Source organism: Duganella levis, assembly GCF_009857605.1.
Taxonomy (GTDB): Bacteria; Pseudomonadota; Gammaproteobacteria; order Burkholderiales; family Burkholderiaceae_D; genus Rugamonas; species Rugamonas levis.
Genome location: NZ_WWCT01000003.1, coordinates 1 through 110159, shown reverse-complemented (window position 1 = coordinate 110159; position 110159 = coordinate 1). Strand labels below are relative to the sequence as shown.

At 62.7% G+C, this 110159-nt stretch carries 114 protein-coding genes (1 of these 114 running past the window's edge); 60 read left to right on the top strand and 54 right to left on the bottom strand.

The features are described from left to right. Positions 1–940 carry the 3' portion of a glycoside hydrolase family 95 protein gene (locus GTP69_RS05735; protein ID WP_161053985.1) on the top strand. The gene continues 1370 nt to the left of window position 1, outside the view, so only the last 940 of its 2310 coding nucleotides appear in the window; its start codon lies beyond the left edge, outside the window; the stop codon is at positions 938–940. A gap of 1 nt (position 941) precedes the next feature. Further along, positions 942–3716 (top strand): glycoside hydrolase family 2 TIM barrel-domain containing protein, encoded by a 2775-nt coding sequence (locus GTP69_RS05730; protein ID WP_161053984.1) that lies wholly within the window; start codon positions 942–944, stop codon positions 3714–3716. On the opposite strand, the gene GTP69_RS05725 is transcribed toward GTP69_RS05730, so the two are convergent. Further along, positions 3705–4949, bottom strand: a complete 1245-nt coding sequence (locus GTP69_RS05725) for an NADH:flavin oxidoreductase/NADH oxidase family protein (RefSeq protein WP_371867813.1) — start codon at positions 4947–4949, stop codon at positions 3705–3707. The genes GTP69_RS05730 and GTP69_RS05725 overlap by 12 nt on opposite strands. 70 nt (positions 4950–5019) lie before the next feature. On the opposite strand from GTP69_RS05725, the gene GTP69_RS05720 reads away from it, so the two are divergent. Beyond that, positions 5020–5391 (top strand): MerR family transcriptional regulator, encoded by a 372-nt coding sequence (locus tag GTP69_RS05720; RefSeq protein WP_161053983.1) that lies wholly within the window; start codon positions 5020–5022, stop codon positions 5389–5391. 4 nt (positions 5392–5395) lie between these two features. Here GTP69_RS05720 and GTP69_RS05715 read toward each other — a convergent pair whose 3' ends face one another. Continuing rightward, positions 5396–6238 (bottom strand): alpha/beta hydrolase family protein, encoded by an 843-nt coding sequence (locus GTP69_RS05715; protein ID WP_161053982.1) that lies wholly within the window; start codon positions 6236–6238, stop codon positions 5396–5398. After that, positions 6235–7014, bottom strand: coding sequence for an alpha/beta fold hydrolase (locus GTP69_RS05710; protein ID WP_161053981.1), 780 nt, complete (start codon positions 7012–7014; stop codon positions 6235–6237). The genes GTP69_RS05715 and GTP69_RS05710 overlap by 4 nt, the downstream gene beginning before the upstream one ends. A gap of 162 nt (positions 7015–7176) precedes the next feature. On the opposite strand from GTP69_RS05710, the gene GTP69_RS05705 reads away from it, so the two are divergent. Next, entirely contained in the window at positions 7177–8010 is an 834-nt protein-coding gene (locus tag GTP69_RS05705) for an alpha/beta hydrolase (RefSeq protein ID WP_161053980.1), read from the top strand. On the opposite strand, the gene GTP69_RS05700 is transcribed toward GTP69_RS05705, so the two are convergent. From GTP69_RS05700 to GTP69_RS05685, 4 genes are read right to left on the bottom strand one after another with little or no spacing between them, the layout of a single operon-like run. Next, complete coding sequence (locus tag GTP69_RS05700; RefSeq protein ID WP_161053979.1) at positions 8000–9343, bottom strand: DUF3422 family protein; 1344 nt, start codon at positions 9341–9343, stop codon at positions 8000–8002. The two genes, GTP69_RS05705 and GTP69_RS05700, sit on opposite strands and share 11 nt — an antisense overlap. A 16-nt stretch (positions 9344–9359) precedes the next feature. Next, a complete protein-coding gene (locus tag GTP69_RS05695; protein ID WP_161053978.1) occupies positions 9360–9905 on the bottom strand; it encodes a DinB family protein in 546 nt (181 codons plus the stop codon). Next, positions 9902–11437 carry a hypothetical protein gene (locus tag GTP69_RS05690; protein WP_161053977.1) on the bottom strand — a complete coding sequence of 512 codons (1536 nt, stop codon included), beginning with the start codon at positions 11435–11437 and terminating at the stop codon, positions 9902–9904. The genes GTP69_RS05695 and GTP69_RS05690 overlap by 4 nt, the downstream gene beginning before the upstream one ends. 53 nt (positions 11438–11490) lie before the next feature. Continuing rightward, the gene (locus tag GTP69_RS05685) at positions 11491–12201 is read right to left on the bottom strand and encodes an HAD family hydrolase (protein ID WP_161053976.1); all 711 of its coding nucleotides are present in this window, start codon (positions 12199–12201) and stop codon (positions 11491–11493) included. Positions 12202–12298: 97 nt separating this feature from the next. On the opposite strand from GTP69_RS05685, the gene GTP69_RS05680 reads away from it, so the two are divergent. The 3 genes from GTP69_RS05680 (at position 12299) to GTP69_RS05670 (ending at position 14382) form a co-directional block, all read left to right on the top strand. Then, positions 12299–13255 (top strand): LysR family transcriptional regulator, encoded by a 957-nt coding sequence (locus GTP69_RS05680; protein ID WP_161053975.1) that lies wholly within the window; start codon positions 12299–12301, stop codon positions 13253–13255. A gap of 101 nt (positions 13256–13356) precedes the next feature. Then, positions 13357–13953: a LysE family translocator gene (locus GTP69_RS05675; RefSeq protein ID WP_161048854.1), complete on the top strand. Its 597-nt coding sequence runs from the start codon at positions 13357–13359 to the stop codon at positions 13951–13953. Between the two features lie 36 nt (positions 13954–13989). Further along, positions 13990–14382 (top strand): hypothetical protein, encoded by a 393-nt coding sequence (locus tag GTP69_RS05670; protein ID WP_161053974.1) that lies wholly within the window; start codon positions 13990–13992, stop codon positions 14380–14382. A 1-nt stretch (position 14383) separates the two neighbouring features. Here the strand turns inward: GTP69_RS05670 and GTP69_RS05665 are convergent, their stop codons facing one another. Together GTP69_RS05665 and gluQRS are read right to left on the bottom strand one after the other, a co-directional pair. Then, the gene (locus GTP69_RS05665; protein WP_161053973.1) at positions 14384–15877 is read right to left on the bottom strand and encodes a CYTH and CHAD domain-containing protein; all 1494 of its coding nucleotides are present in this window, start codon (positions 15875–15877) and stop codon (positions 14384–14386) included. Between the two features lie 42 nt (positions 15878–15919). Continuing rightward, the gene (gene gluQRS / locus GTP69_RS05660; RefSeq protein ID WP_161053972.1) at positions 15920–16831 is read right to left on the bottom strand and encodes a tRNA glutamyl-Q(34) synthetase GluQRS; all 912 of its coding nucleotides are present in this window, start codon (positions 16829–16831) and stop codon (positions 15920–15922) included. 96 nt (positions 16832–16927) lie between these two features. Between gluQRS and GTP69_RS05655 the strand changes: the two genes are divergently transcribed. Then, positions 16928–18547 carry a M28 family peptidase gene (locus GTP69_RS05655; RefSeq protein WP_161053971.1) on the top strand — a complete coding sequence of 540 codons (1620 nt, stop codon included), beginning with the start codon at positions 16928–16930 and terminating at the stop codon, positions 18545–18547. Positions 18548–18640: 93 nt separating this feature from the next. Here GTP69_RS05655 and GTP69_RS05650 read toward each other — a convergent pair whose 3' ends face one another. The 6 genes from GTP69_RS05650 to GTP69_RS05625 are packed head-to-tail and all read right to left on the bottom strand — an operon-like array spanning position 18641 to position 24250. Continuing rightward, positions 18641–19318 carry a cyclic di-GMP-binding domain-containing protein, MshE-related gene (locus tag GTP69_RS05650; protein WP_161053970.1) on the bottom strand — a complete coding sequence of 226 codons (678 nt, stop codon included), beginning with the start codon at positions 19316–19318 and terminating at the stop codon, positions 18641–18643. Next, positions 19290–20270, bottom strand: coding sequence for an AraC family transcriptional regulator (locus tag GTP69_RS05645; RefSeq protein WP_161053969.1), 981 nt, complete (start codon positions 20268–20270; stop codon positions 19290–19292). The genes GTP69_RS05650 and GTP69_RS05645 overlap by 29 nt, the downstream gene beginning before the upstream one ends. Next, entirely contained in the window at positions 20267–20809 is a 543-nt protein-coding gene (locus GTP69_RS05640) for a DUF2059 domain-containing protein (RefSeq protein ID WP_161053968.1), read from the bottom strand. The genes GTP69_RS05645 and GTP69_RS05640 overlap by 4 nt, the downstream gene beginning before the upstream one ends. A gap of 16 nt (positions 20810–20825) precedes the next feature. After that, positions 20826–22424: an OmpP1/FadL family transporter gene (locus GTP69_RS05635; RefSeq protein WP_161053967.1), complete on the bottom strand. Its 1599-nt coding sequence runs from the start codon at positions 22422–22424 to the stop codon at positions 20826–20828. After that, the gene (locus GTP69_RS05630) at positions 22424–23443 is read right to left on the bottom strand and encodes a transporter (protein WP_161053966.1); all 1020 of its coding nucleotides are present in this window, start codon (positions 23441–23443) and stop codon (positions 22424–22426) included. Before GTP69_RS05630 ends, GTP69_RS05635 begins: the two co-directional genes overlap by 1 nt. Before the next feature lie 39 nt (positions 23444–23482). Then, entirely contained in the window at positions 23483–24250 is a 768-nt protein-coding gene (locus tag GTP69_RS05625; RefSeq protein WP_161053965.1) for a C39 family peptidase, read from the bottom strand. 436 nt (positions 24251–24686) lie between these two features. Here GTP69_RS05625 and GTP69_RS05620 point away from each other — a divergent pair, with 436 nt between their 5' ends. From GTP69_RS05620 to GTP69_RS05600, 5 genes are all read left to right on the top strand, one after another. Beyond that, entirely contained in the window at positions 24687–25196 is a 510-nt protein-coding gene (locus GTP69_RS05620; RefSeq protein ID WP_161053964.1) for a DUF6160 family protein, read from the top strand. Between the two features lie 120 nt (positions 25197–25316). Further along, positions 25317–25826 carry a DUF6160 family protein gene (locus tag GTP69_RS05615; protein ID WP_161053963.1) on the top strand — a complete coding sequence of 170 codons (510 nt, stop codon included), beginning with the start codon at positions 25317–25319 and terminating at the stop codon, positions 25824–25826. A 62-nt stretch (positions 25827–25888) separates the two neighbouring features. Continuing rightward, entirely contained in the window at positions 25889–26665 is a 777-nt protein-coding gene (locus tag GTP69_RS05610) for a hypothetical protein (protein WP_229260825.1), read from the top strand. Then, positions 26665–27489 carry a hypothetical protein gene (locus GTP69_RS05605; protein ID WP_161053961.1) on the top strand — a complete coding sequence of 275 codons (825 nt, stop codon included), beginning with the start codon at positions 26665–26667 and terminating at the stop codon, positions 27487–27489. Before GTP69_RS05610 ends, GTP69_RS05605 begins: the two co-directional genes overlap by 1 nt. Further along, positions 27486–27947: a hypothetical protein gene (locus tag GTP69_RS05600; protein ID WP_161053960.1), complete on the top strand. Its 462-nt coding sequence runs from the start codon at positions 27486–27488 to the stop codon at positions 27945–27947. Before GTP69_RS05605 ends, GTP69_RS05600 begins: the two co-directional genes overlap by 4 nt. 63 nt (positions 27948–28010) lie before the next feature. On the opposite strand, the gene GTP69_RS05595 is transcribed toward GTP69_RS05600, so the two are convergent. Both GTP69_RS05595 and GTP69_RS05590 read right to left on the bottom strand, forming a co-directional pair. Continuing rightward, positions 28011–29150, bottom strand: coding sequence for an MFS transporter (locus GTP69_RS05595; RefSeq protein ID WP_161054139.1), 1140 nt, complete (start codon positions 29148–29150; stop codon positions 28011–28013). 111 nt (positions 29151–29261) lie between these two features. Next, entirely contained in the window at positions 29262–30269 is a 1008-nt protein-coding gene (locus GTP69_RS05590) for an LLM class flavin-dependent oxidoreductase (RefSeq protein WP_161053959.1), read from the bottom strand. Positions 30270–30331: 62 nt separating this feature from the next. Here GTP69_RS05590 and GTP69_RS05585 point away from each other — a divergent pair, with 62 nt between their 5' ends. Continuing rightward, positions 30332–31099: a substrate-binding periplasmic protein gene (locus tag GTP69_RS05585; protein ID WP_161053958.1), complete on the top strand. Its 768-nt coding sequence runs from the start codon at positions 30332–30334 to the stop codon at positions 31097–31099. Between the two features lie 114 nt (positions 31100–31213). Continuing rightward, a complete protein-coding gene (locus GTP69_RS05580) occupies positions 31214–32116 on the top strand; it encodes a TraB/GumN family protein (RefSeq protein WP_161053957.1) in 903 nt (300 codons plus the stop codon). Between the two features lie 6 nt (positions 32117–32122). Here GTP69_RS05580 and GTP69_RS05575 read toward each other — a convergent pair whose 3' ends face one another. Further along, complete coding sequence (locus tag GTP69_RS05575) at positions 32123–32518, bottom strand: hypothetical protein (protein WP_161053956.1); 396 nt, start codon at positions 32516–32518, stop codon at positions 32123–32125. A gap of 138 nt (positions 32519–32656) precedes the next feature. Between GTP69_RS05575 and GTP69_RS05570 the strand changes: the two genes are divergently transcribed. Beyond that, on the top strand, positions 32657–32872 hold the full coding sequence (locus GTP69_RS05570; RefSeq protein ID WP_161053955.1) for a hypothetical protein: 216 nt from the start codon (positions 32657–32659) through the stop codon (positions 32870–32872). Here GTP69_RS05570 and GTP69_RS05565 read toward each other — a convergent pair. Both GTP69_RS05565 and GTP69_RS05560 read right to left on the bottom strand, forming a co-directional pair. Beyond that, positions 32826–33218, bottom strand: coding sequence for a VanZ family protein (locus tag GTP69_RS05565; protein ID WP_161053954.1), 393 nt, complete (start codon positions 33216–33218; stop codon positions 32826–32828). The genes GTP69_RS05570 and GTP69_RS05565 overlap by 47 nt on opposite strands. Before the next feature lie 303 nt (positions 33219–33521). Beyond that, entirely contained in the window at positions 33522–34283 is a 762-nt protein-coding gene (locus tag GTP69_RS05560; protein ID WP_161053953.1) for an SDR family NAD(P)-dependent oxidoreductase, read from the bottom strand. 108 nt (positions 34284–34391) lie between these two features. Between GTP69_RS05560 and pyrF the strand changes: the two genes are divergently transcribed. Further along, positions 34392–35210 carry an orotidine-5'-phosphate decarboxylase gene (gene pyrF, locus GTP69_RS05555; protein ID WP_161053952.1) on the top strand — a complete coding sequence of 273 codons (819 nt, stop codon included), beginning with the start codon at positions 34392–34394 and terminating at the stop codon, positions 35208–35210. Between the two features lie 63 nt (positions 35211–35273). On the opposite strand, the gene sbcB is transcribed toward pyrF, so the two are convergent. Further along, the gene (gene sbcB / locus GTP69_RS05550) at positions 35274–36716 is read right to left on the bottom strand and encodes an exodeoxyribonuclease I (RefSeq protein ID WP_161053951.1); all 1443 of its coding nucleotides are present in this window, start codon (positions 36714–36716) and stop codon (positions 35274–35276) included. 63 nt (positions 36717–36779) lie between these two features. Between sbcB and GTP69_RS05545 the strand changes: the two genes are divergently transcribed. Further along, positions 36780–37367: a DUF5610 domain-containing protein gene (locus GTP69_RS05545; protein ID WP_161053950.1), complete on the top strand. Its 588-nt coding sequence runs from the start codon at positions 36780–36782 to the stop codon at positions 37365–37367. A gap of 6 nt (positions 37368–37373) precedes the next feature. Here the strand turns inward: GTP69_RS05545 and GTP69_RS05540 are convergent, their stop codons facing one another. Beyond that, positions 37374–38342: a GGDEF domain-containing protein gene (locus GTP69_RS05540; RefSeq protein WP_161053949.1), complete on the bottom strand. Its 969-nt coding sequence runs from the start codon at positions 38340–38342 to the stop codon at positions 37374–37376. Positions 38343–38449: 107 nt separating this feature from the next. Between GTP69_RS05540 and GTP69_RS05535 the strand changes: the two genes are divergently transcribed. After that, a complete protein-coding gene (locus tag GTP69_RS05535) occupies positions 38450–39229 on the top strand; it encodes a helical backbone metal receptor (RefSeq protein WP_161053948.1) in 780 nt (259 codons plus the stop codon). A gap of 21 nt (positions 39230–39250) precedes the next feature. On the opposite strand, the gene GTP69_RS05530 is transcribed toward GTP69_RS05535, so the two are convergent. The 6 genes from GTP69_RS05530 to GTP69_RS05505 all read right to left on the bottom strand — a co-directional run bounded on the left by GTP69_RS05530 (position 39251) and on the right by GTP69_RS05505 (position 44016). After that, entirely contained in the window at positions 39251–39628 is a 378-nt protein-coding gene (locus GTP69_RS05530; RefSeq protein ID WP_110846963.1) for an HPF/RaiA family ribosome-associated protein, read from the bottom strand. Positions 39629–39718: 90 nt separating this feature from the next. Next, positions 39719–40771 (bottom strand): hypothetical protein, encoded by a 1053-nt coding sequence (locus GTP69_RS05525; protein ID WP_371867831.1) that lies wholly within the window; start codon positions 40769–40771, stop codon positions 39719–39721. A gap of 27 nt (positions 40772–40798) precedes the next feature. Next, entirely contained in the window at positions 40799–41017 is a 219-nt protein-coding gene (locus tag GTP69_RS05520) for a hypothetical protein (protein ID WP_161053946.1), read from the bottom strand. A gap of 7 nt (positions 41018–41024) precedes the next feature. After that, positions 41025–41690, bottom strand: coding sequence for a DUF1345 domain-containing protein (locus GTP69_RS05515; RefSeq protein WP_161053945.1), 666 nt, complete (start codon positions 41688–41690; stop codon positions 41025–41027). Then, the gene (locus GTP69_RS05510) at positions 41687–42925 is read right to left on the bottom strand and encodes an MFS transporter (protein WP_161053944.1); all 1239 of its coding nucleotides are present in this window, start codon (positions 42923–42925) and stop codon (positions 41687–41689) included. Before GTP69_RS05510 ends, GTP69_RS05515 begins: the two co-directional genes overlap by 4 nt. A 65-nt stretch (positions 42926–42990) precedes the next feature. Continuing rightward, positions 42991–44016, bottom strand: a complete 1026-nt coding sequence (locus tag GTP69_RS05505; RefSeq protein WP_161053943.1) for a CDP-6-deoxy-delta-3,4-glucoseen reductase — start codon at positions 44014–44016, stop codon at positions 42991–42993. 135 nt (positions 44017–44151) lie between these two features. Between GTP69_RS05505 and GTP69_RS05500 the strand changes: the two genes are divergently transcribed. The 3 genes from GTP69_RS05500 to GTP69_RS05490 all read left to right on the top strand — a co-directional run bounded on the left by GTP69_RS05500 (position 44152) and on the right by GTP69_RS05490 (position 45930). After that, positions 44152–45039, top strand: a complete 888-nt coding sequence (locus tag GTP69_RS05500; RefSeq protein WP_161053942.1) for an SDR family oxidoreductase — start codon at positions 44152–44154, stop codon at positions 45037–45039. A 138-nt stretch (positions 45040–45177) separates the two neighbouring features. Further along, positions 45178–45429, top strand: coding sequence for a hypothetical protein (locus tag GTP69_RS05495; RefSeq protein ID WP_161053941.1), 252 nt, complete (start codon positions 45178–45180; stop codon positions 45427–45429). A 261-nt stretch (positions 45430–45690) separates the two neighbouring features. Next, positions 45691–45930 carry a hypothetical protein gene (locus GTP69_RS05490; protein ID WP_092278423.1) on the top strand — a complete coding sequence of 80 codons (240 nt, stop codon included), beginning with the start codon at positions 45691–45693 and terminating at the stop codon, positions 45928–45930. Positions 45931–45999: 69 nt separating this feature from the next. Here GTP69_RS05490 and GTP69_RS05485 read toward each other — a convergent pair whose 3' ends face one another. The 4 genes from GTP69_RS05485 to GTP69_RS05470 all read right to left on the bottom strand — a co-directional run bounded on the left by GTP69_RS05485 (position 46000) and on the right by GTP69_RS05470 (position 50720). After that, complete coding sequence (locus tag GTP69_RS05485) at positions 46000–46206, bottom strand: hypothetical protein (RefSeq protein ID WP_161053940.1); 207 nt, start codon at positions 46204–46206, stop codon at positions 46000–46002. A gap of 71 nt (positions 46207–46277) precedes the next feature. Next, the gene (locus GTP69_RS05480; RefSeq protein WP_229260824.1) at positions 46278–46877 is read right to left on the bottom strand and encodes a glycine-rich domain-containing protein; all 600 of its coding nucleotides are present in this window, start codon (positions 46875–46877) and stop codon (positions 46278–46280) included. A 109-nt stretch (positions 46878–46986) separates the two neighbouring features. Continuing rightward, a complete protein-coding gene (locus GTP69_RS05475; RefSeq protein ID WP_371867811.1) occupies positions 46987–48756 on the bottom strand; it encodes a CHASE domain-containing protein in 1770 nt (589 codons plus the stop codon). 197 nt (positions 48757–48953) lie between these two features. Next, positions 48954–50720 (bottom strand): glutamine--tRNA ligase/YqeY domain fusion protein, encoded by a 1767-nt coding sequence (locus GTP69_RS05470; protein WP_161053938.1) that lies wholly within the window; start codon positions 50718–50720, stop codon positions 48954–48956. A 134-nt stretch (positions 50721–50854) separates the two neighbouring features. Here GTP69_RS05470 and GTP69_RS05465 point away from each other — a divergent pair, with 134 nt between their 5' ends. Genes GTP69_RS05465 through GTP69_RS05450 form a run of 4 tightly spaced genes read left to right on the top strand, consistent with a single transcriptional unit; the run spans position 50855 to position 53335 of the window. After that, positions 50855–51148 carry a DnaJ domain-containing protein gene (locus GTP69_RS05465; protein WP_161047462.1) on the top strand — a complete coding sequence of 98 codons (294 nt, stop codon included), beginning with the start codon at positions 50855–50857 and terminating at the stop codon, positions 51146–51148. A 26-nt stretch (positions 51149–51174) separates the two neighbouring features. Further along, a complete protein-coding gene (locus GTP69_RS05460; RefSeq protein WP_161053937.1) occupies positions 51175–51675 on the top strand; it encodes a hypothetical protein in 501 nt (166 codons plus the stop codon). A 2-nt stretch (positions 51676–51677) separates the two neighbouring features. After that, a complete protein-coding gene (locus tag GTP69_RS05455) occupies positions 51678–52448 on the top strand; it encodes a hypothetical protein (RefSeq protein WP_161053936.1) in 771 nt (256 codons plus the stop codon). A gap of 14 nt (positions 52449–52462) precedes the next feature. After that, a complete protein-coding gene (locus tag GTP69_RS05450; RefSeq protein ID WP_161053935.1) occupies positions 52463–53335 on the top strand; it encodes a hypothetical protein in 873 nt (290 codons plus the stop codon). Here GTP69_RS05450 and GTP69_RS05445 read toward each other — a convergent pair. After that, positions 53326–54225, bottom strand: coding sequence for a LysR substrate-binding domain-containing protein (locus GTP69_RS05445; protein ID WP_161053934.1), 900 nt, complete (start codon positions 54223–54225; stop codon positions 53326–53328). The two genes, GTP69_RS05450 and GTP69_RS05445, sit on opposite strands and share 10 nt — an antisense overlap. Before the next feature lie 94 nt (positions 54226–54319). On the opposite strand from GTP69_RS05445, the gene GTP69_RS05440 reads away from it, so the two are divergent. The 3 genes from GTP69_RS05440 to GTP69_RS05430 all read left to right on the top strand — a co-directional run bounded on the left by GTP69_RS05440 (position 54320) and on the right by GTP69_RS05430 (position 57041). Beyond that, positions 54320–55534: an MFS transporter gene (locus GTP69_RS05440; RefSeq protein ID WP_161053933.1), complete on the top strand. Its 1215-nt coding sequence runs from the start codon at positions 54320–54322 to the stop codon at positions 55532–55534. Further along, positions 55534–56358 carry a helix-turn-helix transcriptional regulator gene (locus tag GTP69_RS05435; RefSeq protein ID WP_161053932.1) on the top strand — a complete coding sequence of 275 codons (825 nt, stop codon included), beginning with the start codon at positions 55534–55536 and terminating at the stop codon, positions 56356–56358. Before GTP69_RS05440 ends, GTP69_RS05435 begins: the two co-directional genes overlap by 1 nt. Positions 56359–56450: 92 nt before the next feature. Further along, positions 56451–57041 (top strand): YbhB/YbcL family Raf kinase inhibitor-like protein, encoded by a 591-nt coding sequence (locus tag GTP69_RS05430; RefSeq protein WP_161053931.1) that lies wholly within the window; start codon positions 56451–56453, stop codon positions 57039–57041. Between the two features lie 10 nt (positions 57042–57051). On the opposite strand, the gene GTP69_RS05425 is transcribed toward GTP69_RS05430, so the two are convergent. Then, positions 57052–59511, bottom strand: coding sequence for a sensor domain-containing protein (locus GTP69_RS05425; RefSeq protein WP_161053930.1), 2460 nt, complete (start codon positions 59509–59511; stop codon positions 57052–57054). Between the two features lie 210 nt (positions 59512–59721). On the opposite strand from GTP69_RS05425, the gene GTP69_RS05420 reads away from it, so the two are divergent. From GTP69_RS05420 to GTP69_RS05410, 3 genes are read left to right on the top strand one after another with little or no spacing between them, the layout of a single operon-like run. Next, entirely contained in the window at positions 59722–60051 is a 330-nt protein-coding gene (locus tag GTP69_RS05420) for a hypothetical protein (protein WP_161053929.1), read from the top strand. A gap of 35 nt (positions 60052–60086) precedes the next feature. Then, entirely contained in the window at positions 60087–60347 is a 261-nt protein-coding gene (locus tag GTP69_RS05415; RefSeq protein WP_161053928.1) for a hypothetical protein, read from the top strand. Next, complete coding sequence (locus tag GTP69_RS05410; protein WP_161053927.1) at positions 60331–60510, top strand: hypothetical protein; 180 nt, start codon at positions 60331–60333, stop codon at positions 60508–60510. The genes GTP69_RS05415 and GTP69_RS05410 overlap by 17 nt, the downstream gene beginning before the upstream one ends. A gap of 2 nt (positions 60511–60512) precedes the next feature. Here the strand turns inward: GTP69_RS05410 and GTP69_RS05405 are convergent, their stop codons facing one another. Together GTP69_RS05405 and GTP69_RS05400 are read right to left on the bottom strand one after the other, a co-directional pair. Then, positions 60513–61742, bottom strand: coding sequence for a CaiB/BaiF CoA transferase family protein (locus GTP69_RS05405; protein WP_161053926.1), 1230 nt, complete (start codon positions 61740–61742; stop codon positions 60513–60515). A gap of 50 nt (positions 61743–61792) precedes the next feature. After that, a complete protein-coding gene (locus tag GTP69_RS05400; RefSeq protein ID WP_161053925.1) occupies positions 61793–62521 on the bottom strand; it encodes a M48 family metalloprotease in 729 nt (242 codons plus the stop codon). Between the two features lie 25 nt (positions 62522–62546). Here GTP69_RS05400 and ugpQ point away from each other — a divergent pair, with 25 nt between their 5' ends. The 11 genes from ugpQ (at position 62547) to GTP69_RS05345 (ending at position 75593) form a co-directional block, all read left to right on the top strand. Next, complete coding sequence (ugpQ, locus tag GTP69_RS05395) at positions 62547–63299, top strand: glycerophosphodiester phosphodiesterase (protein ID WP_161053924.1); 753 nt, start codon at positions 62547–62549, stop codon at positions 63297–63299. An 86-nt stretch (positions 63300–63385) separates the two neighbouring features. Further along, the gene (locus GTP69_RS05390; RefSeq protein WP_161053923.1) at positions 63386–64267 is read left to right on the top strand and encodes a hypothetical protein; all 882 of its coding nucleotides are present in this window, start codon (positions 63386–63388) and stop codon (positions 64265–64267) included. A 6-nt stretch (positions 64268–64273) separates the two neighbouring features. Further along, complete coding sequence (locus GTP69_RS05385; protein WP_161053922.1) at positions 64274–65353, top strand: GSCFA domain-containing protein; 1080 nt, start codon at positions 64274–64276, stop codon at positions 65351–65353. Positions 65354–65474: 121 nt separating this feature from the next. Beyond that, on the top strand, positions 65475–67451 hold the full coding sequence (locus GTP69_RS05380; RefSeq protein ID WP_161053921.1) for a TonB-dependent receptor: 1977 nt from the start codon (positions 65475–65477) through the stop codon (positions 67449–67451). A gap of 119 nt (positions 67452–67570) precedes the next feature. Further along, the gene (locus GTP69_RS05375; RefSeq protein ID WP_161053920.1) at positions 67571–68203 is read left to right on the top strand and encodes a helix-turn-helix transcriptional regulator; all 633 of its coding nucleotides are present in this window, start codon (positions 67571–67573) and stop codon (positions 68201–68203) included. An 81-nt stretch (positions 68204–68284) separates the two neighbouring features. Then, a complete protein-coding gene (locus GTP69_RS05370) occupies positions 68285–68707 on the top strand; it encodes a hypothetical protein (protein ID WP_161053919.1) in 423 nt (140 codons plus the stop codon). Positions 68708–68778: 71 nt separating this feature from the next. Then, positions 68779–71388 carry an alanine--tRNA ligase gene (alaS, locus tag GTP69_RS05365; protein WP_161053918.1) on the top strand — a complete coding sequence of 870 codons (2610 nt, stop codon included), beginning with the start codon at positions 68779–68781 and terminating at the stop codon, positions 71386–71388. Between the two features lie 212 nt (positions 71389–71600). Next, on the top strand, positions 71601–71858 hold the full coding sequence (locus GTP69_RS05360; RefSeq protein WP_110846936.1) for a sulfurtransferase TusA family protein: 258 nt from the start codon (positions 71601–71603) through the stop codon (positions 71856–71858). Positions 71859–72031: 173 nt separating this feature from the next. Then, on the top strand, positions 72032–72781 hold the full coding sequence (locus tag GTP69_RS05355) for an electron transfer flavoprotein subunit beta/FixA family protein (protein WP_110846935.1): 750 nt from the start codon (positions 72032–72034) through the stop codon (positions 72779–72781). 12 nt (positions 72782–72793) lie between these two features. Further along, entirely contained in the window at positions 72794–73726 is a 933-nt protein-coding gene (locus GTP69_RS05350; protein WP_161053917.1) for an electron transfer flavoprotein subunit alpha/FixB family protein, read from the top strand. Between the two features lie 76 nt (positions 73727–73802). Then, positions 73803–75593, top strand: a complete 1791-nt coding sequence (locus tag GTP69_RS05345; RefSeq protein ID WP_161053916.1) for an acyl-CoA dehydrogenase C-terminal domain-containing protein — start codon at positions 73803–73805, stop codon at positions 75591–75593. A gap of 77 nt (positions 75594–75670) precedes the next feature. Here GTP69_RS05345 and GTP69_RS05340 read toward each other — a convergent pair whose 3' ends face one another. After that, positions 75671–76258: an outer membrane lipoprotein gene (locus tag GTP69_RS05340; RefSeq protein ID WP_161053915.1), complete on the bottom strand. Its 588-nt coding sequence runs from the start codon at positions 76256–76258 to the stop codon at positions 75671–75673. A gap of 78 nt (positions 76259–76336) precedes the next feature. Between GTP69_RS05340 and GTP69_RS05335 the strand changes: the two genes are divergently transcribed. Beyond that, the gene (locus GTP69_RS05335; RefSeq protein WP_161053914.1) at positions 76337–76555 is read left to right on the top strand and encodes a hypothetical protein; all 219 of its coding nucleotides are present in this window, start codon (positions 76337–76339) and stop codon (positions 76553–76555) included. Here GTP69_RS05335 and panE read toward each other — a convergent pair. Together panE and GTP69_RS05325 are read right to left on the bottom strand one after the other, a co-directional pair. After that, positions 76538–77482 (bottom strand): 2-dehydropantoate 2-reductase, encoded by a 945-nt coding sequence (gene panE, locus GTP69_RS05330; RefSeq protein WP_161053913.1) that lies wholly within the window; start codon positions 77480–77482, stop codon positions 76538–76540. The two genes, GTP69_RS05335 and panE, sit on opposite strands and share 18 nt — an antisense overlap. Positions 77483–77509: 27 nt before the next feature. Further along, positions 77510–77938 carry an NINE protein gene (locus GTP69_RS05325; protein ID WP_161053912.1) on the bottom strand — a complete coding sequence of 143 codons (429 nt, stop codon included), beginning with the start codon at positions 77936–77938 and terminating at the stop codon, positions 77510–77512. 221 nt (positions 77939–78159) lie between these two features. Here GTP69_RS05325 and rpsP point away from each other — a divergent pair, with 221 nt between their 5' ends. The 8 genes from rpsP to GTP69_RS05285 all read left to right on the top strand — a co-directional run bounded on the left by rpsP (position 78160) and on the right by GTP69_RS05285 (position 85370). Further along, positions 78160–78408: a 30S ribosomal protein S16 gene (gene rpsP, locus GTP69_RS05320; protein WP_072787273.1), complete on the top strand. Its 249-nt coding sequence runs from the start codon at positions 78160–78162 to the stop codon at positions 78406–78408. 18 nt (positions 78409–78426) lie between these two features. Beyond that, complete coding sequence (rimM, locus tag GTP69_RS05315) at positions 78427–78990, top strand: ribosome maturation factor RimM (protein WP_161053911.1); 564 nt, start codon at positions 78427–78429, stop codon at positions 78988–78990. A gap of 29 nt (positions 78991–79019) precedes the next feature. Beyond that, positions 79020–79766 carry a tRNA (guanosine(37)-N1)-methyltransferase TrmD gene (gene trmD / locus GTP69_RS05310; RefSeq protein WP_110846927.1) on the top strand — a complete coding sequence of 249 codons (747 nt, stop codon included), beginning with the start codon at positions 79020–79022 and terminating at the stop codon, positions 79764–79766. An 87-nt stretch (positions 79767–79853) separates the two neighbouring features. Beyond that, entirely contained in the window at positions 79854–80237 is a 384-nt protein-coding gene (gene rplS / locus GTP69_RS05305) for a 50S ribosomal protein L19 (RefSeq protein ID WP_161053910.1), read from the top strand. 82 nt (positions 80238–80319) lie between these two features. Then, complete coding sequence (locus GTP69_RS05300) at positions 80320–80991, top strand: CoA pyrophosphatase (protein WP_161053909.1); 672 nt, start codon at positions 80320–80322, stop codon at positions 80989–80991. A gap of 53 nt (positions 80992–81044) precedes the next feature. Then, positions 81045–82010, top strand: coding sequence for a CobD/CbiB family protein (locus GTP69_RS05295; RefSeq protein ID WP_110846924.1), 966 nt, complete (start codon positions 81045–81047; stop codon positions 82008–82010). A 164-nt stretch (positions 82011–82174) separates the two neighbouring features. Beyond that, positions 82175–82504: a DUF3579 domain-containing protein gene (locus tag GTP69_RS05290; RefSeq protein ID WP_161053908.1), complete on the top strand. Its 330-nt coding sequence runs from the start codon at positions 82175–82177 to the stop codon at positions 82502–82504. Positions 82505–82592: 88 nt separating this feature from the next. After that, positions 82593–85370, top strand: a complete 2778-nt coding sequence (locus GTP69_RS05285) for a M16 family metallopeptidase (RefSeq protein ID WP_161053907.1) — start codon at positions 82593–82595, stop codon at positions 85368–85370. 3 nt (positions 85371–85373) lie between these two features. Here GTP69_RS05285 and GTP69_RS05280 read toward each other — a convergent pair whose 3' ends face one another. Further along, positions 85374–86333 carry a glycosyl hydrolase gene (locus GTP69_RS05280; protein WP_161053906.1) on the bottom strand — a complete coding sequence of 320 codons (960 nt, stop codon included), beginning with the start codon at positions 86331–86333 and terminating at the stop codon, positions 85374–85376. Between the two features lie 98 nt (positions 86334–86431). Here GTP69_RS05280 and GTP69_RS05275 point away from each other — a divergent pair, with 98 nt between their 5' ends. Then, positions 86432–86875: an Rrf2 family transcriptional regulator gene (locus GTP69_RS05275; protein ID WP_161053905.1), complete on the top strand. Its 444-nt coding sequence runs from the start codon at positions 86432–86434 to the stop codon at positions 86873–86875. Further along, complete coding sequence (locus GTP69_RS05270) at positions 86862–87770, top strand: NAD(P)/FAD-dependent oxidoreductase (RefSeq protein ID WP_161053904.1); 909 nt, start codon at positions 86862–86864, stop codon at positions 87768–87770. Before GTP69_RS05275 ends, GTP69_RS05270 begins: the two co-directional genes overlap by 14 nt. Before the next feature lie 2 nt (positions 87771–87772). Here GTP69_RS05270 and GTP69_RS05265 read toward each other — a convergent pair whose 3' ends face one another. Beyond that, complete coding sequence (locus GTP69_RS05265; RefSeq protein ID WP_202424307.1) at positions 87773–88711, bottom strand: LysR family transcriptional regulator; 939 nt, start codon at positions 88709–88711, stop codon at positions 87773–87775. 77 nt (positions 88712–88788) lie between these two features. On the opposite strand from GTP69_RS05265, the gene GTP69_RS05260 reads away from it, so the two are divergent. Then, a complete protein-coding gene (locus tag GTP69_RS05260) occupies positions 88789–89643 on the top strand; it encodes an NAD(P)-dependent oxidoreductase (RefSeq protein ID WP_161053903.1) in 855 nt (284 codons plus the stop codon). An 18-nt stretch (positions 89644–89661) separates the two neighbouring features. On the opposite strand, the gene GTP69_RS05255 is transcribed toward GTP69_RS05260, so the two are convergent. Both GTP69_RS05255 and GTP69_RS05250 read right to left on the bottom strand, forming a co-directional pair. Continuing rightward, the gene (locus tag GTP69_RS05255; RefSeq protein WP_161053902.1) at positions 89662–90498 is read right to left on the bottom strand and encodes a cupin-like domain-containing protein; all 837 of its coding nucleotides are present in this window, start codon (positions 90496–90498) and stop codon (positions 89662–89664) included. A gap of 76 nt (positions 90499–90574) precedes the next feature. After that, on the bottom strand, positions 90575–93316 hold the full coding sequence (locus GTP69_RS05250) for a TonB-dependent receptor (RefSeq protein WP_161053901.1): 2742 nt from the start codon (positions 93314–93316) through the stop codon (positions 90575–90577). A 391-nt stretch (positions 93317–93707) separates the two neighbouring features. On the opposite strand from GTP69_RS05250, the gene GTP69_RS05245 reads away from it, so the two are divergent. After that, on the top strand, positions 93708–94463 hold the full coding sequence (locus tag GTP69_RS05245; protein ID WP_110846915.1) for a GntR family transcriptional regulator: 756 nt from the start codon (positions 93708–93710) through the stop codon (positions 94461–94463). Next, positions 94453–95673 carry a glycoside hydrolase family 18 protein gene (locus GTP69_RS05240; protein ID WP_161053900.1) on the top strand — a complete coding sequence of 407 codons (1221 nt, stop codon included), beginning with the start codon at positions 94453–94455 and terminating at the stop codon, positions 95671–95673. The genes GTP69_RS05245 and GTP69_RS05240 overlap by 11 nt, the downstream gene beginning before the upstream one ends. Before the next feature lies 1 nt (position 95674). Here GTP69_RS05240 and GTP69_RS05235 read toward each other — a convergent pair whose 3' ends face one another. The 11 genes from GTP69_RS05235 to GTP69_RS05185 form a co-directional block, all read right to left on the bottom strand. Then, positions 95675–96982 (bottom strand): tetratricopeptide repeat protein, encoded by a 1308-nt coding sequence (locus GTP69_RS05235; protein WP_161053899.1) that lies wholly within the window; start codon positions 96980–96982, stop codon positions 95675–95677. A 46-nt stretch (positions 96983–97028) separates the two neighbouring features. Beyond that, positions 97029–98156: an ABC transporter ATP-binding protein gene (locus tag GTP69_RS05230; RefSeq protein WP_161053898.1), complete on the bottom strand. Its 1128-nt coding sequence runs from the start codon at positions 98154–98156 to the stop codon at positions 97029–97031. A gap of 4 nt (positions 98157–98160) precedes the next feature. Beyond that, positions 98161–99423, bottom strand: coding sequence for an MFS transporter (locus GTP69_RS05225; RefSeq protein WP_161053897.1), 1263 nt, complete (start codon positions 99421–99423; stop codon positions 98161–98163). A gap of 18 nt (positions 99424–99441) precedes the next feature. Beyond that, on the bottom strand, positions 99442–100956 hold the full coding sequence (gene nagZ / locus GTP69_RS05220) for a beta-N-acetylhexosaminidase (RefSeq protein WP_161053896.1): 1515 nt from the start codon (positions 100954–100956) through the stop codon (positions 99442–99444). Next, entirely contained in the window at positions 100953–101756 is an 804-nt protein-coding gene (locus tag GTP69_RS05215; protein ID WP_161053895.1) for a carbohydrate ABC transporter permease, read from the bottom strand. Before GTP69_RS05215 ends, nagZ begins: the two co-directional genes overlap by 4 nt. Beyond that, entirely contained in the window at positions 101753–102607 is an 855-nt protein-coding gene (locus GTP69_RS05210; RefSeq protein WP_161053894.1) for a carbohydrate ABC transporter permease, read from the bottom strand. Before GTP69_RS05210 ends, GTP69_RS05215 begins: the two co-directional genes overlap by 4 nt. After that, positions 102607–103839, bottom strand: a complete 1233-nt coding sequence (locus tag GTP69_RS05205) for an ABC transporter substrate-binding protein (RefSeq protein ID WP_161053893.1) — start codon at positions 103837–103839, stop codon at positions 102607–102609. The genes GTP69_RS05210 and GTP69_RS05205 overlap by 1 nt, the downstream gene beginning before the upstream one ends. A 92-nt stretch (positions 103840–103931) precedes the next feature. Then, the gene (locus tag GTP69_RS05200; RefSeq protein WP_161054136.1) at positions 103932–104945 is read right to left on the bottom strand and encodes an SIS domain-containing protein; all 1014 of its coding nucleotides are present in this window, start codon (positions 104943–104945) and stop codon (positions 103932–103934) included. Between the two features lie 5 nt (positions 104946–104950). After that, entirely contained in the window at positions 104951–106048 is a 1098-nt protein-coding gene (nagA, locus tag GTP69_RS05195) for an N-acetylglucosamine-6-phosphate deacetylase (protein WP_161053892.1), read from the bottom strand. 4 nt (positions 106049–106052) lie between these two features. After that, entirely contained in the window at positions 106053–106922 is an 870-nt protein-coding gene (locus GTP69_RS05190) for a glucosamine kinase nucleotide-binding domain-containing protein (RefSeq protein WP_161053891.1), read from the bottom strand. A 210-nt stretch (positions 106923–107132) separates the two neighbouring features. Then, entirely contained in the window at positions 107133–108230 is a 1098-nt protein-coding gene (locus GTP69_RS05185; protein ID WP_161053890.1) for a GIN domain-containing protein, read from the bottom strand. 258 nt (positions 108231–108488) lie between these two features. Between GTP69_RS05185 and GTP69_RS05180 the strand changes: the two genes are divergently transcribed. From GTP69_RS05180 to GTP69_RS05170, 3 genes are all read left to right on the top strand, one after another. Next, positions 108489–108674 (top strand): hypothetical protein, encoded by a 186-nt coding sequence (locus tag GTP69_RS05180; protein ID WP_161053889.1) that lies wholly within the window; start codon positions 108489–108491, stop codon positions 108672–108674. Continuing rightward, on the top strand, positions 108674–109180 hold the full coding sequence (locus GTP69_RS05175; RefSeq protein WP_161053888.1) for a hypothetical protein: 507 nt from the start codon (positions 108674–108676) through the stop codon (positions 109178–109180). Before GTP69_RS05180 ends, GTP69_RS05175 begins: the two co-directional genes overlap by 1 nt. 25 nt (positions 109181–109205) lie before the next feature. Next, positions 109206–110159, top strand: a 954-nt coding sequence (locus tag GTP69_RS05170; protein WP_161053887.1) for an ExeA family protein, incomplete at its 3' end; no start/stop codon positions are given.

The window sequence follows — 110159 nt, the reverse complement described above, 5'->3', positions numbered from 1 at the left end:
CTACCTGCGCACCATCGCCTATCCGATGATGCAGGAAGCCGTCGCATTCTGGGAGGACTACCTGAAAGAGCTGCCGGACGGCCGCCTGGTCGCGCCACTCGGCTGGTCGCCCGAACACGGCCCGATCGAAGATGGCGTCAGCTATGACCAGGAAATCATCTGGGATCTGTTCAACAACACAGTGGAAGCCGCCGACGCATTGGGCGACACCGCCTACCGCAACCGCATCGCCGCCATGCGCGACAAACTCGTCACGCCGGGCATCGGTAGCTGGGGCCAGCTGCTGGAATGGATGGATGAGAAAAAAGACAAAGTGCTCGACACGCCAGGCGATACGCACCGCCACGTCTCGCACCTGTTTGGCCTGTTCCCTGGCCGCCAGATCTCGCCGACGCAGACACCGGCACTGGCCAACGCCGCGCGCAAATCGCTGGAAGCACGCGGCGATGCCGGAACCGGCTGGTCGATGGCTTGGAAGACCGCATACTGGGCACGCCTGCTGGACGGCGACCATGCCTACAAAATGCTGCGCGGCCAATTGGCGAAGCCCGGCGCGCGCGCTGCGCAGCAAAGCGGCCAAGGCACGGAAGTCAACAACGCCGGCGGCACCTACCCGAATATGTTCGACGCCCACCCGCCATTCCAGATCGACGGCAACTTCGGCGCCACCGCCGCCATGTGCGAAATGCTGCTGCAATCGCAGACCGGCGAAATCCATCTGCTGCCGGCATTGCCGTCGGCATGGCGCAACGGATCGGTCAAAGGCCTGCGCGCACGCGGCGGCTACGAAGTCGATCTGACCTGGGCCAATGGCAAACTCACCGCCGCAACCGTCCACCGCATCGCTGGCGAAGGCACCGGCAAGGTGCGTTACGGCGACAAAGTCGTGCCACTCAATCTGAAACCGGGCGAGAGCAAACACTTCGGAAGGGATCTCTAAAATGCGTTGGCTGCTGAGTGCTTTATTACTGGTGCTGAGCAGCCAGTGTTTCGCGGACCCTACCCAGATCCAGTACCTGAGCGGCACCGACAAAGACCATCGCGTTGACTGGGACTTTCAGGTCAACGGCGGCCGCAATGCCGGCGTGTGGAAGAAAATCCCGGTGCCGTCCAATTGGGAGATGGAAGGCTTCGGCAGCCACCGCTATTCCAACGACTGGCAAAAAGATCCCGCGCCGGACAGCACCGGCATCTACCGCTATCAGTTCAACGTACCTGCAGAATGGCGCGGCAAGCAGATGGAAATCGTCTTCGGCGGCGCCATGACCGACACGCTGGTCAAGATCAACGGCCAGCCTGCGGGAGCGGTGCATCAGGGCGGCTTCTATGAATTCCGCTATGACGTCACGCGCTTGCTGAAGCCAGGCGAGAGCAACCAGCTGGAAGTGACGGTGCAGCGCTACTCCGCCAACGCCTCGGTCAACCGCGCCGAGCGGAGCTCCGACTACTGGCTGTTCAGCGGCATCTATCGGCCGGTATGGCTGGAGGCCAAACCGACCGCCAACATTGAACGCGTGAGCCTTGATGCGCGACACACCGGCGATTTCGATGCCGATGTATTCCTCGCTGGCGCTACCTCTGGCAAAGTCTCCGCGCGCCTCGCCACGCTGGCCGGCGCGCCGCTCGGCAAGGAAATCAGCGCCGACGTGGTTGACGGCAAAGCCCATTTACATGGCCACCTGGCGAACATCGTGCCCTGGTCGGCGGAGAACCCGCAACGTTATCAGGTGCGCTTCCAGCTTTTGAGCGGCGGTAAAGCCGTGCATGAAGTCAGCAAGATCATTGGCTTCCGCACCATCGAGCTGCGACCGCGGGATGGACTCTACGTCAATGGTCATAAGGTGCGCTTGAAAGGATCGAACCGTCATTCGATCTGGCCGACATCGGGCCGCACCACCAGCAAGCAGTTGAGCTACCAGGACGCCCACTTGATGAAGCAGATGAATATGAACGCGGTGCGCATGTCGCATTATCCGCCTGACCCGCACTTCCTCGATGTCGCCGATGAAGTAGGGCTGTATGTGATCGACGAACTGACCGGATGGCAGAAAGCTTACGACACCGATGTCGCTACGCCGCTGGTGAAGGAACTGGTGCAGCGCGACCAGCACCATCCATCGATTCTGTTCTGGGCCAATGGTAACGAGGGCGGTTTCAATCGCGAGCTGGATCGCCTGTATGCGGGATGGGATGCGCAGAAACGCCCGGTGATTCATCCGTGGGAGAGCTTCGGCGGCATCGATACCGCTCACTATCCGACCTACAACTGCTGCGCGACATCGCTGTTCAACGGCCGCGATGTTTTCATGCCGACCGAGTTCCTGCATGGCCTGTACGACGGCGGCGCCGGTGCGAGCCTGAACGATTGGTGGAACGCCATGCTGGCCAATCCGCTCAGCGCCGGCGGCTTTATCTGGGCTTTTGTGGACGAAGGTATTGTGCGTGACGACCGCAATGGCGCCATCGACGTTGCCGGAAATCTGGCGCCGGACGGCATACTGGGGCCGTATCGCGAGAAGGAAGGCAGCTTCTTTGCGATCAAGAAGATATGGTCGCCGCTGTACTTGCCGCTGTCGGAAATGGCGTCGTTGCCGCCGACGTTTGACGGCCGCATCACGCTGGAAAATCGCTACGATTTCACCAACCTCAATCAGCTGAAACTGAGCTGGCAGCTGGTGCGCTTCGGCCGCAATCCGGGACATACAGTGGTGGCGCAAGGCGGCATCAAGGCGCCGGATGTCGCGGCGGGCCTGCGCGGCATCGCCAACATTCCTTTGCCGCGCGACTGGAACCAGCAGGACGCGCTGTATCTCACCGCTACCGGCCCTGATGGACGGGAGATCTATACCTGGTCGTGGATGATCGCCAGCCCGCAGCAGGTCGCTGAACGGCTGCGCGCACCGGCGGGAGTGGAACCCGTCAACTTGACGGAGCTGGCCGACGGCTATCTGCTGCAAGCTGGCGCGCTTGCGGTGACCATCGATAAAACCTCCGGCTATTTGCGTGAACTGAAGAAGGGCGGCTTGCTGGTGCCGCTGACGAATGGTCCGCGACTGGTGGCGGGCAAGGCGCAGTTGCAGCGCATCCAGGCTGCGCGCGAAGGTAACGACGTTCTGGTGTCGGCCGAGTACACCGGCAATCTGCGCAAGGTGAAATGGCGCCTCAGCGCCGCTGGTGAACTCAGTGTGAATTATGGCTACCAGATGGAGGGCAGCCGGTATGTCGATGCGCTGGGCGTCACTTTCGATTATCCGGAAACCGATGTGAAATCCATGCGCTGGCTTGGGCGCGGTCCTTATCGCGTCTGGAAGAACCGCACGCAGGGCGTGGAATTCGATGTATGGCAGAAGGATTACAACGACACAGTGTCTGGCCTGTCGTGGAATTATCCTGAGTTCAAAGGCTTCCACGACAAGGTGTATTGGGCCGAATTGCAAACCAAGGCCTTGCCGCTGACCTTCATCAACCACGCCGATGATATTGCGCTGCGCGTGTTCACGCCCAAGGAAGCCAGCGGCGAAGGTTTTGAACCGAAGGGAACGCATATCGATTTCCCACCCGGCGATATCTCCTTCCTCAACGCGATACTCCCGATCGGTACCAAGTTCAATCCGCCGTCGGAGCTTGGACCGTCGGCACAGCAGGGACGCACGCCCAATCTTGGCATCTGGCTGGAAAATACCATCGACATCGTGGTGGGCGATTCAGCCCACTGACTGCGCGCGCCATTTGCGATAGCGCCGGGTGAGCATGGCGACGCGCACCTGGTCGATCAGTAGCGTGAACAGCGGATTGAGCGCGCCGCCGGCGCTGTTGCCGGCCGCCGCGCCCAGCGTACCCAAGGCACGCAGGCGTCGCCGCACCAGCGCCATGGTGGCGATGCTGGCCAGGGTCTTGTCCTTCCAGTTGACGGGCGGTTCGGTCGCCGTTGGCTTCTGGCCGGCGCGCCATTGCTGCGGCAAGTCCGGCGCCACCGACAATGCCGTCGCAATCCCCACCACGGCGACTCCGCTTGCCAGCACCTGTTCCGCAATCTCCTGGCGCGCGATGCCGCCGGTGGTCATTACCGGCATGCGTGCGACTTTTGCCAAGGCCTGGGCAAATTCAAGGAAGTAGGCTTCACGCGCCAGTGTGCGGCCGTCCGCCGTGCGGCCTTGCATGGCGGGGCTTTCGTAGCTGCCGCCGGATAGTTCGATCAGATCGACCGGCAGTCCATTTAACAGCTGCACCACCTGTCGCGCGTCGTCTTCCGAAAAACCACCACGCTGGAAGTCAGCGGAATTGAGCTTGACCGCCACGCTGAATCTGGCCGACACGCGCTGCCGCACGGCGCGTACTACTTCCAGCAGCAGGCGCGCGCGGTTTTCCAGGCTGCCGCCCCATTCGTCGGTGCGGCGGTTGGTCAGTGGCGACAGGAATTGCGACAACAGATAGCCATGCGCCGCGTGGATCTGCACACCATTGAATCCCGCCTGTTCGGCGGCATGTGCGGTGTCGCCAAAGCGCTGGATGACTTCCGCGATATTTGCCGCGCTCATGGCGACAGGCTGCGCAAACAATTTACTGTGCTTGCCCAGGTCGAGCGCCACGGCCGACGGCGCCCATGCCAGCCCGCCCATATTGGCCATCACCTGACGGCCGGGATGGTTAATCTGCATCCAGATCTGCGCGCCGTGCTGGCGTGCCGCCTGTGCCCACGCCGTGAACGGCGCCAGCGGCGTGCCGGCTTCCAGCGCAATGGTGGCGGGGCCGGTCAGCGCGCGGCTGTCGACCATCACATTGCCGGTGATGAGCAAGCCGGTGCCCCCTTGTGCCCAGCGCTGGTACAAGCGATGAATCGCGGGGCCGGGCAACTGGCCGTTATCGGCCATGCTTTCTTCCATGGCGGCTTTGGCCAGGCGGTTGGGCAGGGTGCTGCCGTTTGGCAGTGTAAGAGGGGGAAACAGCATATTCAGGTCCAGAAAAGGTAAGGAGATGAGCCATGCTAAGATTGAAGTTCACTTTAAGGTCAAGCATAAAATGAAGATTGGTGAACTGGCCGAGCGCGCGGGTATTGCGGCGTCGGCGATCCGCTACTACGAGAAGGCGGGCCTGATGCCCAAGGCGACGCGCGGCGCCAACGGCTATCGCGCCTACGACGATGCGGCGCTGGAGCGCATCAACCTGATACAGATCGGGCAGCAGTTGGGGTTCACGCTGGAGGCGATGCGCGCCATCCTGTCGCTAAGAGGGGAGGCCTTGCATGAAGGCCTGGTGACGAATCTAGACGCGCGCCTGGCGGACGTGGAGCGCATGATGCAAACGCTGCGCGAGCAGCAGGCGTCGCTGCTGGAAACCAAAAAGCAGATACAGGCTACGTTTGAACGGGGCGAGTGCCCAACGAGCCTGTAGTTTCTCAGAGCGTGCGCGCCAGCCAGTCGGCGGTGAGGTCCATCACGCGTTGCGCGGCGCTGCTGTCCGGCGCGAAGACGTTGAAGATGTGGTCCGCGCCGCCGATCAACGCCGCTTCGGCAGGTTTGCCGCCAACGAGCTTCAGCATGTGCGCATCCGCTTGCGGCAGGAAGTCGCCGCTGCCGCGTATCGTCAGGAAGGCGCCCGGATACTTCGGCAACGACTGGTCCAGGTTCACGCCACGGAAGCTCTCGTAAAATTCACGCTTGGTGGTGATGCGTTTCCAGCCCTTGACGTCGTCGCTGGCGACGCCGTCGCGCAGGGCTTTCTGCGCCAGCGGCGAGGAGGCCATCTGCTGCCACTGGTCACCGCTCGGCGAAGACCACAGCACCATGCTGCGGAACCATTGCGGATGACGGCCGCCGGTGATGATGGCGGTGGTGGCGCCCAGGCTCCATCCCAGCACCGCGCTGTGCGCCGGCTGCACGCCAGGCTGCTTCTGCAGGAAGGCATATGCGGCCTCGGTGTCTGCGATGCGCGAGTCCAGCGTCGATTCGATGTCGCTGCGGTTACGGTCACCTTCGCCACGGAAGTTCACGCGCAGCGAGGCGATGCCCATTTGCGCCAGCCGTGCCGACATGCGCTTGCTCAGGTCTCCGGCGCCGTTCATGTCGTCGGCAAAGCCGTGCAGGAACAGCACGGTGCGGCCATCCCATGCGCCGTCCGGCGTGACCCAGGCGCCGTTGACGTCCGGCGCGATGGTGACGTTCTGTTCTCCGGCGTGCGCCAGCAGGGTAGAAGCGCTCATGGCGATGGCGGCGGCGGTGGATGCAAGGCGGCGCATCATGACTGCTCGGCGGCGACTTCGGCGCCGCTCAGGAAGTTGACGATCAGCGGATTCACCACATCGGCATGGGTGATCGGTCCCATATGGGCGGTCGGCGTGGTCAGCGCGCTGGCGTTGGGCAGCGACACGCTCAGTTGCTCCACCAGCAGGCGGGTGGAGGCGGGGCTATGCGCGCCGGCCATCACCAGCGACGGCATGGTCAACATGGACAGGTCGTCCAACGTTGCCGGTTCGCCCAACAGTGCCTGGAAGTCCAGTTTGACCTTGGCAATCTGCGCCGCCATCTTGGCTTGCGCGCTTTCCGGTGCAGCGTCGAAGGCGCCGGCGCGGTTCCAGTAGTCGATGAAGATGCGGGTGGCGTCGCGGTCGGCGGCGCTGGCCTTGATGCGCTCGACCACCCCGACGATTTCCGCCTTGGCCGGATGGGCTGCCGGCAGCAGGTGGAAGGCCACCGGCTCGAACAGCGTCAGCGACTGCACGCGCTGTGGCATGCGGCGCGCCATGTGCAGCGCGCAGGCGCCGCCGAAGGAATGGCCGATCAGGTGAAATGCTTCGCCCGGCTCCAGCCGCGACGAGATGGCGGCTACCACCGCGTCCACCTCGTGCGCCAGCGTGTGCACATAGTCGGCGCCGGCGTCGGCCGGGAAGGGCGAGGCGCCATAGCCCTGCAAATCGACCGCGATGCAGCGGTAGTCATCACCCAGCTGTGCCTTCAGGGGCAGCCACTGGGACTTGGAACTCATGGAGCTATGCAGCAGGACGACAGCAGGTTTCATTGTCAGCGAATCATGAAAAAAGCGAAGCGCAGATTATACCGGGTTGCGCTATCCACCTTGAGAAAGAGACAATCGCCCCTATGTGTGGTCTACACCACGCCACTGCAAATTTTGTACGATACGCGTATGGCGGCATCGTGGGACAAGAGTAGAGTATGAACTATGAATCATTCTAAAAAAGTCGCGGGCCTGGCAGGCATCGTTAGTGTGCTCTGGATGGGATTGACCGCAGCGGTGGCCGCTAACCAGAAGCGACTGCTGTTTAATCCATTGGGCAGCAAGCGCGAAGTGCTGAAGCCTTACAGTTCGGGGCACCGCACCCGGCCTATCGTGGTGCGCGCCAAGGATGGCACGCGCCTGTCCGGCTGGTTGATGACGCCGCCGGTGGCGGGGCCGCATCCGGGCGTGGTCTACTTTGGTGGCCGGTCGGAAGAAGTCTCATGGGTGGCGCGTGACGCCGGCAAACTGTTCCCCGGCATGGCGGTACTGGCGGTGAACTACCGCGGCTACGGCGATTCGCATGGCGATCCGGCCGAAGCACACTTTGTCGAAGACGGCCGTATGCTGTTCGACTGGCTGAGCGAACGCCATCACGTCGATCCGAAGCGGATTGCCGTTGTCGGCCGCAGCCTGGGTTCCGGCGTGGCGGTGCAGGTGGCGATGGAGCGCGACGCCAATTCCATCGTGCTGATTACGCCTTACGATTCGATCCTGGCGCTGGCCAAGCGCAAGTTCAAGACGCTGCCGGTGGACTACTTCCTCCAGCATAAATTCGAGTCGGTCAAATACGCCGAACAAATCAAGGCGCCGGCCTATGTGCTGCGCGCGGCGGTGGACGACATCGTGCCGCACTCGCACACCGACCTGCTGGTGCAGAAACTGGGCACGTTGCACGCCGACGAAACCGTGCCGGATTCCGACCACCTGAATATCCCGTATCTGGAATCGACCCAGGCGCGCATCGCCAGTTTCCTGGCGAGCCGCTTTAGTGCTTAGCGCTGCCTGACAACTGGTGATGCAGGCGGCGCAGGCCTAGCCACACGGCGCCGATCACCAGCGGCACGGCGATGCCGGTGACCAGGTCCGGGTTGACCGGCACACTGCCGGCCTTCAGCGCCTTGCCGACGTAGCCCACCAATCCCAATGTGTAGTACGAGATGGCCGCCACCGACAGGCCTTCGACCGCCTGCTGCATGCGCAGTTGCTGGGCCGCGCGCGCGTCCAGCGATTGCAGGATCTTGCGATTCTGCTGTTCCTGCTCGATGCCGACGCGCGTGCGCAGCAGGTCGTTGCTGCGGGCGATACGCTTGGCCAGCGCTTCCTGCCGCTGCGCCACCGAGGTGCAGGTGTTCATCGCCGGCGCAAGGCGGCGGCCCATGAACTCCGCCAGTGTCGGCGTGCCTTCGATGCGAATCTCGCGCAGCTCCTTGATGCGCGCCTGCACCAGGTTGAAGTAAGCCTGCGAGGCGGCGAAGCGATAGCCGTTGTTGACCGAGATTTTCTCCACCCGCGCGGCCAGGCCGGTAATGCGTGCCAGCAGATCCTGGTCCTCGTTGCCTTCATCGTTGACCAGCGTCGCGGTCAGCGTCGCCAGTTCGTTTTCGATGCTGCTCAGGTCCGGCTGCGTGGCTTCCGCTTGCGGGAGGCCGAGCAGCGCCATCATGCGGTAGGTTTCGATTTCCAGCAGGCGGCCGACCAGGCGGCCGGGCTGGAACTCACGCAGCCGCTGGTCGCGCACCACGAAGCGGCTGAAACCATCCGGCTGGATCAGGAAGTCGGTCCACACTTCCGCATTGCCGCCGGTGCTGCTGCCCACCAGAGACTTGCCCTGGAACAGATCGCGGATGCCTTCGGCGAAGCTGTCGTCGCTGCTGTCGTCCTTGCACAGCAGGACGTGGGCGGCGACGATGATCTTGCCGTTCAGGCCCGCCAGCCATTCCTGCGGCACGTGCTGCAGCGGCATGCGCTCGAACGACGCGCGGCAGTCCAGGCCTGGCTCGCCGCGTTCGACGAAGGTGTAGGTGGCGAACTCGGTGTGGCATTCCCACTTGAGGCGGAAGCGGCCGAAGTCATGGAAGAAGTAGCGCGCCTGCGGATGCGGTGTCGCCACGCCGTAATGGAGGCACAACTGCTCCAGGATCAGGTGCTGGCTGGCGCGGTGATTCAGGCGCGAGGGCTGGTCCTGTTGCAGGTACAGCGCGAAGTGCGTCAGGCTTTCCGGCGCCTGCAAGTGCAGGAACGGGCGCGAATGAATCTCCGCAGACAGCGGTACCCGCATCGGGTGATTCAGCTTGGCGAAATCGGCGTTGGCGCGATAGGCGAGCGACATGAAGGTCCTTAAAAAACTAAATAATGGGTGGTATGTCCGGCACCCACAGCAGCAGGTCGGTGACGCCGATATCGACGCCGGCCTGCGTCAGCAAGGTGCTGGCCTGGCCGCGATGGTGGGTCTGATGATTGAAGAAGTGCAGCAGCACTAGGCCGAACTCCTTGCGGTAGACGTCACCGCGCGTGCTGCGGTACTCAAAGGTGTGGGCCAGGTCGGCGTCGGTAATCTGCGGCATCCATTCGGTGATGATGGCGTCCAGCGTGGCGCGGCAGGCGCGCAGCGTGGGCAGGTCGTCGCCGAAGGAGTACGCCAGGCCGGAAGGCTGGGCCAGCGCCTGCGTCGCTTGCAGCGCCGGGAACTGCGCCGGGTGCGTGCTGAATCGTTTGAGCCAGATGGTGTCGGCCGCCAGCAGGTGATTCAGCGTGCCGGCCAGCGAGCCAAAGAAGGCCTTGCGGTCGGCCGTGAATTCGCCTGCCGGCAGCCTGGCTGCGGCGTCGTACAGGTTCTGGTTCATCCCGGCGTTGTAGCGGGCCAGCAGGGCGAAGTGCGCGGGTGTCGTCATTCAGTGATCAGGTTCGGATTCGATTGCAGGAAGATCTGATTGTTCAGTTTTTCCAGCATCTGCGCGCGCTGGGAGCTGTTCAGCGTTGGCTCGCCGACGCGCTCCGGCTCCAGCGTATTTACCAGGTCGCGCGTCAACGACTTGTCGGATGGCGTGGTTTGGTTGCTCTGCATTTTGCCCAGGCTGAACTGCTTCACGCCCATCAACTGGTGCGCGTGCTTCTCCAGCGTGGCCCTGGCCAGCACGCCCTGGTCGTAGCCGATGCTGGTGCTGCTGCTGGCCGTGTCGTCGATGGTGATGTACTTGTAGTTCTGCGATTGCGGCGCCAACGTCAGCGCCAGCACGGCGCTGGCTTTCACCGGCGCGTGATAATGCGCGTTCAGGTGAGACTGCTGCTGTTGCGAGATGCCGCGATCCAGCTGCGAGGTGCCCGTGATGCTGGTCGTCTGCGACAGCTCATAGGAAAACGTATCCTTCTCCGACGGGCGGGCGGGATTGGACGGCACTTCGGTCTGGGCGAACGAGGCGGTGAAGTCGGCCAGCCCGGTGGTCATGGCCCGGTCCTGGTCTTCCAGCGCGATGCTTTGCGGCGCGGCGGCGGGCGGCGTGCCGTAGTCGCTGTTCATGCCGGTGAAGGCGTCCTTGAACATGGCGATCATGGTGCTGTCGCCGCGGCCGCGCGAACCCGCTTCGTCTACCTGGCCCAGATAATTTTTCAGCGCGATGGCCTGCTGTTGCTTGCTGCCCCAGGTGGCGGACTGGCTCAGGTCCACGCCGATTTTGGCGCTGCCCGCCGGGCCGTTGAAGTTCACCGTGCGCTGCTTGCTATCGGCGTGGAATGCCAGCGTTTGCGTGTCCTTGGCGTTGATCTTGACCTGTCCCTTGAGGTCCACCGATGCCAGCGCGCTGCTGTCGAACTGCGTCAGACCGGCCAGGTCGATGCGCGGCGGGTCTTCGGTCAGGCCGTCGATCGATTTCTGGAAAGCGTCCGACAGCTTGCCCAGCGCCTTGCGCTCGGTCTCGGTCAGGTCGCCGTCCACGGTCGCTTCCACCGCGATACTGCCATCGCCGGCATCCAGCTTCAACTCCACCTTGGTGCCGCTGCGGGTGGTGATGCTCAGCGAAATCTGGTTGTCGCCCATGCCGTGTTGCGACATCTGCGACGGCGACACCAGCATGTCGTAAGTATCGGCTTGGGTGCCGCCAGGCGCCACCTGCGTCGTTTGCGAGAAGTTCGCGCCATCGTAGGCCACCTGTTTCAGCAGCTCGCCGCCCAGGCCTTTGAGACGGCCGGCCAGCGATTCGTTGTCCATATTCTGTGCCATCAGGGTGGCCGAAGTGCTGCGGGTGCGGTTTTCCCACACCAGCGCCTTGGTCGACACCGGCGCTGCGCCGTTGGCGCCCAGCGACACTACGGTGGATGAACCAGTGCCTGTCTTGCCGGTGGCGCTGGAGGTGGACGTATTGACGCCGGCGGCGGCCGAAGTGGCGGCGGCTGGCGTAGTCCGATTGAGGGAGGATATCGTTGTCATAACCTGATTATAGGCCGGTTTGGCAGCGTTGAAACCTCCGCGAAGGGAGGCTTTCAGGCCGCCTTGTGCAGGCCCGGCGCCGGGCGTTGCTGATCCGGCGTGTAGGGGCTGGCCTGCAATTCATGCAGGGCGTCGAATGTGATGAACTGGCGTGGCCGCACCACGTCGGTGCCGTAAGGCGCTACCGAGACGGTCCACAGGCCGGCATCGGCGGCGGCGCGCAGGGCCGGCACGGCGGTGTCGATGACGATGGCGTCCTGTGGCTGCACGCCCATGGCGTTCAGCGCGTAGGCATACGGGCCGGTACCGGCCGGGCCGTCGAAACTGGCGCCGCCGGCGACCACGCTGAACAAACTGGTGACGTCGGCGCCGAAGTAGCGCTCCAGCAGCGCGCCGGTGGCGGGCGCCGGCAGGTCGGTCAGGATGCAGATCTTGCAGCCGGCGGCGGCCGCGTCTTCAATCAGTGCCAGCGCGGCGGCTTGCGCCTGCGGTGGGCGCGACAGGATCGCCTTGTGGAACTCGCGGTGCTTGTCTTCGAATAGTTCCGCCACGCGCTGCTTGTCGCGCGACAGGGGCGGCGTGGCGACGACGGAACCGATGGCGCGGGCGTAGCCGTGTTTGGCGGCGGCTGCGCGCAGCGCCGGCAAGGTCCAGCGAATCGACAGGCCGGCGTTGGCAAACGCCGCGTTGCAGGCTGCCAGATGCAGGGCCTCGGTGTCGAACAAAACGCCGTCCAGGCCCAGGAAGATCACGTCGATGCTCATGCCACGCTCCCCTTAATGATGTCAGATAGGCTTCAATATAGAGGTAGAATGAACAAAAGAAAAATTAAAGATTCTGGATAATTAATAAGGAATGCTTATGCATCACGTCAGTTTTCGCCAGTTACAGTCGCTGGCTCTGGTGGCGCGGCACGAGAGCGTGTCGCGCGCGGCGGACGCCATGCACCTCACGCAGCCGGCCGTCTCGCTGCAATTGCGCACGCTGGAAGAGATCACCGGCATGGCACTGACCCGCAAGGACGGCCGCAACATCCAGCTGACGGCGGCGGGCGAGGTGATGGCCGACTTCTCCGAACGCATCCTGCGCCTGTGGGAACAGGCCACCGACGAACTGGCGGCGCTGCAAGGCGTCACCTCCGGCACGCTGCGCATCGGCGCGGTGACCACGGCCGAGCACTTGCTGCCGCCGCTGCTGGTGCCGTTCACGCTCAAGCGGCCGGACGTGCGCCTCAAGCTCCAGGTGGGCAACCGCACGGAGATCATCAACATGCTGGCGCGGCACGAGATCGAGCTGGCCATCATGGGCACGCCGCCGCGTGAGTTGCGCACCAACGCGGCCCGCTTCGCGCGCCACCCGATGGCCTTCGTCGCCAGCCCGTCGCACCCGCTGATGAAGAAGAAAAAGATCACGCTCAACGACGTGATGGCGGCCAACCTGCTGGTGCGCGAGCGCGGCTCGGGCACGCGCACAGCGGTGGAAAAGCTGCTGCGCGAAGAAGGGCATGCGGCGGAATTCGGCTCCGAGGTATCCAGCAACGAGGCAATCAAGCGCATGGTGTCGGCCGGGCTGGGCGTCGGCTTCCTGTCGGTGCACGCCTGCGGACTGGAATTTGAAACCGGCTTGCTGGCCATGCTGCCGATGGCGCACAATCCGGTGGAAGCGGATTGGCACATCATGCACCTGAGCGACCAGCCGATTCCCAAGGTGGCGGCATCATTCCAGGACTTCGTCATCGAAAACGGCCAGGAGCTGGTGCGCAAGGAACTGGAGAGTTTCTACAAACAGCTGCGCAAGCGTCCGGCCGCGTACCGGTAAAGTTACCTATACAGTGGTGGCAACTGTTTGCGTAAGTGTACTGGTTAACGCCAGTACACTTGACCGTACAATACAAGCACACCTTACGAACGGATACCGCCATGTCGCCCGAACTGTTGCTGCCCCTGTGTACCTTTGTCGCCGTCAGCTCCATCACGCCCGGCCCGAACAACACCATGATCCTGGCCTCCGGCCTGAATTACGGCTTTGTGCGTTCGCTGCCGCATCTGTTCGGCATTACCTGCGGCTTTTCCTTCATGATTTTCGCCACGGGACTGGGACTGCATGCGGTGTTCGAGCAGGTGCCGATGCTGCAAATCGTCCTCAAATACGGTGGCGCGATCTATCTGCTGTGGCTGGCGTGGAAGCTGGCGCACGCGGCACCGATGAGCGCCAACCAGGCCGCGCTGTCCAAGCCAATGGGTTTCTGGAGCGCCGCTGCCTTCCAGTGGATTAACCCGAAGGCCTGGGTGATGTCGCTGACGGCGCTGACCACCTATCTGCCGCAGGGCTTCGGTGTCGGCGATGCGGGCTTGCTGGCTGGCCTGTTCGGCGTGATCGGCACGTTCTGTGTCGGCTGCTGGGCCTTGTTCGGCGTGGCCATGCGCCGGGTGCTGCAAAACCCGCGCTCGGTGCGCATCTTTAACGTGGTGATGGCATTGGCGCTGGTGGCCACCCTGTATCCGCTGCTGGCCTGATACCATAGCGTTTTACCGGATTTTTAGGGAATGCCCATGTATCGTCGAATTGCGCTGGCGTTGAGCGCCACCTTGCTGTCTGCCGCCGCCGGCGCCGCCGCCATTACCGTGCCATCCAACCTGATGCTGCCGGAAGCGGAGCGCGCCGCGCGCGGCTATGTCGAAAGCTGGATCTTCAGCATCGAGCTGGAAGGCGAGGAGCTGACCGGCATGAGCGCCTGCCGTAAGATCCTGACGGAGCGCGGCTTTGCGCCGACCTTGTCCAAGACCGCCAGTTCAGCCTTGCCGGCGCTGCACTTCAAAATCTCCGGGCAAAAGGAATATGCGCAGGCCAGCACCGAGGCGGATGACGCTCTGGCCGCCGTGCAGCAGGCCAAGTGCAAAGGCACGCTGAGCTGGACCGTGACGTCCAAGCCGGCGCGCCGCTGATTCAGCGCATGTGTGGCAGCCGCAGCGCGTGCAGGCGGCTGCTGATCGCATTCAGGTCGGCCGGCTGCATCAGTTGCTGCGCCACCAGGTAGCCGCGCGCGAACTGGATCGCGCCATCGGCTGGCGGGTGCTGCTGCGCCAGCTCCTGTAACAAGCGACTGGCCACCACCAGATCGTTGTGCTGCCCCAGTTCTTCCTGCGTGGCGGACAGTGCTTTCAGATAGGTGCGCGTGCCCTTGTCGCGATACAGCGAGTGGAAGAACTCCAGTGCATAGCGGCCGCGTTTGGCGGCGATGCGAGTGCGGTGAGCGCTGGCCGGATCGCCGTCGTTCATGCGGGCGGCGCGTTTGAGTAGCGACTTGTGCAGCTGCTGCATGGTCTGGCGCGAGAACTGCGCGGCTGAACCATTCAGCAACGGCGCGGTTTGCAGCATCCACGATCCCAGTGTCAGCATCAGCCTGGTGTAGCGCGGTGACAGCAAGGCTTGCGCCGCCTTGCGCCTTTTGGCTTGCGCGGTCTGCTGCGCCAGCGATTGCAGTTCCATCAGGCCGTGCTGGCCGCCAGGGGAAGCGTCGATGTGCTGGAGCGTGGAAGTCAGCATCACGTCCCAGTCGCGCGCCGCGCCCAGCATCGTGCCCAGCCAGCTGATGTCTTCTTGCAACGCGGGCGGGCAGGGCGCCACAGCGTCGAACAGTTTGATGGCCGAGCGCAGGCGGCGCACGCCCACGCGCATCTGGTGCAGCGTTTCGGGATCGTCGCTGTCGATCACGGCCAGTTCGTTGCGCTGGATGTGTTCGAGGCAATTGCCCAGCACCGCTGGCAGCGCTTCGGACAGCGTGGCGTCGGCGTCCAGCTCCAGCGCCTTGGCGCGGAACGGCGCCTGCCCTGTATCGCGCACCAGCAGGTAGCCGCGCTGGGCCTTGTTGACGTTGCTGATACGCAGCGGAATATCTTCCAGCAACTGTAGCGCAAACGCGTACAGTCCGGCCGGATCGCCGTCTTTTAGTTCCAGTTCGATTTCGTTGACCGGCACGCGCTGCGCCTTGCGCTCGATGTGGCCGACGTCCAGCGCCACTTCGATGCGGTTGCCGTCGATTTCCAGATCCCATACGTGGCGCTGCACGTCCACCAGGAACAGTGGCTCCAGCCGTTCCTTGAGGTTGGTCTCATCCAGCACGGCCAGCCATTGCGGATCGTCGCCGATCAGCTTGCGCAGCTTGCCGAGACGCGGCCATGAGCGGTCGACCACGCCTTCCCATTCGTTGCGGCTATGCAGGCCGCTTTGCACGCTGCCGCCGGCCTTCATGGTCTGGATCCATTCGCCATCGACCTTGCGCACGCGCAGGCCGGCGCCGTGGCGCAGCAGGTGCAGGTCCGGCGTATCGAAATAGCGCGCCGTCAATTGCTGCACGCGCGTGGGTGCGCCGAGCAGCGGATGTTGCTGCACTTGCTCGTTGTGTTCCGGCGCCAACAGGAGTTTGAGTTCGACTTCCATCAATTCAGTGTACGAAAAAATGATGAGATACGGCGCACCGTTTCACGGCTGGCGCGGCAGGGTTTGCAGAAGTTGCGCCCAGGCAGGCGTGGCGGCGCGCCAGAAGGCATCGATCGTTTCCGCCTGTATATCCAGGCCGAGGAAGCGGGCGGCCGGCAGCATGGCGTCGCGCAACAGTACCTGCGGATCGGCGCCGGTATCGAAGGCTTGCGCGCCGGTTTGCTTGGACAGCTTTTCGCCGACGTCGTTGACCACCACCGGCACATGCAGATAGGTCGGCTGCGGCAGGCCCAGCGCCTGTTGCAGGTACAACTGGCGCGGCGTTGAATCGAGCAGGTCGGCGCCGCGCACGATGTCGGTGATGCCTTGCGCGCCGTCGTCCACCACCACCGCGAGTTGATAGGCCCAGTAGCCGTCGGCGCGGTGCAGCACGAAGTCGCCGACGTCGGCGGTCAGATCCTGGCTGTAATGGCCGGCCCAGCGGTCCTCGAAGGACAGCACGCAGTGTGGCGTTTGCGGCACTTTCAGGCGCAACGCGCGGCCGACTTTGCCGGGCGCCAGGCCGTCGCGGCAGATGCCGGGATAGATCAGCGCCTGCGCTTGCTGGCCGCTCAGATTGAGCTGCGAATCGGCGATTTCGCGGCGCGAGCAGCCGCAGGGGTAGACCAGGTCGCCCAGTTGCTCCATTGCCTGCTGGTACAGCGGATAACGTTGGGTTTGCCAGGTGACGTCGCCGTCCCAATGCATGCCGCAGCGTTGCAACGAGGCGAGTATATGCTCGTCAGCGCCGGCTACGTTGCGGCCGACATCGACGTCCTCGATGCGCACCAGCCATTGCCCCTGGTGGGCCTTGGCGTCGAGATAGCTGGCCATGGCCGCCACCAGCGAACCGATGTGCAGCGGGCCGGTTGGCGACGGCGCAAAGCGGCCGATGTAGGGAATGCGTGCAGTCATGCCGCCATTTTAACGCGGCGGTCGGCAGTGCTTGCAAATCGCATACAATGTGCGCGCGGAAAAACCGCACTGACCACTGACCAGGACATCACAACAATGAAGAGATCCTATGTAGCATCCGCGCTGGCCATGAGCCTGGCGCTGGCATTCCCCGTTCATGCTGCCGACGCCAGCAAAACCGCCGTGGTGCAGGAGGCACCGTTGCGCGCGCATCTGCAATTTCTCGCCAACGATCTGCTGGAAGGCCGTGGCACCGGTCAACGCGGCGGTGACCTGACGGTGGCGTATCTGGAAGCGCAGGCCATGGCGCTGGGGCTGAAGCCGGGCAACGGCAACAGCTTCCGCCAGCCGGTGCTGATCGCCGGCGTCAAGACGCAGCCGGCGGACAGCACGCTGAAGCTGGAAGCAGGCGGCAAGCCGCTCGATATTGCCTTCGGCAAGGACTGGGTGTTTTCGCCGGGCGATGCGACTGCGGTGCACAGCTTCAATGCGGACCTGGTGTTCGTCGGCTACGGCATCACCGCGCCGGATGAGCAGTGGAACGATTACAAGGGCATGGACCTGAAGGGCAAGATCCTGGTCATGATGGTCAACGACCCGCAGCCGACCGCCGAGCAGCCGAACCGTTTCAACGGCAAGGGCCTGACTTACTACGGCCGCTGGACCTACAAGTTTGAAGAAGCGCAGCGCCAGGGCGCGGCCGGCGTGCTGCTGATTCACACCACGCCGACGGCATCGTATGGCTGGAGCGTGATCCAGAACAGCTGGTCGGGCGTCGAGCGCTTCCAATTGGCGGCTGGCACGCTGGGCACGCAGCTGCAAGGCTGGATGACGGACGATACGGCGCGCGCGCTGTTCACTGCCGCTGGTCAGGATCTGGACGCGCTGCGCGCCGCCGCCGAGAAAAAGGACTTCAAGCCGGTACCGCTGGCCGCCAAGCTGCAGGGCGAAATGAAAGCGGCGGTGCGCAAGGTCGAGCAGTTCAACGTGGCGGCGGTGGTGCCGGGCACCGATCCCAAGCTGAAGGATGAAGTTGTCATCTACAGCGCACACTGGGATCACCTGGGCAAGCAGGGCGATACGGGAGACACCATTTTCAACGGCGCGGTGGACAACGCTTCCGGCTCGGCGGCCTTGCTGGCGATGGCGGCGGAAGCGCAACGCGTGCCGGCCAAGCGCAGCCAGATGTTCCTGTGGGTAGCGGCTGAAGAACAAGGCTTGCTGGGCAGCGCCGCGTATGCGTCGTCGCCACTGTGGCCGTTGGCCAAGACGGCGGCCAACCTGAATCTGGACAGCCTGAACTTCGTCGGCGCCACGCGCGACATCGGCACGCAAGGCAGCGAACGTACCGAGCTGGGCAAGCTGGCCGAAACGGCGGCCAAATCGATGGGCATGCAGATCGCGGCCGCGAAGCCGGACCTGGCCGGCGGCTACTTCCGCAGCGACCACTTCAACTTTGCGAAAAATGGCGTGCCGGCGTTCTCGATCGAATCGGGCCGTGACTACATCAAAGATCCGGAAGCGGCGAAAGCCAAGGCCCAGGCCTACGGTAAGCGTTACCACCAGGTCAGCGACGAATACGATGCGAGCTGGGACTTGTCAGGCATGGTGCAGACGGCCCAATACACACTCAACCTCGGCCGCCTGATCGCCAACGCCGCCAAGCTGCCCGAATGGAAAGCCGGCGACGCCTTCGCCGTCCCGCGCAACAAATAAAACTCCGGGGTCAGGTCCGGCACTTGGACACGAACACAACCGTAACATGCGTTACGGTTGTGTTCGTGTCCAAGTGCCGGACCTGACCCCGGATTAATGAAAGCCGAGAGTGATGGTGGTGCCGGTCAGGTCGATGCCTTTGATAGAGATGCTGCCGAAGCTGCTGCCTTCGGTGCCGCGCACGCGGATGTTGTTGAAGGCGATTTCGCCGATGGAGGACGGCAGGTTCAGCGTCAGGCTGCCGTCCTTGTTGATCGTCGCGGCAGCTTTGCTGGCGTCGTAGACGACGTTTTTCATGCTGGTGTCGGCTTCGAGGAAACCCAGCACCGGGTTCAGTAACTTGCTGATGTCGCCCACCACTTCCAGATTGTTGCTCTTGGCGTGTTTGACGGCGTTGAGCAGGTCGTCACTCAGCCCTTGGGCCGAGGTGTCGCCCAGTTCTTCTTCGCTCAGCGCTCGCAGCGCGCGGGTGGTGGGGGCGCTGGCGGTCAGGGCTGCCGCCGGTAATGCGGTGGCGGCGTAGGTTTCCATCGGTGCCAGCAGCGAGGTGGCGATGGCTGCCGCCAGACGCAGCCGTCGTTGCTTGCGCAGCGCGTCTTCGATGTGCTGATGCGTGATGAGGTTGAGCTCGGCGAAGATGTCGCCCAGCCGCTGGCCGGTCTGCCGCTGCAACGCGATCGCGCTGGCCAGTTGTTCTTCGGTAATCAGCTTCTGTTTGACCAGCAGCTGACCCAGCAACGATTTATTCTGATTGTTTGTGAGCCATCCCATGGCTATCTCCTTTTTTATGCTGGATGTCCGACGGCGCCATGCCGAACCAGCGTTTGCATGCCCGGTAAAACGCGCTCGGTTCCGAGAAGCCCAACTGGAAGCTGAGCATCTTCAGTGACAGTTCACCCGCGCTCAGCGATTGCCGCGCCAGTTCGCGCCGGGTGTCGTCGACCAGGTTGGTAAAGCTGGTGCCTTCCTCGGCCAGCCGGCGCTGCAAGGTGCGTTCGCTCATCATCATTTGCGCGGCAACGTCATCCCGGTGCGGCGGGCCTTTCGGCAGCAGGCTGGCCAGCAAGGTCTGCACCTTGGCGCTGAAGGTCGGCGGTTCGGCCGCCGCCAGCGAGGCCAGTACCTGTTCGCCGCCGCCGTTCATCAGTGGCGGATTGGTGGGCAATGCGGCGACCAGGTCGGTGTCGGAAAATTCCATGACGTTGTGCGGCATGGCAAAGCGCACCGGGCAGCCGAAGGTTTCTTCATACGCGCGGGCGTTGGCCGGTTCGGGAAACGCATATTCCACCACCACCGGCGCCACGTCGTCGCGGCCGGCAGCGCAGCGCAGGGAACGCAGCAGCACACACCAGACGAAGTCGTAGCGTTGCTGCGGCACGTCGCGCCGCGCGCCGGGCAGCAGCAGGCCGACACGGGTGTGGCCCTGGAAGCGCTCGATTGAGCTTTGCACCGTCGGCGACACCAGCATGATGTGGCCCATGACGCCCAGCCAGCCGAGCCGGTGCGGCGCCGAGATTTTCAGGCCGATCAGCGGATCGCCCGATTGCGCCACCAGCAGTTCCCACAGGTGGCTCAGTTTGTCCGACAGCGTCAGCGCATCGCACGCCAGGCCATCGCCTTCGTCCAGACCGGCTTGCTGGAACAACGCATCAGCTTGCACGCCGGATTGCGCCAGCCGTGATTTCACGCCGCGCACCAGATGCAGGGCGGAAGAGTACGTCATGGCGTGACCGCAGCGCGCAGGCGCAGGCCGATTTTTTCTTTCAGCCCTTGCAGCTTGGGATCGATCACCGCACGGGTATCGGTCGCCACGCCTTCGCCCAGGGTTTTCTGCATTTCCGGCAGCATGGCTTCAAACTTTTTCTTGACCGGCGACTCCAGGATGGCGATCAGCTGCTTCAGTTCTTCTTCGGTGTAGCGTTCGGCCAGCATCGGCGCGATGGTGGTGGGGATCAGTTTGTCCGCGCTGGCGCGGGTGATCGGCGTGGCTTCGTTCATGAATTGCTTGGCTTCGCCGACGATGTCGTTCATGGCCGCATCGCGTTTTTCAGGCGCGGCGCGTCCTTGCAGCATGGCACGCGCTTGCTGCACGGCGTCGGCCACCGGCACTTGCAGCATCGATTGGCCGATGCTGTCGATATTCCACAGCTTCAGCACGTGGTCCACCAGCGCCTGCTTGGATGGCGAGACCGGCGCCGCATGGGCCTGCAGGCAGGCCGCGCTCAACGTCAGCAAGGCCAGTTGATGTTTTATTTTTCTCATGTTGTGCTCCTCCAGATCAGAAACGCTTGTTGATTTCAAAGCCAAAATAACGGACGTGGATGTCGCCGCGCACGTCCTGTCCCGCGTACGGGTTGTAGATGATGTTGAGGAAGGTGTTGCAGTTCATATTGCAGCTGGTGTTGGCCGGCGCGTTGAATTTGCCGGTCATGTACGAGCCGGTGATGTTGATGTCAGTATTCTTGTTGAGCTTGAAGCCGATGCCGGCGCTGAGCAGCCTGGTGTCCGGCAGCGGCGCCAGCAGATCGATCTTGTCGGTCGGGACCGAACTCTTGCGCGGCTCGAAGCCGAGCCTGATCGACAGCCGGTCGATCGGATTCAGTTGCAGGCCGTAGGCGAAGTTGACCACGCTCTTGTAGCCGCGCGGGATCACCAGCTTACCCGAATCCGGGATGCCGTACAGCCGCGCCACCTCCAGCAGTTTGACGCTCTGGTCGAACTGGAAGCGCAGCGCATCCCATTCGCTCCAGCGGGCATAGCTGGCGTCCACGTTCAGCTGGATGTATTTCACCGGCTTGAGCTTGATGCCGACCTGCAGGTGGGCAGGGAAGGGAATGGTGGCGCTCATATTGCCCTTCTGCTCGGCCGGGATCGACGACGGAAAGCCCAGCACCGCGCCGGCAATCGGTCCCAGCAGGCTGGCGTTCATGCCGCGCACGAAGTTGCGCAGCATCGGATCGGTGGTGAACACGTAGTTGCCGGTGTAGTGGGTTTTCGAGCCGCCCTGGTACACCGCGCCGATCGCAAACTTGGGCGATGGTTCCCACAGCACGCCGAAGTTGATGGTGGGATCGAACGGCGAGGTCAGTTCCACCCGCATATTGGCCGCCTTCTTGAACGGGCTGACCATGCCGTCCTTGCCGCCGCCGCACACGCCAAAGCCGAACACGTCGATGATGTTGCCGCCGTCTTCCGGGCACCAGCCTTTTTGCAGCTGGCCGAACACGCCCAGCAGTTCGTTGGGGAAGCGCATATTGGTGTCGACCACAAACGCCGCGTGCGCGATCGGCACCGAGACGCCGAAGCGCAGCGTGTCCGAATACTTGTAGCCGACCGACGGCGCGGCGTACACCAGCCGCTGGATCTGCAACTGTCGGCCCTGGTACTGGCCGGGATCGTTGGGATCGGTGGTGCGGTCCAGGCTCATCGCCTGCGCCATATAGCTGTCGGTGGCAAAGGTCCACGGCGAGCCGGCCTTGTTCCACGCCATGCCGATGCCGGGCACGGCCACCGCCGGCAACCGCCAGCCCGGCATGCCGTAGCCGGGCACGTACATGATCTGCCGCACCGGTCCGGTGGAGGTGTTGGACAGCGGATCGTCGCGCCAGCCGCCGACGTCGAAGCCCTGGCCCGGCGTGAAGCTGGCGCTGGTGCGGATCGACGCCACGAAGTTGTGGATGCTTTCGCTGTCGCCCGTCAGGCGCGCCAGGCCGGCCGGGTTGAAGTGGATCGACTGGATGCCGGGCGGATCGGCCGTCACGGCATTGCCCATCGCCATGGCCACCACGCTGGTGGTCAGGTTTTCGGTCAGCGCAGCATGGACCGGCGCGGTAAACGCGCAGGCCACGGCAGCGGCGATGGCGAGACGGCGCATCATTACAGGCTCAGCGGAATGTTCATGCCGACCACCAGGTTAGGCGAATCCGGCGTGACACCGATGCCGACCGAGAAGTTGACCGTGGTCTTGGGCGAGATGCGGTAGCCCAGGCCCAGGTTGAGGATGCCCGAGGTCTGCATATGCGTCTTGGCTTCCAGGCCGTCGGCAAAGCGCAGCTTGGAGCCGGCCGAAATCGCTTCCTGGAACGAGACGGTGGTCGAGATGCCGTACGACAGCGCATAGGCGAAGCCGACGCCGAAACCGAAGCTGTTGCCGGGCTGCACGCGCGTCAGGATGCGCGAGCCGTTGATCTGCCACAGGTCCTTGGCCGGCGCGCTGACCGTGTAGTTGACCGAACCGAACAGTGCGACCGGATCGACGATCTTGTTGACATTGAGGCCCATGGTCAGCGCGCTGACGCCGCTGCCGGTGGCTTCGCCGGTGCCGGCGATGATCTTGAAGGGGCTGCGGCCGGTTGGCAGGCGAATGTTGCTGACCACGGTCAGATTCGGCGTGTCGCGGCGCGCCTCGAACGGCTGCCAGCGCACGCCGGCGCTGATGTCGCCCAGCGAGTTGGACATGCCGCTGCGCGCCGCCGTGTCGGCATAGCGCGAGATCAGCGGCAGCGTGACGTTGGTGGTCAGGTTGTCGCGCAGTCCGTAGTCGGCCGACAGCGTGTTGGTGACCGTGTGCGAGTTGTTGTTTTCGATGTTGAACAGCGTGGCGTTGCCGTTGGCGATGTCGGTGACGATGCGCTCCTCGCCAACGTAGCTGTAGCTGAGGTCATAGTTCACCGAGATCTGGCCGGTGCGGATCAGCGAGTATTGCTTGTCGACGGCAGTCAGGGTCTGCTTCAGCAGCGCGCTCTGGTCGCCTTCGCCTTCCTTCTTGGCCAGCGCGTCGCGCGCATCGGCGGTGGTCGCGGTGGTGGTGGTGGCGGCAGGCGGCGTTTGCTGGGCGAGGGCAGAGGTCGCGGTCAGCGCAACGGCGACGGCAATAGCAGTGGTACGGAACATCATATCGGCTTCCTTGTGAGAGTGAGTGCGCTGGGGAGGGGGTTAGTTACGGTGCATCCAGGTGCCGGCCGCGCCGGAATTGACGGCGCGCATCAGCAGCAGGGCGCTGTTGCTGAGCGCTTCCTGGCGGCCCTTGCCGGTCACGCGGTCCATGTCGACCACGCCCAGTTCCTGGTCGTTGAGAGCCAGCTGGCCGAGCGGCGCCTGGCCCTTGGCCGGCGAGATGATGAACAGCGTGTTCTTGTCCCACCAGCGGGCGAACTCTTCGACCGAAAACACGATGTTGCCGGCCGAGGGATCGGCCAGGTAGACCACGCCGTCGCGGATGCCGCGCAGCACCACGAAGTGCTTGGCGCCGGCATAGTCGATCGGCACGATGGCCGGTTCGGTCAGCGTCTGTAAGTCCTTGATCTCGGCCTTGAAGCCGGCGCCGGACAGGCCCATCGAGCCGACGTAGCGCTTCATGTCCAGCAGCGAAAAGCCGCGCCGCTCGATGATCTTGTCCTTCTCGCCCTTGTCCAGCATGCCTTCCATGGCTTGCTGCTCGTTGACCATCACGCCCAGGTGGTAGTTGAGGATGGTGACCAGCGCGGCCGAGCCGCAGCTGTAGTCGAAGGCCTGGCGGACGATGTGTTTGTACTTGAGCTCGGAGAACGGCTCCATCTGTACCGACTGCACATAGCCGCCGCCGCCCAGCTGCGTTTGCGGCATCTCGAACTGGCTCTTGGGCCGGTCCAGCGGTTCGTGTCGCGACATGACACCGGCGCCGCCGATCAGCACGGCGACCACACCCAGCAATAGCATCAGCATGGGCTAGCCTCTTACGCGGGCGCGCGAAAAAGTGTCGGCTTGCGAAGCGCTGGCGTGCGCTCCGCCCTGAGGCGTCGGGCGCCCCGTTGTTGTGTTCATCCTGTCTCCGTTATTCTAGATTAGTACGGTCGTGCTTTATTTAAGCGGCAACTCGTCTTTTCATTTTTGTAATTTATTAACGCATGTTTGGGCTTGCCATCGCAGCTACTTTTTTAGAAATGTGACTCTAGGTTTTCTTCTGCAACTTATGCTATCGCGCGCAACAGTGCAGCAACCGCCGCTTCGCTCTGCTGGCTCCCGGGGCCAAGCGGTTGGCTTTGGCGGTCAGCGCGACAAACTGGACCCGTGGCGGCAACGACTCATAAGATTGTTTTTAATTAATAGTCAAATATTAAGAGTTTTACGAAAAAAACCAACCACAACCGGAGATACCCACATGCAGACCATCAAAACCATTCTGGCCGCCGCCCTCGCCACCGCAGCTTTCTCGGCCTCGGCCATGACCCCGATCCAGGATGCCGAGCTGAGCACCGTCAGCGGCCAGGACGGCGTCTCCATCGCCGCCAACCTGAACATCAAGATCAACTCGTTCACCTACACCGACACCGATGCGCTCGACGCCAACGGCCTGGGCGGCGGTTCGGTATCGTTCAACGGCATCAAGGTCAACGGCCTGATCGCCGCTAACATCGACATCCTGTCGCGCAACTCCTTCCTGGCTGCCGCGAAGGATGCCGGCGTGACCAATCCAGGCACCTTCTACAACGCCACCACCGGCGGCGATGTGGTGCAGATCGCCATTCCACAAAGCGTGGTGGCCGATGGTCACTACCTGAACGTGTCGGTTGACGCCATCAAGATGGGCAACAACGCTGCCTCGTTCGGCTCGGTCGCCATGAACCAGATCGACATGCGCGGCACCACCGTCTGGATCTTCGCGCACTAATCGCACGGCGGCTCGTGACGCATGTAGCTTGGCTTGGTGCGTCATGGCGCTTGCAGTAACAGCAACCTAAGATGGTTGCCGCAGTAACCAAAAAAACACAACCCTTACGGAGACTGATTCATGCAAATCATCAAAACTGCAGTCGCAGCAGCCCTGGCAACCCTGGCCTTCTCGGCTTCGGCCATGACCCCGATCCAAGACGCTGAACTGAGCACCGTCAGCGGCCAGGATGGCGTGTCGATCGCCGCCAACCTGAACATCAAAATCGATTCCTTCACCTACACCGATACCGATGCGCTCGACGCTAACGGTCTGGGCGGCGGTTCGGTATCGTTCAACGGCATCAAGGTTAACGGCCTGATCGCCGCTAACATCGACATCCTGTCGAAAGCATCGTTCCTGACGGCGGCTGGCGCAGCTGGCGTGACCGACGCTGGCACCTTCTACAGCAAAGCCACCGGCGGCGACGTGGTGCAGATCGCCATCCCGCAAAGCGTGGTAGCCGATGGTCACTACCTGAACGTGTCGGTTGACGCGATCAAGATGGGCAACAGCACCGCCTCGTTCGGTTCGGTCGCCCTGAATCAGATCGATATGCGCGGTACCACCGTGTGGATCTTCGCTCACTAATCGGCTGAGCGACGGCGGTTCCTATCGGGACCGCCGCTTCTACCTAGATGACTTTCCCCACAATGCGCCGACTGCTGCTGGGCGTGGTCCTGCTGTGCGGCATGCACGCGGCCTCGGCACAGATGCAGCCCCTGAGCGAAGACGAACTGTCCAGTATTCACGGACAGGGTATCGTCACGATGACCAATACCAGCCTGGGCGGATACGATTTCAGCAAGGTCGCGCTGGAGGCGGATATTTCGCTGAGCGCCAACCTGCGCAATATGCGGCTGGGCGAATACACTTACTCGCCGCGCAACGGCAGCGGCGCCGATCTCGACATCTCGCTGATGCAGTTCGGCCGCAGCGACGGCACCGACGCGCAGCGCCTGGTGCAGATCAGTAATCCCTATTTCGAATTTGTGTACAAGAACGCGGCCGATGGCGCTTCGCGCGAGGCGATCGGCATGCGCTTTGGCTTTGAGTCGATCAGCGGCGATATCGGTTTGCAAATCAAGACCCTGTCTGGCTCGATGCGCGTGACCGGCACGGCGGCCGACGGCAGCACGCTGGTGCTCGACTCGCGCACCGATGCGCTGGGCGGCAAGCGCTGGGATGGTTCGTGCAGCGGATCGTGCCTGTCGCTGGCGCAGCTGGGCGGCGTGACGGCGGGCGATGCCAGCGGCGGCAGCCGGGATTTCTGGGTGTCCATGCTGAAGACGGCGGTGCAGTTTCCGACAGCGGCGGGCTTGCCGGCGTCCGATCCGGCGCAGGCCGGCGTGTGGCTGAACTGGCGCGATAAATTGCAGGCGCTGAATACCAGCGGCATCACGCCGCCCAACTTGCCGAAGGGGCGTTGATGCGGATGCTGCTAGGCTTGTTGCTGATTGTGGTTGCGTCTGCCGGCGCGATGGAACCGCTGAGCGATAGCGTGCTGTCGTCGGTGCGCGGGCGCGATGGCGTCAGCTTCGACCTGAACGGCTTTGCGATGAGCGGCGATGCGCGCGTCACCTACACCACGCCAACTGGCGCCAGCCTGTATGCGGAAAAATTTTCGGCATCGCGCAGCGACAGCCTGTTGCCGTTTTCCGATCCGTTCCGGCTGGATATCGTGCCCGGTGCGCCGGGGCTGGCGGATGTGATCAATATCGCGTTTCCGGTCAATGCAAATAGCGAACAGCGCTGGCAGATGGCGTATGACTGGGGTGTCGGCGCCAATGGCGTAGTGCGCGAGCAGGGCAGTGTGGTGGTCAAGGACATGGTGCTGACGGGCGGGGGCTTGCAGTTCACCACACCACAGGTGAATGACGGCATCGCGTTCGGCGCGGCGCTGAAGCTGGATATTGGGCAGCTGTCGTTCCAGCCGCGCGGCCGCGATGATGCGACCGAGGCGATGGTGTTGAGCGGCATCCACATCGGCGGTGCGGATGGCGGTACGTGGGCGATTGCCAATGTGGCGTCGCAGCCGGCGGTGATAAATGCCTTGAATGATGAGTCGGGGCCGCGTCTGCATATCGGCATTGACTGGCCGGATGCGCGCTATGGCAGCGGCCAGGCGCCGGCCGGCAGCATTGCAGTGGACAATATTTCGTTCGTGAGTCCGGGACAGCCGACGGTGGATTTGGGCTCGTCGCGCATTGGATCGATTCAGATCCAGTATCTTGATATCAAGTTCAAGCAATGAAGCGCGGCTTGCTTTGCCTGCTGATGGGGATGAGCGTTGCGCAGGCTGGCGAGCTGCGGGCGTTGGATGACCAGGAGTTGTCGCAGGTGCGCGGCGGCGATGGCATCAGCTTCGCGGCGCATGTGGTGCTGAACGATCCGACGCTGGTGGGGGCGGTCAGCGATAGCCGGCTGTCGCTGGGCTTCAGCGGCGGCGGGCAGAATCGCTACATCGTGTTCAAGAATGTGCGCGGGACGGTGGATATGTTCGCCGTCAGCCTGGGCGTGCAAACGCGCACGGATGGCGGCGGCGACTATATTGCGATTGGGCTGCCGGGCTATGTGCGCTACACCAACTTCGGCTTCGAATCGCTGAGCGTGCAGAACGATCCGAGCGCGCCGGTGACGGGTAACCTCGGCAGCCTGAATATCAACGGCACCGTGTCCTTACAGGGACAGGTGCGTTTCTGGGGACATTAATTCGGGGTCAGTTCTGCCAAATGTACATGAGCTCGTGTACATTTGGCAGAACTGACCCTGATTTTATTCGGTGGCGAACACGCACAGGGCGATCAGCGGGAAGCAGAGGCCGGTCCACAACACGCCGGTCCAGCCGTGCGCGGCAAACATCCAGCCGCCCAGCGACGAGCCGATCGCGCCGCCCATGAAGAACAGCGCCATGTACAGCCCGTTCAAGCGGCTGCGGATTTCCGGCGGCAGCGCAAAAATCGCCCGCTGGCCGGTCACCAGATTGGCCGATACGCCCATGTCCAGAATGATCGACGTCAGCACCAGCACGCCCAGGTCCACCAGGCGGCTGCTGTGGATCGCCAGCGGCATGGCAAACGCCAGCACGCCGAGGATCAGCGCAATCATGGTGGTCGAGCGGCTTTTACCCTGGTCGGCGCGGTGGCCGGCAATCGGTGACGCAATCGCTCCCGCCACACCCACCAGCGCAAAGATCGCCACGCCGGTCTGGCTGATCTGGAAGTACGGTCCGGTCAATTCCAGCGACACGCAAGTCCAGAACAGGCTGAATGCGCCAAACATGCAGGCCTGGTACGCGGCGCGGCGACGCAGCACCGGCGTGGCTTTCAGCAGGTGCCACATCGAAGCCAGCAGGTCGAAGTAATGCATGTCGCCATGCGGCTGGCGCTGCGGCAGCTTGGCGCGCAGCAGGAAAGCCAGTGCCGCCGTGGTCATCGCCGACAGCACGAAGATCGCATGCCAGCCCAACGCATCGGCCACCAGGCTGGCGACCGGACGCGCCAGCATGATGCCCATCAGCAGGCCGCTCATGACCTTGCCGACGGTCTTGCCGCGCGTTTCAGGATTCGACAGATGGGCCGCGAACGGCACCACAATCTGCGCCGCCACCGAGCCGAGGCCGATGCACAAGGCGGCAAACAGGAACAGGTTGGCGCTGCTGGTGACCGAGGCCGCCAGCAAGGCGGCTGCCGTCACCAACAGGGCGATGAAGATCAGCCGGCGGTTTTCCAGCAAGTCGCCCAGCGGCACGATGAACAGCAGGCCGATGCAATAGCCGATCTGCGTCAGCGTAACAATCAGGCCGGCCGCGCTGGGATCAAGTCCGGTGGCGCGGCTGATCGGGCCGATCAGCGTTTGCGCGTAGTACAGGTTGGCGACGATCAGGCCGGTCGCGATGGCGAACAGCCAGACCATGCCGGGGGAAAGGTCTTGATGGGCTTTGGATTCGCTCACGTCAGGCTCCGGAAATTTGGAAAGGCCGACATTCTAACGGCCACGGCCATTTCCTGCTGAGCGTGCGCACTTTTACAGTCCGGCCTGTTCGCGCTTCAGTGTCTGGTGGACCTCGGCGGTGATTTCATACGAACGCAGGCGCTGCGCGTGCTCGTAGATTTGCGAGGTGATCATCAGCTCGTCGGCGCCGGTGCGGGCGATGAAGTCCTGCAATTTGGCGCTGACCGTGGCCGGCGAGCCGATGGCGGTACACGACAGCACCGAGTCCAGCATCGCGCGCTCGGGCATGCCCAGCGTGTCGAGGTAGCCGACTTTCGGCGGCGGCAGTTGCGATGGACGGCCGGTGCGCAGGTTGACGAAGGCTTGCTGCATCGAGGTGGCGCGGAAGTGCGCTTCTTCATCGGTGTCGGCGGCGAACACATTGAAGCCTAGCATGACGTAGGGCTTGGCCAGTTGCGCGGACGGCTGGAAATTGGCGCGGTACAGCGCCATCGCCTGTTGCATCATCTGCGGCGCAAAGTGCGAGGCGAAGGCGAACGGCAGGCCGAGGTGCGCGGCCAGCTGCGCGCCGAAGGTGCTGGAGCCGAGTATCCACATCGGCACTTTCGCGCCTTTGCCGGGCACGGCCAGCACGCGCTGGCGCGGGTTGTCGGACATATAGTCCTGCAATTCCAGCACGTCTTGCGGGAAGGCGTCGGCGTCGGTTTCCAGGTTGCGGCGCAAGGCGCGCGCGGTGGTCTGGTCGGAACCGGGCGCGCGGCCCAGGCCGAGGTCGATACGGCCGGGGAACAGCGCTTCCAGCGTGCCGAATTGTTCGGCGATCACCAGCGGCGAGTGGTTGGGCAGCATGATGCCGCCGGCGCCGACGCGGATGGTCTTGGTGCCGCCGGCCACATGGGCCATCACGACCGCCGTGGCGGCGCTGGCGATGCCCGGCATGCCGTGGTGTTCGGCCAGCCAGTAGCGGTTGTAGCCCCAGCGTTCGCCGTGCTGGGCCAGGTCCAACGTATTGCGGAACGAGGCCGTCGGGTTGCTGCCTTCGGCAATCGGGGACAAATCAAGGATGGAAAACGGAATCATGGGCGGTAATCTTTCTGGTAATGACAATCCCATTGAAAGTGTGTGGGTATAATCCTTTCAAGATGGATAGACAAGCATACACAGATTGGGCCAAGCGTGCAGGCCAGGCCCTGATTGCCGTGATCGTTACGATGGGAACCGCCGCCGCCATGCCGCCATTGCCGCCGCTGGTGGTGGCGGTCGACAACGGCACCGAGATGCCGATGGCGGGCTTCCGCGACAATCATCTGACCGAAGGTTTTCACAAGGAGCTGGGCGAGGCGCTGGCGGGCAAGCTGGGCCGCGAGGCCAGTTTCCTGCTGCTGCCGCGCAAGCGCATCGCCATGGCGCTGGAGTCTGGCCAGGCTGATCTGGTCTGCCTGTACCTGCCAGCCTGGATGCCGGGCAAGTTTGAATGGACGCGCGGCTTTTTCCCGGTGTCGGAAGTGCTGGTCAGCGATACTACCGAACCGCAGCCGCATACGCTTCAGGATATCGCCGGAAAACCGGTGGCAACAATATTGGGATATTACTATCCCGAATTCGATAAGGTATTAGGCCAGGGTTTTATTCGTGATGATGGTCATTCGTCATCAGGTAATTTAAGGAAAATGGCGGCCGGGCGTTTGCATCATGCTATTACCCAGAAAAACACGCTTGATTATTATCTCAAGGTTGGCGAGAAACTATCGATCTATCCGCCATTGGTGGTAAAGAGCTACAAGGCCCAGTGCGCCGTGTCTGCCAAGGGACAGGTTCCGGTGGATGAGGTGAATAAGGCAATTGAGCAGCTGATTAAAGACGGAAGTGTGAGCAAAATAATCAGTAATTGTCAAAATCGCCTTAAATAATGTTTTATTTTTCCGACGGTTTTAAAAAATAGTTTCTGGCAGTGCCCGGCACTGAATTACTATTGGAATCAATAAGGCGCCCGTCTTATTCTCTTTTATTCCAATGTAAATATTATGAAACCGGGAATCCTGTTCGCTTTCCTGCTGGCTTGCTGCCAGCTCGTTTTTGCTGCCGGCACGCTGGAAACCTCGCTCCAGCATCGCGGCCAGTTGTTCCGGGTGACGCATGACGGCAAGACCAGCTATCTGTACGGCACCATCCACGTGGGCCGTGACGGTTTTTATCCGCTGGACGCGGTGGCGTCGCGCGCGCTGCTCGATTCCACGGCGCTGGTGATCGAACTCGATATCCGCGAAGACAAGCAGTTCCAGGTGGCGCTGGCGCGCCATGGCCGCTATCCCGAAGGCGACTCGATCCAGAATCATCTGACCCCGGCGACGCTGGACAAGACCGTGCAGGCGCTGGCGCGCGCCGGCATTGCGCTGTCGACGGTGCAGCAGTACAAACCGTGGCTGATCGCCAACCTGCTGGTCGGCGCGGAAATGGAAAAGAACGGTTATCAGCGCAGCCAGGCGGTGGAGTTTGCGCTGCTGGCGGCCGCGCAGAAACAGGACAAGACGGTGCGCGAGCTGGAGAGCGCGGATTATCAACTGAGCCTGTTCGATACGCTGGACGCGCAGCAGCAGGAGCAGTATCTGCTGGAAAACCTGGCCGATCTGGCCGATGGCGATTCGCTGAAAAAATCGCAGGCGCTGATCGAGGCCTGGAATGCGGCCGACCGCAGCGGCATCCAGGCCGCCTGGCATAACGCCACCAGCGGCGACAGCATTTCTGCCGGCTTCATGAACCGCGTGCTGCTCGGCAAGCGCAATCCAGAGATGGCGGCCAACATCGAACGCATCATGCAGCAGGACCAGGTGGCGTTTGTCGGCGTGGGCCTGCTGCATCTGGTGGGGGATGATGGTCTGCCGCAGTTGCTCAAGCGGCGCGGCTATCAGGTCGAGCAGCTGTACTAAGCTGTACTAGTAGGGCCGCACGCTGCCGTTGCTGTAGCGGATGCGGTCGCCGACCTTGTAGCTCGGCATCGATTCTTCCACCACCATCTGGTTGCTGCCGTCATCCATGCGCAGCATCACGCGGTAGACCTTGTCGGTCGGTGCGGCCATGCTGCCACCGGCCGCTGCCGCGCCGGCAGTGCCCATGGCGCTGAGACCGGCATCCTGACGCTGTAACTGGTCGATGGCCTGCACGACGCCGTAGCTGGTTTGCGCTTGCTGCGGTGTGGGACCGGCCATCATCGAGCCGGTGCTGACCGGCGTCGCATCGCTGGCGGTGCTAGGGCTCTGGCTGGCCCTGTCGGCGCAGGCCGTTGCGCCGAGCAGGCACAGCGCGATCATCCATCCTGTTGAGTTCTTCATCTTTACCTCCCTCGAAATATCTTCAGAGAGGCGCGGGGACGCATCGTTCCTATACCTTCGGTTACTATTGATGTACATCAATTGAAACATGCTACCTGCACGCAATAATTGTTCGGTATCACTTGAAAGGATATCGATATGTTGACACGCGTGACAGACACTATTATCGAAGAGTTAATTGATGCCACCTGCAGCGACACCCGCAGCCGGCATTTCTTCCTGCATGCACTGCACGGCCTGGTACGCGTGGCCAAGGCCGAGCAGCTGCAAGAGTTGCGGATGGATGTGAAGTTGTCGACAGGCGAAATCAGTCAGCCGGAAGGCTGCGATAGCGACTCCAGAGAGCCCACATGAAGCCGGCCGTCAGCATGGCTGCCGTGCAGTCCACCATCCAGTCCGACACCGCGCCGTGGCGGTACGGGAACAGGCTTTGCAGGCACTCGTCGATCGCGCCCATCAGGGCAATGGTCAGCACCGCCTTGCCGGCGCGTTGCGACGGTGTGCCGCTGCCGCCGGTGAAAATCAGGAGGGTCAGGCCGGCGTAAGCCAGCGAATGCAGCACCACGCCGGAAGCCACTTCGCCGATGTCCTGACGCGCGCCGGGAATCGAACCGAGAATCAAGATCAGCAGGTACAGCGCAATGGCGGTCCAGTAGCGAAGACGGGCGTGGGAAGCGGTAAGGAAGATTTGCTTGAACATGGGGCAGACAATACCATGCACTGCAATAAAACGGGAGTGGTGCACCGGACCCCGGTGCACCTTTTCTTCAGTCATGCCTATCGGTTGCATGTACTTAAGATGTGTCCAGTATAGGCAGCGTTTGTGACGCCGTTATGACAGCGAACAATTTCGCTGAACAAAAAAAAAGCCCGCTGACTTGAGCGGGCTTAAAACTATTTTCTTGGAGGAGAATAGTGGAGACAGGAGCTATTATGCGGCGTCGCAAGATATGTGTCTAATTGTTCTTTCAGATACCAGACATCAGGCTAGGGCATAACTCTGTCATTTGACCGGGACCGTGTAGTTCAGCGCCAGGCGGCCGCCGTCGACGTACAGGGTCTGGCCGGTCACATAGCTGGCGTCGTCGCTGGCCAGGAAGGCGGCGATCGAGGCGACTTCTTCCGGCTCGCCGCAGCGGCCCATCGGCGTGCGCGACAAAATGGTATTGCGCGATTCCGGGCTGGACATCACGGCTTTCTTGGCCAGCTCGGTCAGGATGGTGCCAGGGCCGATGCCGTTCACGCGGATGCCGTACTCGACCAGGTTGAGCGACATCACCTTGGTCAGCTGGTTGATCGCGCCTTTCGACACCACGTACGGCACCTGGTTCGGAATCGCCAGCTCGGCGTTGACACTGGACATATTGATGATGCTGCCGCTCAGCTGCTTGGCCATCACGCGCGCCACCGCCTGGCCGCACAGGAACATCGATTTCAGGTTGATGCGCATGACGCGGTCGAAATCTTCCTCGCAGACGTCGAGGAAGTTGGCGGCGTGGGTGACGCCGGCGTTGTTGATCAGGATGTCGATGCGGCCGAAGGCGGCGAGGGTGGCGGCCACCATCGCGTCCACATCCGCCTTTTGGCTGACGTCGGCGGCGAAGAAGTGCGCCTGTTCGCCCAGCGCGGCGGCCGCATCGGCGCCTTCCGGCTTGATGTCCACCAGCATGACTTTGGCGCCTTCAGCGATCAGGCGCTGGGCACAGGCCAGGCCGATGCCCTGGGTGGCGCCGGTGACGATCGCGACTTTATCGGTTAATTTCATGGGAATGTGCTTTCTGAGGTGGAGATGGCAAATTTTAACAGGCTGTTTTAGTACCCCGCCATGGTCAGGTTACAATAGAGGGTTTGCATTTTTCATTAGGGAGCCGTCGTGACTTTTATCAACAAATTATCTGCCGCCTGGACGGCCAACGACTCCCTGCTGTGCGTGGGCCTGGACCCGGACATGGCCAAGTTGCCGGCCCAGTTCCAGAATGACCCGCAAGGCATCTTCAACTTTTGCCGCGAGATCATCGACGCCACCGCCGACCTGGCGTGCTCGTTCAAGCCGCAGATCGCCTACTTTGCCGCGCTGAGCGCGGAAGACCAGCTGGAGCAGATTTGCGCCTACGTGCGCGAGCATTATCCGCACATTCCATTGATCCTCGACGCCAAGCGCGGCGACATCGGCGCCACCGCGCGCCAGTACGCGCGCGAAGCGTATGACCGTTACGGCGCCGATGCGGTGACCGTTAATCCGTACATGGGTTCGGATTCGGTGGAGCCGTACATGGAGTGGAGCGACCGCGGCGTGATCATCCTGTGCCGCACCTCGAATGCCGGCGGTTCGGATTTGCAGTTCCTGGATGTCGGCGGCAAGCCGCTGTATCAGCACGTGGCGCGCCTGGTGGCGGAGAAGTGGAACAGCAACGGCCAGTGCGCCTTGGTGGTCGGCGCGACGTTCCCGGAAGAACTGGCGCAGGTGCGCGCGATTGTCGGCGACATGCCGCTGCTGGTGCCGGGCATCGGTGCGCAGGGCGGTGATATTGCAGCGACCGTCACCTCGGGCCGCACCGCGAATGGCGCCGGCATGATGATCAACTCGTCGCGCGCGATTTTGTACGCGACCCCGAATGCGGGGGAAGACTTCGCAACGGCCGCGCGGCGCGTGGCGGAAGAAACCCGGAGCGCCATCAACCAATATCGTTGATCGGTACCCCGCAGCCCGCATACCGGGGTCTGACCCTTGGGTCAGACCCCATGCAGTGAGGGGTTACTGCGCCGGAGCCACCATCTCGGCGTATTCGTACAAGTCGCCGAGAATCTGCTCGGCGCGCTCGTCGGCGTGCTGTTGCAGTTCATCGATCTGGGCGAAGAAGTCGTCGATGGTGCGGCTGCCGCCCACGCCTTCGTAGAAGCGTGCAGCGCGGTGCTGTTCCCAATGCTCGACTTCGGTTTCCGACAAGGTTTCCGGGAAGTTGCGGGCGCGGTAGCGGAACAGCAGTTCGGCCAGGCGGGCGTCGTCAAACGAAGGTGACGCCACCGCCAGCCGCGCCGGGGATTCGCGCCGCAAGGTGTCCAGCAGACGGCGGTCGTCCTTGCTGATGAAGCCGTTGTACAAATCCTCGTCCACGTCCAGCGGTGCACTGCGCGGGCGATGGAAGACTTCTTCCCACACGGCGCTGAGGTCGCGTCCGGCCGCCGCAATCGCCGCGTACGCCTTGCCCTGTTCCAGATCGATGCCCCATTTGGCCGCCATGGCCGGCGATAAGGTCTTCAGGTTGGACACCAGCATCGGCGATTTATTCAGGTGAATGCTCTTCACCGGCAAGCGCGTCACGCCTTCCGGCAGCGCGTCAGCGCGCGAGAAGATGCGGGTGCGGATGGTGTCGGCGTCCAGCGTGAACAGCTCGCTCGGATCGTAGGTGCAATCCCAGACGATGACTTCGTTCTTGTTGGTTGGATGCGTGCCCAGCGGATAGACCAGGGCGATGCAGCCGCGCTCGGTCGGGAACATGCCGGACACGTGCAGGAACGGCTGGCGCAGGTTGACCGCCAGGTGCATGCCGATCTCGTCGGCCACGCGGTCTTTCTTGTGCAGCGCGAAGCAGAAGTCGAACAGCTTCGGCTGGTGCTGGCGGATCAGCCGCGCCAGCGCAATCGTCGCGCGCACGTCCGACAGCGCATCGTGCGCCGACTCGTGCAGCAGGCCGTTGCCCTTGGCCAGGTCTTCCAGCCGGAAGCTGGGCTTGCCGTCTTCCTTGGTCGGCCACTGGATGCCTTCCGGCCGCAGCGCGTAGGTCATGCGCACCACGTCGAGCAAGTCCCAGCGGCTGCAGCCGTTTTGCCACTCGCGCGCATACGGGTCGATCAGGTTGCGCCAGAACATGAAACGGGTGATTTCATCATCGAAGCGGATGGTGTTGTAGCCGACGCCGATGGTGCCCGGCTGCGAGAACGCTTGCTCGATGGTGGCCGCGAACTGGTGCTCGGGCACGCCCCACTCCAGGCATTGCTGCGGGGTGATGCCGGTGATCAAGCAAGATTGTGGATCTGGCAGGAAATCATTGGCTGGCTTGCAATACAGCATGATCGGATCGCCGATCTCGTTGAGCTCGGCGTCGGTGCGGATCGCGGCGAATTGCGCCGGGCGATCGCGACGTGGAACGGCGCCAAAGGTTTCGTAGTCGTGCCAGAGAAATGTCTGATTTGTCATAAGGTGCTACAGAAATTTAAAAAACTGCCGATAATTTAGGCATCTACACTGAGGAGCAACATTATGGCTACTCCCGTATCGCTGACTTCAAGTAATACCACCAATGCCGCGACCCAGGTCCAGGCCAAGGATGACAAGCCGGTGTCGGTTGCCGCCAAGGCCAAGGCCGATTTGAATGCCTCTATCGTACAGGCTTCCTTGTCGGTGTCGATCAGTTCATCGAACGACCAGATGTCGGTGGTGCTGAAAACCGCGCTGACCGGCATTAACGAGGCGCTCAAGAAAGACGGCTTCGGCGATGATGCAATCCAGAACGCCGCGTCGCAGGATAATACCCCGGAAGGCACCGCCGGCCGCATTGTATCCTTGTCGACCGGCTTTTTTGAAGCCTACAAGCAGCAGCACCCCGGCGAAGACGAGGGCGCACTGCTGAACAAGTTCATGGACACCATCAAATCCGGCATGGAACGCGGCTTCAAGGAGGCGCGCGATGTGCTGCAAGGGCTGAACGCGCTGAATGGCGATATTTCGTCCAATATCGACAAGACTTATGAGCTGGTGCAGAAGGGGTATGACGATTTCATCGCCGCGCATCAGCCGAAAACCGACACCGCAGCCGCCGGCACAAGCACCGACAAGGCCGCTGCCTGATTCGATTCAGGCCGCGACCTGGTCGCGGCCCAGCTCCTTGGCACGGTACAGCGCCGCGTCGGCGGTGGCGATCAGATCGTGCTCACTTTGCTGCGGCCGCAGCACCGACACACCCAGCGAGGCCGTGATGTGCGGCAGCGGCAGGCGCATATCGGTAAACACCTTGGCTTGCCGCATCCGTTCGCACAGCCGCTCGGCCACCGACGCCGCCACCTTGTCGCTGGTATCCGGCAACAACACCATCATTTCCTCGCCGCCGTAGCGCACCGCGAAATCGGTCGGCCGCAGCGCGCCGCTCAGCACCTGGGCCGCCGCGCGCAAGGCTTCGTCGCCGGCCAGGTGGCCGTGGGCGTCGTTGAATTTCTTGAAGTGATCGAGGTCGATCATGATCAGCGCCAGCGGCGCGTTGGAGCCGTGCGCGGTGGCCACCATGGTCGGCAGCAGGTCGTTGAGCCAGGCGCGGTTGTACAAGCCGGTCAGGCCGTCGATCATCGACAGCTGGCGGTAGAACTCGCCCAGTTTCTGACGCCGGCGCAGTTGCGCGTTGGCGGCGCGGATGCGGAACGACAGCAGCCGCAGCAGGTTACGCGCCAGCACATTCGATTGATCGATCAATTGCCAGACAATGTCGGCCTCGACCACCAGCACTTCGCTTTCCTCCAGCGCGGTGGTGGTGGACAGATTGGCTTCCTCATCCAGCACCGACTGTTCGCCCACGCTTTCGCCCGGCAGGATCTTGCTGATGGTGCCGTCGGCCATGCCGGAGCGGGTATCGCTGGCCACCCACAGCGCGCCGCGCAGCAGGATGTACAGCCGCGCGCGGTTGGACTCGGCAATGGCCTCGTCGGCGTCCAGCAGCATGATGGGGCAATGGGCCAATAGCTTGGCAATGACGGCGTCGTCGTCGGAGTTGCGCAGCAGCTGCAAGTCGCTGATCCGGTAGCTCGATGAGCCGAATGTGCTGATTTGTTTCAAGGATGTCTCGCAGGATGCCAAAAGGCAATCATTAGTTCTGGAATTATCATATCCGAAAACGTTAGAGGCGTGGTTCAATAACGGCATTGCAACCAACTGGAAACAACATGAGCTACCTTGACGCGCTGGGAGTCGCCCATCAACCCGATCCGGATGCGCGCATCGTCTCGCTGGTGCCGTCGATTACCGAGTTGCTGTGTGACCTGGGCCTGGTCGCGCAAGTGGTGGGGCGGACCGGTTTCTGCATCCATCCGTGGGACGTGGTGCAGGACATTCCCAAGGTCGGCGGCACCAAGGACGTCAACCTGGACAAGATCCGCGCGCTGGCGCCGACCCATGTGGTGCTCAATATTGACGAAAACGAAAAGCCGACTGCCGATGCGCTGGCCGAATTCGTGCCGAATATCATCGTCACCCATCCGCTGCGCCCGTATGACAACGTCGCGCTGGCGCGCCTGATGGGCGGCGTGTTCTGCCGCGAACAGCAGGCCGCCGACTGGTGCGCCGCGTTCGAGGCGGAATACGCGCTGCTGCAAGCCGCGCCGAAAGGCCGGCCGCAAACCATGTTGTACTGCGTGTGGCAGGACCCGTGGATGACGATTTCACGCGATACCTACATCGCCCGCATGCTGGAGGAAATCGGCTGGAGCGTGCCGGAGCTGGGCGAAGAGCGCTATCCGGCATTCCGCTGGTCGAGCGAGTTGATTGAGAAAATCGATGGCGTGCTGCTGTCTAGCGAGCCGTACCGCTTCACCGAAGCGCATGCGGAAATGCTGGAACGCCAGATCGGCAAACCGGTGCTGCTGGTGGATGGGGAAATGATGTCCTGGTATGGCAGCAGGTCGCTGCAAGGACTGCGCTACTTGCGGGAGCTGGCGCTACGTTAAGCGCCGGCCCCGCAGCAGGAATTACTCTTCTTCAGCTTCGGCCACGACGGCGGCTGAGACGGCGCCGGTGCCGTCGGCATGGCGTTTATGGGCGTTCAGCTTGCCCACGGCGGTTTCGATCGAGCGCTTCAGTTTCTCGGTAGCGCCGCTGATCGCCTGATGCAAGGTGGCGGCGTGGTCGCTGACAGCGATCGGTTGCAGGCCGGTGAGGCGGGCTTCCATCAGGCAGCGGTTGTCGCCGTCTGCGGATTTCTGGCCCAGGTTGTCGCTCAGGTGGACTTCGACACGGGTAATTTGTTCGCCGAAGCGGTGGAGGGCATTGCCTACGACGGTTTGAACGTGTTCGTCCAGGCCCGCGTGATTAGTGATGGTTTTGTCGGTATTCACTTGGATTTGCATAGCTTGCTCCTGTTGTTTGACTGCGAGACCATCTTACTCCTTCCAGGCTTAAGTGGGCGTTAATTGCTTAACGTCCACTTGATCTGGACGCTATTTCGCCGTCGTCTTCAGTCGCGCGATGCTTTGTTTGGCTTCCACCATGTCGGGCCAGAAACCTAGCACGCGCTGATAGGCGTCGATCGCCAGGGCGTTGTCGTGATGCCGGTCGTAGGTCATGGCGAGATAAAACATGGCGCGTGCGCTGTCGGGATACAGGCTGGTGCTCAGCTGGTAAATTTCAATTGCCTCGGGGTAGCGATTCACGTCAAAGAATTTTTCGCCCCAGGAAATCAGGCTGCGCTCGTCCGGCTTGAATTCGGCTTCGCGCTGACGCATGTCGCGGTAGATGCCGGCCAAATCTTTGTGGCCGTGTTTGGCGAACTGGGCGGCCATGGTGGCCAGGGTCGGCGGCGCGCCTTCGGCGTGGTGCGCATCGATCACCAGCAGGTGGGTGGGCACCTTGTTGGCGGCCGGCTTGTTGTTCATGAATGCCAGCGCGGCGGCATCGTTGCGCAGGTAGGCATTCAGGAAGGCGAGCACGTAGCGGCCCATCCAGCCATGCGCCAGCGTGGCTTCTTCGCGCGAGTATTCGTCAAAGCGCGGCTCTGGCCCCAGGCGCAGCGATTCCGACTGGAAGGCGGCGTGCGTCATGGTGTACATGGTGACGTTGTACAGGTCCGAGAACTTCATCTGGTTCATCAGGCTGTAGGTCGGTACTTGCTTGAAGCGGTTCATCATCTCCGCCGTGTAGGGCTTGCCGCCCAGGTACAACATGGGTAGCGCCAACCGCTCGGGCGTCGCATAAGCCGCCTGCTGCACGATGGCGGGGAAGTAGCGCACCGAGCCGTCCAGCGACACCAGGGCCGAGATGCGGTCGTCCCTGGCGGCGGCCAGTACATTGGCCAGGCCGCCGAAACTGTAGCCGATGGCCGCCACGTGGCTGCCGTCCGCTTGCGGCAAGGTCGCCGCGTAGCCGAGCAGGAAGGAGATGTCGCGCGCCTGCGATTCGGCGGAGTCGACGTCGATATTGATGCTGCGCGTGTGCATGCCGATGCTGGCGCTGGCAATCACCAGGTAGCCCTGGCTGGCGAGGTATTCGCACAGGTCGGCGTTATCGAAGGCGGCGGCGCCTTACCAGATCAATGCCTGCAGCGGCCGCGCGCGTTCGCCGGACGTCGGCAGGCCGGTGACGAGATCGATCTTGTTCGGATAGGCGCGCGAGCGATCGTAGAGCTGGGCGATGCGCAGGCCCACCGCATACGGGCCGGGACCGCCAGGGAAGGCTGGGCCGGCGGCGAAACAGGTTTGGGCGACGAGACCGAACAACAATACAAGCAGGCGTTTGCGCATAGGGGCTTTAACCGTTGAGGAGCGAAGCAGCGATGTTGATCGACAGGCCGAGAATGGCGAGATTGTAGAAGAAGCACAGCACCGATTGGCCCAGCACCACCTGGCGCAGCTGGCGCGTGCGTACGGTGACGTCCGAGGTCTGCACGGCCACGCAAATGGTGAACGAGAAGTACAGGAACTCCCAGTAGTTCGGCACCACGTCGCTGTCCGGGAAGCCGAGCGCCTTGTCGTCGCTGTCGTTCACGTAGTACAGGTGGGCGTAATGCGAGCAGAACATGATGCCGACCATGAACCACGAGCCGACCAGCGTCAGCACGGCCAGCGCGTAGCGCAGCGTCAGCGCCTCGTCCGGCAGGTTTTTGGTGGTGGCCAGTTGCGAGACAATCGCCACCAGGCTGACCAGCACCGCCAGCGACAGTACGGTCAGGATCACCGGGCCTTTTTCATCCTGGCGGCAGGCGGCGCGCTTGATGTCGTGATGATCGGCCTTGGCCATCATCCAGCCCATGGTGGCGATGTAGACCCACACCAGGATATCCCAGCAGGTCATCACCCGCGTCAGCCACGGCCAGTGGTCCGGCAGGAACGGGCCGGCCACCACGCCGCAGACAATGGCCAGGCTCAGGTGAGGGCGGCTGTGGATCAGGCGGGGCCAGCGGATGCGCAAACTCATTTCTTGTCCTCGTGTGGGAAGCGGTCCATGCGCGACAGCACGGGGAACAGCACGGTCCACGCGCCAACCACGCCAAGGGTGGCGGCGCCGCCGAACAGCACCGCGCGCGTCAGGCCCATCCAGCCGGCGGTGATGCCGGATTCAAATTCGCCCAGTTCGTTGGAAGCGCCGATGAACACCGAGTTGACGGCGCTGACGCGGCCGCGGATCTCATCCGGCGTTTCATACTGTACCAGCAGGTGGCGCACGTAGACGCTGATCATGTCGCCGGCGCCCATCAGGAACAGCGCCACCAGCGCCACCATGAAGGTGGTGGTGGAACCCAGAACCAGCGTGCCGGCGCCGAACACCGCCACGCCGCCCAGCATCCAGGCGCCGACCCGGCGCGTGATCGGGAAGAAGGCCAGCACGATCGAGCACAAGGCCGCGCCGATGCCCGGTGCGCTGCGCAGCGCACCCAGGCCGCTCGGGCCAATGTGCAGCACATCATGCGCCAGCGCCGGCAGCAGCGCGGTGGCGCCGCCGAACAGCACGGCAAACAGGTCGAGCGAAATCGCGCCCAGCACGATTTTCTTGTTCCACACGAAGCGCAATCCTTCCAGCACCGTATGCCACGAGGCCGGGCCGCTGGCGCTGGCCTGCTTGACCGACTTCACCATGCACATCATGACAACCGACAGCAGCAGCAGCGTGGAGGAAATCATATATACCGTTTTCGGCCCGGCCAGGTAGAACAGGCCGCCCAGCGTCGGCCCCATGATGACGGCGACGTGGAAGCTGGACGAACTCAGCGCCACCGCCTTGCTGAAACTTTCCTGCGGCACGAGGTTGACCAGGATCGCTTGCGTGGCCGGCCCCATGAAGGCGCGCGCGCTGCCATACACCACCAGCACCGCAAACACCGGCCATACGGCGGTCAGCCCGGTGTAGGTGAAGGCCAGCAGCATCAGCCCGCACAGCAGCTGGGCGCCGAGCGCCAGCGCGATCAGGTTGCGGCGGTCGTAGCGGTCGGCCGCATGGCCGGCCAGCAGGATCAGCAACAGGAACGGCAGGAACTGCGCCAGCCCGATCAGGCCGAGGTCGAACAGGTTGTGCGTCATCGAATAGACTTGCCAGCCGATGGCGACGTTTTGCATTTGTACCGCCAGCGTGGCCAGCGTGCGGGCAGAGAGGTAGAGGGTGAAGTTGCGGTGACGCAGGACGCTGAAACCGTTGCGTGAAGTGCTGTCTGACATTGCGGCTTTCTAGGAGCAGAGCTTTGGGACTCTGCATCCCGAAAGCCCTGTGAGGTTGGATGCTGTTACTTGTTGAGGTCGGCCTCGGAGGTGAAGGCGTCCGCGTAGAACTCTTCTTCCGGCAAGCCGCACTGGGCGACAAAGTCGGCCTTGGCCGATTCCACCATCACCGGCGCGCCGCAGGCGTAGACCTGGTGGCCGGACAGGTCCGGCAGGTCGGCCATCACCGCCTGGTGGACATAGCCGGTGCGGCCGGCCCAGTGGTCTTCCGGCATCAGGTTGGACAGCACCGGCACGTATTTAAAGTTGGGCATGCTCATGGCCCACTCGCGGCACAGCGCGTCCATGTACAGGTCTTGCGGACGGCGGCCGCCCCAGTACAGCGTCATCTGGCGGGTCGAGCCGTGTGCGCGCAGGTGTTCGACGATGGCCTTGATCGGCGCGAAGCCGGTGCCGGAGGCCAGCAGCACCATCGGCTTGGTGCTGTCCTCGCGCACGAAGAAGGTGCCCATCGGGCCTTCGAAGCGCAGGATGTCTTTTTCTTTCATGCTGCCGAACACCTGGTCGGTGAACAGGCCGCCCGGCAGGTGGCGGATGTGCAGCGCCAACGGCTGGCCTTGCTCCGGCGGCGACGCCAGGCTGTAGCTGCGGCGCTTGCCGTCCTTTAGCATGAATTCGATGTACTGGCCGGCGCGGAATTTCAGCGTTTCATTGGCTGGCAATTGCAGCGTCATGACGACCACGTCGGACGCGACTTTTTCCAGCGTCGCCACGCGCGACGGCATCTTGCGGATCGGATAGTCGTCGCTGCCGGCCACTTCGCGCGCTTCGATCACCACGTCGCTGTGCGGCAGGGCGCAGCAGAACAGCGACATGCCTTTGGCTTCCTCGTCCTTCGGCAGCGCCCGTTCCTGGTGCGGCTTGTGGGTGATGTCGCCGGACAGCACCTTGCCCTTGCAGGAACTGCAGGCGCCGTTCTTGCAGCCATACGGCAGGCCGACGCCGGCGCGCATGGCGGCGCTCAGGATGGTTTCGTCTTCTTCGCAGCTGAATTGGTGACCGCTGGGCTGTACAGTGATTTGAAACGTCATACGATAGGGAGCTGGGCTATAGGCAGGAAACCCCTTATTTTACCTCAGTCAGCGGCTTCGGCTGGCGGCCGCGATGACTGGCTGGGGACGTCAACTGTTTCACCGCTGCCCGGCATATGTCCTTACAATCTCGGCATGAAAACTTCCCACTTTAACCGCCCGCGCCTGCTGATTGTCGGTTGCGGCGACGTCGGCATGCGCCTGCTGCCTTTGCTGTCCCACCATTTCCGCGTGTTTGCCACCACCAGCCAGCCGGAGCGCCGGGCCGAGTTGCGCGCGGCCGGCGCCGTGCCGCTGGTGGTCGACCTGGACCAGCCGGCGACCTTGCGGCGGCTGGACGGGCTGGCGCCGTGGGTGGTGCATCTGGCGCCGCCGCCGGCCGACGGCGTGCTCGACACCCGCACCCGCAACCTGACGGCGGTGCTGCCAGCGGGCGGCCGGGTGGTGTATATCAGCACCACCGGCGTGTATGGCGACTGTGGCGGTGCAATGTTCGATGAAAGCCGGCCGGTGGCGCCGCGCAACGCCCGCGCGCTGCGCCGGGTCGATGCCGAGCGCACCTTGCGGCGCTGGGCGCGGCGCACCGGTACCGCGCTGTCGGTGTTGCGGGTGCCCGGCATCTATGGCGCCGACCGTCTGCCGCTCAAGCGCTTGCAGCAGGGCACGCCGGCGCTGATCGAGGCGGATGACGTTTACACCAACCACATCCACGCCGATGACCTGGCCGCGATCATTGTTTGCGCGCTGTATCGTGCGCTACCTAACCGTACCTATCATGCGGTAGATGACAGTGATATGAAGATGGCGCAATATTTCGATGCGGTCGCCGATGCTTTCCGGTTACCGCGTCCGCCGCGCTTGCCGCGCGCGGAGTTGCAGAAAGTGGTGTCGCCGGCGCTGTTGTCGTTCATGTCGGAGTCGCGCCGCTTGCGCAACGATCGCATCAAGCGTGAGCTGGGCGTGCGCCTGCGCTACCCGACGGTGGCGTCAACCTTGGCGCTGACCGAGTGTAAAGATATGTAAAGAGGCAATAGAAGTTAAGACTGTGCAATTTCCTTATTGAATTTTTGTGCCAAAATAATAAGATGACTGGTTTGACGCATATCAAATAAGTCATCACATGTTAAGATATTGTTAGCCATCTTCCACGAAGGAGCGCGCATGCTAGCCACTTTGCAGCCGACCAAGGAGCAAGTCCGCGCCTACATGCTGCAGCGCCAGCGGGATTTTGGCCACTGCCCACCTCCGGTGCCGGAAGAGATCCGGCGCCAGCTTGGCTGGCATTGCAGTTCTCGCCATGCTGAGCAGTTCTCCTCTTCCACGTTGTTCTTCCCAGGCACGATCGCCCAACTGGCCACATTGATGGCGGTTGAATGGTGCTTCCTTGCCGCCGGCGTTAGCCGTCCGAGCTGATCTTTACATTGTTTGATACTTCTTTTTACAACAAAAATCGTCACTACCACACAAAATAGGGTTAGAATCTCTCTAAATCTCACAGAAAGCTTTGTTGAGTTAGCCCTTTTGTAACGGAAGCATGTATTATCTCGGTTAAGCACTAAAACGCGGCATAAATGTTCGTGGTTTCTCGTGCTTCAATGGTAATTGAGCTAAAAATTTTTCTTACCCATGTGTCGTTTTTTTGCAAAAGACGGCAGCGAACTTACTTAAATCATTATGTCCCTCAAAGAAATCACGGCTTCGCCGACATACAACCCGAACCGCGTGCTGGACGCGATCATCGAGAAACTGCAACTGAAAAACGATGCAGCCCTGTCTCGCGCGCTGGAAGTGGCCCCGCCGGTCATCTCCAAAATCCGCCACAACACGCTGCCGATCGGCGCGACCATCCTGATCCGCATGCACGAAATCAGCGATTTCAGCATTCGCGAACTGCGCGAAATGATGGCGTCCTGATATCGGACACCCAAAAAAAACGGCGCGTACCCTAAGGTAACGCGCCGTTTTTTTTAGCCCGGGCCAGATTCAGGCGGAGGTGCTGATGGTGGTGCCGATGCGCTGGCCACTGGTGTTGACGGTTGGCGCCACGGCGGCCTGAGGCGGCGGCGGCGGTGGCGTCTGCGCCACGCGCTCGGCTGGCTGGTCCACCGGTTTTACCTGTTCCGGCTGGCGGGTGGGGACGGCTTGCTGGATCGCGGTGTTGCTGCTCGGGGCAATTGTATTGACGGCCATGATGCACTCCCATCATTCTGTAGACACCCAAGTATGCCACTTATTTCAGCAGCTCGTCCGATTTTTGTGGCTCAGGCGGATGGAGACAGGCGCGGCCGCAGGCTGTAGAAGCTGGACTGTTGCGCCGCTACAATAGCCGCCTCGGCCGCCACCACGCTGGTGTTCAGCACGCCGGAGTGTGCAATATCGCTGGCCAACACCCCTGAATGCGCCACATCGGCGGCCAGCACGCCCGAGTGGGCGAAGTCTTCCACCAGCACGCCCGAATGCGCAAACGCGGCGGCGCTGGCGCGCACATAATCCTCGCCAAACGTATCCTCGTACAACTCCTTCATGCGCTGGCCGACGCGGATGTGGGCCGCCTCGTCATCCTCGCCGCGCAGGCCGATGTAGGGGAAGTGGTGCAGGTAGTGGCCGAACACGGCCTCGCAGTCGGCGTGGTATTTCATCGTGTCCAGGATGTGGTAGTGCCAGAAGGTGTCGACATCGACCAGCGGCGCAGTCTGCTCATGCGGATACTTTTTCATCAGGAACAGGAAGCGGCGGTACTCGAACTCGACCGCGTTGGCGTGTTCCAGCGTCCAGCCTTCACCGGACTCTTCGTGCATCAGCTTGACTTTGATCGGCTCCAGGTCCAGGGCGGCGATGGTGTGCATGGTGTGGGCATTCATCAGAATTTCCTTTGCTGTATTGATGCGGGTTGAAAAGGCTGGGAATGCCTTTCATTTTGCTCGCAAGAGACAGCCATTCGTTGATGTTAATCAATGTTTGAAAGGAAATTCAAAGCGCCATGTCGCGCGCGGAGGACGGCGATGAGGCCGGCGACTGGGGTGGCGACGCCACGCGCGCGGCATCGCTGACCGGCACCGCAATCGCCACCGTGGTGCCGCCGTTGGGCGTGCCGCTGATCGAGCAGGTGCCGCCCAGCAGGCTGATGCGTTCTTCGATGCCGACCAGGCCGAACGAGCCGACCTTGTTGCGGCTGCTGTCGCGCACGCCGATGCCGTTGTCGCTGATGGTCATGCACAACATGCCGCCCGCTTGCAACAGCTCTACCCGCACCAGGCTGGCGTGGGCGTGTTGCAGGATGTTGCTCAGCGATTCCTGCAGCACGCGGAAGAAGGCGGTGGCGCGCTGGTCGTCGATGCGGATTTCGGTATTGTGGTCGATCAACTCGCAGACCATGCCGGAGCGCGTGCGGAACTGGGCGATCTGCCATTCCACCGCCGCGTTCAGGCCGAGGTCCAGCACGGTGGGGCGCAGGTCGTTGATGATGTGGCGCACGCTCTTGATGCTGCTGTCGATCTGGCTCAGCATCCGTTGCGCGCGCGCGTGCAGGCGCGGATGGCGGTGGCGCGTGCGCGTCGTCAGCAGGTCGACGTCGATGCGCAGCACCAGCAGGTTCTGGCCGAGGTCGTCGTGGATTTCGCGGGCGATGCGCTTGCGCTCTTCTTCCTTGATGTGGTCGGCGTGCGCGGCCAGCCGGCGCAGCTTGTGGTGCGACTGCTGTAGCCGGGCCTGGCTGGTGCGCAGTTCGCGCGTCATTTCCTTGGCCATCTTGACGGCCCGCATGCGCGACGACGACAGCGTGTGGAACAGCAGGTAGAACAGCAGCGAACCGGTGAAGCCGCACAGCATCGCCAGCCACGGCAGCCAGGTGTCGAAGCGGCTGTACCAGGCGGCCTTGGGGGTGCTGAAATGCGCGCTCCAGTGGCGATGGTGAAAATCGATCGGCAGCACCACGCTGAACAGGTCGCTGACGCGCGGCTGGCTGCCGGCCGGATTGCTGTCGAACAGCTGCACCGGCGGCCGGGGCGGGGCGCTGTCACCGGTATCGACCAGCACCAGGCGGGTGTCGCGCACCTGCATCTGCTCCAGCGCCGCCTGCACCAGGCGCGGCACGCTGAAGCCGATGCCCACCGAGCCGATGTAGGCGGCGCGCCGTTGTTCCGGCGTTTGCAGCGGCGCACCGCTGCGGTAGACCGGCAAGCGCAACGCCAGTCCCGCCCCTTGCGGCTGGTGGACGCTGTCGATCGGCAGGCCCGATGCGCTCAGTTCGCCGGTATCGCGGCCATGCTGCAGCGCGCGCGCCACCGGGCCGCGGCAGCCGATGTCGCGGCCGATCTTTTCGCGAAACTCGGGCAGCGGTGCGATCATCGTCAACACCCAGTATTCGGGCCGGCGCTGGCCCGGCGAGATGGTCACCTTCGCCGGATAGCCGAGCGCTTCGCCGCCGGCGTCGGCCGCCTCAAACGCGTCGCGTCCGCTGTCGGTGAGGTACTGGGCGTAGTTGATGTTGTCCAGCGCGGGGAACTGGCTGGCGATATTCAGGCCTTCCACATAGCGGTGGAAGCTGGCGCGATCGACGTTGTCGGAGGCGTGGAAGAAGCTGGCGGTGCCGCGCAGCACGTCGGTGTAGGCGTTCAGCCGCGAGTTGATGTTGTACTGCGCGTTTTGCGCCTGATGCAGGAAACGCTCGCCGGCGTCGTATTCGATGGTGCGGTTGGCGGCAAGGTAAAACAGTCCACCGATTCCGAGAGACAACAGCACGCCTGCCCACCAAACCGGCCGGGAAGCAGGGAATAGCTGTTTGTGGGCAAAGGCCATAGTCTTTTGACTATAGAAAACAACAGTTGAACTCGTCAAGCAATTTTGCAAAAAGCTTATCACCGTTGACGTTTAGTTACCCTCAAGTCAATAAAAAAACGGCGCCACACGGGCGCCGTTTTCAGTGACGGGCGGGAAGCTTATTTGGCGACCCAGCTGTCCTTCAGCGTGACGATGCGGTTGAACACCGGTTTGCCTGGCTGCGAGTCGACGCGGTCGGCCACAAAGTAGCCGTGACGCTCGAACTGGTAGCGCTGGTCGGCTTGCGCGCTGACGATGCCCGGCTCCAGGTAGGCGGTGACCACTTCCTTGGCGTTCGGGTTCAGCAGCGAGATGAAGTCCTTGCCGCCGGCATCCGGCTGGGCGTCAGTGAACAGGCGGTCGTACAGGCGCACTTCGGCTTCCACGGCGGCGGCGGTCGACACCCAGTGGATGTTGCCCTTGACCTTGTAGTTGTCCGAACCCGGCGTGCCGGACTTGGAGTCCTCGAAGTATTTCACGTGCACGGCGATGACCTTGCCGTTTTCATCCTTGTCGAAGCCGGTGCACTCGGTCACGTAGCCGTGGCGCAGGCGCACGCGGCTGCCCGGCGCGTCGCCGATCGGCGGGAAGTAGCGGAAATAGCCCTTGACCGGCACTTCCATGAAGTCTTCCTCTTCAATCCACAGCTCGCGCGAGATCGGGAAGGTGCGCACGCCCATTTCCGAGTGGTGCGGGTGGACCGGCGAGGTGCACTCTTCGCTCTGGCCTTCAGGATAGTTGTCGATGATCAGTTTCAGCGGACGCAGCACGGCGGTGGCGCGCGGCGCTTTCGGGTCCAGGTCTTCGCGCACGCAGCCTTCCAGCGTGCTCATGTCGATCCAGCCGTCGGCCTTGGTGACGCCGATGCGGTCGCAGAACAGGTGCAGCGCTTCCGGCGTGTAGCCACGGCGGCGCAGGCCGACGATGGTTGGCATGCGCGGATCGTCCCAGCCATCGACAATCTTCTCTTCCACCAGCTGACGCAGCTTGCGCTTGGAGGTCACCACATAGGTCAGGTTCAGGCGCGAGAATTCGTACTGGTTCGGCACCGGCAGCGTGAAGAAGCCGCCTTGCGACAGGGTCGCCAGCAGCCAGTCGTAGAACGGGCGGTGATCCTGGAATTCCAGCGTGCAGATCGAATGGGTGATGTTTTCCAGCGCGTCCGAAATCGGGTGCGTGTAGTCGTACATCGGGTAGATGCACCAGGCGTCGCCGGTGCGCACGTGGTGCGCGTGGCGGATGCGGTAGATGGCCGGATCGCGCATATTCATGTTCGGCGAGGCCATCGCGTCTTCGCTGATCTTGGCGCGCAGGATGTGCTGGCCGTCGGCGTATTTGCCGGCTTTCATGTCGCGGAAGATCTGCAGGGATTCGGCGGCCGGACGGCTGCGGAACGGCGAGTTGGTGCCCGGCGTGTTGAAATTGCCGCGATTGGCCGCCATATCGTCTGCCGACTGGCTATCGACGTACGCGTAACCCTGCTCGATCAGCCATTCGGCCATGGTGTACAGCTGGTCGAAGTAGTCCGATGCGTAGTGCAGATGGTGCTCGACCGAGCCGTCGGCCTTGGGATAGTCGTAGTCAAAGCCCAGCCATTTGACGCTGTCGATGATGGTGTCGACGTATTCCTGCTCTTCCTTGGCCGGGTTGGTGTCGTCGAAACGCAGGTTGCAGCGGCCCTGGTAGTCGCGCGCCAGGCCGAAGTTCAGGCAGATCGACTTGGCGTGACCGATGTGCAGGTAACCGTTCGGCTCCGGCGGAAAGCGGGTAATCACGCTCGGCAGGCCGGCGCGGTCATGGGTGCCGGCGGCCAGGTCGTGTTCGACGATGGCACGCAGGAAATTGGAGGGTAGTGCTGGCGCTGGGCTGTTTTTGTCGTTGCTCATCTGGAAGTTTGGATTATGCAAAAGTTCTATATTGCTGCATTTTACCGTATTGCCAGTGGGGATATGGCGGCGCGGTATAATGATCGATTAATTTGCGGTGGGTTTGTCACCGCACCACGGCCCGGAGTTTCCAAATGGAAAATTACTACAACACACTGGGTATCGCGCCGAACGCCAGCGAAGATGAGATTAAAAAGGTCTATCGTTCCCTGGCCATGCGCTTCCACCCGGACCGCAATCCCGAACCAGGCGCGGATGCGCGCTTCAAGGCCGTCACCAAGGCGTACGAGATCCTGTCGGACCCGGCCAAGCGTGAGGAATACAACCAGAGCCTGAACCACCGCATCATCATCGACGCCGAAGCCGAAGCGTATCAGCTGTGGCGTTCGCTGTTCGCGCTGCAGGGCACCACGCTGCCCGCCGCGTAATTACCTATTTAGCAAGAAAGCAAGCAATGAGAAAAGTACACCCTGAGTTCGCCTATCAATCGCGTGAGCTGGAAGGCCAGATCGAAGGCATCCTGGGCGATCCGCCGGACCGCAAGAACTACCAGCGCATGGTGGAAGCGCTGGTGGGCGAGTACGCCCAGGGCGGCGGCATTGAAGATGTGAACATGCTGGCGTTTGCGCTGGTCGATCACATCGAGTTCAGCAATCCGAAAGGCCTGCTGGCCGAGGCCGAGGACTACGAGTTCGGCGATGCCGCGCGCGTGTTCGCCATGGCCGAGTGCAAGGGCGACGAAGCGGCCAAGATGTATGCGGCGATTGCCGAGAGCATGCCGGACCTGGCGCGCCAGGCCATCATCACCGCCTTCCTGCACAAGAATCCGCGCAAGTGGGACGATGACGATCAATCGCTGGACCAGCTGTCGGCCAACGACGATGGCGACGATATCGACGACGAAGACGCGGCGTCCGACGACTTCGCGCAAATGTTCGACCGGGATGGAGAATAAGCATGTCCGAAAAATCGAATCTGCCTGCCCTGAGCAAGCAAGTGACGGAACTGGTGCTGGCCGGCTCGCTGAGCCACGCCGAGCAAGCCTTTGCCGACGCCGCTGACCAGTTCGGCGACCTGGCGGTGGTGGAAGTGCTGAACAACATTCCGCCGCAAGTGACGGCGCTGCACATGGCCGGCTTTGACGGCGGCAAGATGTCGCTGGCAACGCTGCTGGTGCCGCCGAAGGCGTGGGCCGACAGCCTGGCCTTCATCGCCGCTACCTGGCCGGACGACCAGATCGAAGACGATCCGGAGCGAATCGCCGAGGCGCTGTTCACCCACATCCACGGCGTGGTGTTCTCCACCGACGACGAAGAGCGCCGCAACGAACTGCTGGCGGCCGCCTCGGCCACCGACCACGGTTCGACCGCGTTCGCCATCCTGTTCTCGATGGCGCCGAAGGAAATCCTGGAAGTGGCCGGCGAGATCATCTCCAAAGGCCCGTACCTGACCGGCCAGACCACCTCCGACAACGACGTGGTTCCACTGGCGATCGCGCTGGCGCAGGCGTCGGAAGACGGCTGGGACCGCGCGCTGTTCGAGCTGTTCCCGGAATTCCGCCACAGCGCCGACCTGGCCGACGCCGAGTACGACGACGATCCGGACGCCGAGCCGACCATCCTGCAGCGCTCGACCAAGGAATTGCTGTACCGCCTGCGCAAGCAAGTGCCGTCCACGCGTGTCGCCAAGGCGTCGCGCCGGTCGGTCGGCACCAACATTTTCTCGTGATCGGTGGTTGATCGATGCTGCCAGCAATCGTAAGAGAAAACCTGCCGCGCCTGACGCGCGCGATCAAGCAATTCGCGGTCGAACCGGACGATGAGGCCGCCTACGCGCTGGCCGATGAGCTGACCGGCATCACCGCCATGGTGGCCGAGAAGTTCACCAACGACCGCACCGCCGACGGCATCCAGAAGGCCTTGCAGCTGACGGTGGGCTGCGTGTCGCTGGGGCTGGACCACGAACTGCCGGACGATGACGACGAGGCCGCGCTGGGGTTGCTGATCGAGGAGGGCGCCGAGTACGCGTTCCAGGTCGGCTTCCGCATGGTCAAGGAACTGGCGACGCTGCCGGAAGACGCGCTGGTCGGCGAGTACGATACCGATCCGGTGTATGCGGCGCGTCGTCTGCGCGATAAGTTCGTCGACATCTGCCAGGCCGATCCGAACCAGAACTGGAACGGCAGCGCGCGTTACGCAGTGCAGTTCAAGCAGCGCAAGGAAGTGCAGGCGGTGGTGCGGCTGGCCGGCTGGCTGCGCCGTCACAACACCGAAGGCCCGGTCAGCGATGCCGACCTCAACGCGGAAGGCGTGATCGCGCTGGCCATCATCTTTGCGGTGGAGGGCGGCGGCCGGGTGGTGGCGCGCACGGGGCAGAAGGAGTTCGAGCGCTTCGTCAAATCGGTGCGCAAGAACAAGCCGGACTACGAGGCCGGCTGGGCCGAACTGGTGGCCAAGGTGCCGGTGCAGCATCATCCGGTGCTGCTGGAGCGCATCGGCAGCTATCGCCAGAGCTGCACCGTGCTGCAAAACATCAAGGGCCGCACAGCGATGAAAACGCTGTTCGCGGAACTGGAAAACTACGCCGGCTCCGAGCTGGACGCAGACTACTCCTGAGCCCCTGCGGCCTCCGTTGCCACCGCAACGAAGGCCGCAACCAGCGGCGAGATCGCATCCTTTCTTTTGGCCAGATACAGCGCCGTGGTGGCCTCGGCGTCCGCCATCGGCCGGTAGCACACCTCGCTCATGCGGATGATGTCGAACGAACTCGGCAGCACCGACACGCCGCAGCCGGCCGCCACCAGGCCGATGATGGTGGACGCTTCGCCGGCTTCCATCGCAATGGTCGGCTTGAAGCCGGCCTCGCGGCACAGCCGGTTAATCTGCGGATGAATCCCGGTGCCGGCGCTTTCCGGATACATCACCAGCGGCTCCCCCTTCAGGTCACTAACGGCAATGCTCTGCTTCTGCGCCAGCGGATGGCCGACCGGCAGCACCATCACCAGCGGATCGCGGCGCAGAATGCTCAGTTCCACCGATTCCGGCAGCGTCAGTTCCGGCGGCCGCACCAGGCCCAGGTCCAGCTCGCGCGCAGTCAGCGCCTCGATCTGGCCGATGGTCGACATCTCCTGCAAGGTCAGCTGCACGCCCGGATAGCGCTGGCGGTAGCGGTTGATCACCGCCGCAAACAGCGGCGTCAGCGGGGTGGAGAAGGTGAAGCCGACCCGCAGCTCGCCGGCCTCGCCGCGTTCGGCCCGGCGCGCGGTCTGCATCGCCTGTTCGGACAGGGCCAGTACGCGGCGTGCGTCTTCGAGGAACAGCTTGCCGGCCTCGGTCAGGCGCACCCAGCGCTTGCTGCGTTCCAGCAGCTGAGCGCCCACTTCGGCTTCCAGCATCTGAATCTGGTGGCTCAATGGCGGCTGGCCGATATGCAGCCGTTCGGCGGCGCGGGTAAAGCTTAGCTCTTCGGCAACGGCAACGAAGTAACGCAGGTGGCGGAGTTCCATTATCTTTTTAAAGTATAACTAACCCCTTAAATATATATTGGACAGCTTAGTGACGCAATCCTAAGATGAAGTCATCGTACCTCGCAGGATCATCATGTTAGCCGCCACCATGCCCCGTATTGCCCTCGGCAGTCCCGAATTCAAACGCAGCAACCGCGCCATGTTCTTTGGCGGTTTCGCCACGTTTGCGCTGTTGTACTGCGTGCAGCCGCTGATGCCGCTGTTGTCGCACGAATTCGCGTTGACGGCGGCGCAGAGCAGCATGGTGCTGTCGGTGTCGACCGGCGCGCTGGCGGTGTCGTTGCTGGCGTCGAGCGCCATTTCGGAACGCCTGGGCCGCAAGCCGCTGATGGTGGCCGCGATGGCGGTGGCCGCCGTGATGACGCTGCTGTGTGCCTTCGCCCACAACTATCCGCAACTGCTGGTGATGCGCGCCTTGTTGGGCGTGGTGCTGGGCGGCATGCCGGCCATCGCCATGGCCTACCTGGGCGAGGAAATCGAACCGACCTCGCTGGGGTTGTCGATGGGCTTGTACATCAGTGGTAGCGCCTTTGGCGGCATGGCGGGGCGAGTGATCACTTCGGTGCTGAGCGACCATTTCTCGTGGCGGCTGGCGCTGGCGGCGGTTGGCGTGGCCGGCATGTACGCGGCGTTTGAATTCTGGCGCAGCCTGCCGCCGTCGCGCCATTTCACGCCGTCCAGCGGCGGTTGGCGGGCGCTGCCGGCCGGCTTCAGGCAGCACTTGTCGGATGAGGGATTGCCGTGGCTGTTCGCGCTGGCCTTCCTGCTGATGGGCGCGTTTGTCAGCCTGTACAACTACATCGCCTACCGTCTGCTGGGCGGGCCGTTCTCGCTGAGCCAGAGCGTGGTGGGGGCGGTGTCGTTCTTTTATCTGCTGGGGATTTACAGCTCGGTGTGGGCCGGCCGCCTGGCGGACCGCTATGGCCGCCGCAATGTGTTGTGGATGATGGCGGTGATCATGTTCAGCGGTTTGCTGCTGACCTTGTCCAACTGGCTGCCGTTGATTCTGGCGGGCGTGGCGGTGTTCACCTTTGGCTTCTTCGCCACGCATTCGGTGGCCAGCAGTTGGGTGGGACGGCGGGCTACCAGCAACAAGGCGCTGGCGTCGGCGCTGTACCTGTTCTTCTATTACCTCGGTTCCAGCGTGGTGGGTTCGGCCACCGGCATCATGTGGGGCCGCGCCGCGTGGCCGGGCGTGGTGGCGGTGCTGTCCTGCTCGCTGCTGCTGGCGCTGGTGGTCGCGCTGCGCTTGCGCACGCTGGCGCCGTTGGGACAGGCCGAGCGCTGATGCTGACCGCCGTTACCTTGCCGCGTCGCTGCACCGCCCGCGAGGGTTTGGGCGCCAGCGCGCATCTGCGCCAGGGCCGCGAGTTGTTCGTGCCCGACTTGTTCATTGGCCAGAGCACGGTGGTGCTGGTGCAGGCCGGCCGCAAGATTGTGTTTGGCGCGGGCGAGCAATGGGGGGCCGAGGCCGGCGAGTTGATCCTGTTGCCGCACGGCGCCAGTTATGGCGTCACCAACCAACTTAACGGCATCGCGCCGTATGAAGCGATCAGCTTGATGTTCGAGGATAGTTTGCTGGCAGCGGCCACTCCGGCGCCGGCGTTCGCGCCGTTGAGCCGGCCACATGTGCTGCGCTCGCCGTCGGCCAGCTTCCGCCAGACGGTGGAGCGGGTGCGCGCGCTGTGGATGGACCCGGCGACGCCGGCCACCATTGCGCGCCATGCGGCGCTGGAAGTGCTGGCCTGGCTCGCGGTGCATGGCTGCCGCTTTGCGCCATCCGCGCAAGGTTCGATTCCGGAACGGCTGCGCGCCTTGCTGGTGTCGGCGCCGGCCGAACCGTGGAATGCGGCGCAGGCCGCCGCCGCGCTCAATCTCAGCGAAGCCACGCTGCGCCGCCGTCTGGCGCGCGAAGGCACCAGCATGAGCCGGTTGCTGCTGGAAGTCCGCCTGTGCAACGCCATGATGCTGTTGCAGGCCAGCGACGATTACGTCGGCCAGATCGCGCTCGATAGCGGTTTTGCCAACCATGCGCATTTTTCGCGGCTGTTCAAAGTGCGCTTCGGCATCACGCCATCGCAGCTGCGCGATCCCGAGGCCGCCGCAGCCTGATCGCCACGGAACAGCGATTGCGCGGCGCAGACAAGCGACTGGTCGCGCCTGTCTCTACCATGAGGCTTCCATTCATTCGACAGGAATCCCTCATGAAAACTCGTGTCTCTTTCGGCGCCGCACTGGTGCTGGCGTGCGGCATGGCGCAGGCTGCGCCGTTCACCTTGTCCAGCCCGGATCTGGCCGGTGGCGTCTTTCCCAATATCCACGTGCTGAAAGGCTTCGGCTGTAACGGCGGCAATGTGTCGCCGGCGCTGGCGTGGAGCGGCGTGCCGGAAGGAACGCGCTCGCTCGTGCTGATGGTGCATGATCCCGATGCGCCGACCGGCAGCGGCTTCTGGCACTGGACGGTGTTCGATATTCCGGCCAGCACCCAGGGACTGGCGCGCGGCGCCGGCAACAGCGCCGCCAGCTTACCGGCCGGCGCGCGCGGCGGCATCAACGATTACCAGGACACCGGCGCCAATGGCGGCAACGGCAATTACGGCGGTCCGTGTCCACCAGCCGGCGAGGGCGCGCACCGCTATGTGTTCACGCTGTACGCCTTGTCGGTGGACCAGGTAGCGCAGGCGGCCGGCATTCCGCCGACCGGCACGCCGGCGCTGTATGGCTTTGTGCTGAATCGCGGTCTGGGCAAGGCGGTGCTGGGCAAGGCCAGCTTTACCGCCAGTTATGGACGCTAGCCCTGGGCCGCTAGGACGAGCGTAGCAGGTCGGCGAAGGCATCTGGCGTCAGCGGGCGGCTGAAGTAGTAGCCCTGGATTTCATCGCAGTCGTTGCTGCGCAGGTAGTCCAGTTGCTGCGCGGTTTCCACGCCCTCGGCAATCACCTTGAAGCCCAGGCTGTGGCCTAGCGCAATCACCGAGCGCACGATGGCCGCCACTCTTGGCTCATCCAGCATGTCGCGCGTGAAGGACTGGTCGATTTTCAGGTAGTCGACCGGGAACTGCTTCAGGTAGGCCAGGCTCGAATAGCCGGTGCCGAAGTCGTCGATCGACAGGGCGATGCCGAGCTGCTTGAGGTTTTCAATCGCCGCCACCGCTTCGTCGACGTTGTGCATCATCAGGCTCTCGGTCAGTTCCAGCTCCAGATATTGCGGAGCGAGGCCGCTGTCGTGCAGTGCGGCGCGCACTTCCTCCAGCAATGCCTGGTCGCGGAACTGCCGCGCCGACAAATTCACCGCCACCCGCAGCGGCGGCAGACCCGCCTGCTGCCACGCCATCGCCTGGGTGCAGGCCATGCGCAACACCCAGCGGCCGATGGCGACGATCATGCCGGTCTCTTCCGCCACGCCGATGAAGCGCGCCGGCGACACCGCCCCCAGCGTCGGATGCTGCCAGCGCAGCAGCGCCTCCATGCCGGTCACCGCGCCGCTGCGCAAATCCAGCTTGGGCTGGTAGACCAGGCTCAGTTCGTTGCGCGCCAGCGCGTGGCGCAGTTCGGCCTCGATCGACGCCCGTTCGGCGATGCGCGCATGCATCGTCGCTTCATAGAACTGCACCTGGTTGCGGCCGGCTTCCTTGGCGCGGTACATGGCGATGTCGGCATGCTTGAGCAGTTGCTCCGGCTCGGCGCCGTCGTCCGGATAAACGCTGACGCCGATGCTGCACGTGACCGTGATGGTTTGCTGTTCCAGCGTCAACGGCGCCGCCACCGCTTCCTGCACCAGTTGCAGCAGGCTGGCCATCGGCCGCTGGTTGGCCACCGGCAGCAGCAACAGGAACTCATCGCCGCCCAGTCGCGCCACGGTATCGCCCTCGTTGACGCAGGCGCGCAGGCGGTTGGCGATCGCGATCAAAAGCTCGTCGCCGGCCTGATGGCCGAGGTGGTCGTTGATCAGCTTGAAGTTGTCGAGATCGATGAACACCAGCCACAGGCTGTGGCCGAAGCGTTGCGAGAAGGTCACCGCCTGCGCCATGCGGTCGCTGAGCAGGATGCGGTTGGGCAGGCCGGTCAGCGCGTCGTGGTTGGCCTGGTGTTCCAGCTGCGCCTGGTAGTCAAGGATGGCGGTCATGTCGGTCAGGACGCAGACGTGGTGGCCGATGGCGTCGTCGGCCGCCGGTACCGGGGCCACGTGCATCTGGGTCCACAGTTGTGAACCGTCGCGGTGGCGGATGTGCAGCAGCAGCGTCACTTCCTGGTGCGACAGCATGGCGGCGTGTACTGCCTGCTGATGATCGTCGTTCGCTTGCAGGCCCAGCAGCGTTTCCAGTTGCTGGCCCAGCACGTTCTCCGGCGCATGGCCGAGCAGCTGGGAGAAGGCCGGGTTGGCGTACTCGACGCGGTCGCCGTCGGCCGCATGCAGCGTGATGACGATGGCGTTGACGCTGGCTTCCAGCGCGCGGCCGCGCAGTTGCAGTTCGGCTTGTAGCCGCAGGCGTTCGGTGATGTCGTGCGCGAACACCAGGCGGCACGGCCGGCCGGACAGCGTGACCGCGTGCGAGGAAATGTCCACCTTCAACCGGCTGCCGTCGCGCCGCACGTGGGTCCACGCGCCGGACTGGTCGGCGCCCTTGCGTGGCGACGCCGCCAGGTTCTGCTGCAGCCGCAACACCTCGTGCGGCGGGCGGATGTCGCGGATGGTCATGTGCAGGAATTCCGCTTCGGTGTAGCCGTACTGGGCGACGGCGGCCGCGTTCACTACCATGAAGCGCAGCGTCTCCAGGTCGTACACCCACATCGGCTGCGGATGGGCTTCAAACAGGTACTTGAAGCGTAATCGCGATTCGTAGACGTCGTAATCGTCGAGCGGGTAGGCCAGGCACAGGTAGGAAGGCGGCTGCGCGTTGGCGCGCCATTCGATGGTTTGCGTGACCGGATGGCTGCTGCCGTCCTGGCCCGTCAGCTCGACCTCGCCGCGCCAGTGGCCGCGCATGCGGGAGGTGGGCAGCGCTTCGCTTTGCAGCATCGGCAGCACCCAGCCGGCGTACAGCTGCGCGGCCGGAGCGTCGTCCGCAAACGGGCCAAGCAGAGATTGCGTGTGAGCGTTGCACGCCAGCAGGCGGCCGGCTTCGCTGATGACAAAGGCGAAATAGGGACTGCCGCCGAACATCTGGTCGAAGGCACTGCCTTGCGATTTGCTAGCCAGTCTTCCGTGCTGTGTCCGCTGGCGCTTGGGAGCGCGGGTGGAAGCGGGCTGCGGAGGTAGTTCCATGTCGGGGCATTCAGGTGAAGACGGGTTGGCTTGATATTAGCAGAAGGATGTGGCCGCATGGAGTACGGCTGGCTGGCGCGCGGCGGGTGGTTTATTTGATTGCGGGCTGATCTGCGTCAGTGTCCGGGCTGATCGGCGCAACTGCCGGGTGGGCGTGTTGGTCTCATCCGAACGGGCAGCTTTGTGCCCGCCATATTAGAGGAGACCATCATGCTGCATCCGAACGATATCCAGCACCGGTTTTATTTTGTCGAGCGCGCGGTCCGGCTGGCGGCGCAGGCTGCTTCAGCGGAGCCTGGCTTGCCGCGCGAGTTGCGCAATTGTCTGGAGTTGATGGACAAGCACGTCGACGACGCGCGCGAGATCTTGCAGGCAGCGGAAGAAGCCCGCGTGCGCAAGCTGGTGCGCGACCTCGACCTGCTGGGCGAGCGAGCCAAACGCATCTGCAACTACATCCCGACCTTGTCCGGCCAGATGAAAGGCGCGGTCAGTCACATGCACAGCCAGATTCAGGAACTAAAGCGTGACATGAGTGTCTAAAGGGAGCAGGCCGCCACTACGGGGCCTGATAAATCATGCATAAGTACATCAACTGGGAGTTGGTCATGCATTTCTGGGTCAACGTTTTTTACTTACTGAACTTGGCTGCCGGAGCCGTCGTCATCGAGATGGCTGCGCGGGGCATGAAGTGGATCGGCGTCAGCGACTTTTCATACTATGTCATGTCTGGCATGGCCCACCTGCTGCTGGTCGTGGATGCAATATTGTTTTTTCTCCTGCTGTGTGCGGCAGCGAGAAAATTATTCAGAAAGGCCGCCAATGAAAGTCAATCCTGAAGATAGCATGGTCAAACGGGTATTCAAGGAAAGTTTTCGGCGATTCTTTGCGCCGCTGGTTGGTGCGTACCGCGGCGCCCGTCGCGCCATCAGGGCGGAAATGCGCCGTGATGACCGCGAACTGGAAGAGGAGCTGAAGCGCGAACGGGAGCAGCGGCGCTGACGCTACAGTACGCCCTTCGCGCGCAGCGTGGCGATGTCGTCGTCGCTGCGGCCCAGCAGGTCGCGCAGGACGCTGTCGGTGTGCTGGCCCAGCAGTGGCGGGGCGACGGCGTTGTCGGTCGGTGTGACGGACAGACGCATCGGGCTGCGTACCAGCTTGGTGGTGCCGGCGGTCGGATGCGGTACTTCCATCACGATGCCGCGCGCTGCCACTTGCGGATTGCGGTAGACGTCGTCCAGGTCGTTGATCGGGCCGCACGGCACGCCGACCGCTTCCAGCGTAGTGATCCAGAAATCGCGCGGCTGCTGCAAGACCATCTTGGCCAGCAGCGGCACCAGTTCGTCGCGGTGCTGCACGCGCAGCGGGTTGGTGGCGTAGCGTTCATGGAACGCCAGGTCGCCACGGCCGCCGGCCTCTACAAACTTCTGATACTGCCCGTCATTGCCGGTGGCGACGATGATGTAGCCGTCCGCACACTGGAACGTCTGGTACGGCACGATGTTTGGATGCGCATTGCCCCAGCGCTTGGGCGCCTTGCCGCTGTTCAGGTAGTTGCTGCCGGCGTTGGCCAGCATCGCCACCTGCACGTCCAGCAGCGCCATGTCGATGTACTGGCCTTCGCCGCTGCGGTCGCGGTGCGTCAGCGCGGCCAGGATGGCGATGGTGGCGTACATGCCGGTCATCAGGTCGGTCAGCGCCACGCCGGCTTTCTGCGGGCCGCCGCCGGGCAGGTCGTCGCGCTCGCCGGTCACCGACATCAGGCCGCCCATGCCCTGGATCAGGAAGTCATAGCCGGCGCGGTGCGCATACGGACCGTCCTGGCCGAAGCCGGTCACCGAGCAGTAAACCAGGTCGGGCTTGATGGCTTTCAGGGAATCGTAGTCGAGGTCATAGCGTTTCAGCTGGCCGACCTTGTAGTTCTCCAGCACCACGTCGGACTGGCGCACCAGTTCGCGCAGCAATTGCTGGCCTTCGGCGCTGGCGATGTCCACCGTTACGGAGCGCTTGCCGCGATTGGCGGACAGGTAGTAGGCTGCTTCGGTGGTGTTGTTGCCGTCGGCGTCGCGCGCGTACGGCGGGCCCCAGGCACGGGTGTCGTCGCCGTTGCCGGGACGTTCGATCTTGATCACGTCTGCGCCGAGATCGGCCAGATTTTGCGAGCACCACGGTCCCGCCAGCACGCGGCTCAGGTCGAGCACGCGAATATGGCCTAGCGCTTTTGGAGCTGTCATGATGTGTTTCACCTTATGAGTACGAACAATCAGGCCGCTAGTGTAGTGGTTCAGTCGTTCGGCTGCACGTGGTTTTTTTGCAAGCCGGCGGCCACCGCCTGCGCGGCCCGCCAGCGCTGGGACGGCGACGGGTAATCGCTGCGGCTGAAGCGCGGCGAATCGCTGGCCCGCATCATCTTGCGGAAATAGCCGCTCAGCTGCGCCGCCGGCCAGCCGGCGCGCCAGGCCAGTAGCAGGCCTTCGCGGTCGGCTTCCTGTTCCTGCGCGTAGTTGGTGTCGGCCAGCAGCGCCATTAGCTTGCGGTCGTTGTCGACGGCGTATTCCAGTTCGGCGAACGGCCGCGTTGTCCAGGCCGGCGCCAGCCGCAGCGCCGCCTGGTATTCCAGCAGGTTGTGGTGCAGCGCGGCGTGCTCGATTTCGTGCGCCAGCAGCATGGCCAGTTCGGCGTCGCTCAGGCCGAGGCGTTCGACATAAGCCTGGCTGACCAGGATTTTGCCGCCGGCCATGCAGTCGGCGTTCTGTTCGGCGGTGTCGGTGGTGTGCACTTCCCAGGCCCAGTGCGTGGTGTCGGGATAGTCGCGCTGCGCCTGCGCGATCAGCCCGCTGGCGATACGGCGCACGCGGGCGGTGAAATCGGCGTCGCGGTCAATCGCGTGCTCGCTCAGCCGACCGGCATAGATGGCGGCGGCGCGGGCCATGATGTCGTCCTGCGTCGGCTCGGCGGCCAGGCCGGAGCCGGCCGCTAGCAGCAGGATGATGAATTGTGATAACTTTGCCATCCTCATCATAATCAAAGGCGCAACCATGTGGCCCTATCCCAAAATTGTTGCACATCGCGGCGGCGGCACGCTGGCGCCGGAAAACACCGTGGCCGGCCTGCGCGCCGGCCTGGTGCGCGGCTTCCACGCCGTCGAGTTTGACGTGATGCTGTCGCGTGACGGCATCGGCATGGTGGTGCACGATCCGGAATTCGGCCGCACCGTGGCCGGGCAAGGCAGCGTGGCCGGTACCGACGCCGTCGACCTGGCCAATATGGACGCCGGCAACTGGTTCAGCGCCGAATTTCGCGACGAGCCGATACCGTTCTACACCCAGTTCATCGATTTCTGCAAGGCGCAGCGCATCTGGATGAATGTGGAAATCAAGCCGGCCGACGGTTTTGAGGCGGCCACCGGCGCCTGGGTAGCCAAGGTCACGCGCGACAGCTACGCCGCCGAACTGGCCGCCGGCGATCCGGCCGGCTATCCCTTGCTGTCGTCGTTCAGCTACGAGGCCCTGGCCGCCGCCCGCGACAGCGCGCCCGAACTGCCGCGCGGCTACCTTTTGGACGTCATTCCGGCCGACTGGCAGCAGCAGGCGCAAGAGCTGGGCGTAGTGGCCATCCACACCAACCACAAGCACTTGACGGCCGAGCTGGCGGCGCAGATCAAGGCCGCCGGCTATGGCCTGTTCTGCTACACCGTCAATGATGCCAGCCGCGCGCGCGCGATCCTGGCCTGGGGCGTGGACGGCTTCTGCACCGACCGCATCGACCTGATCGGGCCGGACTTCGCCTGACAGTCTGGCAGGCTCTTCATTAATTCACCAAACGTTGCTATGCTGGAACATCCAAGCAATACAGAAACTGACGAAAGAACTTTACGATGACGACCCGCCATGCCAGTGCTGCATTATTCGGCATCTCACATATCAAAGGGATTGTTGATGCTTTTAAAGGCGTTGAGGATTTCACGCAAGCCAACCTTGAGATTCCACCCTGGCAAACCGGCAGCTTTAAAGTAAATGAAGGCATTCATTTTTCTTACGTCGCTGGTTGGTGGGACGAAAAAACGACAGGAAAGATGCCGTCGTTTAACAAGGATGGCATCATTGAATATCCTCAAGCCTTGGCCAGATTGGCCGCAACCCTCCCGAGAGGAGCGCACGACCCGGTTTTCTTTCAGTTAGCTGCTGTTGATGGGTATGCCGGGGCTGAGCTGATCAATCTTGGGCCGTATGACATCGATCCGAAATGGGATTTTTCTACTGACGGTCAACCGGTGATGCCGGGACGTTGTCCTGTTCGAAAAAAAGATGTAGATGACTTCATCCGGAACACGACAAAAAATATCCTGGCGTCTTGCGTTATTTGTAAAGCCCTGTTCCCGGAGACGAAAATTTACTATGTATTTCCACCGCCGCCTATCGAGTCCGAGGAATACATCATAGAAAAAGCCCGTGCGGTCGCACATGGCCATGAGTCTTACCAGCAGCGATATGCCTTAATTTTGAAATACGGTATTCGTCCGTTCGCCATCAGGCACAAATTGATGGAACTGGCCAATGAACAACTGAAGCAGGATTTGAAGCAATTCGACATCGGCTATATCACAGCGCCCGAGGAGTGCCTGCTGCCGTCAGGCGCACTCAATGAACAATACGCCAGCGATATGCATCACGGAAATCATCTCTACAATGAAGCCGTGATGAGAAAAATTACCGCTACCATCAGCAGTCTTCCCCTTCAAACCGACATCACTGCGTGATTAATTATGCATCCATATAAAAATCTCCCTGAGCACAACTATTGGAAAAGTGGGATCGGTGAAAAATTCTGGGCTGATGTTAATTTCAAACCCAATGTCAAATTCAAATTAAGTCCTCGGGATAAAATCGCCACAGCTGGAAGCTGCTTTGCTCAACATCTGGCGAGAAATTTACCAGCGCTGGGTCTCAATCATTGTGTTTATGAGGTGGCGCCGACGATATTGACGTCGGCGCGGGCCGGGGAGCTGCAGTACGGACAGTTCTCGGCGCGCTACGGCAATATCTATACGGCGCGGCAATTGCGTCAGGTTATAGAATTTGCCTTCCATTTGCGTCCATTGACGCATATGAGCGTCGAAACGCCTACTGGATGGGCGGACTTGCTAAGGCCCGGCATCCAGACGGAAGGCTTTGACAGCGAGCACGACTTGATATGCGACCGTGTTTATCACTATGAATGCGTGAAACAGCTATTTCTGAGCAGTGATTGCTTCATTTTTACGCTGGGACTCACCGAGGCGTGGTACGACAACGCGAGCGGACTGGTGTTTCCCGCCTGCCCAGGAACCCGTATCGGCACGTTCGATCCGGAGCTATATAAATTCGTCAATTTCGATGCGTTTGAAATTATCGAAGACCTCACCTGGTGCGTTAATTTCATCAAGGACATCAATCCTGAATTGAAATGGATATTCACCGTGTCACCGGTGGCGCTGGCAGCCACGGCGACGGATAACAATGTGCAGGTAGCGACCATGTCGTCCAAGTCGACGCTGCGCGTCGCGGCCGACTATCTTTGCAAAAAATTTGTGCACTGCGACTATTTCCCAAGTTTTGAAATTGTGTCCAGTACAGCGACTTTTGGTCAGTTTCTCGATGGCGACTTGAGGAATATTTCTTCGCGTGGCGTCAATTTTGTCATGCAAAATTTCAAGAAATCGTTCGTGGAAAGTGAAACGCACAGCACGCAGCCGGACGTGGTTGCTGACGCGGCGCCAGTGCGGAGTTTGGGTGATCAACTGAAAAGTTTTGCCAATGCAGAGTGCGACGAAATGTTCAACGACCCGAATAGCACGCCACATTAGACGCCGTCGACCGAACGTCTCTTTTTTGCCGCATCGCGTGTAGCACAAACGTGCTACATGACGGTTTTGCATGCTTTTTCTCCGATATGATCCGCCGCTTCATCTCGGAGAAAAACAAACCATGTCCAAGACTGCACTGAGTACCACCTTGCGCTTGTCGGCGCTGACGCTGGCGCTGTGCGCGGCGTTCGATACGCGCGCGCAAACCGCCGCCGCTTCCCCGGTTGAAACCGGTACCCCTGCCGCGCTGGAACGCCCGGTGACGGCGCTGGTGGTGGAACGCACCGACATCGACGCCAGCGGCGCGGTGGCGCCGGCCACTTTCGGCGGCTCTGAATACAACCGCGACTTCCTGCGCGGCTTCAAGAACGACAGCGCGCTGCGTAACGGCCACCGCGACTACGGCTACCTCGGCACCGAATGCTTCTGCTCGATGGAGTCGATCGAAGTATTGAAAGGGCCGGCATCGGCGCTGTACGGCAACGGCAAGCCAGGCGGCGACCTCAACAGCATTGCCAAGATGCCGGGGCTGGTTGATTACCGCAACATCAGCGTGTTCACCAGCAGTCCCGGCCTGAGCCGCGTGCGGCTGGACGTGGCCGATGTGGTCGGCGACGTGTCCTACCGCGTCAATGCCCAGGCCTACAGCGGCGCCACCTATACCGATTACAACAACCGCCAGTCGGCCTTCATCGTGCCGGTGATCGAGTGGCGCGTCACGCCGGACCTGAAGCTGACCGTGTCCTATAACGGCGGCTACCTGGACGCCACCTGGAATCCGCAACTGCTGGCCAACCAGGCCCTGCTGGGGTTGCCGGCCAAGCGCTTCCTCGGCGAGCCGGACAACCGCATGCGCATCGTCGACAACACCACCCGCATGGAACTGGACTACAAGCTGGCCAACGGCGACCATTTGCGCCAGGCTTTGCTGTACCAGGTGGAGAGCTACCGCGACGCCGGCCTGGCCTACGACACCTATAACTACGCGCTGGCCGACCTGGTGGACACGGCTGGCAACGTCAAGCGGGTGTCGCAGCGCGACCGCGCCAACCAGACCATTTTCGTCTCGCAGTCCGAGCTGATCGGTCGCGGCACGCTGGCGCAGATTCCGGTCGAATATCTGCTGGGGCTGGAAATAGGGCGCTTTGACTACCGCTACAAGCTGGACGTCGGCAGCGGCAGCGCCATCAATATCTACCGCCCGGTGTATGGCGCCGCCATGGCCGGTGCGCTGGACACGCTGGCCGATCAAACCTACGGTACCGACAACCTGGTACTGTATTCGCAAAACCGCTTCCAGCTCAGTCCGTCCATTCGCCTGCTGCTGGGCCTGCGCGCCGAGCGTTACCGCGATTACCTGCAAGAGGCCGGCGAGGCGCGTTCGTCGCAGAGTGATTCGCTGTTCTCGCCGCGCGTGGGCCTGACCTACCAGCTGCATCCGAACTGGATCGCCGCGCTCAGCTGGACCAACTCGTCGCGGCCGCAGATCGGCGCCAAGAGCGCCAGCGGCAAGCTGTTCCGTCCGGAAGCGGGCACGCAGACCGAAGGCAGCCTGCAATACACGGCGCCGGACGAGTCGCTGAAGATGACCACTTCGCTGTTCTCGATCACCCGCAAGAACGTGCTGACGCAGGATCTGGCCAGCCCCAACTTCCAGATCGACTCCGGCCGCCGCCACAGCCGCGGCATCGAGGAGGACCTGAGCTACAGCTTTACGCCTGAGCTCAAGCTGGACGCCGCCGCGTCCTACACCAGCGCCTACGTCAGCCACGACACCGTGCTGCCGGTGGGCGCCTTGCTGGCCGGCGTGCCGAAATGGTTCAGCAGCCTGTACCTGGGCTACGACGTGACACCGGCCTGGAGCCTGGGCGCCGGCTATGTGTTCGAGTCGCGCCGCACCGCCACCTTGCCGGACAATGGCGTGTCGCTGCCGGCCATGTCCAGCATCGACCTGACCGTCACCTACAAGACCAAGAAGTGGAGCATCGACGCCACGCTGGTCAACAGCGGCAACCATCGCGGCTTTACGTCAGACGGCTACACCGTCACGCCGGTCAATCCGCGCGAGTTCCAGCTGACCGGGCGCTACAAGTTTTAAGCAAGTCAGCTAAGCCTGGAGGAATGTTCATTTAAATTTTTTCTCCCCGCGTGACATTCCGAGTATATATTCTGACGATCGGCCTCTAAGCTGATTCCAGAATTATCGAAGGGGAGCACATGCAGCTGGCGCTAACGTCCTATGCGGTTGCCACCTATCTGGACGCCGCCTTGAATCACATGGACATTGCGGTGTTCCTGGTCGATGCGGAGTTGCGCCTGTTGCATGCCAACGCCGCCGCCGGCGCGCTGCTGGAACGTGATACGGCATTGCGTCTGCACGGCGACAAGCTGTTGCAGGACGCCGTCTGCGGCGACAAGTCGCTGGCGCAGCTGGTCGCCGCCGTGCTCGCTTCTCCACACGATACAGCCAATCTGCATGCCCTCAGTTTACCGCGTCGCAATCGCCAGCCGCTGCTGCTGACGGTGGTGCCGTTTTTGCCGCCCGAAGAGCTGGCCGCGCTGCCGGCTTGCGCGATTGTGATGGCCGGCGACCCCGAGGCGCACCGCCTGCCGCGCCAGCTGTTGATGCAGCTGTTCGACCTCACGCCAGCCGAGGCCGGCGTGGCGCAGGCGCTGGCGCATGGCGAAGCGCTGGAAGACATCGCGGCCTCGCTCGACATCAGTCTGCACACCGTCAAGACCCATCTGCAAAAGCTGTTCCGCAAGACCGGCACGCGCCGCCAGGGGGAGCTGGTGTCGATGCTGCATGGCGTGCCGGCCGCATCGTTGCGTGCTCAATCGTTCGAGTGATGTATCTGCGGTTATCGCTGTCTAGACTTGTGACACGCTGCCGGCTGGCGGTGTGAAATCAACAAGACAGGGAGTGGGAAAATGAAAATTCAATGGCTGTTGGGTTTGGCGCTGTGCGCCACCATGGGCGCGCAAGCGCAGCAAGGCGATGAGAGCGTCACCGTGCCGGCGCCGCGCCTGAGCATCGATCTGCCGGACCACCGTTATCACATGGACGACTGGCAAATGCGCCAATTCCGCGGATCTTATACGCTTGATAACGGCCAGACGCTGCACCTGCGCGGCGGCGGCACCGCGGTGTACGGTGAAATCGACGAGCTGGGGCCGCACCGCATGGTGGCCATCCGGCCCAACACCTTTGTGGCGCTGGACCGCAAGCTGCAGGTGCGGATCGACTTCGATCAGAACGATGAGGCCGGCGGCGAGGTGCTGATGGCCGTGCCGCAACGGAACCTCGCCAGCGGGGAAATCACCGAGCAGGTGGTGAGGCTGGCGACGCGTTAGTTGGGGGAAGTACGGGCTGGCTGTGGCATAATCCTTCTTTTGCACCAGCCAGCTATTTACCCTATAACGACATGAAATCATCTGAAATCCGCGAGAAGTTCCTCAAATTTTTCGAATCTAAGGGTCATACCATTGTCCGGTCCAGCCCGCTGGTGCCAGGCAATGACCCAACCATGCTGTTGACCAATTCCGGCATGGTGCAGTTCAAGGACGTGTTCCTGGGCCTGGACAGCCGCCCGTACTCGCGCGCCACCAGCGTGCAGCGCTGCGTGCGCGCCGGCGGCAAGCACAATGACCTGGAAAACGTCGGCTACACCGCGCGTCACCACACCTTCTTCGAAATGCTGGGCAATTTCAGCTTCGGCGACTACTTCAAGCGCGACGCCATCAACTACGCCTGGGAACTGCTGACCAAGGTCTACCAGCTGCCGGCCGACAAGCTGACCGTCACCGTCTACTTTGAAGATGACGAAGCCTACGACATCTGGGCCAATGAAATCGGCGTGCCGAAAGAGCGCATCATCCGCATCGGCGACAACAAGGGTTCTCGCTACGCGTCGGACAACTTCTGGCAGATGGCCGACGTCGGCCCATGCGGCCCATGCACCGAGATCTTCTACGACCACGGCGCCGATATCTGGGGCGGTCCTCCGGGCTCGGCCGAAGAAGACGGCGACCGCTTTATCGAAATCTGGAACCTGGTGTTCATGCAGTTCAACCGCGACGAAGCGGGCGTGATGCACAAGCTGCCGAAGCCATGCGTGGATACCGGCATGGGCATGGAGCGCCTGGCCGCCGTGCTGCAACACGTGCATTCGAACTACGAGATCGACCTGTTCCAGAACCTGATCAAGGCCGCCGCGCGCGAAACCGGCGCCACCGATCTGGAATCGAAATCGCTGCGCGTGATCGCCGACCACATCCGCGCCGCGTCGTTCCTGATCGTTGACGGCATCATTCCTGGCGCCGAAGGCCACGGCTACGTCCTGCGCCGCATCATCCGCCGCGCGCTGCGTCACGGCCACAAGCTGGGCCAGACCAAGCCATTCTTCTACAAGCTGGTGGAAGACCTGGACATCGAGATGGGCACCGCCTATCCGGAGCTGAAAGAAGCCAAGGCGCGCGTTGCCGCCACGCTGAAAGCGGAAGAAGAGCGCTTCGGCGAAACGCTGGAAAACGGCATGAAGATCCTGGAAGCCCAGCTGGCCAAGGATCCAAGCAAGCTGGACGGCGCAACCGCCTTCACCTTGTACGACACCTACGGCTTCCCGCTGGACCTGACCGCCGACATCTGCCGCGAACGCAACATCACGCTGGATGAAGACGGCTTCAACGCCGCGATGGAACAGCAGAAGAAAACCGCGCGCGCCGCCGGCAAGTTCAAGATGGCCGCCAACGTTGAGTATTCGGGCGAAAAAACCAAGTTCATCGGTTACGACGACCTGAGCGCGGACGCCAAAGTGATCGCCCTGTACGCCAACGGCGCGCCGGTGCAGGAACTGAAGGCAGGCGAGCAGGGCATCGTGGTGCTGGACACCACGCCGTTCTATGCCGAATCCGGCGGCCAGGTCGGCGACCAGGGCGAGATCAAGGCCGCGACCGGCCTGTTCACGGTGGAAGACACGCTGAAGATCCAGGCCGACGTGTTCGGCCAGCACGGCGTGCTGACCCAGGGCTCGCTGAAAGTGGGCGAGATCGTCGCCGCGCAAGTGGACCTGCACAAGCGTGGCCGCACCATCCGCAACCACTCGGCGACCCACCTGATGCACAAAGCCCTGCGCGAAGTGCTGGGTTCGCACGTGGCGCAAAAAGGTTCGCTGGTTGATCCGGACAAAACCCGTTTCGACTTCAGCCACAACGCGCCGCTGACCGCTGAGCAGATCGCTGAAGTGGAAGCCAAGGTCAACAAAGAGATCCTGGAAAACCACGCCACCAAGGCGCAGCACATGTCGTTCGACGACGCGGTCAAGCATGGCGCGATGGCGCTGTTCGGCGAGAAGTACGGCGACGAAGTGCGCGTGCTGGACATCGGCACCTCGAAAGAGCTGTGCGGTGGTGTGCACGTGCAGCGCACCGGCGATATCGGCCTGTTCAAGATCATCGCGGAAGGCGGCGTCGCTGCCGGCATCCGTCGCGTGGAAGCCGTGACCGGCGAAGGCGCGCTGGCGCTGGTGCAGGGCATGGCCCGCAAGCTGAACGAAGCGGCCTCGGCGCTGAAATCGAATCCGGACGAACTGATCGTCAAGATCGGCGCCGTGCAGGATCAGGTGAAATCGCTGGAGAAAGAACTGGCGGCACTGAAGTCCAAGCTGGCTGCCGGCCAGGGCGACGAGCTGGCTGCGCAAGCGGTCGACGTCAAGGGCATCAAGGTGCTGGCGGCCACGCTGGACGGCGCCGATGTGACCGGCCTGCGCGAGACCATGGACAAGCTGAAGGACAAGCTGAAGACCGCTGCCATCGTGCTGGCTTCGGTTAACGACGGCAAGGTCAGCCTGATCGCCGGCGTGACCGCCGACACCACCTCGAAGGTCAAGGCCGGTGAGCTGGTCAACTTTGTTGCACAACAAGTGGGCGGCAAAGGCGGCGGACGCCCTGATATGGCGCAAGCCGGCGGCACCGATCCAACTGGTCTGCCAGGTGCGCTGGCAGGCGTAGCGGAGTGGATCGGCTCCCGTCTGTAAAGTCGATAATCCAGCTGTAAAGCTGTGTTAATGCGGCCTGCGTGCGACTTGGTGTCGCAAGCAGGCCGTTGTCGTATGGGGCGGACTGTTGTATACTTTCCAGCTTGCGTTGCGAACTTGCAACGTACAACGAACTATTTTGGTGCAGCGCGTCATCCCCTCTAAAAAGGAGTAGTATGACGACACCTCCCCACAAACGAGCGGGTTTCTTGATGAGCGAAACAATACTAGAAAACGATACCATCGAATTCCACAAGGAGTTGGATGCGCGCGGTCTGAACTGTCCGCTGCCGATTCTGAAGGCCAAGAAAGCCCTTTCGGAACTACAGAGCGGTGAAGTGCTGCGCATCATGGCGACCGATCCTGGCTCGGTGCGTGATTTCCAGGCTTTCAGTAAACAAACCGGTAACACCCTGTTGTCGCACGTCCAAACTGGCCGTGAGTTTGTCTTTTTGATGCAGCGCAAATAACAGCCGCTGCATTTTCTCCCCAAGAATTTCGTCTGGAAGATTTATTTTTTAGACGATTTCTACTAGCGAAAAATAGCACGATCGTGCTTTGATTTCTTGTGCGGGGCAGATTTCTCATATAATCTAGCCCACATTATTTAGTCCCGAATTCATCTTTTCCCAAAGGCACAGCTATGAAAGTCTTGGTACCCGTCAAACGTGTGGTCGACTACAACGTCAAGGTGCGTGTGAAGTCCGACGGCACCGGCGTTGATATCGCCAACGTCAAAATGTCGATGAACCCGTTCGACGAGATCGCGGTGGAAGAAGCGACCCGCCTGAAAGAATCCGGCAAAGTCACCGAAGTGGTGGCCGTGTCCGCTGGCGTGACCCAGTGCCAGGAAACCCTGCGCACCGCGATGGCGATCGGCGCCGACCGCGGCATCCTGGTGGAAACCACCGCCGAACTGGAACCGCTGGCCGTGGCCAAGCTGCTGAAAGCGCTGGCCGACAAAGAGCAGCCGCAGCTGATCATCCTGGGCAAGCAAGCGATCGACGACGATTCCAACCAGACCGGCCAGATGCTGGCTGCGCTGCTGGGCTGGCCGCAAGCGACCTTCGCCTCGAAAATCACGCTGGAAGACGGCAAAGTCACCGTTACCCGCGAAGTGGACGGCGGCCTGGAAACCCTGGCGCTGACCCTGCCGGCCATCGTCACCACCGACCTGCGCCTGAACGAGCCGCGCTATGTGACGCTGCCGAACATCATGAAAGCGAAGAAGAAACCGCTGGATGTCACCAAGCCGGAAGACCTGGGCGTCGATGTGACCCCGCGTCTGAAAACCGTGAAAGTCGCCGAGCCTGCGAAACGCTCCGCCGGTATCATTGTCCCGGACGTTGCTACCCTGGTCGCCAAGCTGCGCACCGAAGCTAAAGTTATCTAAAGGAATCTGAACATGGTCGCATTAGTTATCGCAGAACACGACAACGCCAGCCTGAAGGCCAGCACCCTGCACACCGTGACCGCAGCGGCGCAAGCCGGCGGCGATGTGCACATCCTGGTGGCCGGTTCCAACGCGGGCGCCGTGGCAACCGCCGCTGCCGCCGTGGCCGGCGTGTCGAAAGTGATTCACGCCGACGCCGCGCACTTCGCCGACGGCCTGGCTGAAAACGTCGCCGAACAGGCATTGGCTATCGCTGCTGCGTACAGCCACATCCTGGCGCCAGCCACCGCTTACGGCAAGAACATCCTGCCACGCGTGGCCGCCAAGCTGGACGTGGCGCAGATTTCGGAAATCACCAAAGTGGATGCACCGGACACCTTCGAGCGTCCGGTCTACGCCGGTAACGCCATCGCTACCGTGCAATCGAACGACAAAGTCAAAGTCATCACCGTGCGTTCGACCGGTTTCGACGCTGCTGCCGCTAGCGGCGGTTCGGCTGCGGTGGAAACCGTGACGGCCGTTGCCGATTCGGGCAAATCGTCGTTCGTCAGCCGTGAAGTGGCCAAGTCGGATCGTCCAGATCTGACCGCCGCCAAGATCATCGTATCCGGTGGCCGCGGCATGGGTTCGGGCGAAGCCTTCAAGATTCTGGAACCGCTGGCAGACAAGCTGAACGCCGCCATGGGCGCCTCGCGCGCTGCGGTCGACGCCGGCTTCGTGCCGAACGACTGGCAAGTCGGCCAGACCGGCAAGATCGTTGCGCCTAACCTGTACATCGCGGTCGGTATCTCCGGCGCGATCCAGCATTTGGCCGGTATGAAAGACTCGAAAACCATCGTCGCCATCAATAAAGATCCGGAAGCGCCGATCTTCTCCGTTGCCGACTACGGCATCGTAGGCGACCTGTTCGACGTCGTGCCACAACTGGTAGCTGAACTGGGCTAACGCCACGTAAAGTACCCCTGAGGCCACGCTGATCCGGAACGCCGGATTGCCGTGGCCTTTTTCTTGGAGAGACGAGATGCCATACCAACCACCCATCAAAGACATGCTGTTCGTGATGAACGAACTGGCCAACCTGCAAGCGGTCAGCGAACTGCCAGGCTGTGAAGACGCCACCCCGGAAACCGCCGAAGCCGTGCTGGAAGAAAGCGCGAAATTCGTCGCTGCCGAAATCGCCCCGCTGAACCACGCGGCCGACAAGGAACCGAGCTACTGGACCAAGGACGGCGTGATCACGTCCAAGGGCTTCAAGGAAGCCTTCCGCCAGTTCGCCGACGCCGGCTGGCAAGGCCTGCAGCACCCGACCGACTTCGGCGGCCAGGGTCTGCCGAAACTGGTCGGCACGCCATGCGTGGAAATGCTGCACGGCGCGAACATCTCGTTCGCCCTGTGCCCGCTGCTGTCGGACGGCGCGATTGAAGCGCTGCTGACGGCCGGCAGCGACGAACAGAAAGCCATTTATCTGGAAAACCTGGTGACCGGCAAATGGACCGGCACCATGAACCTGACCGAGCCGCAAGCCGGCTCCGACCTGGCCGCCGTGCGTACCCGCGCCGAGCCGCAGGGCGATGGCACCTACAAAGTGTTCGGCACCAAGATCTTCATCACGTATGGCGATCACGACATGACCGACAACATCGTCCACCTGGTGCTGGCGCGCACGCCGGATGCGCCTCCAGGCGTGAAGGGCATCTCGCTGTTCATCGTGCCGAAGTTCCTGGTCAACGCCGACGGTTCGCTAGGCGCGCGCAATGATGCGCATTGCGTGTCGATCGAGCACAAGCTGGGCATCAAGGCCAGCCCGACTGCGGTGCTGCAATTCGGCGACAACGGCGGCGCCATCGGCACGCTGGTGGGCGAAGAGAATCGCGGCCTGGAATACATGTTCATCATGATGAATGCGGCGCGCTTTGGCGTCGGCCTGCAAGGCATCGGCCTGTCGGAACATGCGTACCAGCACGCGCTGGCGTATGCCAAGGACCGCGTGCAATCGCGTGACCTGACTGGTTCGCCGTCCGGCGTGGCCATCATCCATCATCCGGATGTGCGCCGCTTGCTGATGAATATGCGTTCGCAGACCGAGGCGGCGCGCGCGCTGGCCTATGTTGGCGCTTCGCTGTACGACCAGGCGCACCACGGCGCCGATGCCGAGGCGCGCGCGCACAACCAGGCGGTGTACGAGTACCTGGTGCCGATCATCAAGGGCTGGTCGACCGAGTTGTCGCAGGACGTGACGCGCGATGGTGTGCAGATCCATGGCGGCATGGGCTTCATCGAAGAAACCGGCGCGGCGCAGCACTATCGCGACGCCAAGATCCTGACCATCTACGAAGGCACGACGGCGATTCAGGCCAACGACCTGATCGGCCGCAAGACCGTGCGCGACGGCGGCAAGATCGCCAAGGGACTGATCGCGCAAGTGCGCGCCACCGAAGCGGAACTGGCCAAGCTGGACGGCGCCGATTTCGCCGCGATCCGCAAGCATCTGGCGCAGGGCGCGACCGAGCTGGAAGCGGTGGTGGAGTACGTGGTGGCCAACATCAAGTCCGACATCAAGGGCGTATTTGCTGGCAGCGTGCCGTACCTGAAGCTGGCCGGCATCGTGCTGGGCGGCTGGCAGATGGCGCGCGCGGCGCTGGTGTCGCAGCAGAAGCTGAACGCCGGCGATGGCGACGCCAGCTTCTACAAAGCCAAGATCGCCACCGCGCGTTTCTTCGCTGACCACTTCCTGTCGCAAGCAGCGGGCATCCGCAGCTCGATCACCGACGGCAGCGCCGGCGTACTGGCGCTGGACATCGAGCAGTTCTAAGCGCTCTTTCGTGACCGCCATCGCTTCCGGTGGCGGTCACGGAACTTACCATGATTTAAATTAACGCCGCTCAGCGATTAGCGGCGGACGAGGGTGCCGTTGGCGTTTTGCACGCGGTCGCCGCTCAGCATTTTTGGATCGTGGTCGAAGTTGAAGGCGGCTTGACGGCCGTCGTCGTATTTGACGTGCACGGTCCACAGTTTGCTGGATTTGGCTTTCTCTTCAATCTTCTTGCCGGCATAGGCGCCGCCGGCGGCGCCCGCTACGGTGGCCAATTGACGGCCGTGGCCGCTGCCGACCTGGTTGCCCAGCAGGGCGCCGGCCACGCCGCCGGCGATCAGGCCCAGCGCGCTGCCTTCGCCGGATTTTTCACCCACTACGATGGACGTCACCTTGCCGCAGTCATGGCAGGCGCCCGGCTTGCCTGCGTTCTTGTATTGGTCGCGCGCTTGCGCCATGGCCCTGTCGTATTCGGTCTTGGAATCGCGCAGGCATTGCATGCGCTGGCTGGAATCGCGCTCGTCGCCGCACAGTTTCTTGTCGTCTGCATAGCGGGTGGCGATGCGTTTAGTGTCGGAATCGAAATGTTCCTTGGGGCTTTGTGCCTGGGCGGTATTGGACAGGGCGGCCAGCAGCAGGGCGGCCATCAGGGTGCGTTGGGTCATGTTGTTCTCCTTTTTTGGTGCTGATTGAATCTGATACGGTATTGCGTGCGTACAAGCTGTATTCTTAGTGAGGTCAGCATGAAACGAATCACCATCCATCCTGCACGCGTCGACCGCGAAGCGTATGCCATCGATCGTATGAGTCAGGCCGCGCAGCGCTTGCTACAAGCCAGTACCATAGCCGATGAAATCCGCGCTGGCCAGTGGGTGCTGGCCTGGGCGGTGGCGGCCGGCGCGCGTCCTTCGGCGCGTTTGACTGCGGCGTTGAGTCCGATGGTGTCACTCAGCCTTCATTGAGCGCAGCGAGCGTTCGCGCTCACGGCGCGCTTCGTAGGTCTTTAAATTAGCATAGGCGATTTTCAGCGTCGGTGCGGCGTGATGCTGTCCGCGCGCCAGCATGTCGCCGACGATGTGGTCGGCCTCGATCGCGCCGCCGCGTTGCAAATCTTTCAGCATGGATGCGGTGATCGGCGATCCGGCCGCCGTCAGCATGCCGTGGGCGCGTTCGCTTGGATGCTGGCGTGGCGGGAAGCCGTGGCTGGTGGCAATGGCGTTGCATTCTTCCAGCAAGGCCAGCGTGACGTCGGTCTGGCCGGCGGCAACGATGTCGCCGACGCTGCCGCGCAGCAGGCAGGTGGCGCCGGCCAGCGAGGTGATGAAGATCCACTTCTCCCACATCTCCTGGCGGATTTCGCTGCTGGCGCGGGCGTCGAAATTGGCGCCGGCCATGGCGTTTTCAATGGCGGCCACGCGCGCCGAGGTGGTGGCGTCGAGTTCACCGAATACCAGCGCGTGCGTGTCGTTCAGATGCTGGACGTCGCCTTGCTCGTTGAGCGTGGCGGAAATCAGGCACAGGCCGCCCAGCACGCGCTCCTTGCCGAAGCGCGCGGCCAGTCGTTCCAGGTGTGCCATGCCGTTGAGCACGGGCAGGATGGCGGTGTCCGGGCCGACTGCGGCGGCGAAGGATTCCATGGTGGCGTCCAGATCGTAGGCCTTGCAGCCGACGATGATCACGTCATAGTGCTGCGTCAGTTGCTCCGACAGCAGATGCGGCGGCGCCGGTAGCGTCAGGTCACCCTTGGGGCTGCTGATGCGCAATCCATGCTGCGTGAGCTGCGCCGCTCGCCCAGCGCGCACCAGAAACGTCACATCCTGGCCCGCCGCCAGCAAACGCCCGCCAAAATACCCACCCAGCGCTCCAGCGCCGACCACCAGAAATTTCATGATTGAACTCCGCGTATCAAATCGATATTAGCCATAAGCGCCGCCGGTGTAGATCAGGTCGAACAGGCGGGAGAGGGTGGCGATCAGGCCGCCGGCGCCGATCATCATGCTGGCCACCAGCACCACAGCCACCGGCCAGTGCGTGTCCGACTGCCGGCCGGAGCTGGCGTTATGGCGCGCGTCCCATTTGTCGTCGGGCGTTACGCCCATTATCAGCGCTTCCAGGAAACCAACCAGGCCGGAGACGATGATCGGCAGCAGCTTGTAGAAACCGTCCGCCTGCGGCACGATCTGCGCCACCAGCCAGGCCGCCGGCAGGCAAGCCAGATGCGTCCACAACCAAGGATCGCGCCAGCCGCGCAAGTACAAGCGCTGTGCGCCGAGGCCGCCCAGCAGGAAGGCCAGCAAAGCGGCAAGTGTCTTGTTTTTGTGACGGGGCTGGTGCAAAACGGTCATGATTGTCGATCCGATAGCCGGGAATTCAGCAGTATCAGGCATAATACGCCCCCCGGCACGCCTTTTTTACGGGTAAGCCTATTGCCCCGAGTGCCGGAACAAGGGATAATCTTTGATTACCCCAACATGCCCAATTATTTCATTAACGCTTGCTGCCTCGCGGCAAAGCTTGCTATAATTTGCGGCTTTTTCCGTCCTAGCACAAATTTTTTGGAAATATTATGGTCGTTATTCGTTTAGCTCGTGGTGGCGCAAAAAAGCGTCCTTTCTTCAACATCGTTGCAACCGATTCGCGTAATCGTCGCGATGGCCGTTTCATCGAGCGCATTGGTTTCTACAACCCAATGGCTTCGGGTCAAGAAGTAGCCCTGCGCATCACCGAAGACCGTCTGGCTCACTGGCAAGCTGTTGGCGCACAACTGTCGCCAACCGTCGCTCGCCTGGTTGCTCAGAACAAAAAAGCAGCCTAAGCAAGTCTGGTTACCGGTTTGACCGATAAGAATGCATCCGGGGTGCAAATCCCCGACGATCTGGCACAGGTAGGCTTTGTCTTCGGTGCTTACGGCGTTGCAGGCTGGGTAAGGATTCGTCCTTTCTCGGAAGATGCGGATGCACTCCTCAAGGTCAAAACCTGGTGGTTGGATAAGCCGGCGCTGTACGATGTGGAAGTCTTGCAGGTCAAACTGCATGGCGGCGACGTCGTGGCGCGGCTGGTCGGTGTGACTGACCGGAACGTGGCGGAAGCGCTGAAAGGCGCCGCTGTCTTCATTCCGCAAAGCCGCTTCCCGGTCTTGTCCGACGATGAGTTTTACTGGACTGATCTGATCGGTCTGGAAGTAGAGAATCTGCAAGGTGAGCACCTCGGTACGGTGACTGACATGATGAGCAATGGTCCGCAGTCGATCTTGCGCATTACGCCAGCCGCATCCGCAGACGCCAAGCCAGAAGAAGTTGCGGCGCAAGAGCGCCTGATCCCATTTGTCGACGCGTTCATCAACAAGGTGGACAAGGAAGCCAGGAAGATCATTGTCGACTGGGGCCTTGATTACTAAGCCAAGCAAAACATTGAGGGCGGTTCGCCATGCAATTTGATGTCGTAACCCTGTTCCCGGAAATGTTTGCCGCAATTACGCAGTCGGGTGTGACCCGGCGCGCGTTTGAACAGAATAAATGTGGCCTGTCGCTGTGGAATCCGCGTGATTTCACCACCGACAATCACCGTACCGTGGATGACCGCCCCTATGGCGGCGGCCCCGGCATGGTGATGCTGGCCAAACCCCTGGAAGCGACGCTCAACGCGGCGAAGCAACGCCAGACCGATGCCGGTCTGCCCGCGCCCCGCGTCTTGTTCATGTCACCCCAGGGCAAGCAGTTGACGCACGAACGCGTGATGCAGCTCAAGCAGGAACCCGGTCTGGTGATCCTGTGCGGCCGTTACGAAGCAGTGGACCAGCGTTTGCTGGACCGGGTGGTCGATGAAGAAATCAGCCTCGGCGATTTCGTGCTGTCCGGCGGCGAGTTGCCGGCGATGGCCTTGATGGATGCGGTGATCCGCCAGATTCCCGGCGTGTTGAACACCGACGCCTCTGCCATCGAAGACAGCTTCGTCAACGGCTTGCTGGATTCGCCGCACTACACGCGGCCGGAAACGTATGAAGGTGTGGGCGTGCCGCCGGTACTGATGGGCGGCAACCACGCCGAGATAGAAAAATGGCGCCGCCAGCGCATGCTGGAAGCGACCGCGCGCAAGCGACCGGATTTGCTTATCAAAGCGCGTGAGGCAGGACTGCTCACCAAGCGCGACGAGCAATTTTTGGCAGGCCTCTGAGCCTGCTTGTTATAACCCCATCCTCTACTGGGCAAGCGTGGCAACACGCATAGCGCGCCAGCACGATGGTTTATGGAGTCATTAAAAATGAACCTGATTCAACAACTCGAGCAAGAAGAAATCGCTCGTCTGGGCAAAAGCATTCCTGATTTTGCTCCTGGCGATACCGTGATCGTTAACGTTAACGTAGTCGAAGGCACCCGCAAGCGCGCCCAGGCTTACGAAGGCGTGGTCATCTCCCGTCGTAACCGTGGCCTGAACTCGAACTTCATCGTTCGTAAAATCTCGTCCGGCGAAGGCGTTGAGCGTACCTTCCAACTGTACTCCCCGCTGATCGCTTCGATCGAAGTGAAACGCCGCGGTGACGTACGTCGCGCTAAGCTGTACTACCTGCGTGATCGTTCCGGTAAATCGGCACGTATCAAAGAAAAATTGCCAAACCGTCGCCCAGCGGCGAAAGCAGCCGTGTAATATCGGTTGTGTTTGGAAAGGGCGCCCGCAGGCGCCCGATAAAAGGCGCCACTGGCGCCTTTTTGCTTCTAAGGAGTCCCGCATGGCCCAGCCACCTTTCGATCCCCAGCAACTGCCGATAGACGGCATCGCCGGCGAACCCGCCATTTTGCCGGAGCGCCTGGCGCCCGCCTGGCTGCGCAGCCGCTTTGCCGCACCGCCCGCAGTGTGGACGCCGGAAGGCAGCGAACGCGTGCTGCCGGGCCGCGCCGACCGCGCGCCGACGCCGGCTTCGGTGCTGATTCCGCTGGTGCAGCGCGCGCATGGCCTGACGGTGCTGCTGACCCAGCGCAACGCCGACCTGACCGATCATCCGGGCCAGGTCAGCTTTCCCGGCGGCCGCGCCGAAGATTTTGATAGCGACGCCGTCGACACCGCGCTGCGCGAGTCGGAAGAAGAGATCGGCCTGGCGCGCCGCCATGTCGAGATTCTTGGTACGCTGCCCAATTACCTGACCGGCACCGGTTACTGCGTGACGCCGGTGGTGGCGCTGGTGCAGCCGCCGTTCGAGGTGGTGGCCGACCCGTCCGAAGTGGCCGCCATCTTTGAGGTGCCGCTGGCCTTCCTGATGGACGGCGCCAACCACCAGCGCCTGTCGGCCGAGCTGCCGAATGGCCGCCGCAGCTTTTATGCGATGCCGTATGAAGGGTATTACATCTGGGGCGCGACCGCCGGCATGCTCCGCAATCTGTTCCATTTCTTGCGCGCGGAGTAAGAACTAGGCTATCGTAACGGGCATTGAGGCTATGCCCCCGCAAAGGACGTTTAATGACATTTCTTTCCATTTTATGCGCGCTGCTGATCGAGCAGATGAAACCGCTGCGCGCAGACAATCCGATCTACGCCGAAATCAAGAGCCTGGCGTTGCGGATGGAGACCTGGTTCAACGCCGGCCACTCGACCCACGGCCGCATGGGCTGGTTCCTGATGATGGCCATCCTGATGATCCCGACCGCCGCCATCTACTGGGTGCTGCGGCATTACGACTGGTTCCTGGCCGCCTTCGCCTGGAACGTGCTGATCGTCTACCTGACCCTGGGCTTCCGCCACTACAGCCACTATTTCACCTCGATCCAGCTGGCGCTGAATGCCGGCGACGAAGCCGCTGCGCGCGCCTTGCTGGCCGAATGGACCAAGCTGGACACGGTCGGCATGGAAGTCTCGGAAATCGCCCGTATCGCCGTCGAGAAGTCGCTGGTGACCACGCACCGCAATGTGTTCGGCGTGTTCTTCTGGTTCCTGATGCCGCTCGGCCCGGCAGGGGCGGTGATGTACCGCGTGGCCGAACACCTGGCGCGCGCCTGGAACGAGCCTGAGCACATGCGCAACGAAGCCTTCGGCCAGTTCGCCTCGCGCGCGTTCTACTGGATCGACTGGATTCCGGTGCGCCTGACCGCCGTCGCCTTCGCCGTGGTCGGTAACTTCGAGGATGCCATTTACGCCTGGCGCAATTTCGCCCATCGCTGGTCCAACGAGGCGATCGGCATCATCCTGTCGGCCGGTGGCGGCGCCATGGGCGTGCGCCTCGGCACGCCGGCGGAAAACGCCGTCAAGGCGCAAATGGTGGACGCCACCACGGTCGATATCGAGATCGAACCGGACGTGATGCCGGGCGACGAGCCGAATATCCGCTCGCTGCAAAGCACCGTCGGCCTGGTGTGGCGCGCACTGTTGTTGTGGATGATGCTGTTATTGCTGTTGTCGAGCGCATGGTGGCTCGGAGCATCGCCTTAACGGGTACAATAGCGGTATTGCTCTGGTGCAGGAATTAACCATTTCTGCACCAAAGTAGGAAGTATCAGGAAAAAGTCCTTACGTATCAAGGTCTTACTTATTTAGGTCTTCTATAAGATATAATACGTAAGTCCCTTCCTCTCTACGCAGAAGCAGCCGCGCCTATGTCAGTTCAAAAACCGGCAGAACAGCAAGATTCGTTCTTCATCGTTGGCCAGACCAGTAATGGCCGCCAGTTCCGTCCCAGCGACTGGGCTGAGCGCCTGTGCGGCGTGATGGCCTGTTTCAAGCCGGAAGGCACCGGCGGCGGCCGCGATTCCCACCTGCAGTTTTCCCCATATGTGACCCCGACCGTGGTCAACGGCGTCAAGTCTGTCGTGGTCAACGGCAAGCTGCGCGACCTGGAGCCGCTGGCCTATCACTTCGTCCTCTCATTCGCCAAGGATAACGACCTGCAAGTGGTCGATGCCTGCCTGGTTCCTGAGAAAAAATAAACGCAGAGTTAATTTTTCCTTAAGGTACTACCCACGCCGACGGCAGCGGCGTATGCTGCTCGTTCCTATGTTTTTTCTCTGAGAGACTATGAACAACAGCCGTCTGAAACACGTCGCCGCCGCCAGCCTTCTGCTGTGCGGAATGTCCTTCGTTGCCACCGGAACCGCCTGGGCCGCCGCTGCTCCTGCCGCCGCCCCATTGCCGGCCGGCGTGGTCAAGGGACCGTCAGTCGAAGGCATTACCGAGTACCGGTTGCCGAATGGCCTGAAGGTGCTGTTGTTCCCGGATGCTTCCAAGCCCACCGTCACCGTCAACGTCACCTATCTGGTCGGCTCGCGCCACGAGAACTATGGTGAAACCGGCATGGCGCACTTGCTGGAACACCTGATGTTCAAAGGCTCGCCGAAGAACAAGAACATCCCGCAGGAATTCGCCGCGCGCGGCATGGAATTCAACGGCACCACCGCCAACGACCGCACCAACTATTACGAAGTGTTCCAGGCCAGTCCTGAGAACCTGAAATGGGCGCTGGATATGGAAGCCGACCGCATGGTCCATTCCTACATCGCGCGCAAGGATCTGGATTCGGAAATGACCGTGGTCCGCAACGAATACGAGAGCGGCGAGAACAGCCCGTTCGCGGTGCTGCTGAAGCGCATGCAGAGCGTGGCCTACGACTGGCATAGCTACGGCCGTTCCACCATCGGCAACCGCAGCGACATCGAGAACGTCAAGATCGAGAACCTGCAAGGCTTCTATCACACCTACTACCAGCCGGATAACGCGGTGCTGCTGGTGGCCGGCAAATTCGATCCGGCGCAAACGCTGCAATGGATTACCAAATCGTTCGGCGCCATCCCAAAACCGAAACGCGCGCTGCCGCCTTTCTGGACCGTCGAGCCAACCCAGGATGGTGAGCGCAGCTTCATCGTGCGCCGCAAGGGCGACGTGCAGATCGTCGCGCTGGGCTACAAGATTCCGAGCGCGCTGCAGCAGGATAGCGATGCGCTGAGCTTCATGTCCGAGATCCTCGGCGATACGCCGACCGGTCGCCTGCACAAGCAGCTGGTGGAAAGCGGCAAAGCGGCGCAGGTGTTCAGCTTCGGCGAGACTGGCTATGCGCCTGGCCTGCAAATCATCGGTGCGGTGGTCAAGGCCGGCCAGCCGCTGGAACCGGTGCGCGATGCGCTGATCGAGGCGGTGGAGAGTTTCGCCAAGACGCCGCCGACCGAAGAGGAAATGGAACGTACCCGCCGCAACTTCGCCAACAGCATCGAGAAGTCGTTGAACAATCCGCAGCGCGTGGGCGTGACGCTGTCGGAAGAAATTTCGCTGGGCGACTGGCGTCTGCTGTTCCAGGGCCGCGACAAGCTGCCGAGCATCACCTCCAAGGAAGTGGCCGATGTCGCCGCCCGCTACCTGAAGCGCGATAACCGCGTGGTGGGGGAGTTCATCCCGGAAGACAATCCGCAGCGCGCCGAGATCCCGGCCGCACCGGGCGTGGAAGAGGCGATGAAAGGCTTCAAGGCCAAAGAGAATGTGCTGACGTCGGAAGTCTTCGACCCGACCAACGACAACATCAACGCCCGCACCGAAATCAAAACCATCGGCGGCTTGAAAGTGGCGCTGCTGCCGAAGAAGAACCGCGGCGAGACGGTGGCCGTCACACTGCAGCTGAACTGGGGCGACGAGAAAAACCTGGTCAACACCTCGGTGGTATCGGCCTTCACCAGCCAGATGCTGATGCGCGGCACCAGCAAATACAGCCGCGAACAGTTGGCCGACGCTTTCTCCAAGCTGAAGATCACCGGCAGCCCGCAGCGCTTCGAGACCACCGGTCCTAACCTGGATGAGGCGCTGCGTCTGGCGGCGCATGTGCTGAAAGAGCCGAGCTTCTCGCCGGCGGAATTCGAGCAGTTGCGCCAGCAGTGGATCGTCGGCCTGGAGGCGTCGCGCAGCGAGCCGCAAGTGCTGGCCAGCCAAGCCATCGAGCAGCACTTTAACCACTATCCGCAAGGCGACGTGCGCAACTCGATGAGCATCGACGAGCAACTGGCCGCGCTGAAAGCGATCAAGCTGGAAGACGTGATTGCCTTCCACCGCGATTACTACGGCGCCAGCCACGGCGAACTGGCCATCGTCGGCGATTTCGACAAGGCTGCGGTCAGCAAGACCATCGCCGACAACTTCACCGGCTGGAACAGCAAGGCGTCGTATGCGCCGGTGCTGAGCACCAATGTGGAGAAGGCGCCGTTGCATGTGATGCTGAATGCGCCGGACAAGGAAAACGGCTTCTACACCGCGCGCCTGAACGTGGACCTGAACTCCAACGACGCGGATTATCCGGCGCTGGAACTGGCCAACTACATGTTCGGCGGTGGCGGCCTGAAATCGCGTCTGATGGACCGCATTCGCCAGAAGGACGGCTTGTCCTATGGCGGTGGCAGCGACCTGCGTCCGGGTTCGCTGGACCGTGCCGGCAGCTTCTCCGTCGCCGCCATCGCCGCGCCGCAGAACCTGAAGAAGCTGGAAGCCGCGATCCGCGAAGAACTGGACCGCGTGCTGAAGGATGGCTTCACCGAGGCGGAGCTGGTCAATGCCAAATCGGGCCTGCTGCAAATGCGTCAGCAGAACCGCGCCAAGGATACCTCGCTGGCCGGCGGCTGGGCGCGCAACCTGTACTTGGGCCGTACCTTCGCCTGGAGCAAAGAGTTTGAAGCCAAGCTGAATGCGGCCACGCTGGCGCAGGTCAACGCGGCCTTCCGCAAGGCGGTCGATCCGGCCAAGCTGTCGGTCGCGATGTCGGGCGACGAGGCCAAGGCGGCGGCACCTGCTGCTGCTCCGGCTCCTGCTGCGGCGAAGTAAGCGTCAGAACTTCGGCAAACGGTCCAGCGTAATCACGCGCGGATCGTTGTAGACCTTGCGCTTGTGCGCGCCGGTGTTGTGGTACTCGCCAGTCCAGAAATTATCCTGGCTGGTGACGCCCGCAGCACCGGCGGCATCATTCCACACCATGAACCACAACCACCACTCGCCAGCGGCAGCGCTTTGCGCCGGATCGGGAATGTATCCGGTCTCGGTCAGCGCAATCGGCTTGGCGTGCTGCTGCGCCTTGCGGTAGGCCGCGCTGTAGGTCTTGTCGTAGATGTCGTAGCCGGTGATGTCCACCACATCATCGCCCGGATACCAGGCCGGGTCTTGTCCATTCCATACCCAGATCAGATTGTGCAGGCCGTGCGTTTGCGTCAGGCGCGTGTACATATGGCGCCATAGCTGGATGTAGGCGGTCGCCGGCTCCACGCCGTCGCTGCGCGGGCGCCCCCACCAGAACCAGCCGCCGGAGGCTTCGTGCAGCGGGCGCCAGAGCACCGGCACGTTGGCGTCCTGTAGCCGCTTCAATTCGACGGCGATGCGGTCGATGGCGTCATCGATCTTGCGCCAGTTCTGATCGGACGGGATGGCGTAGGGCGTCTCCTTGGTGTAGAACTTGCCGTTCTCCATGCGCCAGTGCCAGTGGAAGCTCACCAGTCCACCCTTGCGCGACCAGGCGATGGCTTCCTCGGTCTGGTGGCGGCCATCGGCTTCGGTGGCGTCGTAGTAGTTCATGAAATCGTAGCCCATCAGCGCCGGATACTTGCCGGTGTCGTCGTGCACCCGCTGCGCCATATCGACATCGTCGCGCCAGGTCAGGTCGGACTGGCCGGCGATGATGTTCTTGCCCCAGATGCCGAGCAGGTAATCGTAAGTGGCCTGGGTTCTGGCGTCGCGCGGGGCGGCGCTGGCGGAACTGAGGGAGAAGGCAAACAGGAGGAGGGAGAGGTAGCGCATGCCTTCAATGTACCGCCGCGCGCAGCCGCCATCAATGGCATGGCCTCAGTTTAGCGAGTTGCGTGCACGTTTTGCGATTATGTACTATCATTAGTTACATGAGACGAGACAGCAAACTTTCCTCCATCCTGCACGTGCTGCTGCACATGGCGCATGGCGACAGGCCTTTTACATCCGAAGAACTGGCGGGCTTCCTGGACACCAATCCGGTGCTGGTGCGGCGCGTACTGGCGGGGCTGCGGGAGCGCGGCTACGTTGGTTCCGACAAGGGGCACGGCGGCGGCTGGAGCATCACCTGCGACCTGCGCGAGGTGACGCTGCACGACATCTACGAAGCGGTCGGCTCGCCCACCGTGTTCGCGATGGGGAACCGCGTCGAGCAACCGCAATGCCTGGTGGAGCGCGCCGTCAACGAGTCGCTGGGCAGCGCCTTCGATGAGGCGGAAGCATTGCTGATCTCCCGGTTTAAAGACGTAACGCTGGCCGAGCTGTCCGCCAGCTTCAACACACATCACAAGGGAGTGCAGCATGGGCATCGATGAATTCGACGTGATTGTTATCGGCGGCAGCTACGCCGGACTGTCGGCCGCCACCCAACTGGCGCGCGCCCGCCGCCGCGTGCTGGTGATCGACGCCGGCCAGCGCCGCAACCGCTACGCCAGCCACTCGCACGGCTTCCTCGGGCAGGACGGGCGCGAAGGCGCGGCCATCGCCGCTGATGGCCGAGCGCAGTTGATGAAGTATCCCACCGTGACTTGGCGCGAAGGCCTGGCCACACAGGCGGTGCAGCATGACGATGGCTTTCGCGTGATGCTGAGCGACGGCAGCGTGGCGCAGGCGCAGCGGCTGGTACTCGCCACCGGCATGGCCGACGAACTGCCATCGATTCCCGGCCTGGCCGAGCGTTGGGGTAGCAGTGTTTTCCACTGCCCGTACTGCCATGGCTACGAATTGAATCAGGGCCGCATCGGCGTACTGGCGACCGGCCCGCATTCTTGGCATCACGCGATGATGCTGCCCGACTGGGGGCAGGTGACCTTCTTCCTCAACGGCGCTTTTGAGCCGGACGAGGAGCAACTGGCCAAGCTGGCGGCGCGCGGCGTGACGATCGAGCGCACGCGGGTGCAAGCTGTCAGCGGCACTGCCACCGTAACGCTGACGGATGGCCGCGCGCTGGCGCTGGATGGCTTGTTCGTGTTGAGCCGTCTGCACAGCGCCAGTCCGCTGGGTGAGCTGCTGGGCTGCGAGATGGAAGACGGGCCGATGGGCCGCTTCCTGCGCACCGATATGATGAAGGCGACCAGCGTGGCCGGCGTGTATGCCTGCGGCGATGCGGCGCGCATGGCGGGCAGTGTCGCGTTTGCGGTGGCGGATGGCGCGATGGCCGGCGTGGCAGCGCACCAGTCGCTGGTGTTCGGACTGCCCGTCGCCGCCTGACGTCAGAGGTCTGAAAGAATCGCCGGCATGGCGGCGCGCATATGGTCGATAAAGCTGCGCAAGCGCGCCGGATAGTGCGGCGCGTGTGGGTAGACCAGGTACATCGGCAGCGGCGTGGCTTGCCACTCCGGCGCCAGATGCAGCAGCGCGCCTTGCGCCAGTTCGTCGCGCAGCGCCCATGAAGACACCACGCACACGCCCATGCCTTGCACGGCGGCGTTACGGACGGCGAACAGGCTGTCGGTGCTCAGGCGCGGTTGCAGCGTCAGTTGGTGGCTGGCGCCGCTGGCGTGGTGCAGCGTGATCTCGTTGCGGTAGAAGGTGCGCAGGGCCAGCCAGGGCAGGCCGGCCAGCTGTTCGGGATGCGTGGGCAGCGGCTGCCCGGCCAGCAGCGCCGGCGCGGCAACCGCGATGCGCGGCACGTCCGCCAGCTTGATGGCGATGACCGACGGGTCGCTCACTTCGCCTACGCGGATGGCGCAGTCGATATTCTCGGCGATGAAATCCGGCGTACGGTCATGCAGCAGCCACTCCACCGATACGCGCGGATGGCGCAGCAGGAAATCGTTCAGCGGTTCAATCAGTTGCTGCTGGCCGAAGGCGTGCGGTGCGACGATGCGCAGCAGCCCGGCCGGTTCTTCGCGCGCGTCCTGCACGTCGGAGGTCAGCGCGCTCCAGTGTGACAGCAGTTCGCGCGCGTGCGCCAGGCAGCGTTCTCCATCCTCGGTCAGCTGCATGGCGTGGGTGGAGCGTTGCAGCAGGCGCAGGCCCAGCATGCGTTCCAGCGCTTGCAGGCGGCGGCTGATGGTCGGTTGCGTGGTGCTCAGCTGCGTGGCGGCGGCGGACATGCTGCCGGCTTCCACGATGCGGACAAAGGTCTGCATCAGCTCTATGCGGTCGGCGGCGTTGGACGAGGTGGTCATACGTTCAGCGTATAACATTTGTACGCGCCGGTCTACTACCGTGCGCGGCGCCGGCGGCGCATACTGGTTGGCTCACCAAGTATCGGAGGTATGCAATGAAAGTCAGCTTTATCGGGATAGGCAGCATGGGCGCGGCGATGGTGCCGAATCTGGTGCGGGCAGGCCACAGCGTCAGCGTGTGGAACCGCAACCGCGCGGCGGCGCAAGCTATCGATGGCGTCACGGTGCTGGAGTCGCCGGCCGACGCCTTCCAGGCCGACGCGGTGATGACCATGCTGTCCAACGACGACGCGGTGCGCAGCGTGATCCTCGACAGCGGCGCGCTGGCCGGCGCCAACAAGAACTGCGTCCACATCATGATGGCGACGATTTCGCTGGCGCTGGTGGACGAACTGGCCGCGCGCCATCGCGAGGCCGGCATCGCCTACGTCTCGGCGCCGGTGTTCGGCGTGCCGGCTGCCGCTGCGGCGGCGCAGCTGAACGTGCTGGCGGCGGGCGATCCGCAAGCCATCGCCCGGGTGCAGCCGCTGCTGGATGCGGTGGGCCGCAAGACCTGGCTGTTGGGCGACGATCCGAAACGCGCCAACGTGGTCAAAATCTCCGGCAATATGATGATCGCGCAGGCTTTCACGGCGATGGGCGAGGCGGCCTACCTGAGCGAGAGCTATGGCGTGCCGGCGGCCGATCTGCTGGATGTGCTGACCAATACGCTGTTTGCGGCGCCGAGCTATCAGCGCTACGGCGGCTTCATCGCCACCAACACTTTTGAGCCGGGCTTCAAGCTGCCGCTGGGCCTCAAGGACGTCAACCTGGCCTTGTCGGCGGCCGAAGCGAAAGGCGCGCTGCTGCCGGTGGCGGAGCAGGTACGCGAGAATATGCAGGATGCGATGGCGCAGGGCTTGCAGGACCGCGACTGGTCGGTGGCGGCGACGATACGCCGCAAGCGTTAAGACCTTGCCGGCGCGGCGCTACGCGTTCAGGGCTTTGAGGGCGGCCAGGAGTGCGTCGAAGGCAGGGCCGGCGCTGTCCACCGCTTGCCCGTTCTTCCACCAGTAGTTGACCATCATGTTCAGCGGGCCGGTTGACTGCACATGGTGCCACCACAGCGTGGGGATGTAGAGCGCATCGCCGGGCAGCAGGTCGGCCACCAGCGCGTGCTGTAGCGCCTCGCGGAATCGCGGGTGCTGTGCATAATCCGGGTCGCGGAAATTGACCATGCTGATCGGCGTTGGCGTCGGCGCAAAATCCAGCGGGCCGATATACAGGTTGTCCACCTGCCCGGGTGGGAACAGCGTGAAACGCCGTGCGCCGCTGACCACGCAGGCCAGGTTGTACGATTCGTCAAAGTGCGCCGGCGTGGTGATGGTATTCCCCAGCCACAAGCGCGGACGTGTGGACGGCGGCAACGCCGGCGCCACATTCTCCAGCGGGAAGCGCGGCATGCAGTCGTCGATCAAGGCGCTTTGCACGGCCACCGACGGCGGCGCGTCGAACTGCGAATAGCGCGCCAGCTGCTCGATCACGCGCGCCACCGGCACCTTGTTGCGAACGAAGTTGAAGCCTGCCATATCCGGCTTGTAGAACAGCCGTCCGCGTTCGGCGGGCGGTGTCATCACGGCGTCGATTTCGACATCGCTGGCCAGGCCGAGCACATATTGGCACAGCGCTTCCGGCGATTGCTGCGCGGCGCGCACTGCCGGCCAATGCCGCACAAAGCCGCGCAGGATGGCAGGACGGTAGCTGGCCGCTACTTCGCTGAAGAAGCGCGCCGGGTCCAGGTCGTGGTATTCGATGGGGGTGTTCATGCGACGTATGATGGCATAAAAAAGCCCGCCAGGGCCGGGGACGCCGAGGCGGGCACAGACTACACAATGAAGCCGATTAGTACTTGATATGCAGACCGGCGTAGTACTGCGCGCCGTTGGCGTAGAAGCGCGCCGGTTGATCCTTGTTGTAGATGTAGTTCTTCAGGATCGGGTTGTTCAGATTCTGACCGCTCAGCGTCAGCACGATGTTCTTGCTGATGTTGTAGTTGAACGATGCCGACAGCGTGCCGGTCGAATCCTGATACAGCGGCGTGCCACGGTCCTGCGCAGCCAGGAACGACGAGCGCCATGCGTAGCTTACGCGGGCATTGAACTTGTCGTTTTCGAAGAAGATGCCGCCGTTGGCGGTGGTCTTCGAAGCACCCAGCATGTCGCATGGATCGCCGGAGGTCGAGAATTGCATCGCCGGGCAGGCGCCGAAGTCCAGGTGCGAATCGGTCAGCGTGACGTTGCCGTCGATGCCGAAGCCCATACCCACCGGAATTTGCGCTGCCAGTTCCATGCCCTTCACCTTGGCGCCGACGTTGATCGGCGAGGTGATGGTGTAGTCCGCGAAGACCGCCTTGTTCTGCTCTTGCGAAGCGCGGGTGTCGAGGAAGTTGCCGACGCTCGAACCATAACCCACGTAGTCCTTCAGGTCCATGTAGAACAGGCCAGCCGACAGCAGGGCGCGCGGTGCGAAGTACCACTGCAGCGACGCATCCAGGTTGGTCGACTTGACCGGCTTCAGTTGCGCATTGCCGCCGTTACCGGTATGGGTTTCGTCGGTCAGCAGCACGGCGCCGCCCAATGCGCCGTAGTCAGGACGGGTCATGGTGCGCGAGATGCCCAGACGGGCCACCAGGTCGGAGCGCAGGTCGAACTTCAGGTTCAGGCTAGGCAGCGGAATCGTGGTGTTGTTGTCGATCGCCGTCTGCTTGACGAAGCCGCCCCACGGGTAGGCTGGCAGATTGCCGCCGGCCGGCTGGTTAGGCAGGATCTGGTAGCCGTTCGAGGTGCCTTCGGTGCGCACCACGCGCAGGCCGACGTTACCGCTCCAGCCTTCGCCTTCCAGTTCACCCTGGACGTAGAACGCCTTGGTGTTTTCCTTCAGGTTGAACATGTCCTGGTAGTAGGTGCGGCTGATATCGCGGTTGGAGTGCAGGTCGCCCCATGCTTGCAGGATGGATGGATCCAGCGCCCAGACATTTTTAGGGAAGTCGCCACCCAGGTCGCTACCGAAATTGCCAGGGTAGGTGGTGCCGTTCCATGCCGGGTTGGTGCTGGTGCCGCCGACGTCGGTGTTAGCCCAGTTAGGACCCTGCGCCACTTCAAAGTTGGAGCGGGTGTGGTGGGTGCCGCGGATACCGAATTTCAGCTCGCGCAGCGGGCCGGAGTCCAGCTGGAAGGCGGCGTCGATCTGGCCGTAGGTCTCTTTGTCGTCGGTGCTGGCAGGCGATACGCCGAACACCCAGTCCAGCGGGGTGCCGGTGAAGACGGCGGTATTAATGTTCGGGAACTTGACGGTGGCCGGCGAACCCAGGCCGTTCAGCTGATAGCTGGCGCCGGAGTTGTTGACGTCACCTTCAAACACGCCCTGGCTAGGCGTGACGCCTTTGCCTTTGGTGGAACCGGCTTTGGCGGTGAACACCAGGCGATCGGTGGCGCGCCATTTGCCGTCCAGGTCAAAGAACTCGGTTTGTGCGTAAGCGCCTTCGCGCACGATGTTGTCGACGATGCCATAACGCAGCGGCGCAGCAGCGGTGCCTTTATTGGTGAACGATGCCGACACCAGTGTGCCGTTGCGGACCACGTAGCCCGGATCAGGCGCGACGCCGGAACCCAGCATGCCCGAGCCGTTCATGTCGGTCATGTAGTTGGTGTTGTAGTTCGATGCGTCCATCTTCGAACGGAAGTAGGTCGCTTCCAGCGAGAAGTCGCGGCTAGGCTTGAATTGCAGGTCGATCAAACCGCCTTTGCGCTTGCGCTCCTGCTGGAACAGCGAGGAACCGATCAGGCGCGGGAACCAGACGTTGGCCAGGTCCGGATTGGTCTTCACGGCGGCGTTGGTCGGTGCGACCTGGGTCCATTGCAGCAGCTCCTGGCCATCACGGCGCAGCGAACGTTTTTCCGAGAAGCCCTGTACCATCAGGCCCAGCGTGCCGGCTTCGTTCTTCCAGTTGAACAGGCCACTGAATTGCGGATCGGTTTTTTCAGCGAGGGTGGAGTACACACCTTGTACGGTGGCTTCCATCGAAATCGCGTTTTTGAAGTCCAGCGGGTGACGGGTCTTGATGTCGATCGAGCCGCTCGAACCGCCTTCCACCTGGTCGGCGGTCGGTGCTTTGTAGACCACTACCTGGCCGACGATTTCCGACGGCAGCAGCGAGTACGATGCGGAACGGCCGACGGCGCCGCCCACCTGGTCCAGCACGAACCAGTCGCCGGTCGAGACGGCGTGGCCGTTGATCAGGGTCTGGGTCAGCGACGGCGCGGTGCCGCGCATCGAGACGCGGTCGTTTTCATCGAAGCCGCCCGAGCCTGCGCCGGAGGTCGAGATGTTCACGCCCGGTACGCGTTGCAGCGAGTCGGCCACGTTCTTGTCCGGCATCTTGCCGACGTCTTCCGCGGTAATCACGTCGACGTTGCTCGACGCATTACGCTTGACCGACAGCGATTGTTGCAGCGAACCGCGGATACCGCTGACGATCACGGTTTCCGGCTCCTTGTCGGTCGCTGCCTGCTGCGCCTGGGCGTTCATCGCGACGCTCAGCGTCAGGATGGCCGCTGCGGTCGCGATGGGCGTTAGTTTGGACATTTTGATGTTATTCGAATTTTGGTACATGTTCCCTCCCGTTGATGAAGGCTCCGCCGAGCCCGCTTGATTGTTGATGTGTTTCTTGTTCACCTTTAAAACCAATCCAACGCCAATATACTCGCGTTTCAATACCAGATCACTACCACTTTAAAATTCTTTTTTGTTATGTTGTATGCAGCATACAAAGTATCTTTTAAGTAACTTGGTAATACCGGATCGCGGGTGGTATGGATGCCGTCTGTGCGCCGTTGCAACACAAATAAAGCCTTTACCTAAAGGGTGTATGCCATGATGGTGAAAATTTTTGCAGCAGTGGCGGTAGGCTGTGGATTTCTGCTGGTCTTTTTTTGGTATTATCGTCGAACAATGATAGAGAGGATGTCTTATCGTCATGAAAAACGATCAAACGAGTCCACTGGTACACATCCAGCAGCACCTCAATGAGACCAGTAATCTGCCTCTGTATCAACGTCTCCAGCGTGCCTTGCGGTCGGCCATCGAACTGCATTTGCTGAAGCCCGAAGACGCCTTGCCGGCCGAGCGCCAACTGGCGGCCGACCTGGAAATCTCGCGCATCACGGTGCGCAAGGCCATCGATGGCCTGGTCAGCGAAGGAGTGCTGATACGCCGGCCCGGCTCCGGTAACTTCATCAATACCCGCATCGAAAAGAACTTCGCCAAGCTGACCTCTTTTTCCGAGGACATGCGGGCGCGCGGACGCACGCCGCGCAGCGTGTGGCTAAAGCGCTCCGAAGGCACGGTGACGCCGGACGAGGCGATGCGGCTGCGGCTCAGTCCCGGCTCGCGGGTCTTCCGCTTCAACCGCATGCGCTATGCGGACGAGGTGCCGATGTGTCTTGAGTACGCGACCATCGTGGCGTCCTGTCTGCCGTCGCTGGATGCGGTGGACGTGTCGATGTACGACGCGCTGGAGCGCTCCGGCAATCGGCCGGTGCGCGCCTTGCAGCGCTTGTCGGCGCTGCTGCTGAACGCCGAGCAGGCCACGCTGCTGCAGGCGAAGGAGGGCGATGCTGGCCTGGCGGTGGAACGCCTCGGCTTTTTGCGCGACGGACGCGCGGTGGAATTCTGCCGCTCCTACTTCCGTGGCGATATGTATGACTTTGTGGCGGAACTGAATGCGAGCTAATTTGATCTTGAGTGCGGCCATGCTGGCTGCGTTGCCGGTGACCGCTGCTGCGGCTTCTGAAGTCGTCGGCTACTATCCGGGCTGGAAGCACGAGGCGTTCCCGGTGTCGTCGGTGGATGCCGGCAAGCTGACCATGGCGCTGTATGCGTTTGTGGACCTGTGCTGGGACGGCAAGCATGGCAATGCCGATCCAACCATCAACGATGTGGCGCCATGCCAGCAGCCGCTGAACGGCGCGCTGGCGTGGCGCGACGAGGCGGCCGATGGCGCCAACCTGCGCGCACTAGTGGCGCTGAAGAAGCAGCATCCGCAATTCAAGGTGGTGATTTCGGTCGGCGGCTGGAACTGGTCGAACCGTTTTTCCAACGTGGCGGCATCGGCGCCGGCGCGCGCCAACTTTATCGCGTCGTCGTTGCAGGCGATGCGCCGTTACGGGCTGGATGGCGTCGATCTGGATTGGGAATATCCCGGCGAGGCCGGCGTTCCTTGCCAGGCGGGTGAAGTGTGTGCGCGGCCACAGGACAGGCAGAACTTCGTGCTGCTGGCGCGTGAGCTGCGCGCGGCGTTCGACAAGGCGGGCAAGCAGGATGGCAAGCGTTACACCATCACCATCGCCGCTGGCGGCAATGGCAATTATGTCGGCGATGGCGCGTGGGTGAAGGAGCTGGCGCGGAGCCTGGACTGGATCAATATCATGGCCTACGACTATCACATGCCATGGGAGAAAAACACCGGCCATCATGCGGCGCTGTTCGCGGACGCCAGGGATCCGGCGACGGCCAACGGCTTTTACGCATCGCGCTCGGTGCAGCGTTATCTGGACGCTGGGGTGACGAAGGATAAGCTGGTGCTGGGCGTGCCGTTTTACGGCTACGGCTGGAAAGGCTGCGCGGCGGGGCCGGAAGGCGACGGGCAGTATCAGCCTTGCCAGGGCGGCGTGACCGATGGCATCGAGGGCGGCAATTCGTATGGCTATGGGCAGGTGCTGCGGCGTGGTGCGGGATATCAGCGCTACTGGAATGCGTCGGCGCGCGTGCCGTACCTGTATAACGCGGCGGAGCAGGTGTGGATCACGTATGAGGATCCGGTGTCACTGGAGGAGAAAACGCGCTATATCAAGCAGCAAGGCTTGCGCGGGGCGATGTTCTGGGAGTTGAGTGCCGATAGCGACGGGCAGTTGCTGCAAGCGCTATCGGCGGGTATGAAGTAAATTACTTGGCTTCGGCCGGCGCGATTTTCGGGCCGGTCGCGTACATGATCCAGTAGCGGGCCAGGTCGGCGCGCGGATCGGCGGTGGCGGCCAGTGGCTTCAGCACTTCAACGCCTTCGTCCTTCTTGCCGGCGATGATCATGGCGTAGCCCAGACGCAGCTTGGCGTCGTCAGGATTCTTGGCCACGCCTTTGGCGACGCCTTGCTTCATCAGGTCGATGCCTTTGTCGAACTGGCCCATGGTCACGAAGATGTAACCCAGGTTGACCAGGCCAACGCCGTCTTTCGATTTCTGTGCCGCTGCGATGCCGGCGTCGATGTTTTTCGCATCGTCCGCTGCACCCTTGTTGGCGCTGGCGCGGATGCTGTCCAGTTCCTTCTTGTCCTTGCCGGCCGGGATGGCGCCTGGGTAGGCCTTGTCCATCGCGGTCTTGGCTTCGGTGAAGAAACCGCCCAGCACTGCCAACTGCGCCTGGTCGACATAGTCTTCGGTTTCCATCTTCGACGGCGCGACGACGGACTTGATGCGATCCATGTCCAGGTCCAGACGGTTGTTGTAGGTCTTCTTGCCGCGGGTGCGGTTCAGCAGGTCGTTCCAGTAATCTTCGGTTGGGTAATAGCGGGTCAGCTCTTCCACTGCTTGCAGATACAGGACGGTGTCCTTGGTCTTGATGCCGACGTTACCCAGCAGGTTCAGGGTGTCTTTCGACGGCGCGGTGCCGGCGGCCTTGGCCGCTTCGATATCCTTCAGCGCTTCGGTCTTGGCGGCAGCGAAGTCGTTCTTCAGGAAGTACGAACGGACGATGAACTGGCGCTGCTTGTTCTTGTCGCCCGACTCGGTGCCATAACGTTCAAACCATTTGATGGCGTTGTCGTAGTCTTTCAGGTTGCTGTAGTAGATGCCGGCGACAGCGTCGATGAAACGCAGCTTGTCTTCCGGCTTCAGGCGGCCCGACTCGATCATCACTTGCAGACCCTTGATGGTCATCTCGTGGTTGCCCGATGCCTGGCCCAGTTGCACGCGCATCTGGTTCAGCACGAAGTCTTCGTACGGGGTGATGTTCGGCATGGCTGCCGACTGGTCGATGCGGCTCTGGACTTCGGTGTAGTTCTTGGCATCCAGCAGAGGCTTGATCTGTGCTGGATCGATCAGTTTGTAGATCTCAGGGCGAACGGCGTCTTTCGGTGCTTCCGGCGCTTTCTTTTCTTCGGCGGCGTGGACTGGGGCCATGCCCACAATGGCGGGAGCGGCGTTCAGGCCAATGGCGGCCAGGAGCAGGCTAATACGAGCAAGACGGGAGTGGGACATGGTTATCCTTCAATCAGACACATTGGGAATGTAAACCCGCGTATTGTTACACAAAATCGGCTGAAACTCCGAATTCAACCGTGTTGCGGCGCAGGGCTTGCCCGCTGCTGTTAAATAGCAGGCAACGGGCTGGTGGCAGGTGTACGCGCGCGCGGCCGCCAGCGTGCAGCGGCGCGGCTTCGGCCGGCTGCTTGACGGCGATCATCTCCGGCAGGCCGGCCAGCGTGGCATAGGCGATCGACTGGTCGCCGAGGTATTCCACATGGCCGATGCCGACGTCGATGACGTTCTGCTGCTGCGCCGTGGCGATGGACAGATGTTCGGCGCGCACGCCCAGCGTGACCTGGTCGCCGACGCTGGCGCCTGGCGCCGCAGCCACCTGCACCACGGCGCCGCCGGGCAGGCGCAGCGACACGTGGGTGTCGTCCGCCGCGACGATCTCGCCGGGGATGAAATTCATCTTCGGCGTGCCGAGGAAGCCGGCCACGAACAGGTTGGCCGGCGCGTTATACAGTTCATGCGGCGTGCCCACTTGTTCGATGCGGCCGCCGTTGAACACCACGATGCGCTGGCCCAGCGTCATCGCTTCCACCTGATCGTGGGTGACGTAGATCATGGTGGTTTTCAGTTCGTTGTGCAGGCGGCTGAGTTCCACCCGCATCTGCACGCGCAGGCTGGCGTCGAGGTTGGACAGCGGCTCGTCGAACAAAAACACTTCAGGCTTGCGCACGATGGCGCGGCCGATGGCGACGCGCTGGCGCTGGCCACCCGACAGTTCCTTCGGCTTGCGCTTCAGCAGCGGCGTGATTTGCAGGATGGCGGCGGCGCGTTCGACGGCCGCCTGCACTTCGGGCGGCTTGCGGCCGGCCAGCTTGAGGGCGAAGGCCATGTTCTCGAACACCGTCATGTGCGGATACAACGCGTACGACTGGAACACCATGGCCAGTTTGCGCTGCGCCGGCGCGATATCGTTGGCCAGCGTGCCGCCGATGTGCAGGCTGCCGCCGCTGATGGTTTCCAGCCCGGCGATCATGCGCAGCAGCGTTGACTTGCCGCAGCCGGACGGGCCGACAAAGACCATGAATTCGCCGTCGGCGATATCGAGGTCGATGCCGTGGATGACCGGCGTTTTGTCGTAGTGCTTGACGATGCCTTTCAGGCTGACGCTGGCCATGCGCTTACGTCGCCTGCCGGTTGGTCATCGGGATCAGCTGCGACAGCACGGCGACCGGAATCGCGCACACCATCACCCAGATGAAGAAGTGCTGGTAGCCCAGCGCGATCTGGATGTCGCCGCTGAATAGCTTGAACAGCACAAAGCCCAGCTGCATGATGCCGGTGGCGAAGGCGTAGTGCGCGGTCTGGTATTTGCCCGGCGCGACTACCTGCATCATGTACAGGATCAGGCCCACGAACCCAAAGCCGTAGCCGAACATCTCGACACTGAGCGCGGTGGCGATGATGGACAGGTCGGTCGGCTGGAAGTAGGACAGCAGGTAGAACGCCACGTTGGGCAGGTTGACCGCGAGGATCAGCCACAGGATGGCGCGCTTGAGGCTCAGCCACGAGGTGAAATAGCCGCCGGCGATGGAGCCGACCAGGAAAGCGACTGTGCCCACGGTGCCGTACACTGCGCCGACTTCGGCGGTGCTTAGCCCCAGGCCACCAAGATTGCGCGCCTCGCGCAGGAACAGCGGGCCGATGGACTGAACCTGCGCCTCGCCGGCGCGGAACAGGATGATGAAGACGATCGAGACCCAGATCCCGGACTTCTTGAAGAATTCGACGATCACCTCGCGCAACGTGCGGGCGATGGAGGCGGCGTTGGTGCCGGCGCTGACGGTGTTCCGGGCCAGTGGCAGCGACCAGCTGTTGTACAGACCCAGTGCGATCATCATGCCGCCCAGGATGCAGAAGCAGATGGTCCATGCCGGCACCACGCCCATGGTTTTTTCAAAGTGCCCGGCCAGCAGCAGCAGTGCGCCGGTGGTGAAGAACTTGGCGGCGTTGAAGAAGGTGCCGGTCCAGCCGGCGTACTTGGCCTGGTCTTTTTCATCGAGGCTGGTGATGTACAAGCCGTCGCACGCGATGTCGTGGGTGGCGGCGGAAATGCCGACCAGTGCCAGCATGGCCATGCACGCGGCGAACCAGAACGGCGCTTGCAGCGCCAATGCCACGCCGCCCAGGCACAAGCCTCCGAATACCTGGAAGAAGGTCACCACCAGTTTTTTGCTCGGCGCCAGTTCCAGGAAGGGACTCCACAATGGCTTGAACACCCAGGCGAAGCCGATCAAGCCGGTCCAGTGATTCAGCTCGTCGTTGGGCACGCCCATGCTCTTCAGCATCTGGTTGGCCACGATGGCCACGGCGAAGAAGGGCAGGCCTTGCGCGAGATACAGGCTGGGAACCCATAGCTTGGGATTGCGGATGTGATCTGTCATGTGGAGTCTCTGTTTTAATTATTTAAAGCCTGGCACCGGTGCATTGCCGGTTGCTTGCAGGTCGCCGGACAGCCAGCCGTTGATGGCGTCCAGCGCCGGCTTGGCGAAGCCGTAGGTCATCAGCGCCGGCGCGGCGATGTCCAGCGCCTGGTACGGATTCCACAGCGCCAGATGCAGGTCCGGACGCCAGGTGTCGCGCGCGTGCTGGCCATAGCGCAGGCGCGAGGTGGAGGCCAGCATGGTGTAGCGGCCGTCCTGCGGCAGCGCGGACCAGTCGAAGGTGTCGGCGTCGGCGAAGGTGACCAGCTCCACATCGTACAGCTTGCGCAGCGAATCGGCCACCACGCCGGCCGGCACGCCGGCTTCCGAGACGCCGTCGCTGACCACGTCCTGGCGCGCGATCAGGCGGACCTTGGCACCGGCGGCAGGACGCTGTGGAGCACCGGATGGGCCGTCGTAGGCGGTCAGGCTGCGGCGCCAGCCTTCGGCCATGATTTCGCGGTCAGCCGCGTCTTCCTTGTACGAGCGTGGCTTGCACGGGTAGGCGCGGGCCAGCGCCGACAGGCGGTCGAGGCGCGTGCTGATTTCGGCCTGCGACAGTTCGCCCGAGGCGATGGCGGCGGCGATGGCATCAAGCGTTTCGTTCTGCGTTTCGGTGGTGCCCAGCGCCATGACCATGTCGGCGCCGGCGGTCAGCGCGCGCACGGCGGCGTTGCCGACGCCATAGCGGCCGGCGATGGCGTGCATGTCCATGCCGTCGGTGATGACGATGCCTTTGTACTGCCACTCATCGCGCAGCAGGCCAGTCAAAATGCGGCGCGACATGGTGGCCGGGTTGTCGGCGTCCAGCGTTGGATAGACGATGTGCGCGGTCATCATGGCCGGTGCCGCGCCGGAGGCGATGCGGAATGGCGCCAGTTCAAGGCGGTTCAGTTCTTCGACCGGCTTGTTTACGGTTGGCAGGTCGCGGTGCGAGTCGACGTTGGTGTCGCCGTGGCCTGGGAAGTGCTTGACGCAGCAGGCCACGCCTTCCGCATGGCTACCGGCCATCCACGCCATCGCCAGTTCGGCGGCGCGCTGCGGCTCGGCGCCGAAAGAGCGTTCGGCGATGACCGGGTTGTGCGGGTTGTTGTTCAGGTCCAGCACCGGCGCGAAGTTCCAGTTGAAGCCCAGCGCCTTGACGGCGCGCGCAACGGCGGCGCCGGTGCGATAGGCCAGGTCGGTGTCGTTGGCGGCGCCCAGGCCCATGGCGGCTGGCGGCGCCGGCACCCAGGTCGAGCGCACCACGGCGCCGCCTTCCTGGTCGATGCCGATCAGCGCATCCTGGCCCATGACGGCGCGCAGGTCGGCGGTCAGCTTGGCCAGTTGTTCGGAGTCGGTCATGTTGCCGCGGAAGAGGCAGACGGCACGGATGCTGTTCGCCTTGAGGAAGTCGGCGGTGGCCGCATCCAGCACGGTGCCGGGGAAGCGGATCATGATCAGTTGGCCGGCTATTTTGCGATTAACTGCGCTGAGTTCGTTTTGAGTTGTCATTTCACTGCTCCGTCCATGCCGCGCATGAAGAATCGTTGGGTAAATAAAAAGGCTGCCAGCGTGGGCAGGATGGTGAGCACGGTGCCGGCGGCGATCACGCGCGTGCTGCTGCCGAAGGTGCCGCGCAAGTACAGCACGCCGACCGACAGCGGGAATTCATCCGGTTTGCTCATGACGATCGAGGGCCAGATGTATTCGTTCCATGCTTCCACCGCCGTCAGGATGCCGACCGTGGCCAGCCACGGCGCGATCAGCGGAAGCATGATTTTACTGAAGATGATCCATTCCGACGCGCCATCCACGCGGGCGGCGTCGATCAGGTCTTGCGGGACTTCCTCGAATGCTTGCTTTAGCAGCAGGATGCTGACGGCGTTGACGACGTTGGGCAGGATCACGCCGGCGTAGGTGTCGACCAGACTGAGTTTGGTGACGGTGATGAAGTTGACCAGGAAGTTGACTTCCGACGGCAGCACCAGCGTGGCCAGGATCAAGCCGAATACCAGCTTGCGGCCCTTGAATTGCATGCGCGCCAGCGGATAGGCGGCGGCGGAGCACAGCAGCAGTTTCCAGAATACGGTGCAGGCGGCGATGAAGACCGAGTTGCGGAAGAAGCTCCACATCGGGATGGCGCGGAATACTTCGATGAAGTTGTCCAGCGACGGCTCCTTCGGCCAGAAGGTTGGCGGGAAGGCGAAGATATTCCCTTCGGTGGACAGCGCGGTGACGAGCGTCCACCAGAACGGGAATACGCACACCAGCGCGATGGCGCACAGCAGCAGGTAGTGAGCGATGGTCTTCATCGGTGTTTGGGTTTGAGATAGCGCAGGCACACCAGGGCGATGCCGATGCAGAACAGCGAGACGATGAAGCTGGCGGCCAATGCGCGCGGCAGCTTGAGGTGCTTGAGGCCCTGATCGTAGGCGTAATACAGGCCGGTGAAGGTGGAGTTCATTGGGCCGCCCTGGGTCAGCACGTCGACTTCCTGGTAGGCCTTGAGCGCAGCCAGCACAGAGAGTACGGAGCAGATCATGATGGTCGGGCGCAGCATCGGCACGGTGATTTTCCAGAATCGCTGCCAGCGGTTGGCGCCGTCGAGGATGGCGGCTTCCTGCATGTCGGCGGGAACGGCTTGCAGCGCGGCCAGGTACATGACCATATACCACCCGAGGCCGCGCCACAGCGTGACGAACATGATGGCGAACAGCGCGAGGGTGTCGTTGGACAGCCAGCCGACCGGCGCGCCGACCAGGTGGCAGGCCATCAGCACGTAATTGAGCGCACCCTGTTCGTGGAACATAAAGCCCCACATGATGCCGACCACGGAGACGGTAGTCACCACCGGCACGTAGAAGGCGGCGCGGAAGTAGCGAATGCCGGGCAGCTGGTTGTTGACCAGCACCGCCAGACTGAGTGCGCCGATTTGCACGAAGGGCACCATCAGCAGGAACAGCAGCGAATTTTTCAGGCCGGTGACGAACATCTCGTTGTCGAAGATGTAGCGAAAGTTGTCCAGACCGACCCAGTGCGTTTCGCGTATCAGGCTGTAGTCGGTGAAGGCCAACAGGGAGCCAAAGGCGACGGGCCAAAACGAGAACACGGCTAGCAGGATCAGCGCCGGCGCCAGGAACAGCCATGCGGTCAGCTTGCGCATCAGCGGATTCCCTGTGCGGCGAGTTTCTTGTTCCAGATGGCGACTGCCTGGTCGAGCGCTTGCTGGATATCCTGCTTGCCGGTGACGCCGGCTTCGACGGCTTTCACCAGATAGCGGCGCAGCTCATCGTAGTCGGTGATGCCGGCCACGTACAGCGTGTGCGAATGCGGCATCGAGACGGCGCCTGCGGCGACGGCCTTTTCTGCTGCACCGGCGTTGGGCGGCACGGTGGTGAAGAACGGATCGTTGGCCGCCTGCGCCATCGCCGGATAGACGCTGGCCTGTTTGGCAAACGCCAGCTGGTTGGCGTCGTTGGTCAGGTAGCGGGCGAACTTGCCGATGGCCGGCAGCAGCTTGGCGTCTACGTTCTTTGGCACCGCGTAGTGAATCAGCCAGCCGCCGTCGGCGATGCCGGTCGGGCCGAGTGGCGCGGGAGCGACGTCGGTGATGGCGTAGATATCTTTGGCGTCGCTCTCGATGCGCTTGACGGCGGTGGGTGGCGCCAGCAGCATGCCGAGGCGGCCGCCTTTGTAGGCGTCGATCGCGGCGGGGAAGTTATCTTCGGCGAACAGCGCGTCTTTCAGCAGGCCGCCGGCCTTGTAGGTTTCGGCCAGCTTGCGGATCAGCGCCACGTGGCCGGGCGAGTTGAACACCGCCTTGCCGTTGGCGATGACGGCCAGGCCTTGCTGCATCATCAGGCCGTCGATCTTGGACAGGGCAGGGCACAGGCCCGCCTTGCCGGTGCGGGCGGCGATCTGGCGGGCGAACAGCAGTTGTTCGTCGAGGTCGCGCGGCGCGTGCGGAATGCCGGCGGCTTTGAAGATCTGCGTGTTGTAGGCGATGACGGCGACGTTGCTGTACATCGGGAAGCCGTAGGTCTTGCCGTTGAAGGTCAGGTCTTGCAGCGTGCTGGCGAGGTAGCGCGGGCGGGCGTCGGCCAACAGGGTGTCGACCGGCGCGAGCAGGCCGTCGCGGGCGAATTCGTCGGCCCAGGGGACGTTGAGGTTGACCAGCGCCGGCGGCGTGCCGGCGACGATGCGCGTCACCAGTTTGGTCTGGATGATATCCCAGGGGAAGTCGACCCACTCCACTTTGACGCCGGGATTGGCGGCTTCGTAATTGCGCACCAGGGTTTCGTAGTAGGGGGTGAATTTGGGCTTCATGCTGAAGGTCCAGAATTCGATTTTGTCGGCGGCGAAGGCGTTCGCCGCCAGCATTAGCGCCGCCGTCATTCCGGCGCACGCCGGAATCCATGCCGAGAGCGCGGACACACGTTCTATGGGTCCCGGCGTTCGCCGGGACGACGGCGGGCGAACGGGCATGCTTAGTTGGTCTTGGTGACTTTGCTCAGGTGGCGCGGCTGGTCCGGGTCCATGCCGCGCGCGGCCGACAGCTTGGCCGCCATCACGTAGAACGCCTGGATCGCCACGATCGGATCGAGATCCGGCGTGGCTGCAATCGGCAAGGTCAGGTCGCGTTCCGCCACATCGGCCGGTGCCGCCAGCAGCACGCGCGCACCACGGCCGCGCATCTCGGTCGCCAATGCGAGCAGGCTGGCTTGCGTCGGGCCGCGCGTGGCGAAGATCACCAGCGGGTAGCCTTCTTCAATCAGCGCCATCGGGCCGTGCTTGATCTCCGCGCCGCTGAACGCTTCCGCTTGCAGCGCCGAGGTCTCCTTGAATTTCAGCGACGCTTCCAGCGCCACCGGGAAGCTGATGCCGCGTCCCACCACCATGATATTGCGCGCTGGCGCCAGCACTTCAATTGCCGGGGTCCAGTCTTCGGTGGTCGCTGCGCGCAGCGATTCCGGCAGGGCTTCCAGGCCGGCCAGCAGCTCTGGATCGTTCTGCCACGCTGCGACCAGGCGCGCGCTGGCCACCAGGCTGGTGATGAAGCTCTTGGTGGCGGCCACGCTTTGTTCTTTGCCGGCCCGCAGCGGCATCGCATATTCGGCCGCATGCGCCAGTGGCGAGTCGATATCGTTGACCAGCGCGATGGTGGTCGCGCCGCCGTCGCGGAAGTAGCGGATCGGCTCCACCACGTCCGGGCTTTGGCCGGATTGCGAGATCGAGATGGCCAGCGTGTCACGCGTGATCAGCGGCGATTTGTTCAGGGTCACCAGCGACATCGGCAGCGACGCCACCACGCGTCCCAGACGCGCCATGATCAGGTACGCCGCGTAAGCGCAGGCGTGGTCCGAGCTGCCGCGCGCGATGGTCAGCGCGGTCGAGAAGGACGTGCTTCTCAATTTGCGGCCCAGCTCCGCGTATTGTTCGCCATCATGCGCCAGTTGCGTGGCGACGCAATCCGCAGCGGACAGGGCTTCTTTCAACATCATTGAGGTCACAACAGTTCTCCTTCGATATAGACGGCTTTGAGGTTCAGGTCACGGTCGAGCACTACAAAGTCGGCGAATGCGCCGGGGGCCAGGCGGCCCCGCTCTTGCAGGCCGAGATAATCGGCCGCATACGTTGAGACCCGTGCCGAGGCATCCGCCAGATCGAGGCCGAGTCCGACCAGGTTGCGCAGCGCCTGGTCCATGGTGAGAGTACTGCCGGCCAGCGTGCCATCGGGCAGGCGCACGCCGCCCATGCACTTCATGACTTTATGGCGGCCCAGCATATATTCGCCGTCCGGCATGCCGGTGGCGGAAGTGGAATCGGTGACGCAGTACAGATTCGGGATGCAGCGCAGCGCGGTGCGGATCGCCCCCGGATGCACGTGCAGCAGGTCGGGGATCAGCTCCGCGTAAGTGCCGTGCGCCAGTGCCGCGCCGACCATGCCGGGTTCGCGGTGGTGCAGGCCGGGCATGGCGTTGAACAGGTGGGTGAAGCTGCGCGCGCCTTGCGCCAGCGCGGCCACGCCGTCTTCGTAGGTGCCCAGCGTGTGGCCGATCTGCACCCGCATGCCGGCGTCCGACAATTCTTTGACCAGCCCTTGATGGCCTTCAATTTCCGGCGCCACGGTAATCACGCGCAGCGGCGCCAGTTCTTCCAGTTTTTCGACGTCGGCCAGCGTGGCGGAGCGTGCGTAGGGCGGCTGCGCACCAAGCTTGCCGGAGTTGATGAACGGGCCTTCCAGATGGGCGCCCAATACGCGCGCTTCGCCTTTGCCACGCTGGACGGCGGCCTTGCCGATGCCGCGCAGCGCCAGGTCGATGTCTTCCGCCGGCGCGGTCATGGTGGTGGCCAGCATGCTGGTGGTGCCGTGTTTGGCGTGGATGGCGGCGATGGTGTGGACGGCGTCGCCGCCTTCCATCACGTCCTTGCCGCCGCCGCCGTGCACGTGCAGGTCGATAAAGCCAGGCAGGATATACAGTTCTTGATTCAGCGCCGGATCGACACTGCTGCCGATGATGGCGGCGATGCGTTCGTCGAAGGTGATTTCACCGTGAACCCAGCCGGCTGGCGTGAGGATATTGCCTTTGATTGCGTCATGCATGGTCTCAGTCCTTCAAGCGCTGGCGGATCAGGCGCAGCGCGCCGGCGGCCGAATCGCCCTGCGGCGCGACGAGGCGCGGCAGCAGCGCGGCAGGCAGGTAAGGGCGCAGCGGCGCCGCCAGGCCGCCGCACAGGGCGATCGGCAGCGTGCCGCTGGCGTCCAGCGCATTTGCCATCAGTTCCACTTCGTGGCCGGCGGCCAGCAGGATGGCGCGGGCGATGGCGTTGCTGTCGCCGTGTTGCAGGACGACGCGCGCCAGTTGGGCGTAATTGGTTTGGGTGGCTTGCGCCAGCCAGGTCTGGATGGCATTCCTGTCGCCACCACAGGCGTTGGCGACATCGGTGGCGAAAGCGTCGGCCGGCAGGCGGCCGTCCAGCACTTGCTGCACGTGGTTGATGGCGCGCAGGCCCATCCAGGCGCCGCTGGCTTCGTCGCCGGCCGGGAAACCCCAGCCGCCGACTTCCACATGGCGGCCATCGGCCAGTTTGATTTCGCCGACGCTGCCGGTGCCCAGCGCGATGATGGCGCCCGGCTGGCCGGCATGCGCGCCCAGTACGGTGGTATGGCCGTCGCTTTCCAGCGCCACGCGGGCGTAACCGGGATTGGCGGCGACGAATTCCGCCGCCCATTGTCTGTTATGCACGCCCGCCAGGCCGAGGCCGATGGCGATGCGCGCTGGTGCTGGCAAGTCGAGGCCGGCCGCGCGGAAGGCTTGCGCGGCGGCGTCGGCGACGGCGCTCCAGGCCTTGGCGATGCCGTGCATCAGACCCGACGGGCCGCTGGCGCCTTCGGCGAGTTCGACCCCATCTGCGCGCGCCAGGCGTACCCGGGTGCCGCTGCCGCCGCCATCAACGCCGATGAAAAATTCGATCATGTTTACCTGAGAAAGCTGTGGCCGGAGTGGCCCGCGATGAGGGCACTATAGGTTAGCCAAAACCAGCTTGTCAACAGGTATTTAACTGGTATTAGAAAATATCGAAGTGGACTGTTGTTGTTTTATTGTAATTATCCTGTAAGTAGTTGTTTTAATGCGTTAAAAATGATTTTGCGTGGATGTTACCGGTGTGGCATTTGGCATGCCAATTTAGCGCTGGTAGGTAACCAGATGGGTACGGGTGGCGTCTATTTTGTCGGCCACCGCAACCACGGCGTTGCCGGGACCGTTGACGCTGACGTCGGTCTGGCGTGCGCACAGCTGGCGCGCGTCGAGGTCGCCCGAGCCGCTGACTTGCGCGCTCAGCGTGGTGGTCGTGCCGGACAGCATCACGTTGCCGGGGCCGGTGAGGCGGGCGCGCACGCTTTGCGCTTCCAGCCCGCGCACGGTGAGGTCGCCCGAGCCATGCACTTCGGCGTCGAGTTTCTTGATGTGGCCGGCCAGGCAGGCTTCGCCCGGACCGCGCAATACGGCGCTGGCGGATTCGGTGCTCAGGGTACAGGCGTCGAGGTCGCCCGAGCCGTGCACTTCGGCGCGGATTTCCTTGGCGCTGCCGCGCAGGGCGACGTCGCCCGGTCCGTGCAGCGCGGCGCTGACGCGGTTGGCGTGGATGTCGCCAATGTCGAGATCGCCCGAGCCGTTGACCACCACGTTCAAATCCTGGGTGACGCCGCTGGCTTCGACGTCGCCGGGGCCATTCATTTGCAGGTTGAGGTTGCCGGTTTGCAGGGCGCGCAGGTCGAGGTCGCCGCTGCCGTTGGCGGTCACGCTCAGGCCGCCGACCTTGCCGCTGGCGCGGATGTCGCCGGGGCCGTCCGACACCAGCGTCAGTTGCTGGCCCTGGAAGCGTTGCAGGTCGACGTCGCCGCTGCCGGCGTTGCGCAGGCTTTTCAGGTTGGCGGCGCTGATGCGGATCGTCATCTCGCGCTGATTGTCCTTGCCGAAGCTGAAATTGAAGTGCCAGCCATTGCGCTGCTGGCGCGGCTGACGCACGGTCAGCGTGTCGCCGTTGACGGTGGTTTCGATTTCGGCGAACTGGCGGCGCAGGCCGGACAGTTCGATGCCGTTGCCGGCGTCTGGCGTGACGATCACCCGGAACGGGCCGATCAGGTTGATGTTGCTGAACGCGGCCACGGTGCGGGTTTCGGTGCCGTAGCTATTGTCCTGCTTGTCAGCGGCCAGGGCCGGGCCGGCGACGGCAGTGAGTAGCAAGGTGCTGGCCAGCGCGGCGTGTCGGAGCGTCTTCATGTGTGGTCTCGGTGAGTAAGGTGGTGAAGACTGGACGATATGACAAAGGGCGGGCGCCGTCGCGCAACATGGGATGGACGCGCCAAAGTGTGGGATCAGGTGCAAAAATCCGGGGCTGAACTGCAGCTCACGCATGACAGCTCAATATATGCCGCGCACGGCCGATACTGTTTGTGTGGCCCCGCTGCGGCCGTAATGTCATAATGGATGCACCAATATGCCGATGAGACCGGTAGCGCGGGTGGAGAAGGAGCACACATGATTAAATACCTGGGAACCCGAAGTACCAACGATGGTGGTGTGCTGTACGTTTTTTTGATTAATGGCTTGCAGAAGGAAATCAAGGAACACGCCTTGAAACAGTATCCCGGCTGTTATGAAGCCTTGCCGCCCACCGCCAAGGCGCGCATCAGCGCCAACCGTGCGTGGCTGTCCAAGACTTGATGCGCCGGGCCGGTCGTCTGCTGCCGGGCGCTGTGCTGGCGCTGCTGTGCGCGAGCGCCGGCGCGCAGTCGGTGCCGACCACCTTCGGCACCATCGTCGGCAACGGCCTGCTGTGCCGCGACCATACCGATAACCTGTACTACTACAACTATCTGGTCAAGCATTTTGGCAACTGGTACAAGCACGAGGGCGGCGCCTACTGGTTCCGCACCGCCGGCGCTTCGCTATGGGGCACCGATATTTCCGAGGTGATGGTCAGCGACGATACCAGTACCTACATCTTTGTCGGCGCGGTGGCCGAGACCACGCCGGAAAACCTGGAGAAGGCCATCATCCAGCAAGTCGGCACGCATTACACAGTGATCGACACCTCCGCCTATCCGGTGCGCGAGGCCAAGCCTGCCAGCCGCATCGTGTATTTCGATACCAAGGCCAAGATTTACTGCGCTAAATTCAAGCCGTTGCCGCCGGTGCAGCCGCCGCCGGTCCGACAACAGCTAAAATAGGGAACCGCGCACTCCCAGGGTTTTCATGTACACGCATTTTTTCAATCTGAAGCAATCGCCGTTTTCCATCGCGCCCGATCCCCGCTACCTGTTCATGAGCGAACGCCACCGCGAGGCGCTGGCGCATCTGTTGTATGGCATCGGCTCGGGCGGCGGCTTTGTGCTGCTGACCGGCGAGATCGGCGCCGGCAAGACGACGGTGTGCCGCTGCTTCATGGAGCAGATCCCTGAAAATTGCAAGCTTGGCTACATCTTCAATCCCAAACTGTCGGTGGAGGAGTTGCTGCTGTCGATCTGCGACGAGTTTGGCGTGGTGCTGCCGCCGCAGGGGGCGGGCGCGGTCAGCGTCAAGACGTATGTGGATGCAATCAATGCGTATCTGCTGGAAAGCCATGCGCAGGGCCGCAACAATGTGCTGATCATCGATGAGGCGCAGAATCTGTCGGCCGAGGTGCTGGAGCAGCTGCGCCTGCTGACCAATCTGGAAACCAGCGAACGCAAGCTGTTGCAGATTATTCTGATCGGCCAGCCGGAGTTGCGCACCATGCTGGCGCGGCCGGAGCTGGAGCAGCTGGCGCAGCGGGTGATTGCGCGTTATCACCTGGGCTCGCTGTCGGAGGCGGAGACCGGGACGTATATCGAGCATCGGCTGGCAGTGGCGGGAGCGACGGCGATTGCGCCGTTTCCGCGCAAGCTGATGGGGCTGGTGCATGGACTGACCAAGGGCGTGCCGCGGCGGATTAATCTGCTGTGCGACCGGGCGTTGCTGGGGGCGTATGTGGAGAATCAGCCGCAGGTGACGCGGACGATTTTGAAACGCGCCGCCAGTGAGGTATTTGCCGGGCCGGATGCGGTGGCGGCCGGCATGGGCGCGGGCGTGCGCACTGGGACTGGCGCACGCTGGCCGCTAGTGGCGGCGGGCGTGCTGGGCGGCGTAGTGATCAGCGCGCTGGCGTGGCAACTGGCGTCGCGCGAGGCG

What these genes read in the sequence shown, in the direction of transcription:
- GTP69_RS05600 (WP_161053960.1), top strand. Translation starts at nt 27,486, where the DNA reads ATGAAGCGCGGCTTGCTTTGCCTGCTGATGGGGATGAGCGTTGCGCAG.
- GTP69_RS05445 (WP_161053934.1), bottom strand. Translation starts at nt 54,225, where the DNA reads ATGGAACTCCGCCACCTGCGTTACTTCGTTGCCGTTGCCGAAGAGCTA.
- rpsP (WP_072787273.1), top strand. Translation starts at nt 78,160, where the DNA reads ATGGTCGTTATTCGTTTAGCTCGTGGTGGCGCAAAAAAGCGTCCTTTC.
- sbcB (WP_161053951.1), bottom strand. Translation starts at nt 36,716, where the DNA reads ATGACAAATCAGACATTTCTCTGGCACGACTACGAAACCTTTGGCGCC.
- GTP69_RS05635 (WP_161053967.1), bottom strand. Translation starts at nt 22,424, where the DNA reads ATGATGCGCCGTCTCGCCATCGCCGCTGCCGTGGCCTGCGCGTTTACC.
- nagA (WP_161053892.1), bottom strand. Translation starts at nt 106,048, where the DNA reads ATGCATGACGCAATCAAAGGCAATATCCTCACGCCAGCCGGCTGGGTT.
- GTP69_RS05685 (WP_161053976.1), bottom strand. Translation starts at nt 12,201, where the DNA reads ATGAGCATCGACGTGATCTTCCTGGGCCTGGACGGCGTTTTGTTCGAC.
- GTP69_RS05280 (WP_161053906.1), bottom strand. Translation starts at nt 86,333, where the DNA reads ATGCGCTACCTCTCCCTCCTCCTGTTTGCCTTCTCCCTCAGTTCCGCC.
- GTP69_RS05705 (WP_161053980.1), top strand. Translation starts at nt 7,177, where the DNA reads ATGAATCATTCTAAAAAAGTCGCGGGCCTGGCAGGCATCGTTAGTGTG.
- GTP69_RS05565 (WP_161053954.1), bottom strand. Translation starts at nt 33,218, where the DNA reads ATGTTCAAGCAAATCTTCCTTACCGCTTCCCACGCCCGTCTTCGCTAC.
- GTP69_RS05715 (WP_161053982.1), bottom strand. Translation starts at nt 6,238, where the DNA reads ATGATGCGCCGCCTTGCATCCACCGCCGCCGCCATCGCCATGAGCGCT.
- GTP69_RS05615 (WP_161053963.1), top strand. Translation starts at nt 25,317, where the DNA reads ATGCAAATCATCAAAACTGCAGTCGCAGCAGCCCTGGCAACCCTGGCC.
- GTP69_RS05655 (WP_161053971.1), top strand. Translation starts at nt 16,928, where the DNA reads ATGAAGAGATCCTATGTAGCATCCGCGCTGGCCATGAGCCTGGCGCTG.
- nagZ (WP_161053896.1), bottom strand. Translation starts at nt 100,956, where the DNA reads ATGACAACTCAAAACGAACTCAGCGCAGTTAATCGCAAAATAGCCGGC.
- GTP69_RS05350 (WP_161053917.1), top strand. Translation starts at nt 72,794, where the DNA reads ATGGTCGCATTAGTTATCGCAGAACACGACAACGCCAGCCTGAAGGCC.
- GTP69_RS05695 (WP_161053978.1), bottom strand. Translation starts at nt 9,905, where the DNA reads ATGACGACACCCGCGCACTTCGCCCTGCTGGCCCGCTACAACGCCGGG.
- GTP69_RS05425 (WP_161053930.1), bottom strand. Translation starts at nt 59,511, where the DNA reads ATGGAACTACCTCCGCAGCCCGCTTCCACCCGCGCTCCCAAGCGCCAG.
- GTP69_RS05530 (WP_110846963.1), bottom strand. Translation starts at nt 39,628, where the DNA reads ATGCAAATCCAAGTGAATACCGACAAAACCATCACTAATCACGCGGGC.
- GTP69_RS05295 (WP_110846924.1), top strand. Translation starts at nt 81,045, where the DNA reads ATGACATTTCTTTCCATTTTATGCGCGCTGCTGATCGAGCAGATGAAA.
- GTP69_RS05335 (WP_161053914.1), top strand. Translation starts at nt 76,337, where the DNA reads ATGAAACGAATCACCATCCATCCTGCACGCGTCGACCGCGAAGCGTAT.
- GTP69_RS05545 (WP_161053950.1), top strand. Translation starts at nt 36,780, where the DNA reads ATGGCTACTCCCGTATCGCTGACTTCAAGTAATACCACCAATGCCGCG.
- GTP69_RS05270 (WP_161053904.1), top strand. Translation starts at nt 86,862, where the DNA reads ATGGGCATCGATGAATTCGACGTGATTGTTATCGGCGGCAGCTACGCC.
- GTP69_RS05245 (WP_110846915.1), top strand. Translation starts at nt 93,708, where the DNA reads ATGAAAAACGATCAAACGAGTCCACTGGTACACATCCAGCAGCACCTC.
- GTP69_RS05720 (WP_161053983.1), top strand. Translation starts at nt 5,020, where the DNA reads ATGAAGATTGGTGAACTGGCCGAGCGCGCGGGTATTGCGGCGTCGGCG.
- GTP69_RS05185 (WP_161053890.1), bottom strand. Translation starts at nt 108,230, where the DNA reads ATGAAGACGCTCCGACACGCCGCGCTGGCCAGCACCTTGCTACTCACT.
- GTP69_RS05515 (WP_161053945.1), bottom strand. Translation starts at nt 41,690, where the DNA reads ATGAGTTTGCGCATCCGCTGGCCCCGCCTGATCCACAGCCGCCCTCAC.
- GTP69_RS05375 (WP_161053920.1), top strand. Translation starts at nt 67,571, where the DNA reads ATGCAGCTGGCGCTAACGTCCTATGCGGTTGCCACCTATCTGGACGCC.
- GTP69_RS05285 (WP_161053907.1), top strand. Translation starts at nt 82,593, where the DNA reads ATGAACAACAGCCGTCTGAAACACGTCGCCGCCGCCAGCCTTCTGCTG.
- panE (WP_161053913.1), bottom strand. Translation starts at nt 77,482, where the DNA reads ATGAAATTTCTGGTGGTCGGCGCTGGAGCGCTGGGTGGGTATTTTGGC.
- GTP69_RS05175 (WP_161053888.1), top strand. Translation starts at nt 108,674, where the DNA reads ATGCGCCGGGCCGGTCGTCTGCTGCCGGGCGCTGTGCTGGCGCTGCTG.
- GTP69_RS05645 (WP_161053969.1), bottom strand. Translation starts at nt 20,270, where the DNA reads ATGACGTACTCTTCCGCCCTGCATCTGGTGCGCGGCGTGAAATCACGG.
- GTP69_RS05490 (WP_092278423.1), top strand. Translation starts at nt 45,691, where the DNA reads ATGTCCCTCAAAGAAATCACGGCTTCGCCGACATACAACCCGAACCGC.
- GTP69_RS05300 (WP_161053909.1), top strand. Translation starts at nt 80,320, where the DNA reads ATGGCCCAGCCACCTTTCGATCCCCAGCAACTGCCGATAGACGGCATC.
- GTP69_RS05535 (WP_161053948.1), top strand. Translation starts at nt 38,450, where the DNA reads ATGAGCTACCTTGACGCGCTGGGAGTCGCCCATCAACCCGATCCGGAT.
- GTP69_RS05610 (WP_229260825.1), top strand. Translation starts at nt 25,889, where the DNA reads ATGCGCCGACTGCTGCTGGGCGTGGTCCTGCTGTGCGGCATGCACGCG.
- GTP69_RS05500 (WP_161053942.1), top strand. Translation starts at nt 44,152, where the DNA reads ATGAAAACTTCCCACTTTAACCGCCCGCGCCTGCTGATTGTCGGTTGC.
- GTP69_RS05625 (WP_161053965.1), bottom strand. Translation starts at nt 24,250, where the DNA reads ATGCTGATGCTATTGCTGGGTGTGGTCGCCGTGCTGATCGGCGGCGCC.
- GTP69_RS05360 (WP_110846936.1), top strand. Translation starts at nt 71,601, where the DNA reads ATGAGCGAAACAATACTAGAAAACGATACCATCGAATTCCACAAGGAG.
- GTP69_RS05290 (WP_161053908.1), top strand. Translation starts at nt 82,175, where the DNA reads ATGTCAGTTCAAAAACCGGCAGAACAGCAAGATTCGTTCTTCATCGTT.
- GTP69_RS05415 (WP_161053928.1), top strand. Translation starts at nt 60,087, where the DNA reads ATGCATAAGTACATCAACTGGGAGTTGGTCATGCATTTCTGGGTCAAC.
- GTP69_RS05700 (WP_161053979.1), bottom strand. Translation starts at nt 9,343, where the DNA reads ATGTCGCTCGCCTATCGCGCCAACGCCGATTTCGCCAAGCTGAATCAC.
- GTP69_RS05585 (WP_161053958.1), top strand. Translation starts at nt 30,332, where the DNA reads ATGGATAGACAAGCATACACAGATTGGGCCAAGCGTGCAGGCCAGGCC.
- GTP69_RS05725 (WP_371867813.1), bottom strand. Translation starts at nt 4,949, where the DNA reads ATGCTGTTTCCCCCTCTTACACTGCCAAACGGCAGCACCCTGCCCAAC.
- GTP69_RS05485 (WP_161053940.1), bottom strand. Translation starts at nt 46,206, where the DNA reads ATGGCCGTCAATACAATTGCCCCGAGCAGCAACACCGCGATCCAGCAA.
- GTP69_RS05400 (WP_161053925.1), bottom strand. Translation starts at nt 62,521, where the DNA reads ATGGCAAAGTTATCACAATTCATCATCCTGCTGCTAGCGGCCGGCTCC.
- rplS (WP_161053910.1), top strand. Translation starts at nt 79,854, where the DNA reads ATGAACCTGATTCAACAACTCGAGCAAGAAGAAATCGCTCGTCTGGGC.
- GTP69_RS05240 (WP_161053900.1), top strand. Translation starts at nt 94,453, where the DNA reads ATGCGAGCTAATTTGATCTTGAGTGCGGCCATGCTGGCTGCGTTGCCG.
- GTP69_RS05675 (WP_161048854.1), top strand. Translation starts at nt 13,357, where the DNA reads ATGTCGCCCGAACTGTTGCTGCCCCTGTGTACCTTTGTCGCCGTCAGC.
- GTP69_RS05225 (WP_161053897.1), bottom strand. Translation starts at nt 99,423, where the DNA reads ATGACAGATCACATCCGCAATCCCAAGCTATGGGTTCCCAGCCTGTAT.
- GTP69_RS05210 (WP_161053894.1), bottom strand. Translation starts at nt 102,607, where the DNA reads ATGCGCAAGCTGACCGCATGGCTGTTCCTGGCGCCGGCGCTGATCCTG.
- GTP69_RS05410 (WP_161053927.1), top strand. Translation starts at nt 60,331, where the DNA reads ATGAAAGTCAATCCTGAAGATAGCATGGTCAAACGGGTATTCAAGGAA.
- GTP69_RS05380 (WP_161053921.1), top strand. Translation starts at nt 65,475, where the DNA reads ATGTCCAAGACTGCACTGAGTACCACCTTGCGCTTGTCGGCGCTGACG.
- GTP69_RS05325 (WP_161053912.1), bottom strand. Translation starts at nt 77,938, where the DNA reads ATGACCGTTTTGCACCAGCCCCGTCACAAAAACAAGACACTTGCCGCT.
- GTP69_RS05640 (WP_161053968.1), bottom strand. Translation starts at nt 20,809, where the DNA reads ATGAGAAAAATAAAACATCAACTGGCCTTGCTGACGTTGAGCGCGGCC.
- GTP69_RS05680 (WP_161053975.1), top strand. Translation starts at nt 12,299, where the DNA reads ATGCATCACGTCAGTTTTCGCCAGTTACAGTCGCTGGCTCTGGTGGCG.
- GTP69_RS05505 (WP_161053943.1), bottom strand. Translation starts at nt 44,016, where the DNA reads ATGACGTTTCAAATCACTGTACAGCCCAGCGGTCACCAATTCAGCTGC.
- gluQRS (WP_161053972.1), bottom strand. Translation starts at nt 16,831, where the DNA reads ATGACTGCACGCATTCCCTACATCGGCCGCTTTGCGCCGTCGCCAACC.
- GTP69_RS05180 (WP_161053889.1), top strand. Translation starts at nt 108,489, where the DNA reads ATGATTAAATACCTGGGAACCCGAAGTACCAACGATGGTGGTGTGCTG.
- GTP69_RS05405 (WP_161053926.1), bottom strand. Translation starts at nt 61,742, where the DNA reads ATGACAGCTCCAAAAGCGCTAGGCCATATTCGCGTGCTCGACCTGAGC.
- GTP69_RS05650 (WP_161053970.1), bottom strand. Translation starts at nt 19,318, where the DNA reads ATGGGATGGCTCACAAACAATCAGAATAAATCGTTGCTGGGTCAGCTG.
- GTP69_RS05630 (WP_161053966.1), bottom strand. Translation starts at nt 23,443, where the DNA reads ATGATGTTCCGTACCACTGCTATTGCCGTCGCCGTTGCGCTGACCGCG.
- GTP69_RS05560 (WP_161053953.1), bottom strand. Translation starts at nt 34,283, where the DNA reads ATGAAATTAACCGATAAAGTCGCGATCGTCACCGGCGCCACCCAGGGC.
- GTP69_RS05495 (WP_161053941.1), top strand. Translation starts at nt 45,178, where the DNA reads ATGCTAGCCACTTTGCAGCCGACCAAGGAGCAAGTCCGCGCCTACATG.
- GTP69_RS05355 (WP_110846935.1), top strand. Translation starts at nt 72,032, where the DNA reads ATGAAAGTCTTGGTACCCGTCAAACGTGTGGTCGACTACAACGTCAAG.
- GTP69_RS05465 (WP_161047462.1), top strand. Translation starts at nt 50,855, where the DNA reads ATGGAAAATTACTACAACACACTGGGTATCGCGCCGAACGCCAGCGAA.
- GTP69_RS05580 (WP_161053957.1), top strand. Translation starts at nt 31,214, where the DNA reads ATGAAACCGGGAATCCTGTTCGCTTTCCTGCTGGCTTGCTGCCAGCTC.
- GTP69_RS05510 (WP_161053944.1), bottom strand. Translation starts at nt 42,925, where the DNA reads ATGTCAGACAGCACTTCACGCAACGGTTTCAGCGTCCTGCGTCACCGC.
- GTP69_RS05670 (WP_161053974.1), top strand. Translation starts at nt 13,990, where the DNA reads ATGTATCGTCGAATTGCGCTGGCGTTGAGCGCCACCTTGCTGTCTGCC.
- GTP69_RS05470 (WP_161053938.1), bottom strand. Translation starts at nt 50,720, where the DNA reads ATGAGCAACGACAAAAACAGCCCAGCGCCAGCACTACCCTCCAATTTC.
- GTP69_RS05690 (WP_161053977.1), bottom strand. Translation starts at nt 11,437, where the DNA reads ATGACAACGATATCCTCCCTCAATCGGACTACGCCAGCCGCCGCCACT.
- GTP69_RS05250 (WP_161053901.1), bottom strand. Translation starts at nt 93,316, where the DNA reads ATGTCCAAACTAACGCCCATCGCGACCGCAGCGGCCATCCTGACGCTG.
- GTP69_RS05575 (WP_161053956.1), bottom strand. Translation starts at nt 32,518, where the DNA reads ATGAAGAACTCAACAGGATGGATGATCGCGCTGTGCCTGCTCGGCGCA.
- GTP69_RS05390 (WP_161053923.1), top strand. Translation starts at nt 63,386, where the DNA reads ATGACGACCCGCCATGCCAGTGCTGCATTATTCGGCATCTCACATATC.
- GTP69_RS05235 (WP_161053899.1), bottom strand. Translation starts at nt 96,982, where the DNA reads ATGTCCCACTCCCGTCTTGCTCGTATTAGCCTGCTCCTGGCCGCCATT.
- GTP69_RS05430 (WP_161053931.1), top strand. Translation starts at nt 56,451, where the DNA reads ATGAAAACTCGTGTCTCTTTCGGCGCCGCACTGGTGCTGGCGTGCGGC.
- GTP69_RS05460 (WP_161053937.1), top strand. Translation starts at nt 51,175, where the DNA reads ATGAGAAAAGTACACCCTGAGTTCGCCTATCAATCGCGTGAGCTGGAA.
- GTP69_RS05440 (WP_161053933.1), top strand. Translation starts at nt 54,320, where the DNA reads ATGTTAGCCGCCACCATGCCCCGTATTGCCCTCGGCAGTCCCGAATTC.
- GTP69_RS05190 (WP_161053891.1), bottom strand. Translation starts at nt 106,922, where the DNA reads ATGATCGAATTTTTCATCGGCGTTGATGGCGGCGGCAGCGGCACCCGG.
- GTP69_RS05435 (WP_161053932.1), top strand. Translation starts at nt 55,534, where the DNA reads ATGCTGACCGCCGTTACCTTGCCGCGTCGCTGCACCGCCCGCGAGGGT.
- GTP69_RS05605 (WP_161053961.1), top strand. Translation starts at nt 26,665, where the DNA reads ATGCGGATGCTGCTAGGCTTGTTGCTGATTGTGGTTGCGTCTGCCGGC.
- alaS (WP_161053918.1), top strand. Translation starts at nt 68,779, where the DNA reads ATGAAATCATCTGAAATCCGCGAGAAGTTCCTCAAATTTTTCGAATCT.
- GTP69_RS05570 (WP_161053955.1), top strand. Translation starts at nt 32,657, where the DNA reads ATGTTGACACGCGTGACAGACACTATTATCGAAGAGTTAATTGATGCC.
- GTP69_RS05520 (WP_161053946.1), bottom strand. Translation starts at nt 41,017, where the DNA reads ATGCGCAAACGCCTGCTTGTATTGTTGTTCGGTCTCGTCGCCCAAACC.
- GTP69_RS05370 (WP_161053919.1), top strand. Translation starts at nt 68,285, where the DNA reads ATGAAAATTCAATGGCTGTTGGGTTTGGCGCTGTGCGCCACCATGGGC.
- GTP69_RS05420 (WP_161053929.1), top strand. Translation starts at nt 59,722, where the DNA reads ATGCTGCATCCGAACGATATCCAGCACCGGTTTTATTTTGTCGAGCGC.
- GTP69_RS05590 (WP_161053959.1), bottom strand. Translation starts at nt 30,269, where the DNA reads ATGATTCCGTTTTCCATCCTTGATTTGTCCCCGATTGCCGAAGGCAGC.
- GTP69_RS05665 (WP_161053973.1), bottom strand. Translation starts at nt 15,877, where the DNA reads ATGGAAGTCGAACTCAAACTCCTGTTGGCGCCGGAACACAACGAGCAA.
- GTP69_RS05450 (WP_161053935.1), top strand. Translation starts at nt 52,463, where the DNA reads ATGCTGCCAGCAATCGTAAGAGAAAACCTGCCGCGCCTGACGCGCGCG.
- GTP69_RS05230 (WP_161053898.1), bottom strand. Translation starts at nt 98,156, where the DNA reads ATGGCCAGCGTCAGCCTGAAAGGCATCGTCAAGCACTACGACAAAACG.
- GTP69_RS05340 (WP_161053915.1), bottom strand. Translation starts at nt 76,258, where the DNA reads ATGACCCAACGCACCCTGATGGCCGCCCTGCTGCTGGCCGCCCTGTCC.
- GTP69_RS05260 (WP_161053903.1), top strand. Translation starts at nt 88,789, where the DNA reads ATGAAAGTCAGCTTTATCGGGATAGGCAGCATGGGCGCGGCGATGGTG.
- GTP69_RS05215 (WP_161053895.1), bottom strand. Translation starts at nt 101,756, where the DNA reads ATGAAGACCATCGCTCACTACCTGCTGCTGTGCGCCATCGCGCTGGTG.
- GTP69_RS05200 (WP_161054136.1), bottom strand. Translation starts at nt 104,945, where the DNA reads ATGATGTTGAAAGAAGCCCTGTCCGCTGCGGATTGCGTCGCCACGCAA.
- GTP69_RS05595 (WP_161054139.1), bottom strand. Translation starts at nt 29,150, where the DNA reads ATGGTCTGGCTGTTCGCCATCGCGACCGGCCTGATCGTCGCCAACCTG.
- GTP69_RS05455 (WP_161053936.1), top strand. Translation starts at nt 51,678, where the DNA reads ATGTCCGAAAAATCGAATCTGCCTGCCCTGAGCAAGCAAGTGACGGAA.
- GTP69_RS05255 (WP_161053902.1), bottom strand. Translation starts at nt 90,498, where the DNA reads ATGAACACCCCCATCGAATACCACGACCTGGACCCGGCGCGCTTCTTC.
- GTP69_RS05205 (WP_161053893.1), bottom strand. Translation starts at nt 103,839, where the DNA reads ATGACGGCGGCGCTAATGCTGGCGGCGAACGCCTTCGCCGCCGACAAA.
- GTP69_RS05480 (WP_229260824.1), bottom strand. Translation starts at nt 46,877, where the DNA reads ATGAATGCCCACACCATGCACACCATCGCCGCCCTGGACCTGGAGCCG.
- GTP69_RS05275 (WP_161053905.1), top strand. Translation starts at nt 86,432, where the DNA reads ATGAGACGAGACAGCAAACTTTCCTCCATCCTGCACGTGCTGCTGCAC.
- trmD (WP_110846927.1), top strand. Translation starts at nt 79,020, where the DNA reads ATGCAATTTGATGTCGTAACCCTGTTCCCGGAAATGTTTGCCGCAATT.
- GTP69_RS05385 (WP_161053922.1), top strand. Translation starts at nt 64,274, where the DNA reads ATGCATCCATATAAAAATCTCCCTGAGCACAACTATTGGAAAAGTGGG.
- ugpQ (WP_161053924.1), top strand. Translation starts at nt 62,547, where the DNA reads ATGTGGCCCTATCCCAAAATTGTTGCACATCGCGGCGGCGGCACGCTG.
- GTP69_RS05620 (WP_161053964.1), top strand. Translation starts at nt 24,687, where the DNA reads ATGCAGACCATCAAAACCATTCTGGCCGCCGCCCTCGCCACCGCAGCT.
- GTP69_RS05265 (WP_202424307.1), bottom strand. Translation starts at nt 88,711, where the DNA reads ATGTTATACGCTGAACGTATGACCACCTCGTCCAACGCCGCCGACCGC.
- GTP69_RS05345 (WP_161053916.1), top strand. Translation starts at nt 73,803, where the DNA reads ATGCCATACCAACCACCCATCAAAGACATGCTGTTCGTGATGAACGAA.
- GTP69_RS05730 (WP_161053984.1), top strand. Translation starts at nt 942, where the DNA reads ATGCGTTGGCTGCTGAGTGCTTTATTACTGGTGCTGAGCAGCCAGTGT.
- GTP69_RS05710 (WP_161053981.1), bottom strand. Translation starts at nt 7,014, where the DNA reads ATGAAACCTGCTGTCGTCCTGCTGCATAGCTCCATGAGTTCCAAGTCC.